Source organism: Erwinia pyrifoliae DSM 12163, from assembly GCF_000026985.1.
In the GTDB taxonomy this organism is placed as follows: Bacteria; Pseudomonadota; Gammaproteobacteria; order Enterobacterales; family Enterobacteriaceae; genus Erwinia; species Erwinia pyrifoliae.
This window is the reverse complement of record NC_017390.1, coordinates 114,246-229,588: the sequence shown is the minus strand read 5'-3', so window position 1 is coordinate 229,588 and position 115,343 is coordinate 114,246. Positions and strand designations below refer to the sequence as shown.

102 protein-coding genes, 8 tRNA genes, 3 rRNA genes, 1 other RNA gene and 1 pseudogene (1 of these 115 only partly in view) are annotated in these 115,343 nt (G+C 53.1%); 35 read left to right on the top strand and 80 right to left on the bottom strand.

Annotated features, from left to right (window positions below; all coding sequences use genetic code 11):
* Positions 1-2 precede the first annotated feature (2 nt).
* The gene (gene hemY, locus EPYR_RS01060) at positions 3-1,193 is read left to right on the top strand and encodes a protoheme IX biogenesis protein HemY (protein WP_012666578.1); all 1,191 of its coding nucleotides are present in this window, start codon (positions 3-5) and stop codon (positions 1,191-1,193) included.
* A 286-nt stretch (positions 1,194-1,479) separates the two neighbouring features.
* Here the strand turns inward: hemY and EPYR_RS18755 are convergent.
* From EPYR_RS18755 to trxA, 20 genes are all read right to left on the bottom strand, one after another.
* A non-coding RNA gene (locus tag EPYR_RS18755) (RtT sRNA) lies at positions 1,480-1,603 on the bottom strand.
* 31 nt (positions 1,604-1,634) lie between these two features.
* Positions 1,635-1,711: transfer RNA gene (locus tag EPYR_RS01055), tRNA-Pro, on the bottom strand.
* 126 nt (positions 1,712-1,837) lie between these two features.
* A tRNA-Pro gene (locus EPYR_RS01050) sits at positions 1,838-1,914 on the bottom strand.
* 28 nt (positions 1,915-1,942) lie between these two features.
* Positions 1,943-2,029: transfer RNA gene (locus tag EPYR_RS01045), tRNA-Leu, on the bottom strand.
* A 13-nt stretch (positions 2,030-2,042) separates the two neighbouring features.
* Positions 2,043-2,118, bottom strand: a tRNA-His gene (locus EPYR_RS01040).
* 63 nt (positions 2,119-2,181) lie between these two features.
* Positions 2,182-2,258 (bottom strand) — tRNA-Arg (locus tag EPYR_RS01035).
* 177 nt (positions 2,259-2,435) lie between these two features.
* The gene (wecG, locus tag EPYR_RS01030) at positions 2,436-3,176 is read right to left on the bottom strand and encodes a lipopolysaccharide N-acetylmannosaminouronosyltransferase (RefSeq protein WP_012666577.1); all 741 of its coding nucleotides are present in this window, start codon (positions 3,174-3,176) and stop codon (positions 2,436-2,438) included.
* A 12-nt stretch (positions 3,177-3,188) separates the two neighbouring features.
* Positions 3,189-4,547, bottom strand: a complete 1,359-nt coding sequence (gene wzyE / locus EPYR_RS01025; protein WP_012666576.1) for an ECA oligosaccharide polymerase — start codon at positions 4,545-4,547, stop codon at positions 3,189-3,191.
* Positions 4,544-5,620, bottom strand: coding sequence for a TDP-N-acetylfucosamine:lipid II N-acetylfucosaminyltransferase (locus EPYR_RS01020; RefSeq protein WP_012666575.1), 1,077 nt, complete (start codon positions 5,618-5,620; stop codon positions 4,544-4,546). The genes wzyE and EPYR_RS01020 overlap by 4 nt, the downstream gene beginning before the upstream one ends.
* Positions 5,617-6,867 (bottom strand): lipid III flippase WzxE, encoded by a 1,251-nt coding sequence (wzxE, locus tag EPYR_RS01015; protein ID WP_012666574.1) that lies wholly within the window; start codon positions 6,865-6,867, stop codon positions 5,617-5,619. Before wzxE ends, EPYR_RS01020 begins: the two co-directional genes overlap by 4 nt.
* Before the next feature lies 1 nt (position 6,868).
* Positions 6,869-7,999: a dTDP-4-amino-4,6-dideoxygalactose transaminase gene (rffA, locus tag EPYR_RS01010; protein ID WP_012666573.1), complete on the bottom strand. Its 1,131-nt coding sequence runs from the start codon at positions 7,997-7,999 to the stop codon at positions 6,869-6,871.
* The gene (rffC, locus tag EPYR_RS01005; protein WP_012666572.1) at positions 7,996-8,697 is read right to left on the bottom strand and encodes a dTDP-4-amino-4,6-dideoxy-D-galactose acyltransferase; all 702 of its coding nucleotides are present in this window, start codon (positions 8,695-8,697) and stop codon (positions 7,996-7,998) included. The genes rffA and rffC overlap by 4 nt, the downstream gene beginning before the upstream one ends.
* The gene (gene rfbA, locus EPYR_RS01000; RefSeq protein WP_012666571.1) at positions 8,675-9,556 is read right to left on the bottom strand and encodes a glucose-1-phosphate thymidylyltransferase RfbA; all 882 of its coding nucleotides are present in this window, start codon (positions 9,554-9,556) and stop codon (positions 8,675-8,677) included. Before rfbA ends, rffC begins: the two co-directional genes overlap by 23 nt.
* Before the next feature lie 19 nt (positions 9,557-9,575).
* Positions 9,576-10,643, bottom strand: coding sequence for a dTDP-glucose 4,6-dehydratase (gene rfbB, locus EPYR_RS00995; RefSeq protein WP_012666570.1), 1,068 nt, complete (start codon positions 10,641-10,643; stop codon positions 9,576-9,578).
* A complete protein-coding gene (gene wecC, locus EPYR_RS00990; RefSeq protein WP_012666569.1) occupies positions 10,640-11,902 on the bottom strand; it encodes a UDP-N-acetyl-D-mannosamine dehydrogenase in 1,263 nt (420 codons plus the stop codon). The genes rfbB and wecC overlap by 4 nt, the downstream gene beginning before the upstream one ends.
* A gap of 4 nt (positions 11,903-11,906) precedes the next feature.
* A complete protein-coding gene (gene wecB, locus EPYR_RS00985; RefSeq protein ID WP_012666568.1) occupies positions 11,907-13,028 on the bottom strand; it encodes a non-hydrolyzing UDP-N-acetylglucosamine 2-epimerase in 1,122 nt (373 codons plus the stop codon).
* Positions 13,029-13,078: 50 nt separating this feature from the next.
* Positions 13,079-14,107, bottom strand: coding sequence for an ECA polysaccharide chain length modulation protein (gene wzzE / locus EPYR_RS00980; RefSeq protein ID WP_012666567.1), 1,029 nt, complete (start codon positions 14,105-14,107; stop codon positions 13,079-13,081).
* Positions 14,108-14,133: 26 nt separating this feature from the next.
* Complete coding sequence (gene wecA, locus EPYR_RS00975; protein ID WP_012666566.1) at positions 14,134-15,240, bottom strand: UDP-N-acetylglucosamine--undecaprenyl-phosphate N-acetylglucosaminephosphotransferase; 1,107 nt, start codon at positions 15,238-15,240, stop codon at positions 14,134-14,136.
* Between the two features lie 291 nt (positions 15,241-15,531).
* Complete coding sequence (rho, locus tag EPYR_RS00970) at positions 15,532-16,791, bottom strand: transcription termination factor Rho (protein ID WP_004154908.1); 1,260 nt, start codon at positions 16,789-16,791, stop codon at positions 15,532-15,534.
* 368 nt (positions 16,792-17,159) lie between these two features.
* Complete coding sequence (gene trxA / locus EPYR_RS00965; protein ID WP_012666565.1) at positions 17,160-17,489, bottom strand: thioredoxin TrxA; 330 nt, start codon at positions 17,487-17,489, stop codon at positions 17,160-17,162.
* 129 nt (positions 17,490-17,618) lie between these two features.
* Here trxA and rhlB point away from each other — a divergent pair, with 129 nt between their 5' ends.
* Entirely contained in the window at positions 17,619-18,911 is a 1,293-nt protein-coding gene (gene rhlB, locus EPYR_RS00960; RefSeq protein ID WP_012666564.1) for an ATP-dependent RNA helicase RhlB, read from the top strand.
* A gap of 6 nt (positions 18,912-18,917) precedes the next feature.
* Complete coding sequence (gene gppA / locus EPYR_RS00955) at positions 18,918-20,402, top strand: guanosine-5'-triphosphate,3'-diphosphate diphosphatase (protein ID WP_012666563.1); 1,485 nt, start codon at positions 18,918-18,920, stop codon at positions 20,400-20,402.
* Between the two features lie 55 nt (positions 20,403-20,457).
* Here gppA and EPYR_RS00950 read toward each other — a convergent pair whose 3' ends face one another.
* The 3 genes from EPYR_RS00950 to rep form a co-directional block, all read right to left on the bottom strand.
* Entirely contained in the window at positions 20,458-21,246 is a 789-nt protein-coding gene (locus EPYR_RS00950) for a hypothetical protein (RefSeq protein ID WP_014538438.1), read from the bottom strand.
* Positions 21,231-21,623 (bottom strand): hypothetical protein, encoded by a 393-nt coding sequence (locus EPYR_RS00945; protein ID WP_012666561.1) that lies wholly within the window; start codon positions 21,621-21,623, stop codon positions 21,231-21,233. Before EPYR_RS00945 ends, EPYR_RS00950 begins: the two co-directional genes overlap by 16 nt.
* A gap of 384 nt (positions 21,624-22,007) precedes the next feature.
* The gene (rep, locus tag EPYR_RS00940; protein WP_012666560.1) at positions 22,008-24,029 is read right to left on the bottom strand and encodes a DNA helicase Rep; all 2,022 of its coding nucleotides are present in this window, start codon (positions 24,027-24,029) and stop codon (positions 22,008-22,010) included.
* An 88-nt stretch (positions 24,030-24,117) separates the two neighbouring features.
* Between rep and ppiC the strand changes: the two genes are divergently transcribed.
* Positions 24,118-24,399, top strand: coding sequence for a peptidylprolyl isomerase PpiC (ppiC, locus tag EPYR_RS00935; protein ID WP_012439957.1), 282 nt, complete (start codon positions 24,118-24,120; stop codon positions 24,397-24,399).
* A gap of 58 nt (positions 24,400-24,457) precedes the next feature.
* On the opposite strand, the gene ilvC is transcribed toward ppiC, so the two are convergent.
* Positions 24,458-25,936: a ketol-acid reductoisomerase gene (ilvC, locus tag EPYR_RS00930; RefSeq protein ID WP_012666559.1), complete on the bottom strand. Its 1,479-nt coding sequence runs from the start codon at positions 25,934-25,936 to the stop codon at positions 24,458-24,460.
* Positions 25,937-26,101: 165 nt separating this feature from the next.
* Here ilvC and ilvY point away from each other — a divergent pair, with 165 nt between their 5' ends.
* The gene (ilvY, locus tag EPYR_RS00925) at positions 26,102-26,983 is read left to right on the top strand and encodes an HTH-type transcriptional activator IlvY (RefSeq protein WP_012666558.1); all 882 of its coding nucleotides are present in this window, start codon (positions 26,102-26,104) and stop codon (positions 26,981-26,983) included.
* Here ilvY and ilvA read toward each other — a convergent pair.
* The 6 genes from ilvA to EPYR_RS20160 form a co-directional block, all read right to left on the bottom strand.
* Positions 26,980-28,530, bottom strand: a complete 1,551-nt coding sequence (gene ilvA / locus EPYR_RS00920) for a threonine ammonia-lyase, biosynthetic (protein WP_012666557.1) — start codon at positions 28,528-28,530, stop codon at positions 26,980-26,982. The two genes, ilvY and ilvA, sit on opposite strands and share 4 nt — an antisense overlap.
* A gap of 5 nt (positions 28,531-28,535) precedes the next feature.
* Complete coding sequence (ilvD, locus tag EPYR_RS00915; RefSeq protein WP_012666556.1) at positions 28,536-30,386, bottom strand: dihydroxy-acid dehydratase; 1,851 nt, start codon at positions 30,384-30,386, stop codon at positions 28,536-28,538.
* Between the two features lie 66 nt (positions 30,387-30,452).
* Entirely contained in the window at positions 30,453-31,379 is a 927-nt protein-coding gene (locus tag EPYR_RS00910; protein ID WP_012439952.1) for a branched-chain amino acid transaminase, read from the bottom strand.
* Between the two features lie 18 nt (positions 31,380-31,397).
* Positions 31,398-31,655: an acetolactate synthase 2 small subunit gene (gene ilvM, locus EPYR_RS00905; protein WP_012666555.1), complete on the bottom strand. Its 258-nt coding sequence runs from the start codon at positions 31,653-31,655 to the stop codon at positions 31,398-31,400.
* On the bottom strand, positions 31,652-33,298 hold the full coding sequence (gene ilvG / locus EPYR_RS00900; protein ID WP_012666554.1) for an acetolactate synthase 2 catalytic subunit: 1,647 nt from the start codon (positions 33,296-33,298) through the stop codon (positions 31,652-31,654). Before ilvG ends, ilvM begins: the two co-directional genes overlap by 4 nt.
* 140 nt (positions 33,299-33,438) lie before the next feature.
* Positions 33,439-33,537 (bottom strand): IlvGEDA operon leader peptide, encoded by a 99-nt coding sequence (locus EPYR_RS20160; RefSeq protein WP_104945175.1) that lies wholly within the window; start codon positions 33,535-33,537, stop codon positions 33,439-33,441.
* A gap of 334 nt (positions 33,538-33,871) precedes the next feature.
* Here EPYR_RS20160 and EPYR_RS00895 point away from each other — a divergent pair, with 334 nt between their 5' ends.
* Positions 33,872-35,392 (top strand): YifB family Mg chelatase-like AAA ATPase, encoded by a 1,521-nt coding sequence (locus EPYR_RS00895; protein WP_012666553.1) that lies wholly within the window; start codon positions 33,872-33,874, stop codon positions 35,390-35,392.
* A gap of 34 nt (positions 35,393-35,426) precedes the next feature.
* Here EPYR_RS00895 and EPYR_RS00890 read toward each other — a convergent pair whose 3' ends face one another.
* Positions 35,427-35,765, bottom strand: a complete 339-nt coding sequence (locus tag EPYR_RS00890; RefSeq protein WP_012666552.1) for a MaoP family protein — start codon at positions 35,763-35,765, stop codon at positions 35,427-35,429.
* Positions 35,766-35,885: 120 nt separating this feature from the next.
* Here EPYR_RS00890 and hdfR point away from each other — a divergent pair, with 120 nt between their 5' ends.
* Positions 35,886-36,713, top strand: coding sequence for an HTH-type transcriptional regulator HdfR (hdfR, locus tag EPYR_RS00885; RefSeq protein ID WP_012666551.1), 828 nt, complete (start codon positions 35,886-35,888; stop codon positions 36,711-36,713).
* 114 nt (positions 36,714-36,827) lie between these two features.
* Here the strand turns inward: hdfR and EPYR_RS00880 are convergent.
* The 7 genes from EPYR_RS00880 to murI all read right to left on the bottom strand — a co-directional run bounded on the left by EPYR_RS00880 (position 36,828) and on the right by murI (position 43,581).
* Positions 36,828-36,903 (bottom strand) — tRNA-Trp (locus tag EPYR_RS00880).
* A gap of 7 nt (positions 36,904-36,910) precedes the next feature.
* Positions 36,911-36,987, bottom strand: a tRNA-Asp gene (locus EPYR_RS00875).
* A gap of 100 nt (positions 36,988-37,087) precedes the next feature.
* Positions 37,088-37,203: ribosomal RNA gene (gene rrf / locus EPYR_RS00870) — 5S ribosomal RNA — on the bottom strand.
* 211 nt (positions 37,204-37,414) lie between these two features.
* A 23S ribosomal RNA gene (locus tag EPYR_RS00865) occupies positions 37,415-40,411 on the bottom strand.
* A 222-nt stretch (positions 40,412-40,633) separates the two neighbouring features.
* Positions 40,634-40,709, bottom strand: a tRNA-Glu gene (locus tag EPYR_RS00860).
* 71 nt (positions 40,710-40,780) lie between these two features.
* Positions 40,781-42,320: ribosomal RNA gene (locus tag EPYR_RS00855) — 16S ribosomal RNA — on the bottom strand.
* The 16S, 23S and 5S rRNA genes sit together here with 3 tRNA genes alongside, the layout of an rRNA operon.
* Positions 42,321-42,729: 409 nt before the next feature.
* Positions 42,730-43,581, bottom strand: a complete 852-nt coding sequence (murI, locus tag EPYR_RS00850; protein WP_012666550.1) for a glutamate racemase — start codon at positions 43,579-43,581, stop codon at positions 42,730-42,732.
* Positions 43,582-43,782: 201 nt separating this feature from the next.
* Here murI and trmA point away from each other — a divergent pair, with 201 nt between their 5' ends.
* Positions 43,783-44,886, top strand: coding sequence for a tRNA (uridine(54)-C5)-methyltransferase TrmA (trmA, locus tag EPYR_RS00845; RefSeq protein WP_012666549.1), 1,104 nt, complete (start codon positions 43,783-43,785; stop codon positions 44,884-44,886).
* 99 nt (positions 44,887-44,985) lie between these two features.
* Here the strand turns inward: trmA and EPYR_RS00840 are convergent, their stop codons facing one another.
* On the bottom strand, positions 44,986-45,339 hold the full coding sequence (locus tag EPYR_RS00840; protein ID WP_012666548.1) for a YijD family membrane protein: 354 nt from the start codon (positions 45,337-45,339) through the stop codon (positions 44,986-44,988).
* Entirely contained in the window at positions 45,336-45,992 is a 657-nt protein-coding gene (gene fabR / locus EPYR_RS00835; protein ID WP_012666547.1) for an HTH-type transcriptional repressor FabR, read from the bottom strand. Before fabR ends, EPYR_RS00840 begins: the two co-directional genes overlap by 4 nt.
* Positions 45,993-46,184: 192 nt before the next feature.
* Here fabR and sthA point away from each other — a divergent pair, with 192 nt between their 5' ends.
* On the top strand, positions 46,185-47,585 hold the full coding sequence (gene sthA / locus EPYR_RS00830; protein WP_012666546.1) for a Si-specific NAD(P)(+) transhydrogenase: 1,401 nt from the start codon (positions 46,185-46,187) through the stop codon (positions 47,583-47,585).
* Here sthA and oxyR read toward each other — a convergent pair.
* On the bottom strand, positions 47,559-48,482 hold the full coding sequence (gene oxyR, locus EPYR_RS00825) for a DNA-binding transcriptional regulator OxyR (RefSeq protein ID WP_012666545.1): 924 nt from the start codon (positions 48,480-48,482) through the stop codon (positions 47,559-47,561). The genes sthA and oxyR overlap by 27 nt on opposite strands.
* A 135-nt stretch (positions 48,483-48,617) precedes the next feature.
* Between oxyR and EPYR_RS00820 the strand changes: the two genes are divergently transcribed.
* Entirely contained in the window at positions 48,618-49,349 is a 732-nt protein-coding gene (locus EPYR_RS00820; protein ID WP_012666544.1) for a glutathione peroxidase, read from the top strand.
* A gap of 51 nt (positions 49,350-49,400) precedes the next feature.
* On the opposite strand, the gene argH is transcribed toward EPYR_RS00820, so the two are convergent.
* From argH to argB, 3 genes are all read right to left on the bottom strand, one after another.
* Positions 49,401-50,774 carry an argininosuccinate lyase gene (gene argH, locus EPYR_RS00815; protein WP_012666543.1) on the bottom strand — a complete coding sequence of 458 codons (1,374 nt, stop codon included), beginning with the start codon at positions 50,772-50,774 and terminating at the stop codon, positions 49,401-49,403.
* A gap of 92 nt (positions 50,775-50,866) precedes the next feature.
* Positions 50,867-52,081 (bottom strand): argininosuccinate synthase, encoded by a 1,215-nt coding sequence (locus tag EPYR_RS00810; protein ID WP_012666542.1) that lies wholly within the window; start codon positions 52,079-52,081, stop codon positions 50,867-50,869.
* 31 nt (positions 52,082-52,112) lie between these two features.
* Positions 52,113-52,889: an acetylglutamate kinase gene (gene argB / locus EPYR_RS00805; RefSeq protein ID WP_012666541.1), complete on the bottom strand. Its 777-nt coding sequence runs from the start codon at positions 52,887-52,889 to the stop codon at positions 52,113-52,115.
* A gap of 171 nt (positions 52,890-53,060) precedes the next feature.
* On the opposite strand from argB, the gene argE reads away from it, so the two are divergent.
* The 3 genes and pseudogenes from argE to vapB all read left to right on the top strand — a co-directional run bounded on the left by argE (position 53,061) and on the right by vapB (position 57,491).
* Positions 53,061-54,212 carry an acetylornithine deacetylase gene (gene argE / locus EPYR_RS00800; protein ID WP_012666540.1) on the top strand — a complete coding sequence of 384 codons (1,152 nt, stop codon included), beginning with the start codon at positions 53,061-53,063 and terminating at the stop codon, positions 54,210-54,212.
* Between the two features lie 234 nt (positions 54,213-54,446).
* On the top strand, positions 54,447-57,098 hold the full coding sequence (gene ppc / locus EPYR_RS00795; RefSeq protein ID WP_012666539.1) for a phosphoenolpyruvate carboxylase: 2,652 nt from the start codon (positions 54,447-54,449) through the stop codon (positions 57,096-57,098).
* 163 nt (positions 57,099-57,261) lie between these two features.
* A pseudogene (gene vapB / locus EPYR_RS00790) lies at positions 57,262-57,491 on the top strand (type II toxin-antitoxin system VapB family antitoxin).
* A 126-nt stretch (positions 57,492-57,617) separates the two neighbouring features.
* Here vapB and metF read toward each other — a convergent pair.
* From metF to metB, 3 genes are all read right to left on the bottom strand, one after another.
* Positions 57,618-58,529: a methylenetetrahydrofolate reductase gene (gene metF / locus EPYR_RS00785; protein ID WP_012666536.1), complete on the bottom strand. Its 912-nt coding sequence runs from the start codon at positions 58,527-58,529 to the stop codon at positions 57,618-57,620.
* A 258-nt stretch (positions 58,530-58,787) separates the two neighbouring features.
* A complete protein-coding gene (locus EPYR_RS00780) occupies positions 58,788-61,223 on the bottom strand; it encodes a bifunctional aspartate kinase/homoserine dehydrogenase II (protein ID WP_012666535.1) in 2,436 nt (811 codons plus the stop codon).
* Between the two features lie 2 nt (positions 61,224-61,225).
* On the bottom strand, positions 61,226-62,386 hold the full coding sequence (gene metB / locus EPYR_RS00775) for a cystathionine gamma-synthase (RefSeq protein ID WP_012666534.1): 1,161 nt from the start codon (positions 62,384-62,386) through the stop codon (positions 61,226-61,228).
* Between the two features lie 243 nt (positions 62,387-62,629).
* On the opposite strand from metB, the gene metJ reads away from it, so the two are divergent.
* A complete protein-coding gene (gene metJ / locus EPYR_RS00770) occupies positions 62,630-62,947 on the top strand; it encodes a met regulon transcriptional regulator MetJ (protein WP_004154869.1) in 318 nt (105 codons plus the stop codon).
* Between the two features lie 424 nt (positions 62,948-63,371).
* Here the strand turns inward: metJ and EPYR_RS00765 are convergent, their stop codons facing one another.
* From EPYR_RS00765 to rpmE, 7 genes are all read right to left on the bottom strand, one after another.
* Entirely contained in the window at positions 63,372-64,442 is a 1,071-nt protein-coding gene (locus EPYR_RS00765; protein WP_012666533.1) for an acyltransferase family protein, read from the bottom strand.
* Positions 64,443-64,485: 43 nt separating this feature from the next.
* Positions 64,486-65,547: a glycosyltransferase family 2 protein gene (locus EPYR_RS00760; RefSeq protein ID WP_012666532.1), complete on the bottom strand. Its 1,062-nt coding sequence runs from the start codon at positions 65,545-65,547 to the stop codon at positions 64,486-64,488.
* Between the two features lie 36 nt (positions 65,548-65,583).
* Complete coding sequence (locus tag EPYR_RS00755; protein WP_012666531.1) at positions 65,584-66,291, bottom strand: ABC transporter ATP-binding protein; 708 nt, start codon at positions 66,289-66,291, stop codon at positions 65,584-65,586.
* Positions 66,292-66,294: 3 nt separating this feature from the next.
* Entirely contained in the window at positions 66,295-67,065 is a 771-nt protein-coding gene (locus tag EPYR_RS00750) for an ABC transporter permease (RefSeq protein WP_012666530.1), read from the bottom strand.
* A 407-nt stretch (positions 67,066-67,472) separates the two neighbouring features.
* A complete protein-coding gene (locus EPYR_RS00745; protein ID WP_012666529.1) occupies positions 67,473-67,694 on the bottom strand; it encodes a hypothetical protein in 222 nt (73 codons plus the stop codon).
* A 99-nt stretch (positions 67,695-67,793) separates the two neighbouring features.
* Positions 67,794-67,949, bottom strand: a complete 156-nt coding sequence (locus EPYR_RS00740; RefSeq protein ID WP_226060693.1) for a hypothetical protein — start codon at positions 67,947-67,949, stop codon at positions 67,794-67,796.
* 160 nt (positions 67,950-68,109) lie between these two features.
* Positions 68,110-68,322: a 50S ribosomal protein L31 gene (gene rpmE / locus EPYR_RS00735; protein ID WP_012439895.1), complete on the bottom strand. Its 213-nt coding sequence runs from the start codon at positions 68,320-68,322 to the stop codon at positions 68,110-68,112.
* A 216-nt stretch (positions 68,323-68,538) separates the two neighbouring features.
* Between rpmE and priA the strand changes: the two genes are divergently transcribed.
* The 6 genes from priA (at position 68,539) to rraA (ending at position 75,677) form a co-directional block, all read left to right on the top strand.
* Positions 68,539-70,737: a primosomal protein N' gene (gene priA / locus EPYR_RS00730; RefSeq protein WP_012666528.1), complete on the top strand. Its 2,199-nt coding sequence runs from the start codon at positions 68,539-68,541 to the stop codon at positions 70,735-70,737.
* A gap of 209 nt (positions 70,738-70,946) precedes the next feature.
* Positions 70,947-71,984, top strand: coding sequence for a DNA-binding transcriptional regulator CytR (gene cytR / locus EPYR_RS00725; protein ID WP_012666527.1), 1,038 nt, complete (start codon positions 70,947-70,949; stop codon positions 71,982-71,984).
* A 170-nt stretch (positions 71,985-72,154) separates the two neighbouring features.
* Complete coding sequence (ftsN, locus tag EPYR_RS00720; protein WP_012666526.1) at positions 72,155-73,042, top strand: cell division protein FtsN; 888 nt, start codon at positions 72,155-72,157, stop codon at positions 73,040-73,042.
* 91 nt (positions 73,043-73,133) lie between these two features.
* Positions 73,134-73,664 (top strand): ATP-dependent protease subunit HslV, encoded by a 531-nt coding sequence (gene hslV / locus EPYR_RS00715; protein ID WP_012666525.1) that lies wholly within the window; start codon positions 73,134-73,136, stop codon positions 73,662-73,664.
* Between the two features lie 12 nt (positions 73,665-73,676).
* A complete protein-coding gene (gene hslU, locus EPYR_RS00710; RefSeq protein WP_012666524.1) occupies positions 73,677-75,008 on the top strand; it encodes an HslU--HslV peptidase ATPase subunit in 1,332 nt (443 codons plus the stop codon).
* Positions 75,009-75,191: 183 nt separating this feature from the next.
* The gene (gene rraA / locus EPYR_RS00705) at positions 75,192-75,677 is read left to right on the top strand and encodes a ribonuclease E activity regulator RraA (RefSeq protein WP_004167848.1); all 486 of its coding nucleotides are present in this window, start codon (positions 75,192-75,194) and stop codon (positions 75,675-75,677) included.
* 95 nt (positions 75,678-75,772) lie between these two features.
* Here the strand turns inward: rraA and zapB are convergent, their stop codons facing one another.
* Positions 75,773-76,012 (bottom strand): cell division protein ZapB, encoded by a 240-nt coding sequence (gene zapB / locus EPYR_RS00700; protein WP_012666523.1) that lies wholly within the window; start codon positions 76,010-76,012, stop codon positions 75,773-75,775.
* A 439-nt stretch (positions 76,013-76,451) separates the two neighbouring features.
* Here zapB and EPYR_RS00695 point away from each other — a divergent pair, with 439 nt between their 5' ends.
* Both EPYR_RS00695 and glpK read left to right on the top strand, forming a co-directional pair.
* On the top strand, positions 76,452-77,285 hold the full coding sequence (locus tag EPYR_RS00695) for an MIP/aquaporin family protein (protein WP_012666522.1): 834 nt from the start codon (positions 76,452-76,454) through the stop codon (positions 77,283-77,285).
* A 43-nt stretch (positions 77,286-77,328) separates the two neighbouring features.
* Positions 77,329-78,843 (top strand): glycerol kinase GlpK, encoded by a 1,515-nt coding sequence (gene glpK / locus EPYR_RS00690; protein ID WP_012666521.1) that lies wholly within the window; start codon positions 77,329-77,331, stop codon positions 78,841-78,843.
* A 55-nt stretch (positions 78,844-78,898) separates the two neighbouring features.
* Here the strand turns inward: glpK and EPYR_RS00685 are convergent, their stop codons facing one another.
* Positions 78,899-79,891: an arsenic resistance protein gene (locus tag EPYR_RS00685; RefSeq protein ID WP_012666520.1), complete on the bottom strand. Its 993-nt coding sequence runs from the start codon at positions 79,889-79,891 to the stop codon at positions 78,899-78,901.
* A gap of 213 nt (positions 79,892-80,104) precedes the next feature.
* Here EPYR_RS00685 and glpX point away from each other — a divergent pair, with 213 nt between their 5' ends.
* Positions 80,105-81,115 (top strand): class II fructose-bisphosphatase, encoded by a 1,011-nt coding sequence (gene glpX / locus EPYR_RS00680; RefSeq protein ID WP_012666519.1) that lies wholly within the window; start codon positions 80,105-80,107, stop codon positions 81,113-81,115.
* Between the two features lie 46 nt (positions 81,116-81,161).
* Here glpX and emrD read toward each other — a convergent pair whose 3' ends face one another.
* Entirely contained in the window at positions 81,162-82,340 is a 1,179-nt protein-coding gene (gene emrD, locus EPYR_RS00675) for a multidrug efflux MFS transporter EmrD (RefSeq protein WP_012666518.1), read from the bottom strand.
* Positions 82,341-82,375: 35 nt separating this feature from the next.
* Positions 82,376-82,537 carry a hypothetical protein gene (locus tag EPYR_RS20860; protein WP_197525172.1) on the bottom strand — a complete coding sequence of 54 codons (162 nt, stop codon included), beginning with the start codon at positions 82,535-82,537 and terminating at the stop codon, positions 82,376-82,378.
* Between the two features lie 112 nt (positions 82,538-82,649).
* On the opposite strand from EPYR_RS20860, the gene fpr reads away from it, so the two are divergent.
* Positions 82,650-83,396 carry a ferredoxin--NADP(+) reductase gene (fpr, locus tag EPYR_RS00665; RefSeq protein ID WP_012666516.1) on the top strand — a complete coding sequence of 249 codons (747 nt, stop codon included), beginning with the start codon at positions 82,650-82,652 and terminating at the stop codon, positions 83,394-83,396.
* Here the strand turns inward: fpr and EPYR_RS00660 are convergent.
* Entirely contained in the window at positions 83,387-83,830 is a 444-nt protein-coding gene (locus EPYR_RS00660; protein WP_012666515.1) for a DUF805 domain-containing protein, read from the bottom strand. The two genes, fpr and EPYR_RS00660, sit on opposite strands and share 10 nt — an antisense overlap.
* Positions 83,831-83,920: 90 nt before the next feature.
* On the opposite strand from EPYR_RS00660, the gene EPYR_RS00655 reads away from it, so the two are divergent.
* From EPYR_RS00655 to EPYR_RS00640, 4 genes are all read left to right on the top strand, one after another.
* The gene (locus EPYR_RS00655) at positions 83,921-84,514 is read left to right on the top strand and encodes a DUF1454 family protein (protein WP_012666514.1); all 594 of its coding nucleotides are present in this window, start codon (positions 83,921-83,923) and stop codon (positions 84,512-84,514) included.
* A 118-nt stretch (positions 84,515-84,632) separates the two neighbouring features.
* Positions 84,633-85,400, top strand: a complete 768-nt coding sequence (gene tpiA / locus EPYR_RS00650; RefSeq protein ID WP_012666513.1) for a triose-phosphate isomerase — start codon at positions 84,633-84,635, stop codon at positions 85,398-85,400.
* A gap of 379 nt (positions 85,401-85,779) precedes the next feature.
* Positions 85,780-87,342: a malate dehydrogenase (quinone) gene (gene mqo / locus EPYR_RS00645; RefSeq protein ID WP_012666512.1), complete on the top strand. Its 1,563-nt coding sequence runs from the start codon at positions 85,780-85,782 to the stop codon at positions 87,340-87,342.
* 350 nt (positions 87,343-87,692) lie between these two features.
* Entirely contained in the window at positions 87,693-88,544 is an 852-nt protein-coding gene (locus EPYR_RS00640) for a PhzF family phenazine biosynthesis protein (protein WP_012666511.1), read from the top strand.
* Positions 88,545-88,624: 80 nt separating this feature from the next.
* On the opposite strand, the gene EPYR_RS00635 is transcribed toward EPYR_RS00640, so the two are convergent.
* From EPYR_RS00635 to speD, 11 genes are all read right to left on the bottom strand, one after another.
* On the bottom strand, positions 88,625-89,134 hold the full coding sequence (locus tag EPYR_RS00635) for a GNAT family N-acetyltransferase (protein ID WP_012666510.1): 510 nt from the start codon (positions 89,132-89,134) through the stop codon (positions 88,625-88,627).
* 243 nt (positions 89,135-89,377) lie between these two features.
* Entirely contained in the window at positions 89,378-90,682 is a 1,305-nt protein-coding gene (locus EPYR_RS00630; RefSeq protein WP_012666509.1) for an ATP-grasp domain-containing protein, read from the bottom strand.
* The gene (locus EPYR_RS00625; protein ID WP_012666508.1) at positions 90,672-91,565 is read right to left on the bottom strand and encodes a fatty acid desaturase; all 894 of its coding nucleotides are present in this window, start codon (positions 91,563-91,565) and stop codon (positions 90,672-90,674) included. Before EPYR_RS00625 ends, EPYR_RS00630 begins: the two co-directional genes overlap by 11 nt.
* Position 91,566: 1 nt before the next feature.
* A complete protein-coding gene (locus EPYR_RS00620; protein WP_012666507.1) occupies positions 91,567-92,337 on the bottom strand; it encodes an ABC-2 family transporter protein in 771 nt (256 codons plus the stop codon).
* 1 nt (position 92,338) lies between these two features.
* Positions 92,339-93,172: an ABC-2 family transporter protein gene (locus EPYR_RS00615; RefSeq protein ID WP_014538428.1), complete on the bottom strand. Its 834-nt coding sequence runs from the start codon at positions 93,170-93,172 to the stop codon at positions 92,339-92,341.
* Entirely contained in the window at positions 93,147-94,166 is a 1,020-nt protein-coding gene (locus tag EPYR_RS00610) for an ATP-binding cassette domain-containing protein (RefSeq protein ID WP_012666505.1), read from the bottom strand. Before EPYR_RS00610 ends, EPYR_RS00615 begins: the two co-directional genes overlap by 26 nt.
* The gene (locus EPYR_RS00605) at positions 94,163-95,386 is read right to left on the bottom strand and encodes an ATP-grasp domain-containing protein (protein ID WP_012666504.1); all 1,224 of its coding nucleotides are present in this window, start codon (positions 95,384-95,386) and stop codon (positions 94,163-94,165) included. The genes EPYR_RS00610 and EPYR_RS00605 overlap by 4 nt, the downstream gene beginning before the upstream one ends.
* A 7-nt stretch (positions 95,387-95,393) precedes the next feature.
* A complete protein-coding gene (locus EPYR_RS00600; RefSeq protein WP_012666503.1) occupies positions 95,394-96,776 on the bottom strand; it encodes a phenylacetate--CoA ligase family protein in 1,383 nt (460 codons plus the stop codon).
* Positions 96,769-97,869, bottom strand: coding sequence for an amidinotransferase (locus EPYR_RS00595; protein ID WP_012666502.1), 1,101 nt, complete (start codon positions 97,867-97,869; stop codon positions 96,769-96,771). The genes EPYR_RS00600 and EPYR_RS00595 overlap by 8 nt, the downstream gene beginning before the upstream one ends.
* Before the next feature lie 16 nt (positions 97,870-97,885).
* Positions 97,886-98,743 (bottom strand): spermidine synthase, encoded by an 858-nt coding sequence (locus EPYR_RS00590; RefSeq protein WP_014538427.1) that lies wholly within the window; start codon positions 98,741-98,743, stop codon positions 97,886-97,888.
* Entirely contained in the window at positions 98,724-99,188 is a 465-nt protein-coding gene (gene speD, locus EPYR_RS00585) for an adenosylmethionine decarboxylase (protein WP_014538426.1), read from the bottom strand. Before speD ends, EPYR_RS00590 begins: the two co-directional genes overlap by 20 nt.
* A gap of 801 nt (positions 99,189-99,989) precedes the next feature.
* On the opposite strand from speD, the gene yhjD reads away from it, so the two are divergent.
* Positions 99,990-101,012: an inner membrane protein YhjD gene (gene yhjD, locus EPYR_RS00580; protein ID WP_012666499.1), complete on the top strand. Its 1,023-nt coding sequence runs from the start codon at positions 99,990-99,992 to the stop codon at positions 101,010-101,012.
* A 63-nt stretch (positions 101,013-101,075) separates the two neighbouring features.
* On the opposite strand, the gene EPYR_RS00575 is transcribed toward yhjD, so the two are convergent.
* The 5 genes from EPYR_RS00575 to cpxP all read right to left on the bottom strand — a co-directional run bounded on the left by EPYR_RS00575 (position 101,076) and on the right by cpxP (position 105,891).
* Entirely contained in the window at positions 101,076-101,855 is a 780-nt protein-coding gene (locus tag EPYR_RS00575; protein ID WP_012666498.1) for a CDP-diacylglycerol diphosphatase, read from the bottom strand.
* Between the two features lie 186 nt (positions 101,856-102,041).
* On the bottom strand, positions 102,042-103,031 hold the full coding sequence (locus EPYR_RS00570; protein ID WP_012666497.1) for a sulfate ABC transporter substrate-binding protein: 990 nt from the start codon (positions 103,029-103,031) through the stop codon (positions 102,042-102,044).
* Positions 103,032-103,174: 143 nt separating this feature from the next.
* A complete protein-coding gene (gene pfkA, locus EPYR_RS00565; protein ID WP_012666496.1) occupies positions 103,175-104,137 on the bottom strand; it encodes a 6-phosphofructokinase in 963 nt (320 codons plus the stop codon).
* 206 nt (positions 104,138-104,343) lie between these two features.
* Complete coding sequence (fieF, locus tag EPYR_RS00560) at positions 104,344-105,246, bottom strand: CDF family cation-efflux transporter FieF (RefSeq protein WP_012666495.1); 903 nt, start codon at positions 105,244-105,246, stop codon at positions 104,344-104,346.
* Positions 105,247-105,381: 135 nt separating this feature from the next.
* Entirely contained in the window at positions 105,382-105,891 is a 510-nt protein-coding gene (cpxP, locus tag EPYR_RS00555) for a cell-envelope stress modulator CpxP (protein WP_012666494.1), read from the bottom strand.
* Between the two features lie 152 nt (positions 105,892-106,043).
* Here cpxP and cpxR point away from each other — a divergent pair, with 152 nt between their 5' ends.
* Genes cpxR through trmL form a run of 3 tightly spaced genes read left to right on the top strand, consistent with a single transcriptional unit; the run spans position 106,044 to position 108,630 of the window.
* Entirely contained in the window at positions 106,044-106,745 is a 702-nt protein-coding gene (cpxR, locus tag EPYR_RS00550; protein ID WP_012666493.1) for an envelope stress response regulator transcription factor CpxR, read from the top strand.
* Entirely contained in the window at positions 106,742-108,121 is a 1,380-nt protein-coding gene (cpxA, locus tag EPYR_RS00545; RefSeq protein ID WP_012666492.1) for an envelope stress sensor histidine kinase CpxA, read from the top strand. Before cpxR ends, cpxA begins: the two co-directional genes overlap by 4 nt.
* Before the next feature lie 38 nt (positions 108,122-108,159).
* Positions 108,160-108,630: a tRNA (uridine(34)/cytosine(34)/5-carboxymethylaminomethyluridine(34)-2'-O)-methyltransferase TrmL gene (gene trmL / locus EPYR_RS00540; protein WP_012666491.1), complete on the top strand. Its 471-nt coding sequence runs from the start codon at positions 108,160-108,162 to the stop codon at positions 108,628-108,630.
* 98 nt (positions 108,631-108,728) lie between these two features.
* Here the strand turns inward: trmL and cysE are convergent, their stop codons facing one another.
* From cysE to EPYR_RS00515, 5 genes are all read right to left on the bottom strand, one after another.
* Entirely contained in the window at positions 108,729-109,547 is an 819-nt protein-coding gene (cysE, locus tag EPYR_RS00535) for a serine O-acetyltransferase (protein WP_012666490.1), read from the bottom strand.
* Positions 109,548-109,611: 64 nt separating this feature from the next.
* Positions 109,612-110,631: an NAD(P)H-dependent glycerol-3-phosphate dehydrogenase gene (gene gpsA, locus EPYR_RS00530; RefSeq protein WP_012666489.1), complete on the bottom strand. Its 1,020-nt coding sequence runs from the start codon at positions 110,629-110,631 to the stop codon at positions 109,612-109,614.
* A complete protein-coding gene (gene secB, locus EPYR_RS00525; RefSeq protein WP_012666488.1) occupies positions 110,631-111,092 on the bottom strand; it encodes a protein-export chaperone SecB in 462 nt (153 codons plus the stop codon). The genes gpsA and secB overlap by 1 nt, the downstream gene beginning before the upstream one ends.
* 82 nt (positions 111,093-111,174) lie before the next feature.
* Positions 111,175-111,426 carry a glutaredoxin 3 gene (gene grxC / locus EPYR_RS00520; protein ID WP_012666487.1) on the bottom strand — a complete coding sequence of 84 codons (252 nt, stop codon included), beginning with the start codon at positions 111,424-111,426 and terminating at the stop codon, positions 111,175-111,177.
* Positions 111,427-111,465: 39 nt separating this feature from the next.
* Entirely contained in the window at positions 111,466-111,897 is a 432-nt protein-coding gene (locus tag EPYR_RS00515) for a rhodanese-like domain-containing protein (RefSeq protein WP_012666486.1), read from the bottom strand.
* 350 nt (positions 111,898-112,247) lie between these two features.
* Here EPYR_RS00515 and envC point away from each other — a divergent pair, with 350 nt between their 5' ends.
* From envC to rfaD, 3 genes are all read left to right on the top strand, one after another.
* Positions 112,248-113,555: a murein hydrolase activator EnvC gene (envC, locus tag EPYR_RS00510; protein WP_012666485.1), complete on the top strand. Its 1,308-nt coding sequence runs from the start codon at positions 112,248-112,250 to the stop codon at positions 113,553-113,555.
* A gap of 6 nt (positions 113,556-113,561) precedes the next feature.
* Positions 113,562-114,476, top strand: coding sequence for a divergent polysaccharide deacetylase family protein (locus EPYR_RS00505; RefSeq protein WP_012666484.1), 915 nt, complete (start codon positions 113,562-113,564; stop codon positions 114,474-114,476).
* A 192-nt stretch (positions 114,477-114,668) separates the two neighbouring features.
* Positions 114,669-115,343: the 5' portion of an ADP-glyceromanno-heptose 6-epimerase gene (rfaD, locus tag EPYR_RS00500; protein ID WP_012666483.1), read on the top strand. It continues 258 nt past the right edge of the window; only the first 675 of its 933 coding nucleotides appear in the window; its start codon is at positions 114,669-114,671; its stop codon lies beyond the right edge, outside the window.

Sequence of the window (115,343 nt, the reverse complement as noted above, 5' to 3'; positions counted from 1 at the left end):
TTATGCTGAAAGTTTTGCTGTTATTTCTGCTGTTGATTGCCGGTGTGGTCATAGGGCCGATGATTGCCGGCCATCAGGGCTATGTGCTGATCCAGACCAATAACTGGAATATTGAAACCAGCGTCACCGGTATGACGATCGTTCTGCTGCTATCCCTGGTCATCATTCTGGCGGTTGAATGGCTGCTGCGTCGGGTGTTTCGTACCGGCGCCCGTACCCGTGGCTGGTTTACCGGCCGCAAAAGACGCAGTGCACGTAAGCAGACTCACGCCGCGCTGGTGAAGCTGGCAGAGGGCGACTATAAGCAGGTTGAAAAACTGCTGTCACGCCATGCTGACCACGCTGAACAGCCGATGGTCAACTACCTGCTGGCGGCGGAAGCCGCGCAGCAGCGCGGTGATGAAACGCGCGCCAATCAGCATCTGGAACGTGCCAGCGAACTGAATGACGATGACCCACTGCCGGTTGAGATCACCCGCGTGCGTATTCAGCTGGCACGTAACGAAGATCATGCGGCACGCCACGGCATCGATCGCCTGTTGGAGATCGCACCGCGCCACCCGGAAGTGCTGCGGCTGGCGGAACAGGCTTACGTGCGTACTCAAGCCTGGGGCGCCCTGCTGAACATTCTGCCCGCCATGGAGAAAATTCAGCCAGGTGATGCCACTCATCGCCTTGAACTGCAACAGCAGTGCTGGCTTGGCCTGATGAGCCAGGCGATGGCCGACCAGGGCAGCGACGGCCTGAAGCGCTGGTGGCAAAATCAAAGCCGCAAAACGCGTAATGAAACCGCGCTGCAGGTAGCAATGGCTGACCATCTTATCGTCTGTGACGATCATGATACCGCGCAGAAAATCGTGCTGGAGGGTCTGAAACGCCACTTTGATGAGCGCCTGGTGATGCTGATGCCCCGACTGAAAACCGGGAATCCGGAACAGCTGGAAAAAGCGTTGCGTCAGCAGATTAAGCAACACGGTGCCACGCCGCTGTTGCACAGTACGCTGGGGCAGCTGTTGATGCAGCACGGAGAGTGGGAGCTATCGAGCGAAGCCTTCCGCGCCGCGTTGCAACAGCGTCCGGACGCCTTCGACTACGCGTGGCTGGCCGATACGCTCGACCGACAGCATAAGCCGGAAGAAGCCGCTACCATGCGGCGCGATGGTTTGCTGCTGACGTTAAAAAACAATCCCTGAGTCGTCATCGAGGATTTCACCACGCCGGGCGCGCTGCCCGGCTTTTTTATGCCCATAATCGTATCGCAGATAGCCAAGGCTTATGCTGTTATAAACAACCGACCTTATGCGCCTGATGGCAGTCAGTTAAGCCTGACTGCCATCAGGGATTAACCACCCTGCCTTTTTTTCGTTTCTGGCTAAAGCAACGTTGTCTCGCTTCGCCCGGCTCAAACCTCCTACGGAGGTTCTCATCCTGTTGGCTTCAGGCGAAAAAAAACCTGCTTTTTCAAGCAGGTTTCTAAATTGGTAGCGAGTAGGATTACGGCTCGTTGAGCCGCCCTTCGGGCCGTTGCTAAAGCAACGTTGTCTCGCTTCGCTCGGCTCAAGCCTCCTTCGGAGGTTCTCATCCTGTTGGCTTCAGGCGAAAAAAAACCTGCTTTTTCAAGCAGGTTTCTAAATTGGTCGGCGAGAGAGGATTTGAACCTCCGACCCACTGGTCCCAAACCAGTTGCGCTACCAAGCTGCGCTACTCGCCGAATACTTCTTTATTGCCACTACTTTTCTTTTTTTGCGAAAACCCGAAGGTTTTAAGCAAAAAAACCCGCAACAGCAGATTTTTTAAGCCTAATACACAACCCGCTTTACCAGCAGGTTGTTAAAATTGGTCGGCGAGAGAGGATTTGAACCTCCGACCCACTGGTCCCAAACCAGTTGCGCTACCAAGCTGCGCTACTCGCCGAAAACTGCATTGACTGCTGACGATTTTGTGGTGCGAAGAGAGGGACTTGAACCCTCACGTCCGTTAAGACACTAACACCTGAAGCTAGCGCGTCTACCAATTCCGCCACCTTCGCATACAACAAAATCTGGGGTGGCTAATGGGACTCGAACCCACGACAACTGGAATCACAATCCAGGGCTCTACCAACTGAGCTATAGCCACCACAACTTCACTTCTTACTAACGCGGTAAATGTTACCACCGCAGCTCTTGCGCACAAAGTTCATGGCGCGCCCGACAGGATTCGAACCTGAGACCTCTGCCTCCGGAGGGCAGCGCTCTATCCAGCTGAGCTACGGGCGCGTAGCGCCGTTGCGGATGTGCATACTACGGATGAGAGCCTTACCTGTCCAGTGCTTTTTTCACAAAAAAACGCGTTTGCTTACGCTTTGTGCATTCCGCCTAAACTCGCAGCGTTTTTGTGCATTCTGCTGCGAAAACAGAGCTTATACGCATGTGAGTGAACAAATATACGACCGCTCAAAGGTCTCCACGCCAGTGGTAGTTGAGATATTTCAGCAAACTAAACTGACGTTTGAGACGTGAAGGCTGCAAAATCAGGCGATAAAGCCATTCCAGCCCCATATTTTGCCAAATCCTGGGCGCACGCTTCACCTGCCCGGTGAACACATCATAGGTGCCACCCACGCCCATATACAGCGCATCCGGATAAACAGCCCTGCAGGCTTTCATCAGTATCTCCTGACGCGGAGACCCCATAGCAACAGTGATAAGCCTGGCACCGCTGGCTTTGATGCGCACAAACAGCGCCTCGCGTTCCCCAGGTGTGAAAAAACCATCCTGTGAACCGACAATATTGACATTCCACTGTTTACAAAGCTTATCGGCCGTCTGCGCGAGGATCTCTGGCTGGCCTCCCACCAGAAACACCGGCGTGCCTTCACGTCCGGCACGCTCCATCAGAGCCTCCCACAAATCGGCACCGGCAATACGTGACACCTTAGCCTGTGGATACTTTTTACGGATGGAACGCACGATGCTGATGCCGTCGGCATATTTGTATTCTGCCTCATTCAGCAGTTGATAAACCTCAGGATCGGCTTCAGCAGTCAACACTTTCTCAGCATTGATGGCCACCAGCGTGCCTTTTTTCAGCTCTCCCGGCTGATTGAGGTAATCGACAAACTGCGCCATATCGGCAAAGCCTGACAGGGTTAAACCACGTATCTGATACTTTGGCACGGTGACGGAGGCACTCATGAATCGTTCCCTTTAAGACAATGTTGACGACTGGGTCGAAAGGGGACTGGGCATGGTGCGTGCACGCACCAGTCCGGCACTATCGAGCAACCAGTAAAGCAGTTTCGCCATCAGCACACAGGCGGCAAAGATAAGGCAGAAAAAGACCACGCGAGAAGCAAACGCATCTAATCCCTCACGCGCCAGCACGATCATATTAAATACCGCACCGAAGCAAAAACTCTGCAGGATAGCCGCTTTGTAACGGTTCTGTTCCTGACGGCCTTTTTCATACAGCCAGTCGAACCATTTGATAATCAGTCCAACAGCGACAGCGCCCGGCAGAATAAACAGCGCGCCGCCCATCACCACCAGCGAGCCGATCAGCGTGGGCGAAATGGCCAGGCCAGAATGATTATCCAACACTTCCCAGGTGAAATAGTTGGCGCTGTTGAGGACCACAGAAGGTCTTTCATGCCACAGCCAGCCTGGGATAAACACATAGAAATCACGCCAGACTGGCGCCAGCCCCTGGAAATCTATTTTGTCGTAGTTTTGCAGCAGCAGGCCAAGGTTTTCCCACGGCGAGAAGGTATCGCGCGTCAGATAGAGGAAGGTATAAAATGCCTGCGAACCGCTGACGTCAAGGTTATAGCGCTTCAGCGCCAGCCAGAACATCGCGACAATCGCGCCTGCACCCGCTAAAGCCAACATCCACAGCGTTATCCAGCCACGAATGATGCCAATAAACAGAAACAGGGCGAAAGCAATAATGATGTTAGCGCGCGTACCACCAACGATGGTATAGGTCAGCAGGCCAAACGCCAGGGTGCCGCCGAGGAACAACAGCCAGCTGCGCACATCCTGCTTGAGAAAATAGACAACCAGCATGGCCGGAATAAAGAAATAGAAAAAACGCTTCAGCGCCACGCCGGAGACGTCAGCAGAGAAGATCTGACTATAACTGTGCAGTTTAAACAGCAGGAAGCCATTATGCAGGAAGAACACACTGAGGGTGCCTGATGCCACCAGCGCCATGATCATCCAGCTCAGGTGCGCCTCAATGCGGTTAATGGTAAATGCCGGACGTGACGGAGGTCGATGGCGTGCACGCAGACGGGTTTTGTAGGTGACGTAATAGATGGCATAAAAACAGCCTGCCGACAGCAGCGCCTGTAGCAGATACTCCGCTGGCACTACCTCAACATCAAAAACAAACACCAGCAGGCACGTCAGCGGAAAGCCGAAGAAAAACGTCAGCAAAAACAGCATTGAGAAGAACACGTTAAAGTTAAAGCGCACGCGGCGGAACTCACGCCAGGTCAGCGTGAGGATAAAACCGCAGCACATCAGCCAGACCAGCAGCAGGCCGGAGAACGGTAACAACGTCATGGGTTATCTCCTTCTGCCAGACGCAATGCCTGCCGCCAGCCCGCCAGATAACCCGGTTCGAAAAAGGCGATGTGTCTTTTATCCAGCAGCTGCATCTGACGGCGGGCCTCGCCTATCGTGGCTTCGTCCAGACTGTCGCTGGTGAACAGCACCGGCACCTGCTGTTCGACCAAATCCTGCCAGAACGGGTTTTTGCGGCTCAGTACAAAAGGCACATTCGCCTGCATCAGCAGGCAGAGCGTGCCGATCCCCTGCTGACGTTGAAACATGAAGTAGCCCAAATGGCAGTGACTGAGCAGCTGCAGATAGTCACTGAACGCCAGCTTATCCGTGATCAACTGCACGGTTCCGGGGGCAAACAAATCGTCAGCGGCTTCACGCACGCGCTGGATGTAGGTTTCGTTGTTCAGCGGATATCCGAGCGGTACGACCACCTTAACCCCCAAGCCAAACTGCTGATGAATCTCCTGCAGGCCCTCAATATGGCGATTGCTGGCATCCCCCGAATTGCCAAGCAGAATGGTCAACGGCACCGAAGGCTGCTCGCTGGCCGCGACATGCTGTGCCAGACGGGTAGGAAAATAGAGCAGCGATGCCGGGATCTGCGGATTGCGCTGGTGAAAACGGTTGATATCGCCGCGCGTGGCGAACACATGCGCCACGCGTTTTTGCGCCAGCCGACGCATCAGGTAAAACAAGCGAAATTTCAGCCCGGCCGCATCTTCATACAGATCGGCCCCCCAGATATGCCAGTAAACCTGGTTGCGCCGGAGTTTGCCAGACAGCAGAGCCAGCCACAGGCGCAGATTGAACTGACCGTGGCAGAAAAAGCGTAGCTCGCGCTGCTGGCAACCGGCGTTAATCACCGCGCTGGCCAGCGCTGCTTTATCCGCAAAGACGCGGATATTCAGCCGGGGAAACTGATTTATGTGTTCTGACTGCCCACTGACCAGCCAGAACTGACGCGCCGCCGCCGTCGGCACCTCGTCATATAAGGTCCGGTTGAAGAAACCCAGCACCGTCTGGTTATGATGCGGGATATCTGAGCCTAAAAGGTGAATTACTGTGGTCATACTCTTCTACGGTAAATAATAAAAACGCCGGCACAGAGTGCAAAATAAGCCATATAGGTCGCCATATAGGCCTGAGCCGCACCGGCTGCGCCATGCAGCGGGATCAGCCAGCGGGAAAACCCGCTAAGCAGGGCAAACTGGCTTACTTCCGTCAGCAGATAAAAACGCAGTGAAGCTTTGGCGATCACCAGATAACCAAAAACGTAACAGCCGACTTTCAGCACATCGCCGATCAGCTGCCAGATAAACAGATCGCGCATGGCGTGAAACTCGCTGGAGAACAGCAGCCAGATAGCGAAATCGCGCAGCAGCCAGACGGCAAAGCTCGCAGCGGCCACTACCGGTAACACGAAGCGCAGGGCCTTAAGGATTTCCCGCGTGATATCCGCTTTATGTTGCAGCCGCGCCAGCGTTGGCAGCAGCCAGACGCTGAATGAAGCGGTAATAAACTGCAGGTAAGCATCAGAGATGCTGCTTACCCCCTGCCACAATCCCACCTGTTGCCAGCCTGCGTGCTGCGCCAGCAGGTTGCGCATCATCATCCAGGCCACCGGTAACGTGACGGCGGTGATAAGCGCCATCAGGGTGAATTTACCCAGGCTGCGAACACACTCCGGCTGCCAGCCGGGTAACAGGTAGTTCATGGGCAGGCGATCGCGCCGCGCCAGTAAGACAAAAGCAGGCACCACCACCAGCGCGGGCACCATAGCCAGCCCGACCAGCGCACCGCTGTAGCCGCCCAGCCAGTAGCAGACAAACCAGGCGGCAACGCCGCTCAGGCTGCCAATAATCAGCGCCAGGGCGTTACCGGCAGCATCGCGAAAGCCCTTCATCAGCGCCAGCGCCAGATTGGCCCAGGCGATGCCCATTTGCAGAAACGCAACGATGCGGATGACCTGCTGATAATCATCGTGGCCGAACAGCGCCCGGCTGATTGGCGCAGCAAACAGCAGAAATACCAGCGCCAGAAGCAGCGAAAACCCCAGCACCATTGACGATGCAGTACCGACAACCGCCCGCAGCTGCCTGGGCTGCTGCTGATACTGCGCCACATATTTAGTGACGCCGTTGAAGATGCCGGCTCCGGCCAGTACCCCCAGCACGGTGATCAGCTGACGGAAATTTCCCGCCTGTCCAACTCCGGCCGGTCCGTAAGAGACCGCCAGCATCTTCACCACCAGCAGTCCGGCAACAATTTTCACCAGCGTGGAAGCCGCCGTCCACATTGACGCTTTGGCCAGTGACATATCAGGAGAAATAACTCAACAAGGCGCTAATCACCGTTTTCTGCTGACTGTCAGAAAGGTTATAAAACAGCGGCAGCCGTAACAGACGGTCGCTCTCCTGCTGCGTGTAGCGATCCTCGCCACAGAGGCGGCCAAAACGCTGGCCAGCCGGAGAAGAATGCAGCGGAATATAGTGAAACACGGCAAGGATCTCCGCTTCTTTCAGCCAGGCAATCAGCGCGCTGCGATCGCAGCCATCGCGCAGTTTCAGCCAGAACATATGGGCATTATGCTCGCAACCAGCAGGTAGGGCGGGAAGCGTGATACGCCCTCGTGCGGCAATGGGTTGCAGTGCATCATGGTAATTTTGCCACAGCCGCAGCCTCTGCTGGTTAACCGCTTCCGCCACTTCCAGCTGCGCCCACAGATAAGCGGCCTGCAAATCGGCCATCAGGTAGCTGGATCCGATATCACGCCAGGTATACTTATCCACCTGGCCACGGAAGAACTGGCTGCGGTTGGTGCCTTTCTCGCGGATGACCTCCGCCCGTTCGATCAGCGTCACCTCATTGACAAGCGTCGCCCCCCCTTCCCCACCGGCGGTATAGTTTTTCGTTTCATGGAAACTGAAGCAGCCAATATGACCAATAGTGCCGAGCGCCCGACCTTTATAGGTTGACATCACGCCCTGAGCGGCGTCCTCAACCACCCACAGCCGATGCTTTTTCGCCAGCGCCATAATGGTGTCCATCTCACAGGCCACGCCAGCATAATGCACCGGGACAATCGCTTTGGTTTTTGCAGTGATGGCCGCTTCAATCAGGTTTTCATCGATATTCATCGTATCCGGGCGTACATCGACAAACACGATGGTGGCACCACGCAGTACAAACGCATTAGCGGTCGATACGAAGGTATAGCTCGGCATGATCACTTCATCACCGGGCTGAATATCCAGCAGGATCGCCGCCATTTCCAGCGAAGCGGTACAGGATGGGGTCAGCAACACTTTACGGCTGCCGAAATGCTGCTCCATCCACTGCTGGCAGCGGTGGGTAAAGCCACCATCACCGCACAGTTTTCCACTGCTCATTGCCGAGCGCATGTATTCAATTTCAGTGCCCACCACCGGTGGGGCGTTAAACGGGATCATGTCATTTCCCTGTATAGCCAATAGGCAGTACGCTCAAAGACGCCCCCGCAGCGCAGATAGAGGCGCAGCGCGGACAAGTTACCCAACTGTGTCGCAACGTGAAGTCGCGTGAGACGACGAGCACGACACCAGTCGTTTGCGGCATCCATTAGCCGCTGGCCGATGCCCAGCCCCTGATACTCTGGCAATACGGCCAGCAGGCCAATGCGCCCCGTACCCTCCGGCAGTTCACGCAGCGAGACAAAACCTTGTGTCGCGCCCGTTTCGTCCACCGCCAGCAGGCACTGGTGGTCAAAAGTGCCGCGCACGGCATTCTCTATCCACTGCGCGTAGAAGCGCCCGCTGTCGCCAGCAGCAAACCAGGGGGTGCGAAAGCGGCTATAGGTGAACGCGTCTTCTGCCGCGCGGCGAAGCAGCGGTATATGTTCTGTGCGGGCAATACGAATACCTGCCGGGCGTTCCCCGGCAGAAATGCCTGAAACACATTCTGCTTCACCCTCTACCAGCCGGAATCCGAGCGCGCTCAGCGCGTCCAGCTCGGCGCTCTGCTGCGCCATCACTTTAACCTGCACCAGATCCCAGTCATTCAGCCGTGCCGCATCCAGCACGCTGTCACCTGTCAGCTCCAGTAATGCACAACGGCGGCCAAAAAAGGCGCTCTCCCACTCCAGGGGCTTAATACTGGCGAGGACGGACATGCAGCAGATCGGATAAGTACTGGCCGTAGCCGGTTTTTGTCAGCGCAGCAGCAGAGCGGCGCACCTCGTCGTCCGACAGCCAGCCGTTACGCCAGCCGATCTCTTCCAGGCAGGCAATCTTGAATCCCTGGCGTTTTTCCACCGTCTGTACAAAGGTACTGGCTTCAATCAGGCTGTCATGGGTACCGGTGTCAAGCCAGGCAAAGCCCCGTCCCAGTAGCTGCACGTTAAGTTCGCCGCGCTCCAGGTACATCTGATTGATCGAGGTAATTTCCAGCTCACCCCGTACCGATGGGCGCACCTGCTTAGCGAACTCCACCACACGATTGTCATAGAAATAGAGGCCGGTCACCGCCCAGCGCGACTTCGGCTGGCTGGGTTTTTCTTCCAGCGACAGAGCGCGGAAGTTGTCGTCGAACTCCACAACGCCAAAACGTTCCGGATCCATCACCTGGTAGCCGAATACGGTTGCGCCAGAGGGATTTTCCACCGCCTGCTTCAGTTTTGGGCTGAACCCCTGGCCAAAAAAGATATTATCGCCCAGCACCAGGCAGCAGCTGTCGCCGCCAATAAACGCCTCGCCAATGATAAACGCCTGCGCCAGACCATCGGGGCTAGCCTGCTCGGCATAAGTTAGCCGGATGCCGAACTCATCTCCTTCACCGAGCAAACGCTGGTAATGCGGTTTGTCTTCCGGGGTGGTGATAATGAGAACGTCGCGAATACCCGCCAGCATCAGCACCGACAACGGATAATAGATCATCGGTTTGTCATAGACGGGCAGCAGCTGTTTGGACAGCCCTCGGGTAATGGGGTGCAGGCGCGTGCCAGAGCCGCCGGCCAGAACGATGCCTTTCATCGTTTACCTCTCTTCATGGTCATAAAGACAACCCCAGACGTTCACCCCGGTAGCTGCCGTCCAACACGCGTTGCCACCAGGCCGGATTATTAATAAACCAGCTCACGGTTTTACGCATGCCGCTTTCAAAGGTTTCCTGTGGACGCCAGCCCAGCTCACGCTCAATTTTCCCGGCGTCAATGGCATAGCGTCGATCGTGGCCAGGCCTGTCGGCAACCCGGGTGATCAGGTCGCGATAATGACCCAGTCCGGCCGGTTTTTCAGGTGCCAGCTCTTCAAGCAATGCGCAAAGTGTTTCAACGACGTCGATATTACGCCGTTCGCTGTGTCCGCCGATATTATAGGTTTCTCCCACTTTGCCCGCCGTGACAACTTGATAAAGCGCACGCGCATGATCGTCAACATACAGCCAGTCGCGAATCTGCCCGCCATCACCATAAACCGGCAGCGGCTTACCCGCTAACGCATTGATAATCATCAGAGGGATCAGTTTTTCCGGGAAATGGTACGGGCCGTAGTTGTTGGAGCAGTTGGTCACAATCACCGGCAGCCCATAGGTACGATGCCAGGCGCGAACTAAGTGATCGCTACTCGCTTTCGTCGCAGAATAGGGGCTGCTGGGAGCATAAGGCGTGGTTTCGGTGAAGAAATCAGTATCGTTTTCCAGATCGCCAAACACTTCATCGGTAGAGATATGGTGAAAAATGAAAGCCGATCTCTCTGGGGCAGGCAATGACGTCCAATAATGTCTGGCTGCTTCCAGCATCATATAGGTGCCGACAATATTCGTCTCAACAAACGCCAGCGGGCCGTCAATGGAGCGGTCAACGTGGCTTTCTGCCGCAAGATGCATAATCAGCTGCGGCTGAAAAGCGGCGATCGCACCATCCAGCGCGGCGCGGTCGCAGATATCCACTTTGCTGAAGGCAAAACGCGGATTTTCCGCAACCGGAGCCAAAGAGGCCAGATTGCCTGCATAGCTGAGTTTATCCAGCACCAGAACCCGATCCGGCGTGGAAGACAGGATGTGACGAACAACGGCAGAACCAATAAAACCGGCTCCACCGGTAACCAAAATACGCCTCATTTCCACACCCCTTTGGTATCAACAATCCACGGCTGATTAAGCGTGGCCGGGTCGATTGCCTTAAACTGGCGGTGATCGACCAGCATCACCAGCACATCAGCCTGCTGCAGCGCTTCATCCAAAGTGACCAGCGTGACCTTTTCCTGTAATGAAGCAGGAAGTTGCTGCACGTTCGGCTCGACCACCAGCGTGGTACCCTGATGCCAGGCGGCGATCATACTGGTCACCTGTACCGCCGGGCTTTCACGCAAATCGTCAATATCGGGCTTAAACGCCAGGCCAAGGCAGGCAATTTTCAGCTCGCTGGCACGGCGATTACTGGCCATCAGGCAATCGGCAACCTGCTTTTGCACCTGCTCCAGCACCCAGTGCGGTTTGCCGTCATTCACTTCACGCGCGGTGCGGATCAGGCGCGCCAGCTCAGGGTTCTGTGCCACGATAAACCACGGATCGACGGCAATGCAGTGACCGCCAACGCCAGGCCCGGGTTGCAGGATATTGACGCGTGGATGACGGTTTGCCAGGCGGATTAATTCCCAGACGTTGATCCCCTGCTGAGTACAAATCAGCGACAGCTCGTTGGCGAAAGCAATATTCACATCGCGGAAGCTGTTTTCCGTCAGTTTACACATCTCCGCAGTACGCGAGTTGGTCACCACACACTCGCCTTCCACGAACAGCTTGTAGAGGTCACTGGCCCGCTGCGAACAGGTGGCGGTCATACCGCCAATCACCCGATCGTTTTTGCACAGTTCGGCCATCACCCGCCCCGGCAGGACGCGTTCCGGGCAGTAAGCCACCTGGATATCAGCAGCTTCGCCCGCCTGCTGCGGGAAAGTTAAATCCGGCCGGGCGGCCGCCAGCCATTGCGCCATTTGCTCGGTGGAACCCACCGGCGAGGTCGACTCAAGGATCACCAGATCGCCCTTTTTCAGCACCGTAGCAACAGACTCGGCTGCCGCCTGCACATAAGTCATATCCGGCTGGTGATTGCCTCTGAACGGCGTAGGAACGGCAATCAGAAAGGCATCAGCAGGCTGCGGCTGGGTTGCAGCACGTAAAAACCCGCCCTCTACCGCCGTTTTCACCACGCGATCCAGGTCCGGCTCGGTGAAATGCACCTCTCCGCGATTGATGGTGGCAACCGCATGTGCATTGATATCAATACCCATAACCTGCCTTTGACATGATGCAAAGGCGGCGGCGGTGGGCAGACCAATGTAGCCCAGTCCGATGACTGAAATGGTTTTGAAGATCATCATGTTATCCAATTTTTTTTAGCGCCTGCACAATACGCTGGCAGGCCAGCCCGTCACCGTAGGGATTATGCGCGCGGCTCATGGATTGCCAGGCTTCATCATCGGTCAGCAAACGGGTGACTTCACTAACGATTTTCGCGCCGTCCGTGCCAACCAGGCGCACCGTGCCGGCAGTAACCGCTTCGGGGCGCTCGGTGGTGTCGCGCATCACCAGCACCGGTTTGCCCAACGAGGGCGCTTCCTCCTGAATGCCGCCCGAATCAGTCAGGATCAGCCAGGCGCGGTTCATCAACCAGACAAACGGCAGGTATTCCTGCGGTTCGATAAGAATGACGTTATCAATCCCGTGCAGAATGCGATTGACCGGCTCACTCACGTTGGGATTAAGATGTACCGGATAGACGATCTGTGCCTGCGGATGCAGGCGTGCAATATCTGCCAGCGCGTTGCAAATACGTTCAAAACCATCGCCAAAGCTTTCGCGTCGGTGCCCGGTGACCAAAATCATTTTTTTATCAGCACAGAGGAATGGGTAACGCACCGCAAGGCTGTTTCTTAACGCATCATCATTTAATACCCGGTCGCGCACCCAGAACAGCGCGTCAATCACCGTATTGCCGGTAACGAAGATCCGTTCAGCAGGGACATTCTCACGCAGCAGGTTCTGCTGTGTGCTGGCGGTGGGGGCAAAATGATAGCTCGCCAGGCGCCCCGTCAACGTGCGGTTCGCTTCTTCAGGCCACGGAGACCATAGGTCGCCGGTGCGCAGCCCGGCTTCCACATGCCCAACCGGGATGCGATGATAAAACGCGGCCAGACTGGCCGCCAGCGTGGTGGTGGTATCGCCATGAACCAGAACCACATCCGGGGTGAAATCAGCAAATACCGTTTTCAACCCGGCAAGAATGCGGCTGGTAATCTCGGTCAATCCCTGACCCGGCTGCATGATATTAAGATCGTAATCCGGCGTGATGGCGAACAGTTGCAACACCTGATCGAGCATTTCCCTATGCTGTGCGGTCACGCACAAGCGCGACTCTATTCCGTCTTCCTGCGCCAGCGCATGCACCAGCGGTGCCATTTTTATCGCTTCGGGGCGCGTGCCAAAAACCGTTAATACTTTCACCGTGGCTCTCTTTATTCGAATGTGTTTAACCGCACGAGTCTGTGGCAGACTTAACGACGGGGACGGCGAATCAACGCCGTGCCAGCGCCCACCAAAACGCCCACTGCGCCCCACATCATCATGAGTAATGCCCGGCGCGGGCTTTCACGCTTCACTGGTTCTTCCGGGGTACGTAAATAACGCCAGGTCTGGAATGATTCCACCAGCGTTGGCCCCACGTTCAGCGTCATCATCATCGCCCGGTTTTGATAGTACGCCAGATCGTAAGACGGACCGCCGGCCAGCAAATTTTCCAACCGCGCCTGCAGCATAGAGCGCCCAAGCAGGAACAGTTCCGAGTCTGGCAGCTGTTCGGAAGGCGTTTGTGTTTTCGCCTGCTCGAACCCATGCTGCTGCGCAAGCTTCAAAGCCTGTCGGACGCTGTTTAACTGACGGTCGTAAATCGCTTTGGCGACTTCTTCCTGACGTTTGATCTGCGCTTTTAACTGTATGCGGCGGGCGGCCCAGGCTGCGCTCAACTCCTGATTAAGATGAGCCGTAGCGCGTGCATTGGCGAACGCCACATATTGACGTAACAGGGTGTTCGCATCGGCAGCCGTTTCCGCCACAATCTTAACGGTATCATTGATATTTTTTGCGCTGTCGGCGGGCTGTAGCTGGATATCGGCTATCAGTTTATCCAGTAATGCGGCATCTTGACGCGCATTGCCGCTCTTCCTCTTTTGGTAGTAGCTGGAATGCAGCCAGAAATCGTGCCGGCTGTCCCAGGCGAACAGCTGCATGATGAATTCCTGATACGCTTCATCATTGACCGTTGGCGGCGCAACGGTCAGATTACCTGCAGGCATATCGAGATTTTTCAAAAACTGCTGCTGAGAATAAAACCCGGATAACGCATTCACCGTTGGCCGATCGACGATGGCAATCGTACTCCATTGTGGCGTAACCAACAGTGAATAGATCCAGGCCAGCAGTGCAAACAACACGCCACCGGCGATAATCCAAAGTTTACCACACCATAGCGCGCAGCAAAGGCCGCGAATATCCAGTTCGTTATCGCCAGCATCAGGATGATTCATACTTCAATTTCCTTGTGGTCAGGCTTCTATCTGTCAACAGAGGGTTTATTACCGTTATTGCTATTTCGCAGCCGGCGCTTCAGGCGTTTTATCATGCGCGCCACACGCCACGCGCGTTTAATGCAGTAGCCATAAAGCATAAATGCCAGTAAAAACAGCACCAACATTACCCATTCAGGCACGAATGAAAGATACTCCCCAAGCCCGCCAATCAGCGCCAGCAAGGCCGCCGCTGCGGTGATCAGCACAAACGCCTGGCGTGAGGTAAAACCTGCACGCATGATCAGATGGTGAATATGTTGACGGTCAGCCGAGAAAGGACTCATGCCTTTGCTCAGACGGCGATACATAATCGCCACCATATCCATCAGCGGGATGGCAATCAGCCACAGCGCCGTGACGGGAGTGATAGGATGATTCTGCCCTTGAGTGGTTTCCAGCAGGATCCAAATAATGGTAAAGCCAATCAGCGTGCTGCCCGCATCACCCATAAAAACTTTATAACGACGGCCAAGCATGCCGAGATTCAACAGAATGTAGGGAAAGATGGCGGAAATCATGATAAAGCACCACATGGCGAGGCTGTTCTGGCCGTCAAATAGTAAAATAATGCCCATGGCAAAGAACGTGACGCAGGACAACCCGCCCAACAGCCCGTCGATTCCATCTACCATATTGAACGCATTGATAGCAGCCCAGACGGCAAACAGCGTCAGGACGTAACCAAATGGACCGACAATCAGCTCCCAGGGGCCGAAGATATAGCCAAGGCTTAGCAGATAAATCTTGGCTTTCATCATCATGACGACGGCAACAGCCGCCTGAACCAGGGCACGAAATTTCACGCTGATGTCATAGCGGTCATCCAGTGCGCCAACCATGACCAGACTGCCCGCACAGCCTAAGTACAGCCAGATATGAGGAATGTAGAAATCCGTTAATGCAAAGGCGAAGCAACTTCCGGCAAAGACAGAAATACCGCCGACTAACGGAATCGCCCCCTGATGACGCTTGCGGTAGTTAGGTTTATCCACCAGTCCAATTTTCTTAGCGGCTTTGCGCGCAAAAAAAAGAAACGCTAACGAAAATAAAAAAGTTAGGGCAAGCTCCGTACTCGTATTGAGTAAATTCACATTAACCAGCTCTCTGCTAAGAATCGCGTCATGTCACCGGCAAAATTTATGCCACATACACTCGTCTGATTCTGATTTAATTCACCAGGGTACGCATAATCGATGCTCCCTGCGGCTTCCATCCTGTGCCGTATATTATGGTGTAAATGTGCTTGTTGAGAAGATCCTATAGAGCAAATACAAAAAACGCCACGACTTAGCGTGGCGTTACCCGATTTTTGTTCGGTTTATTGGCAGAATCTGTAGGCAATAACGACAGGCTCGTCGCTAAGCTGCGCACACCTTACTCAATTATGAACGTTTCATCATATCGAAGAATTCATCGTTGGTTTTGGTCATCGCCAACTTATTAATCAGGAACTCCATCGCATCAATTTCGCCCATTGGGTGAATGATCTTACGCAGAATCCACATTTTTTGCAGCTCTTCCGACGTCGTCAGCAACTCTTCCTTACGCGTACCGGAGCGATTGTAATCGATAGCAGGGAACACGCGTTTCTCGGCGATTTTACGCGCCAGATGCAGTTCCATATTACCTGTACCTTTGAATTCTTCGTAGATCACTTCATCCATCTTCGAACCGGTATCCACCAGCGCGGTAGCGATAATGGTCAGGCTGCCGCCCTCTTCAACGTTACGTGCAGCGCCAAAGAAACGCTTTGGACGGTGCAGGGCATTGGCATCCACACCACCGGTCAGTACCTTGCCAGAGGCAGGAACCACGGTGTTATAGGCACGCGCCAGGCGAGTGATAGAGTCCAGCAGGATGATGACGTCTTTTTTGTGCTCGACCAGGCGCTTAGCCTTCTCGATCACCATTTCAGCGACCTGAACGTGACGTGATGCAGGTTCATCAAAGGTAGAAGCGATAACTTCCCCTTTGACCAGACGCTGCATCTCCGTCACTTCTTCAGGGCGCTCGTCAATCAGCAACACCATCAGCACGCAGTCAGGATGGTTGTAAGCAATACTCTGCGCAATATTTTGCAGCAGCATGGTTTTACCCGCTTTCGGCGGGGCGACAATCAAGCCACGCTGACCGCGACCAATCGGCGAAGCCAAATCCAGCACGCGTGCGGTCAAGTCTTCGGTAGAACCGTTACCCCGCTCCATGCGCAGACGTGAGTTAGCGTGCAGCGGCGTTAGGTTTTCAAACAGGATTTTATTGCGCGCATTTTCCGGTTTGTCATAGTTAACCTCGTTAACCTTCAGCAGCGCAAAGTAACGCTCTCCCTCTTTTGGCGGACGGATCTTGCCAGAGATGGTGTCACCCGTGCGAAGGTTAAAGCGGCGAATTTGGCTGGGGGAAACGTAGATATCATCGGGGCCAGCGAGGTAAGAGCTGTCGCCGGAGCGGAGGAAACCAAATCCATCCTGCAATATTTCCAGCACGCCATCGCCGAAGATATCTTCGCCGCTTTTAGCATGTTGCTTGAGGATGGCGAAAATAATGTCCTGTTTACGCATACGGGCCAGGTTTTCCAGCCCCATATTTTCGCCGAGAGTTATCAGGTCAGAAACCGGCGTATTTTTTAATTCGGTAAGATTCATAATGGTGGGTTCTTAAACTCGGGGTATATCTTGAACTGTTTGTCGTGAATGGTATGGCGAAAGATCCATGCCTGTTTATATGGGTTCCTGGTTCTGAAGTCCGCTCGACGATCGCGTGCAGGAAAATGCAGATCTGAAACGAGGGAGACGGTAAACAGGAAGCCGGAAATCAGTTGGTACTAACCGTCAGATTGCTGAACATTTGTAAGGCTTTGATGGATACGCTGTTCAGCAAAGGAGTAATTCTAAAGATTTAAACTACAGGTAAAGGTAAGTTCGTCGTGCAGTAGACTTAAATTAGCACGCTTAATGCCGGGCGTCTAGCGGTCAACGAAAAATTCGAACCGCAAGGCGCCGGCAGGACATGATTAGCCCAGATTTGCGTTCAGGAACTCTTTAAGCTGGCCTTTAGACAGTGCGCCAACTTTAGTTGCAGCAACCTCACCATTTTTGAACAGCAGCAGGGTTGGAATACCGCGAATGCCGTATTTAGGTGCCGTTGCCGGGTTCTCATCGATGTTCAGCTTTGCAACAGTCAGTTTGCCTTCATATTCGGCAGCCACTTCGTCAAGGATCGGGGCGATCATTTTGCACGGGCCGCACCATTCTGCCCAGAAGTCGACCAGCGTTAACCCATCAGCTTTCAGGACGTCGGTTTCAAAGCTGTCATCGGTCAGGTGAACAATTTTATCGCTCATGTTTACTCCAGGAGATTATCTTTACCTTTGATGTCGCGCTAAGCGCCATCAGGCTGAGTTTATTTCACTGCTTTTATTTCACCGGATATGCTTTCGTAAAGCAATAGTAAGCTGATATTCTACCACACTATGAGCAAAACACACTTAACAGAACAGAAGTTTTCCGACTTCGCCCTGCACCCTCAGGTGATCGAAGCCCTTGAAACTAAAGGGTTTCATAATTGCACGCCTATTCAGGCGCTGGCATTACCTTTTACGCTCTCCGGGCGTGATGTAGCAGGTCAGGCGCAAACAGGTACCGGCAAAACGATGGCGTTTCTGACGTCAACGTTCCATCATCTTCTTTCTCACCCCGCTCCGGAAGGCCGTCAGGTTAACCAGCCCCGCGCGCTAATCCTCGCCCCAACGCGCGAACTGGCGGTACAGATCCATGCAGACGCCGAGCCGCTGGCACAGATATCGGGCCTGAAGATCGGCCTGGCCTATGGCGGAGACGGTTATGATAAACAGCTAAAAGTACTGGAAAGCGGTGTCGATGTGCTGATCGCAACAACGGGCCGTTTAATCGATTACGCTAAACAAAATCACGTCAACCTGGGCGCCATCCAGGTAGTGGTACTCGACGAAGCTGACCGTATGTTTGACCTCGGCTTCATTAAAGATATTCGCTGGTTATTCCGTCGCATGCCTGCCGCTAACCAGCGCCTGAATATGCTGTTCTCCGCCACCCTGTCGTTCCGCGTACGCGAGCTGGCGTTTGAGAACATGAACAATGCCGAATACGTTGAAGTCGAACCGGACCAGAAAACCGGGCATCGTATTAAAGAAGAACTGTTCTACCCCTCCAACGAAGAAAAAATGCGTTTGCTGCAAACGCTGATTGAAGAAGAGTGGCCGGATCGCACCATCATCTTCGCCAATACCAAGCATCGTTGCGAAGATATCTGGGGCCATCTGGCTGCTGATGGCCATCGTGTTGGCCTGCTGACCGGCGATGTCGCGCAGAAAAAGCGCCTGCGCATCCTTGATGACTTCACCAAAGGTGATGTTGATATTCTGGTGGCCACCGACGTGGCCGCACGCGGTCTGCACATTCCCGCAGTGACCCACGTCTTTAACTACGACTTGCCTGACGACCGTGAAGATTACGTACACCGTATTGGTCGCACCGGGCGTGCGGGCGCTAACGGTCATTCTATTAGTCTTGCCTGTGAAGAGTACGCGCTGAACCTGCCGGCCATCGAAGAGTATATCGGGCACAGCATTCCGGTCAGCCGTTATAACAGTGATGCGCTGATGGGCGACCTTCCGCCGCCGAAGCGTTTGACCCGCAACCGTTCAGGTAATGGCCCGCGTCGTGGCGGTAACAATAACCGCCGCAGCAGTGCACCGCGTAGCCCTAACCGCAAACGTTCAGGTTAAGCGGTTATGCAGAGCGCATCATCACTTTATGCTGCGATCGATTTAGGGTCGAACAGCTTTCACATGTTGGTGGTGCGTGAGGTGGCTGGTAGCATCCAGACCGTCGCCCGCATCAAGCGCAAGGTGCGTCTTGCTGCCGGACTCGATGCGGATAATAACCTTTCCGACGAGTCAATGGAGCGCGGATGGCAGTGTCTGCGGCTGTTTTCTGAACAGCTGCAGGATATCCCCTCCGAACATATCCGCGTGGTGGCGACGGCTACCCTGCGCATTGCCCCCAATGCGGGAAGCTTTCTGGTTAAAGCGCAAGAGGTGCTTGGCTGCCCGGTAAACGTGATCAGCGGCGAGGAAGAAGCGCGCCTGATTTATCAGGGCGTGGCGCATACCACCGGGGGGTCGGATAAACGTCTGGTGGTCGATATCGGCGGTGGCAGCACCGAACTGGTCACCGGCAAGGGGGCGCAAACCACTACGCTGGTTAGCCTGTCTATGGGCTGCGTCACCTGGCTGGAGCGCTATTTCACCGACAGACAGCTGGGTCGGGCGAATTTCGAACAGGCCGAGCAGGCGGCTCGCGCGATGATCCGTCCGATTGCCGACTCGCTAAAAGAGCAAGGCTGGCAGATGTGCGTAGGCGCATCCGGCACCGTGCAGGCGCTGCAGGAAATTATGATGGCGCAAGGCATGGACGAGCGCATCACGCTGAGCAAACTGCAGCAGCTGAAACAGCGTGCAATCGAGTGCGGCAAGCTGGAAGAGCTGGAAATTGAGGGGTTGACCCTTGAGCGTGCGTTGGTCTTTCCAAGTGGCCTGTCGATACTTATCGCCATTTTTAACGAACTGGATATCAGCAGCATGACGCTGGCGGGTGGTGCGCTGCGCGAAGGGCTGGTGTATGGCATGCTGCATCTACCGGTCGATCGCGATATTCGCAGCCGCACGCTGCATGATGTCCAGCGCCGTTTTGCTATCGACGCGGAACAGGCAGAGCGGGTGCGCCAGCTGGCGGAGAGCTTTGCCCGCCAGGTCAGCCAGCGCTGGAAGCTGGACGAGCGCAGCCGCGAATTACTGGCAAGCGCCTGCCTGATCCACGAGATTGGGCTGAGCGTCGATTTCCGTCAGGCACCGCAGCATGCAGCCTATCTGGTTCGCCATCTGGATTTGCCCGGCTTTACTCCGGCACAGAAAAAATTGCTGGCCACCTTGCTACAAAATCAGGTTGCTAACATCGACCTGCCGTTACTGAGCCAACAAAATGCCCTGCTCCCGCGCATTGCCGAACGCCTGGCTCGCCTGCTGCGCCTGGCGATCATTTTTGCCAGCCGCCGACGCGATGACAGGTTACCGGCGGTACGTTTGCAGGCCGATGATGATAATCTGACTTTGACGCTGCCGTCCGGCTGGCTGGAAGCCCATCCGTTACGTGCTGAGCTATTGGAACAGGAAGCACGCTGGCAGAGTTACGTGCACTGGTCGTTAATAATTCTGTGAATGTGCAGCCTGGTTCAGGCGGCTGTACCAGCCCCTGTAAAGCCCGTGCAGTACGCTAAGTAAGTACGCGCTCTGATTGCTGCCTTTTTACGCTGGGTAATAAGCCCACTGTGAGGCTTGTATCGCGTGAGATGACTAACACAATATATTTTTGCGCGGTTGGCCGGACTTCGTTTGGTTGCCAGGTGCTTACATCCGTCAGCATCCCCTTATTCCAGGGCAAAAATCCGCGGTTACGCCCTTTTCCCAACTCGCCAAGGACATCTTCAAAAACATGTCCATTCTCATTGTAGATGCGCACTTCACATGCCCGGATCAACGTTCCAGCCCAAATTTTTGCACCGGGAATAGTTTGCGTATCATCACAAACCAGGTGCTCAAACCAGTTCAGGAGAAACAGATAAGCCCTGCTGCTAATGCCTTTTTTCTGAAAGGCCTCTTCAACACCAACACCGGCGACCTGATTGCAGGATACCTCGTTGCCATCCTCTACAAAGCAGGATGACCGCAGTGCTATCCTTCCCGCATGAATGTTCGCATTTTCATCAAGCAGCTCAGAAGCGAGCAGATGCCCGATGATTTCAGCCTCAGAAATGCCATCGTCTTTAAGATCAAGGATTTTTTCACTTACCGCAGTCTGATTACCATATGTGCCACCCACCTGCTCGATCGTAATGTAAGTATGGATGTCATCTTCTGGGGCAATAAGCTCCAGCTCAGTCAGTTTGAACAGCGAGGTGGCGGCAACCATATAACCAAAACGAACAAAGCGAGTCTCCCCTTGATGGGCAAACTCACCGATGTTTTTGTTAAAAAACGATGACGCTATTAGTGTAGGAGCCATTTATTAGCAGAATCATTAGCAATATTGGTGCGAACAATTCTAACATGGCTGCTCAAAAATTCTCGAATGGAAGTTTCAATAACTTCTGAAAACATAGGCATATGCCGCTCAAGCTCAGGATACTGTTTTGCGGGTTTAACGATATAGCGGACGCGACCATTCAGGAAAACAGCTTCCGCCAGCGGTTTGACCGTGGCGCGAGCATTCTCAACATCGTGCTTAAAGGTCACGATGAAGTGCAGTTGTTCTGGCGGGACTGCTTCGTTGTCAAGTGTGCGCACCTGTAGCAGGTTCGCATTAAACGAATGAGTAGCGATAATGCTTGTGCAGTCACGAATAGTCTGTATTGAGCGTTTAGAGTTCAGCGCGTCTTGCATGTGTCCACCTTAGCCGTGAGCATCGTATATAGCTACAACGGCAATAATCGTAGAAGCAGCGCGCCTCCACGATTCAACCAGGCCGCAAACACCATCTGTTTATACGGCGATCCCGATAAAGGGATAAGGCTACGAGTATGCGTAGGTCTCAAATTAACTCTTAACAAAGCAGTCAAGAGTTCAATAAATCTACGCCAGACTAAAGGATTTTGCAATCAGAAAACATGCACTATTAGCGTATTAAAGCCTCACGGCAGTGGGTAACAGTCGTACCCTAAACGTTTTATATAAGCCGTCTATAACGCAGAGATGGCAGCATGTATACGGTATTTGTCGACAGTTTCGCCATAGCGACTTAACATTGCAGTTTGCATCAGAGTACAGTCACAGACCTTTTGCCTTTGCCAACTGAGCACGGATATTGGCTAAATGCCCCTGCCCTTTTTGCATCCGTTCTTCGGCGCTTACCACCTTGCGTTCGCTTTCCCACTGCAAATCGTCCTGCGGCAGCTCCAGAAGAAAACGACTTGGTTCCGGCCGCACCAGCTCGCCATACTGACGGCGTTCACGGCACAGGGTAAACGTCAGCTCCTTTTGCGCACGGGTAATCCCCACGTAGGCCAGGCGGCGCTCTTCTTCCACGTTGTTTTCATCAATGCTGCTCTGATGGGGTAACAGCCCTTCTTCCATCCCCACCAGAAATACGTAGGGGAATTCCAGACCTTTAGAGGCATGCAGCGTCATTAGCTGTACCTGGTCGGATTCTTCATCGCTTTCACCGCGTTCCATCATGTCACGCAGGGTAAAACGTGTCACCACCTGGGTGAGCGTCATCGGTTCATCAATGTCGCTACCTTCCAGCATTTCCGTCATCCACTGAAACAGCGTATTGACGTTTTTCATGCGCATTTCGGCCGCTTTCGGGCTGGCCGAAGTTTCAAACAGCCAGCTTTCATAGTCAACGCCACGGATCAGATCGCGCACCGCCGCTACCGGCTCACGCTCCGCAAGCCGGGCGATCTCCTGCAACCAGTGGGTGAAACGCTGCAGCGATTCCAGGCCGCGTCCGGCCAGGGTTTGCCCAAGGCCAACGTCGAAGCTGGCGGTAAACAGGCTTTTATTGCGCTGCATCGCCCACTCGCCCAGCTTCTGCAAGGTTGCCGAACCGATTTCGCGTCGCGGCGTGTTAACGATACGCATAAAAGCACTGTCGTCGTCGGCGTTGGTCAGTACCCGCAGATAGGCCAGCAGGTCTTTGATTTCCGGGCGCGAGAAAAACGACGTGCCGCCCGAGATGTGATACGGAATACGGTTCTGCATCAGCATCTTTTCAAATACACGCGACTGGTGGTTGCCGCGATAAAGGATGGCGTAATCTTTGTACTGCGTTTTGTTAATAAAGTGGTGGGCAATCAGCTCACCAATAACCCGCTCCGCCTCGTGATCTTCATGGTTGGCGGTCACCACTTTCAGCTCGGCGCCATAACCCAGTTCGGAGAACAGACGTTTTTCAAAAACGTGAGGGTTATTGGCAATCAGGATGTTAGCCGCTTTAAGAATACGCTCTGAAGAGCGGTAGTTCTGTTCCAGTTTAATAACCTGTAACGCCGGAAAATCCTCCTGTAACAACACCAGGTTTTGCGGCCGCGCCCCGCGCCAGGAGTAAATAGACTGATCGTCATCGCCCACGACGGTAAAGCGCGCCCTGGCGCCCACCAGCAGTTTGACCAGCTCATACTGGCTGGTATTGGTATCCTGATATTCATCCACCAGCAGATAGCGAATGCGCTGCTGCCAGCGCTCGCGCACGTCCACATTACGCTGAAGCAGCAGCGTGGGCAGTAGGATCAGGTCGTCGAAATCCAGTACGTTGCACGATTTAAGATGCTTATCGTACAGTGCATAACAGTGGGCAAACAGCTTGTCACGCTCTGACAGCGCCCCTGCGGCAGCCCGAGGCGGGTCCATCAAATCGTTCTTCCAGTTTGAAATGGTAGAGACCAGCTGCTGCAACAGATTTTTATCGTTTTCCAGCCACTGTTCCGTTAAGTCTTTCAGCAACGCCAGCTGGTCCTGATCGTCAAACAGCGAGAAATTTGATTTCATCCCCAGCGCGGCGTATTCACGTTTGATGATTTCCAGTCCTAACGTGTGGAAGGTCGAGATCATCAGACCGCGCGCTTCTTTGCGCCCCAGCGTTTGCGCCACACGCTCTTTCATCTCGCGCGAAGCCTTGTTGGTAAAAGTGACTGCCGCGATGTGACGCGCCTGATAGCCGCACTCGCGGATCAGATAGGCAATTTTATTGGTGATCACCCGCGTTTTACCCGACCCGGCTCCGGCCAGTACCAGGCAGGGCCCGGTAACAAATTCCACGGCATGTTGCTGACCAGGATTAAGACGCATAGATAAGTTACTCTGTGAAATTGCGGGGGGATGGGAATGACAGCGTGGTAGTATAGCGAGCGCAATCCACATAACTCAAGGCAACATCATGGCAAAAAACGCAGCAGCACTGCACATTCTGGTAAAAGAAGAAAAACTGGCGCTCGACCTGTTAGAGCAGCTCAAACAGGGTGCTGATTTTGAAAAGCTGGCAAAAAAACACTCGACCTGCCCGTCGGGTAAGAAAGGCGGCCACTTAGGCGAATTCAAACAGGGTGCAATGGTGCCGGCATTCGATAAAGTGGTGTTTTCCTGCCCGCTGATCGAGCCACAGGGACCGCTGCATACCCAGTTTGGTTATCACATCATCAAAGTGCTGTACCGCAACTAAAAAAAGCGCCGCAAGGCGCTTTTTTTATCAGGGTGGATCGGTTATCCGCCCGGCAAGCTTAGCCTGCTACCGCGATACGCTTCATATCGGTCATATAGCCGCGCAGTTTGCGGCCTACGGTTTCGATATCGTGGTGACGAATCGCTTCGTTAACGTCGCGCAGCTGCGCGTTATCAACGCTGGTCGACGGGTTAACCTGTTTGCCCAAATCGCCCGCCTGCAGGGTGGTCATAAACTCTTTCAGCAGCGGTACAGCGGCGTAAGAGAACAGGTAGTTACCGTATTCGGCGGTATCAGAGATAACCACGTTCATTTCATACAGGCGTTTACGCGCAATGGTGTTAGCAATCAGCGGCAGCTCGTGCAGAGATTCATAGTAAGCAGACTCTTCAACGATACCGGCAGCGACCATCGTTTCAAACGCCAGCTCGACGCCCGCCTTAACCATCGCGATCATCACCACGCCCTGGTCAAAGTAATCCTGCTCGCCGATTTTACCTTCAAACTGTGCGGCAGTTTCAAACGCGGTTTTACCGGTCTCTTCACGCCAGCCCAGCAGTTTTTTATCGTCGTTGGCCCAGTCAGCCATCATGCCGGATGAGAATTCACCGGAGATGATGTCATCCATATGCTTCTGGAACAGCGGAGCCATAATAGTTTTCAGCTGTTCAGAGAGCGCATAAGCACGCACTTTAGCTGGATTAGACAGGCGATCCATCATCAGGGTAATGCCGCCCTGCTTCAGCGCTTCGGTAATGGTTTCCCAACCGAACTGGATCAGTTTTTCCGCATAGGCCGCGTCGGTGCCTTCAGCCACCAGCTTATCGAAGCACAGCAGCGAACCGGCCTGTAACATACCGCACAGAATAGTCTGCTCGCCCATCAGATCAGACTTCACTTCGGCAACGAAGGATGACTCCAGCACGCCCGCGCGGTGACCGCCGGTTGCGGCAGCCCAGGCTTTAGCAATCGCCATGCCTTCGCCTTTTGGATCGTTTTCCGGGTGAACGGCGATAAGCGTAGGTACGCCGAAACCGCGTTTGTACTCTTCACGAACCTCTGTACCCGGGCACTTCGGCGCAACCATCACTACCGTGACGTCTTTACGTACCTGCTCGCCCACTTCAACAATATTAAAACCGTGCGAATACCCCAGTGCCGCACCGTCTTTCATCAATGGCTGAACCGCCTGTACCACTGAAGTATGCTGTTTGTCCGGCGTCAGGTTAACCACCAGGTCGGCCTGTGGGATCAGCTCTTCATAGGTGCCCACTTTGAAGCCGTTTTCGGTCGCCTTACGCCATGAGGCGCGCTTTTCGGCGATGGCTTCCGCACGCAGCGCGTAAGCAATGTCCAGGCCGGAATCACGCATATTCAGACCCTGATTCAGGCCCTGAGCACCACAACCTACGATGACCACTTTCTTGCCTTTCAGGTAGCTGGCTTCATCAGCAAATTCTTCGCGCGCCATAAAACGGCATTTGCCTAATTGCGCCAGCTGGTTGCGCAGGTTCAACGTGTTGAAATAGTTCGCCATGGGTACTCCGTATGAGGTTGTGTTCGCATTATTGTTTGTTGTCCGGGCATTGATTTCCCTGCCCTGAATAGACCTTATCATATGACAGGAAATGCATTGCTTAAATTGATATATTAACAACGTGATATTGCACATTTTGCAACGCGAACATAAGGGCTGAATCCGATGGATCTGCGTGACCTGAAACTGTTTCTCCATCTTGCAGACAGCCGACATTTCGGGCGCAGCGCACGCGCTATGCACGTCAGCCCGTCCACGCTGTCACGGCAGATCCAGCGGCTGGAAGACGACCTCGGTCAGACGCTGTTTTTACGCGATAACCGCACGGTGACCCTGACCGATGCCGGTGAACGTTTGCGTCAGTTCGCTCAACAGACGTTGTTGCAATATCAGCAAATGTGCCATGCGCTTGGGCAAAACGGCCCGTCACTCAGCGGGGAGCTGAGGCTGTTCTGCTCGGTGACTGCCGCCTACAGCCATCTGCCGCCGATCCTCGACCGCTTTCGCGCCGAACATCCTTTGGTCGAAATCAAGCTGACCACCGGTGATGCCGCCGATGCCGTGGAAAAAGTGCAGTCCGGTGACATGGATCTGGCCATTGCCGGACAGCCGGAAACCCTGCCCGCCAGCGTCGGCTTCACCCCGCTCGGGCTGATCCCGTTGGTGCTGATAGCCCCGGCACTGCCCTGCCCGGTACGCGTACAGGCAACGCAGCCAACACCCGACTGGTCACAGATCCCCTTTATCCTGCCCGATCAGGGGCCTTCGCGCCGCCGCATCGATCTCTGGTTTCGTCACCGCCGCATCGCTAACCCACAAATTTATGCCACGGTGTCCGGGCATGAAGCGATTGTCTCTATGGTAGCGGTCGGCTGCGGAATAGCCCTGCTGCCGGACGTGGTGCTGGAAAACAGCCCCGAGTCAGTGCGTAACCGTATCCTGGAACTGGCAGACGTGGAGATGGTGGATCCGTTGGAAATAGGCGTTTGCGTACAAAAAAAGCGGCTCCTGGAGCCGCTGATTGATGCTTTCTGGAAACTGCTTTAACCGGCGAGGAAGAAGCGGAACGACGGGTTATCGCTTTCATCATGGAAGTCATAACCCAGCGCCGCCAGGTGTTCCTCGAACTGCGGCTCGCTGTCGCTCAGTTCAAAGGCCGCCAGCACGCGACCGTAGTCGGTGCCGTGACTGCGATAGTGGAACAGCGAGATATTCCAGTGAGCGCCCAGCGTTTGCAGGAAACGCAGCAGCGCGCCGGGCGCTTCCGGGAATTCAAAACTGAACAGGCGCTCGCGCAGCGGTTTGGAAGGACGCCCGCCAACCATATAGCGCACATGCAGCTTCGCCATTTCATCGTCGGACAGATCCACCACCTTGTAGCCGCCCCCGATCAGCAGTTGCAGAATTTCCTGCCGCTCTTCCGCTCCTCGCGTCAGGCGAACGCCGACGAAAATACAGGCTTCATCGGCATCAGCATCAGCATAACGGTAGTTGAACTCGGTGACCGCACGCCCCCCCAGCAGCTGGCAGAAGCGCAGAAAGCTGCCTTTCTGCTCCGGGATGGTGACGGCCAGCAGCGCTTCCCGCTGTTCGCCCAGTTCGCAGCGCTCGGAAACGTAGCGCAACCCGTGGAAGTTGACATTGGCCCCGGACAGCACATGGGCGAGGCGTTCTCCCTGAATCTGGTGCTGCTGAATGTACTTTTTCATCCCTGCCAGCGCCAACGCGCCTGAAGGCTCGGCCACCGCACGCACATCGTCAAACAGATCTTTCATCGCGGCGCAGATGGCATCGCTGTCAACGGTAACGATGTCGTCAAGATACGTCTGGCACAAACGGAAGGTCTCGCTGCCGATACGCTTTACCGCCACGCCTTCGGCAAACAGCCCGACGCGCGGCAGATCGACCGGATGACCCGCATCCAGCGCCGCTTTCAGACAGGCTGAATCGGCGGCTTCCACGGCAATCACTTTGATCTGCGGCATCAACTGCTTGATCAGCACGGCAACACCTGCCGCCAGCCCGCCGCCGCCCACCGGTACAAACACGCGGTCGAGGTGAGCATCCTGCTGTAGCAGCTCCATCGCCAGCGTTCCCTGCCCGGCGATCACCATCGGGTGATCGAAAGGCGGCACAAAGGTATAGCCGTGCTGCTGCGCCAGCTCCAGCGCTTTGGCTTTAGCTTCGTCAAAGTTGGCACCAAACAGGTAAGCCTCACCGCCAAACGCCCGCACCGCATCGACTTTGATATCTGCCGTGGCAACCGGCATCACGATCAGCGACTTGATGCCCAGCTTGCTCGCCGACAGCGCGACGCCCTGAGCATGGTTACCCGCAGAAGCGGTGACCACGCCCTGCGCTTTCTGATCCTCATTCAGCCCGGCGATCATCGCATAGGCACCGCGCAGCTTGAAGCTGTGTACCGGCTGGCGATCTTCTCGCTTGACTAAAATCGTATTGCCGAGGCGCGCAGAGATTTTTTCCATTTTCTGCAACGGTGTAACCTGTGCAGCTTCATAGACCGGTGCACGCAGTACCGCACGCAGATATTCAGCGCCACTGGGTTGTGCGGACAGCGGTTGAGACTCAGCCATTTTTGTTAGCCTCCCAGCTTACTTTTATCACGCACGGCACCTTTGTCGGCGCTGGTGGCCAAAGTCGCATAGGCGCGTAAAGCAAAGGAGACCTGGCGCTCACGCCCGTGCGGGGTATAAGCCGCTTCACCACGGGCATCTTCTTCCAGACGACGCGCAGCCAGCTCGTTTTCCGCCACGGCCAGCTGGATCCCACGCTGTGGAATATCGATATTGATGATGTCGCCATCTTTCACCAGCGCGATAGTGCCGCCGCTGGCCGCTTCTGGCGAGGCATGGCCAATCGACAACCCGGAAGTCCCGCCGGAGAAACGGCCATCGGTGATTAACGCACAGGCTTTACCCAGCCCCATCGATTTCAGATAGGTGGTGGGATAGAGCATTTCCTGCATGCCCGGGCCGCCTTTCGGACCTTCGTAACGGATCACCACCACATCGCCAGCGACCACTTTGCCGCCGAGGATCGCCGCCACTGCATCATCCTGGCTTTCGTACACTTTGGCCGGACCGCTGAAGACCAGGCTACCTTCGTCAACGCCAGCGGTCTTCACGATACAGCCGTTTTCCGCGAGGTTACCGTACAGTACCGCGAGGCCTCCGTCCTGACTGAAGGCGAACTCACGCGCGCGAATACAGCCCTGCTGGCGGTCGTCATCCAGCGTCTCCCAGCGGGTATCCTGTGAGAATGCCTGGGTGGTGCGAATGCCGGCGGGGCCGGCGCGGAACATCTTTTTCACCGCTTCATCCTGCGTCAGCATAATGTCGTACCGATCCAGCGTCTCACGCAGGCTCAGACCCAGCACGTTGCGCACCGTATTGTCCATCAGACCGGCCCGATCCAGCTCGCCGAGAATGCCGAGCACGCCACCGGCACGGTGAACATCTTCCATATGATATTTCGGTGTGCTGGGAGCCACTTTGCACAGGTGCGGCACCTGGCGTGACAGCCTGTCGATATCAGAGATATCGAAGTCGATTTCCCCTTCCTGTGCCGCCGCCAGCAGGTGCAGAACCGTATTGGTCGAGCCACCCATAGCGATATCCAGCGTCATGGCGTTTTCAAACGCCGCCTTGCTGGCGATGCTGCGCGGCAGTGCACTTTCGTCATCCTGCTCGTAATAACGTTTCGCCAGGCCAACGATACGACGACCCGCGTTAAGAAACAGTTCGCGACGATCGGCATGCGTGGCCAGCAGCGAACCGTTACCCGGCTGCGACAGGCCCAGTGCTTCGGTCAGACAGTTCATCGAGTTAGCGGTGAACATGCCGGAGCAGGATCCACAGGTCGGACAGGCAGAGCGCTCGATTTGATCGCTATCAGCATCGCTAACGTTAGGGTTCGCGCCCTGGATCATGGCATCAACGAGATCCAGCTTGATAATTTTATCGGACAGCTTGGTTTTTCCGGCTTCCATTGGACCACCGGAAACAAAGATCACCGGAATGTTCAGGCGCAGTGACGCCATCAGCATGCCGGGAGTGATTTTGTCGCAGTTGGAGATACAGACCATCGCGTCAGCACAGTGCGCGTTAACCATATACTCGACCGAGTCGGCAATCAGCTCACGCGACGGCAGAGAATAAAGCATGCCGCCGTGGCCCATGGCGATCCCATCATCCACCGCGATAGTGTTGAACTCTTTCGCCACGCCGCCAGAAGCCTCGATTTCCTCTGCCACCAGCTTACCCAGATCGCGCAGATGAACGTGACCCGGCACGAACTGCGTAAAGGAGTTCACCACGGCAATAATCGGTTTACCGAAATCATCATCGGTCATTCCTGTGGCGCGCCACAGGGCGCGGGCGCCCGCCATATTGCGCCCGTGGGTGGTGGTGGCAGAACGGTACTTTGGCATGCTCTTATACTCCAGAAATCAGACAGTGCACGGTCATCGTTTGACGACCGTGAAAAAAGTTTTTTCTTATGGGTTTACCGGATCCAGCCAGCCCCATTTGTCTTCCGTTTCGCCAGTGAACAAGCCAAAGAACGCAGACTGGATACGTGCGGTGACCGGGCCTCGTTTGCCTTCACCAACCTGAATGCCGTCAACGCTACGCACCGGAGTGATTTCTGCGGCGGTGCCGGACATAAAGACTTCATCGGCCAGATACAGGGATTCGCGTGACAGCACCTGCTCACGCACTTCAATACCCATATCCTGCGCCAGCTTGATGATCGCATCGCGGGTAATTCCCGGCAGGGCAGAAGAGGTGAATGGCGGGGTGAACAGGATACCGTCTTTGACTTCAAACAGGTTTTCACCGGCACCTTCGGAGATATAGCCTTGGGTATCCAGCGCGATACCTTCCTGGTAGCCGTGGCGGCGCGCTTCGCTACCAACCAGCAGCGATGAAAGATAGTTGCCGCCGGCTTTCGCTGCGGTTGGCAGGGTGTTTGGCGCAACGCGGTTCCAGGACGAGACCATCGCATCGATACCCTGCTCCAGCGCTTCCGCGCCCAGGTACGCGCCCCAAGGGAAGGCAGCAATAATCACGTCGGTTTCGTAGCCGTCTGGCGGGTTAACGCCCAGGCCGACATCACCGACAAATACCAGAGGACGAATATAAGCACTTTTCAGGTTGTTTTTACGTAAGGTTGCACGGCAGGCTTCCATTAGCTCATCAACGCTCAGGCTCACCGGAAAACGATAGATTTTTGCCGAATCGCGCAGGCGCTGCATATGTTCACGATGGCGGAAGACCACCGGCCCTTTGTGCGAGTCATAGCAACGGACGCCTTCAAATACCGAAGTGCCGTAGTGCAATGCGTGAGACATGACGCTGACCTTAGCCTCTTCCCACTTTACCATCTCGCCATTGAACCAGATAAAGTCTGCTTTCTTCGTCATTCTTATTTCCTTGCGCGCTTATGCGCGGATTTGTTGTGTTGTTTGTTGTTGGATGTGAACGCAGGCAACATCCATCAATTTACTCAGCTGCGTTGACAGTAAATCGACAGAGCGCTGGCTGGCAACGGTCATTTCAATATTAATATTGGACGTATTGACCAGCGATGCCATATTCATTGAGCACACCTGAAAACCACGGTGGCGAACGACGCGCAAAATGCGTTCCAGTATTTCCGGCCGAAAGCGCGCTTCTATAGACAATTGATGCTGTTTCATGCGGTTCTCTCCATCATATTTTCGTTGCTGGCACCCGGCGGTACCAGAGGCCAGACGTTTTCATGTTCGTCAATCGCCACATGAAGCAGGTATGGCCCTTCACTGTGCAGCAAAGCGTCTAATGCGGCATCGACCTGGTCTTTACGGGTAATACGCTGGCCTTTAATCCCGAAAGCGCTGGCCAACATGAGGAAGTCGGGGTTATCTGACAAATTGGTTTCGCTGTAACGCTCGGCGAAGAACAGCTGTTGCCACTGACGCACCATGCCCAGACGCTGGTTATCCAGCAACAGAATTTTCACCGGCAGCTGTTTGCGCTTAATGGTACCGAGTTCCTGGACGTTCATCATGAAAGATCCATCGCCAGAGACGCAGATCACCGTGTCATTGGGTCGCGCAACCTGCGCCCCAACGGCGGCAGGCAGGCCGAAGCCCATCGTGCCCAACCCGCTTGAGGTAATGAAGTTTTCCGGGCGACTGAAGCGCATGTGTTGAGCGGTCCACATCTGGTGTTGACCCACATCGGTGGTGACCACCGCGCTTTGTGGTTTACGTTCTGACAGCTGCTTCAGCAGCAGCGGAGCGTAGATGGCTTCGCCCGGGTGATCATAACGCCAGCCGTGTCCGGCTTTTAAGGCCATGACCTCTTCGCGCCAGGCGCTGATGTCTGCCGGCTGATGCAAATCCGGTAACAGCTTATTGATATCGCCCTGCAGCCCAACGTGCGCCCGACGCAGCTTATGCAGTTCAGCCGGGTCGATATCAAGATGGATCACGCTGGCATGGGGGGCAAAGGTGTCGAGTTTCCCGGTGACACGGTCATCGAAGCGTGCGCCTACGGCGATCAGCAGGTCGCAGCGCTGTACCGCCAGGTTCGCCGCTTTCGTCCCGTGCATCCCCAACATACCCAGGTAACAGGCATCATCTGCATCCGGCGCGCCCAACCCCTTCAGGGTGGCAACGGTAGGAATTCCGCTGGCGCTGGCGAAAGCACGCAAGGCATCAACCGCATCCGCCATGCCTACTCCACCGCCAACATACAGGATGGGTTTTTCAGATTGCGCCAGCAGCTCACGCGCCCGCTGTAATTCGGTGTGAGGGTGCGCCATCTCCGGTTCAACCGGCACCAGGTGCGCGGTTAACTCACCCTCTGCCAGCTGAATATCTTTAGGGATATCAACCAGCACCGGACCCGGACGGCCGGATTTAGCGATGGCAAAAGCTTCAGCCATCACCGACGGCAGTTCAGCAAGCGATTCAACGAGAAAACTGTGTTTAGTACAGGCCAGCGACAGGCCCAGAACGTCGATCTCCTGAAACGCATCGGTTCCCATCACTGCTGAAGAGACCTGCCCGGTAATGGCAACAATGGGCACCGAGTCCAGCATAGCGTCAGCCAGGCCGGTGATCAGGTTAGTCGCACCCGGCCCCGAAGTGGCGATGCACACGCCGACTTTGCCGGTCGCACGGGCAAAACCGATAGCGGCCATTGCCGCCCCCTGCTCATGGCGACACAACAGGTGTTCGACCCCGCCGTCATAAAGCGCGTCATAGACCGGCATGATTGCACCACCCGGATAGCCGAAAACCGTTTCAATTCCCTGTGCATGCAAAGATTGAACTACCCACTGAGCACCATTCATCGTTATTCCACCGTCTCTTGCCGGAAAGAACAGCATTTTATGCTGCCATTCGATATCCGTTCTTCTGTATTTGATGCCCTGACAAAAAAAAACCCCCGGACCTTGCGGTGCGGGGGTTTTTTCGAAATCAGGCTTGATTTTTAAGCCTTTCTTCCTCCGAGCGTAGCCCCGCACGGCGTGATAATAATCACGACGACGTTAATTAGGAGCAGGCTGACGACTCGTAGAAGGGCTTTCATTGGAATTTTTTTGTTCGCTTGTTCGAAGTAATGCCTACAGAGTTATCACAGTTTTTGACTTTGATTCAACTTTTTTGTTATTTAATTGGTAAGCAACGCGGCCGGGTTTTTGAAAATATGCTTTCAATTCAGTAATTAACAAGATAATAAATTTTCTTCATCCATCACCCTGCGCAATGCCCTTACAAAGCATGGAAATACGTTATTCTCTCAAAAGAGGAGAAGGCGAGTGAGAGTGGGACCAGGCAGTATTGCGGGATGCTGCATAATCCTGACATTTCCTGCTCGCCGATCGACACGAGGTAGCGCACAGTAGTAAGGACAAGGAGAGTCTATGTCGCTATCAGTTGCTTACACCCGTGCCGCAATTGGCATTCAGGCACCGCTGGTGTCCGTGGAAGTTCACCTCAGTAATGGTCTTCCTGCACTATCTCTGGTTGGATTACCGGAAACCACCGTTAAGGAGGCCCGTGAAAGAGTACGCAGCGCCATCCTCAACAGCGGGTTTACCTTCCCGGCAAAGCGGATAACCGTTAGCCTGGCACCGGCCGACCTGCCTAAAGAAGGGGGCCGATATGACTTACCTATCGCTATCGCCATTCTCGCGGCTTCAGAACAGGTTCCAGCAGAAAAACTTATTCAGTATGAATTCCTGGGTGAATTGGCCCTTACGGGCGCGCTACGTGGCGTACAGGGCGCAATTCCTGCTGCACTGTCGGCGTTGGACGCTCATCGGCAACTGATTCTCTCAGCAGAAAATCAGCATGATGTCGGGTTGATTCGACATGGGGAGAGCCTGATCGCCACCCATCTCCTGGAGGTGTGCGCCTTTTTACATGGTAAGTCACAACTGGATGCTGCGCACTGCGAACCAGAGGAATACCTGCCATCCTCAGGAGATTTGAACGACATCATCGGCCAACAGCAGGCAAAGCGCGCGCTGGAGATCACGGCAGCCGGAGGGCATAACCTGTTACTTATTGGCCCGCCGGGAACAGGAAAAACGATGCTGGCGTCCAGATTTAGCGGCCTGATGCCGCCTCTGAGCGATCGTGAAGCGTTAGAGAGCGCCAGCCTGGCCAGCCTGATATCCGGCAGCGATTTTCGGCGTCACTGGCGTCAGAGACCGTTCCGCGCCCCTCACCATAGCGCATCACTGTATGCGCTGGTGGGTGGCGGGTCACTGCCTAAACCCGGCGAAATCTCGCTGGCTCATAACGGGGTACTATTTCTGGATGAGCTGCCCGAGTTTGAACGCCGTGCGCTTGATGCGCTACGTGAACCACTTGAGTCGGGAGAGATCAGCATTTCGCGAGCCAGAGCAAAAATTACCTATCCGGCACGCTTCCAGCTGATTGCAGCAATGAATCCCAGCCCCACCGGACATTATCGCGGCCCGCATAATCGCTCATCCCCCCAGCAGACATTACGCTATCTCAGCCGCCTGTCTGGTCCATTCATCGACCGATTTGATATTTCTCTGGAAGTACCCCTGTTGCCAGCAGGAATGTTGAGCGCCCAACGTGGCGAAAGTGAGTCCAGCCAACAGGTGCGCGAACGGGTGCTGTTGGCTCGTGAACGGCAGCTGGCGCGCTGCAATAAAATGAATGCGACAATGAACAACCAGGAAATCCGGGCTTGCTGTAGACTGACGCTTGAGGATGCAGAATGGCTGGAGCAGGTAATGACCCAACTGGGTCTGTCGGTGCGCGCCTGGCAACGCATTCTGAAAGTGGCCCGCACTATCGCGGACATGGCGGGGGAGCAATGCATTGGTCGGCAGCACCTGACCGAAGCAGTTAGCTACCGGGCTATCGACCGCTTACTTGTCCATTTACAAAATAGTCTGGATTAGCATCAATAAAAAAAAGGGCCTTAGCCCTTTTTCGTTAATCATCACTGTCCGAATAGTCTTCAACGCCTTCCATCTGTGGCTTGCCGCCTGACAGGGTATGAAAACGTTTAGGACGTTTAATACGGGTCATGTATTTTGACCACACTTTTTCAGCCTCGGTCTGTGGCTCCCGCACGCCTCGGCATACCTCAATAAACAGACGCTCTTCTTCCGTAATGGGTTGGCGCTTTGCCAGATCCAGCTCATTGAAAGCGTGACCGTAATGTTCAAGAAGTTGAGCTTCTTTAATCGTAAAGTCACCGTGACGCGAGAAACCACGAGGGTAGTGTTTGTTGTCAAAAAACCGATTAGTTGTTGCGAAGCTTTCCGCCATTGACACGCTCCTGACTCTTATATGGCCGTGCTGTTTATGGCGCGGAGTATTAGATAGGCTTGACAGAGTGTAAAACAAAACATTTAAATCATGACGATAAATGTTTTTTAGGAGTTAGATGTGGATACGGAATTACTGAAAACTTTTCTTGAAGTGAGCAAAACGCGGCACTTTGGCCGTGCTGCCGAAGCGCTCTATCTCACTCAATCCGCTGTTAGTTTTCGTATCAGGCAGCTTGAAAACCAGCTGGGAGTGGGCCTGTTCACCCGTCACCGTAATAACATCAGACTGACGCCCGCTGGGGAGCGTTTACTGCCCTATGCGGAAAACCTGATGAGTACCTGGCTGATGGCAAAAAAAGAGGTGGCGCATACGCAGTTGCACCATGAGCTGTCGATAGGGGCCAGCGCCTCACTGTGGGAAACGTGCCTGACTCCCTGGTTACAAACGTTGTACGAAAAACATGAAAACTTACATATTGAAGCGCGCATCGCGCAGCGAAATTTGCTGGTCAAGCAATTGCACGAACGTCAGCTTGACCTGTTGATCGCAACTGAAGCGCCCAAAATGGACGAACTGGCCAGCCAGAAAATTGGTCACATTGCCCTGTCGCTATTCCGGTCGCGGAATTCGAACAAAAATGAAAAGTATCCCTATATCAGGATGGATTGGGGCGCTGATTTTCACCAGCATGCAGGCTTTCTGACCGGTGCTGATGATGTGCCGGTGTTAAGCACGACTTCTGCACACTTAACCCGCCAGCTGCTTCATACTACCGGAGCCTGCGCATTTTTACCGCAAGCCTGGTGCCAAGAATACCGCGACCTTATGGTTGTTCCTGACACAGCAATAGCTCACAGACCGCTATTTGCAGTATGGTTGGAAAGCAGCGACCAGCAGGCGCATATTCGTCAGCTGCTTAGATTCCCGGTGAATAGCCAGTCATAAAGCCGTCGGGTCAGAATACTGGCCCTGTTTTACAGGATCCCGTAAGCGTTTTAGCATGAAGGTGGCGTGAATTTCAGGCAAAAAAAAACCTTGCCGAAGCAAGGTTTTCTTATCTGGCAGGGGCGGAGAGACTCGAACTCCCAACACCCGGTTTTGGAGACCGGTGCTCTACCAATTGAACTACGCCCCTAAAAGGGTGGCGGAACGGACGGGGCTCGAACCCGCGACCCCCTGCGTGACAGGCAGGTATTCTAACCAACTGAACTACCGCTCCACCGATTCTGTACTGATATCAGAAAACGTCTGATTTCAGGTGTANCACCTTTACCTTGTCAGGGGTAAAGTCACGACCAGATAGCTGGTCTTNATTTGATGCCTGGCAGTTCCCTACTCTCGCATGGGGAGACCCCACACTACCATCGGCGCTACGGCGTTTCACTTCTGAGTTCGGCATGGGGTCAGGTGGGACCACCGCGCTAAAGCCGCCAGGCAAATTCTGGTGCACGAAACGAATCTTTTTCACTGATGCCGCGTTGGCCGCGCTTGTAAACTCAGTCACATACCTCAGTATGCTCCTTCATTTACTGCACTTGCCGCCTTGCATCAGCAAAAAATCTTTCGTTCCCGCTAATTCTTTATCCGGTTCAAGCTGAAAATATCTCTTCGTCCCTCAACACAACCCAGAACGCTTCTGGCGTTGTAAGGTTAAGCCTCACGGGTCATTAGTACCGGTTAGCTCAACGCATCGCTGCGCTTACACACCCGGCCTATCAACGTCGTCGTCTTCAACGTCCCTTCAGGGGTCTCAAGGACCCAGGGAAGATTCATCTCGAGGCAAGTTTCGCGCTTAGATGCTTTCAGCGCTTATCTTTTCCGCACTTAGCTACCGGGCAATGCCATTGGCATGACAACCCGAACACCAGCGGTGCGTTCACTCCGGTCCTCTCGTACTAGGAGCAACCCCCTCTCAATCTTCCAGCGCCCACGGCAGATAGGGACCGAACTGTCTCACGACGTTCTAAACCCAGCTCGCGTACCACTTTAAACGGCGAACAGCCGTACCCTTGGGACCTACTTCAGCCCCAGGATGTGATGAGCCGACATCGAGGTGCCAAACACCGCCGTCGATATGAACTCTTGGGCGGTATCAGCCTGTTATCCCCGGAGTACCTTTTATCCGTTGAGCGATGGCCCTTCCATTCAGAACCACCGGATCACTATGACCTGCTTTCGCACCTGCCCGAGCCGTCACTCTCGCAGTCAAGCCAGCTTATGCCATTGCACTAACCTCACGATGTCCGACCGTGATTAGCTGACCTTCGTGCTCCTCCGTTACTCTTTGGGAGGAGACCGCCCCAGTCAAACTACCCACCAGACACTGTCCCCACGCCGGATTACGGCGCCAGGTTAGAACATCAAACGTTAAAGGGTGGTATTTCAAGGTTGGCTCCACGCAGACTGGCGTCCACGCTTCNAAGCCTCCCACCTATCCTACACATCAAGGCTCAATGTTCAGTGTCAAGCTGTAGTAAAGGTTCACGGGGTCTTTCCGTCTTGCCGCGGGTACACTGCATCTTCACAGCGAGTTCAATTTCACTGAGTCTCGGGTGGAGACAGCCTGGCCATCATTACGCCATTCGTGCAGGTCGGAACTTACCCGACAAGGAATTTCGCTACCTTAGGACCGTTATAGTTACGGCCGCCGTTTACCGGGGCTTCGATCAAGAGCTTCTCCTTNCGGATAACCCCATCAATTAACCTTCCGGCACCGGGCAGGCGTCACACCGTATACGTCCACTTTCGTGTTTGCACAGTGCTGTGTTTTTAATAAACAGTTGCAGCCAGCTGGTATCTTCGACTGGCTTCAGCTCCGCGAGCAAGTCGCTTCACCTACGCGCCAGCGTGCCTTCTCCCGAAGTTACGGCACCATTTTGCCTAGTTCCTTCACCCGAGTTCTCTCAAGCGCCTTGGTATTCTCTACCTGACCACCTGTGTCGGTTTGGGGTACGATTCGATGTTACCTGATGCTTAGAGGCTTTTCCTGGAAGCAGGGCATTTGTCACTTCAGCACCGTGGTGCCTCGTCATCACGCCTCAGCCTTAAAGAGTTCCGGATTTGCCTGGAACTCAAGCCTGCACGCTTAAACCGGGACAACCGTCGCCCGGCCAACATAGCCTTCTCCGTCCCCCCTTCGCAGTAACACCCAGTACGGGAATATTAACCCGTTTCCCATCGACTACGCCTTTCGGCCTCGCCTTAGGGGTCGACTCACCCTGCCCCGATTAACGTTGGACAGGAACCCTTGGTCTTCCGGCGAGCGGGCTTTTCACCCGCTTTATCGTTACTTATGTCAGCATTCGCACTTCTGATACCTCCAGCAGACCTCACNGTCCACCTTCGACGGCTTACAGAACGCTCCCCTACCCAACGGACGTATCCCGAGGCCCACTCGACTTTNATGGGCGCATTGACGTCGCTGCGCTCCGTCAATCGTTATCCACTACCGTGAATGTGCCCGGGTGATACGTCCGCTGCCGCAGCTTCGGTGCATGGTTTAGCCCCGTTACATCTTCCGCGCAGGCCGACTCGACCAGTGAGCTATTACGCTTTCTTTAAATGATGGCTGCTTCTAAGCCAACATCCTGGCTGTCTGGGCCTTCCCACATCGTTTCCCACTTAACCATGACTTTGGGACCTTAGCTGGCGGTCTGGGTTGTTTCCCTCTTCACGACGGACGTTAGCACCCGCCGTGTGTCTCCCGTGATAACATTCTCCGGTATTCGCAGTTTGCATCGGATCGGTAAGCCGGGATGGCCCCCTGGCCGAAACAGTGCTCTACCCCCGGAGATGAGTTCACGAGGCGCTACCTAAATAGCTTTCGGGGAGAACCAGCTATCTCCCGGTTTGATTGGCCTTTCACCCCCCAGCCACAAGTCATCCGCTAATTTTTCAACATTAGTCGGTTCGGTCCTCCAGTTAGTGTTACCCAACCTTCAACCTGCCCATGGCTAGATCACCGGGTTTCGGGTCTATACCCTGCAACTTAACGCCCGGTTAAGACTCGGTTTCCCTGCGGCTCCCCTATACGGTTAACCTTGCTACAGAATATAAGTCGCTGACCCATTATACAAAAGGTACGCAGTCACACCACGAAGGTGCTCCCACTGCTTGTACGTACACGGTTTCAGGTTCTGTTTCACTCCCCTCGCCGGGGTTCTTTTCGCCTTTCCCTCACGGTACTGGTTCACTATCGGTCAGTCAGGAGTATTTAGCCTTGGAGGATGGTCCCCCCCATATTCAGACAGGATGTCACGTGTCCCGCCCTACTCATCGAACTCACAATAAGTGCCTTTTTGTGTACGGGGCTGTCACCCTTTACTGCGCGACTTTCCAGACGCTTCCACTAAAGCACAAACTGATTCAGGTTCTGGGCTGTTCCCCGTTCGCTCGCCGCTACTGGGGGAATCTCGGTTGATTTCTTTTCCTCGGGGTACTTAGATGTTTCAGTTCCCCCGGTTCGCCTCATGCCACTATGTATTCATGACATGATAGTGCAACGGATTGCACTGGGTTTCCCCATTCGGGTATCGTCGGTTGTTGCGGTTCATATCACCTTACCGACGCTTATCGCAGATTAGCACGCCCTTCATCGCCTCTGACTGCCTGGGCATCCACCGTGTACGCTTAGTCGCTTAACCTCACAACCCACAAGCGTCCCGAAAGACGTCTGTCAGTTGCAGGCATTGAGAGACTCGAACATGTCGTTAACTTCATTCTTATTACGGAGAATGAACACGACANGTCGTTTCAATTTTCAGCTTGTTCCGGATTNTTAAAGAGCAAATATCTCAAACGTGACTCGCTTTCGCACAATCAGTTTTGAGATACGGTTGATAACGTCTTTCACTTCGTTACCGGTATGGCGTCCCCAAGGGGATTCGAACCCCTGTTACAGCCGTGAAAGGGCAGTGTCCTGGGCCTCTAGACGATGGGGACTCTGGTGTGACTTTGCTCGTTACTTCTATCAGACAATCTGTGTGGACACTGCGCCGGAAGGTATCTTCAGGTAAGGAGGTGATCCAACCGCAGGTTCCCCTACGGTTACCTTGTTACGACTTCACCCCAGTCATGAATCACAAAGTGGTAAGCGCCCTCCCGAAGGTTAAGCTACCTACTTCTTTTGCAACCCACTCCCATGGTGTGACGGGCGGTGTGTACAAGGCCCGGGAACGTATTCACCGTAGCATTCTGATCTACGATTACTAGCGATTCCGACTTCACGGAGTCGAGTTGCAGACTCCGATCCGGACTACGACGCACTTTATGAGGTCCGCTTGCTCTCGCGAGGTCGCTTCTCTTTGTATGCGCCATTGTAGCACGTGTGTAGCCCTGGCCGTAAGGGCCATGATGACTTGACGTCATCCCCACCTTCCTCCGGTTTATCACCGGCAGTCTCCTTTGAGTTCCCGACCGAATCGCTGGCAACAAAGGATAAGGGTTGCGCTCGTTGCGGGACTTAACCCAACATTTCACAACACGAGCTGACGACAGCCATGCAGCACCTGTCTCACGGTTCCCGAAGGCACTTCCGCATCTCTGCAAAATTCCGTGGATGTCAAGGCCAGGTAAGGTTCTTCGCGTTGCATCGAATTAAACCACATGCTCCACCGCTTGTGCGGGCCCCCGTCAATTCATTTGAGTTTTAACCTTGCGGCCGTACTCCCCAGGCGGTCGACTTAACGCGTTAGCTCCGGAAGCCACTCCTCAGGGGAACAGCCTCCAAGTCGACATCGTTTACGGCGTGGACTACCAGGGTATCTAATCCTGTTTGCTCCCCACGCTTTCGCACCTGAGCGTCAGTCTTCGTCCAGGGGGCCGCCTTCGCCACCGGTATTCCTCCAGATCTCTACGCATTTCACCGCTACACCTGGAATTCTACCCCCCTCTACGAGACTCTAGCCTGCCAGTTTCGAATGCAGTTCCCAGGTTAAGCCCGGGGATTTCACATCCGACTTGACAGACCGCCTGCGTGCGCTTTACGCCCAGTAATTCCGATTAACGCTTGCACCCTCCGTATTACCGCGGCTGCTGGCACGGAGTTAGCCGGTGCTTCTTCTGCGGGTAACGTCAATGAAAAAGGTTATTAACCTTTCCCCCTTCCTCCCCGCTGAAAGTACTTTACAACCCGAAGGCCTTCTTCATACACGCGGCATGGCTGCATCAGGCTTGCGCCCATTGTGCAATATTCCCCACTGCTGCCTCCCGTAGGAGTCTGGACCGTGTCTCAGTTCCAGTGTGGCTGGTCATCCTCTCAGACCAGCTAGGGATCGTCGCCTAGGTGAGCCGTTACCCCACCTACCAGCTAATCCCATCTGGGCACATCCGATGGTGTGAGGCCCGAAGGTCCCCCACTTTGGTCCGTAGACGTTATGCGGTATTAGCTACCGTTTCCAGTAGTTATCCCCCTCCATCGGGCAGTTTCCCAGACATTACTCACCCGTCCGCCACTCGTCACCCGAGAGCAAGCTCTCTGTGCTACCGTTCGACTTGCATGTGTTAGGCCTGCCGCCAGCGTTCAATCTGAGCCATGATCAAACTCTTCAATTAAAAGTTCGATTTGCTGAAACCTGCTTTTACAAACAGGACAGCGATGCTCAATCGTAAAACGTCATAATGAATGTCATTATGTGTTCACTCATGAGGCTTGATATTTTTTGCGCCTTGCGGCGCTGATATCAATCCTGCGAGTGCCCACACAGATTGTCTGATAAATTGTTAAAGAGCGGTGCAACAAGTCGCTGAAGCGTACTGTCGCGAGGTGGCGTATANTACGCTTTCCTCCTTCGGAGTCAACCTCTTTTTCAGAGGTTTTTTCCGGCGGTTCAGAACTTCCTGAACCTCTCAACACCAAGGCCTGTAAGCCGTTGTTCCGTGTCGATGGAGGCGCATTATAGGGAGTTTCTGACGGCTGACAAGGGCTATTCGTAAAAAACTTTTTAAGTGCTGTTTTTTCATGCTAAAGCGCCAATTTATCGAGCTTTTTGAAGCCGTAACGCTGTAAAACGGGTATTAATTGCACTGCTTGCTCGGTAATGTCCAGACATAAAGCCATATTGTCATCGGCTGAAAGTGCTTCAGGCGACTCATTTTCCAGTAACCATACCGTGCGGCGTGCTATCGCTGCCCCGGAATCAATCAGGCGCGTGCCTTCCGGCAGTACCTGCTGTAGTTCTTCGCTGATAAGAGGAAAATGCGTGCAGCCCAACACCACAGTATCTGGCGGTTCCGGCATACGCAGCCACGGCTGCAAAATACGTCTCACTTCTTCAAGCGCCACCGGCTGACCATGCAGTTTAGCTTCGGCTATCTCTACCAGTTCTCCGGAACCGAGCATTTCGGTTTTACATTCGCCAGCAAAGCGAGCAATCAGTTCATGTGTATAAGGGCGCTTAACCGTCCCTCGGGTTGCCAGCAGGCCGACAATGCCATTGCGAGTCAGGCGGGCGGCTGGTTTGATTGCCGGCACCACCCCGACCACCGGGAATGCAAAGCGAGCGCGCAGTGCTGGCAGCGTCACGGTACTGGCCGAGTTGCAAGCGATCACCACCAGAGCAAGGGGATAAAGGCGGGTAACGGCTGTCACAATGGCCATCACACGCTCGACGATAAACTCTTCCGACTTTTCACCATAAGGAAAGGCGACATTATCAAAGGCGTAGAGGTAATGAAGATCGGGCAACAACGCGCAGATTTCATTATAGACAGAAAGCCCCCCCACGCCGGAGTCAAAGATCAGCACGGTGGGGCGTGGGACAGAAGGTGCCACGCCTTCTGAAGTGATATTCCCGTCCAGGGTTTTCATAGCCATACGCTGTCTCGTAAGATTTATCGAACAGGTCGACAATTCTACCACGAACGTTGAATCCGGATATCACTGGATAGGAAACGGTAAAAAACCACCAGCCAGCGCAGCCCATTCTGACCGGTTACCGGTAAGGACAACGCTGGACATGAGTTGCAGAACCCCTACAATCGGCCGGCTATCACTGACAAACCATCAGGAATCAACATGACCCCCGAACAGCTGCCAATTGAGCAATATGAAGACCAGCTCACTGAGAAAGTGACACGCCTGACATCAATGATGTCTGCGTTTAACGCCCCGGAAGTGGAAGTCTTCCGTTCAGCGGTCAGCCATTACCGGATGCGCGCAGAGTTCCGCATCTGGCACGAGGGCGACGATCTCTACCACATCATTTTCGATCAGCAGACGCGTGAACGCATCCGCGTCGACAATTTCCCGGCAGCCAGTGAACTGATTAATCGCCTGATGCCGCGTCTTATTGACAGGATACGTGACCAGCGCGTACTGCGATTTAAACTTTTCCAGATTGACTATCTGTCGACGGTAAGCGGCCAGATGGTGGTATCAATGCTCTATCACCGTAAACTGGATGAAGAGTGGCAACAGGCCGCGAAAGCCCTGCGCGATAGCCTACGGGCGGAAGGTTTCGATCTGCATCTGATCGGCCGTGCCACTAAAACGAAAATCTGCCTCGACCAGGATTACGTTGATGAACGACTGACCGTGGACGGCCATGAGATCACCTATCGCCAGGTGGAGAACAGCTTCACGCAGCCAAATGCCGCTGTGAACGTCAAAATGCTGGAATGGGCGCTGGATAGCACGCGCCATGCCAGGGGCGACCTGCTGGAACTTTACTGTGGTAACGGTAATTTCTCGCTGGCGCTGGCGCGCAACTTCAATCGCGTGCTGGCGACCGAGATCGCCAAGCCATCGGTAGCGTCTGCACAGTACAATATTGCAGTTAACCAGATAGAGAATGTTCAGATTATCCGTATGGCGGCGGAAGAGTTCACCCAGGCAATGAATGGCGAAAGGCGTTTTAAGCGACTGGAGGGAATCGATCTCACCAGCTACCAGTGCGAAACCCTGTTCGTCGATCCGCCGCGCAGCGGGCTGGATGATGAAACGGTGAAAATGGTACAGGCTTATCCACGTATTCTTTATATCTCCTGCAACCCGCAGACGCTGTGCGACAACCTGGCCACGCTGTCCACCACGCATGACATTACGCGCCTGGCGCTGTTTGACCAGTTCCCGTATACACATCATATGGAGTGCGGTGTATTACTGACGCGCCGCAGTTGAAACAACACACGCCTGCCAGCGAGGCAGGCGCGTGTTATCAGAATCTGTCGTTAACGTGCCGCCTTGTTGGCTGAAAAGCAGGCTACACGGAAAGAGCCGCTAGGTGGAAGACCGCCGTTTTAAGCGCAGGCCAATCCAGAAGACCACGATCACCATAAAAATGACAGGTACAAAATTAGAACCTATATCAGGGTACTCCGCTCTGACTATCGCGCTGTATACCAGAATACCCAGCAGGAAGAATGCCGCCGCCAGAGACGGCATACCGTCCGGCATGGCACGATTGAGATAACGCTGATGCAGGCCCCAGGCGGAAAGACCCAGTACAATCAGCGGAAATATCGAAAACGGCACCACACTACTGAACAAAGCGGCAAAAGAGCCGTTGATCGCCAGTCCGGTAAGAAATGTCAATAACAGGGTTCCCTTATCCCGACCCGTCGCTAAACTCATGTTTTCTCCTTTTTATCGTTGGGTTGCAGTATGACCGCCAGCTTCTCCTGTTCCCGCCGATACCAATAGTATGACCCCTTCGAAATCATACGAAGTTGCAGTACCAGCCGCTCTTCCAGCTGGCGACGTTGCCCACCATCAATATCCAGCGCTTCGGCCCCGGCGTTAAACACGATGATGACCATCGCTTCCGCCTGTGCTTCAGTAAAGCTGCGCGGCACGCGGTTTTCAACCTCCAGATAATCCGCCAGCTCGGCAATGAAATGCTGAATTTCGCGGGCAACGGCAGCACGGAACGCGGCTGAAGTCCCGGAACGCTCACGTAGCAGCAGGCGAAATGCGTTTGGGTTATTATCGATAAACTCCATAAAGGTGGAAACGGATGTGCGGATCACACTGCCACCTTTAGCGATACGCTGGCGCGCCTGGCGCATCAGCTGACGCAGCATCAGGCCGCTTTCATCCACCATGGTTAACCCTAATTCATCCACATCACGAAAATGACGATAAAATGAGGTTGGGGCAATACCCGCTTCCCTGGAAACTTCTCGTAAACTGAGACTGGCAAAACTACGCTCGGCGCTAAGTTGACTGAAAGCCGCTTCGATAAGTGTACGCCGTGTACGTTCTTTTTGCTGCGCTCTGACGCCCATTTTTATGCCTTTTGTGCATGCCAGAGGGGCACTATAACAAAAATTTCAGCGTACAGTCCGGCAAACTTCGTGGATCCCTGGTAACTCGGCAATTTATCAATTGGTGGTATAAAATACGGTTAGAATTGGGAAGTTGCCGGCATGATGTTACAATCACGTTGTGAATTTGTATAAAATATAGGGCGTATGGGTATGCAAAAGTCTTATGATTACGACGCCATTGTTATTGGTTCAGGTCCCGGCGGTGAAGGTGCCGCAATGGGGCTGGTGAAACAGGGCGCGCGCATCGCAGTAATTGAGCGCTATCACAACATCGGCGGCGGTTGCACACACTGGGGAACCATCCCATCGAAAGCGCTGCGCCACGCCGTTAGCCGCATTATTGAGTTCAACCAAAATCCCCTTTATAGCGACCATACGCGTCTTCTGCGTTCCTCTTTCGCCGACATTCTCAATCACACCGAAAACGTGATAAGCCAGCAAACCCATATGCGTCAGGGCTTCTATGAACGCAACCACTGCGAACTCTATCAGGGGGATGCGCGTTTCGTTGATGCCAACACCATCGAAATTGAAACCCATGACGGCAGCATTGAGCGGCTGACGGCAGAAAAATTCGTCATTGCCTGTGGTTCTCGTCCTTATCACCCACCGGACGTTGATTTTAGCCACCCGCGTATCTATGACAGTGACTCAATCCTCAATCTGCACCATGAGCCTGGCCATGTGATTATCTATGGTGCCGGCGTGATCGGCTGTGAATATGCCTCCATTTTTCGTGGGCTGGCCGTCAAGGTCGATTTGATTAATACCCGCGACCGCCTGCTGGCATTCCTCGACCAGGAAATGTCAGACTCACTGTCCTACCATTTCTGGAATAACGGGGTGGTTATCCGCCACAACGAAGAGTTCGAGAAGATTGAAGGAGTGACTGATGGTGTCATCATGCACCTGAAATCGGGTAAAAAGCTGAAGGCGGACTGCCTGCTGTACGCCAATGGCCGTACCGGTAACACCGATTCATTGTCGCTGGAAAATATCGGACTCGAGGCCGACGGTCGCGGCCTGTTGAAAGTGAACAGCATGTACCAGACGGCACAGCCGCATATCTACGCGGTGGGTGATGTGATTGGTTACCCAAGTCTGGCCTCGGCGGCCTACGATCAGGGGCGTATTGCCGCACAGGCGATGATCAAAGGGGAAGCAACCGCCCATCTGATTGAAGACATTCCGACCGGTATTTATACCATTCCGGAAATCAGTTCCGTCGGGAAAACCGAGCAGCAGCTGACGGCGATGAAAGTGCCATACGAAGTGGGCCGGGCGCAGTTTAAACACCTTGCGCGCGCGCAGATTGTCGGCATGGATGTCGGTAGCCTGAAAATCCTGTTCCACCGTGAAACCAAAGAGATTCTGGGCATTCACTGCTTTGGCGAACGCGCCGCCGAGATCATCCATATCGGCCAGGCAATAATGGAACAGAAAAACGGTGGCAACACGATTGAATACTTCGTGAATACCACCTTCAACTACCCGACAATGGCAGAAGCCTACCGGGTTGCTGCGCTAAATGGCCTGAACCGGCTGTTTTAAATTCTCCATCACGACCTGCATATGTTCACGGACTGCCTCTGCCAGCTGTTCATAACGGCCACGCAGAGGTGAACCCGGGCGATACACCAGGGCAATCGTGCGCTGAGGCTCCGGTTTATAGCACGGCAGGTAGCAAACCCCGTCACGCACTCTCTCTTTCGGCACCGCCAGTGCTGGCAGCAGCGTGATACCGCTGCCCGCCGCCACCATATTGCGCAGCGTTTCCAGACTGGTGGCGCGGAAATGCGTGTCTTCGTCAGCTCCCGCCTGGAAGCAGAAGCCCATCGCCTGATCGCGCAGACAGTGACCATCTTCCAGCATCAGCAGTTTTTCACCGGCCAGTTCGGACATCGCCACCCGATCGCGTTCGTGCCACGGATGATCGGCATAGATCGCCAGCCGCATCGGCTCGTCAAACAGCGGCACTTCAATAAAGGCTTCCGACTCCTTCACCAGCCCGAGGATCGCGCAATCCAGCTTGCCGCTGTCCAGCTGCGCCAGCAGCTGGTGCGTCTGCGCTTCATGCAGATACATCTCCAGCTTAGGGAAAGCCTGATGCAAGGTGGGGACAATCTGCGGCAGCAGATACGGGCCAACGGTGGGGATCAGACCAATATGCAGCGGGCCAGACATCGCTTCCCCCTGCTGGCTGGCCATCTCCTTCAGCACCTTGACTTCACGCAGTATGGTACGCGCCTGATCCACCAGCAGCAGACCAGCCTGAGTGAATAACACTTTGCGGCTGGTGCGTTCCAGCAGCATCACGCCCAGTTCATCTTCCAGTTTACGAATCTGACCACTCAGCGTAGGCTGGCTGACGTGGCAGGAATCGGCTGCACGGCGAAAATGGCGGTGCTCCGCCAGCGCACCAAGGTACTCCAGATCACGAATATTCATCTTATCCTCCATTCCACGATAGCCCGTGGCGATAGATAGGATAGCAATCAACGATTATCCCTATCAAGCTTGAATATCGATAATGTGACTTATCAAGATAAAAACTACTTCAGTCAGTCAACCGAGAGGTCTTTTATGTTTGCAAGTCAGGAAGGTAAATCCATCCCGCAGGTCACTTTTCATACACGCCAGGGCGACAGCTGGATTGATGTCACCACTGATGAGCTGTTCAAAGACAAAACGGTGATCGTCTTTTCACTGCCGGGCGCGTTTACCCCTACCTGCTCGTCCAGCCATCTGCCGCGTTACAACGAACTGTCAGATGTCTTTAAACAGCATGGCGTGGACAGCATCCTGTGTATCTCCGTCAACGACACCTTTGTGATGAATGCCTGGAAAGCCGATCAGCGCGCTGAACACATTACCTTCATTCCTGATGGTAACGGTGAATTCACCCGTGGCATGGAGATGCTGGTAGAGAAAGCCGATCTTGGCTTCGGCCCGCGCTCATGGCGCTATTCAATGCTGGTTCGCAACGGTGTGGTAGAGAAGATGTTTGTCGAGCCAAACAAGCCGGGCGACCCGTTTGAAGTGTCTGATGCCGATACCATGCTGCGCTACGTGGCACCGGAATATAAGGTGCAGGAATCCGTTTCCCTGTTTACCAAACCAGGCTGCCCGTTCTGTGCGAAAGCCAAACAGATGCTGCTGGACCGCGGGATTCAGTTTGAAGAGATTGTTCTGGGCCAGGATGCCACCACCGTCAGCCTGCGTGCCGTTAGCGGTCGGGCTACCGTGCCACAGGTCTTCATTGGCGGACGCCATATCGGCGGCAGCGATGACTTAGAGCAATACTTCTCTGCGTAATGATTCGCATATATCCTGATTGAGGCGGGTCTGATGACCCGCCTTTTTAGATCATGCCAGACGCTGTTTGGCTTCAGTAATTGCTTGCGAGATCTGATGCAAAGACACGCCGCCTTTGGCATTACGCTTATCCAGGCAGGATTGCAGTGACAAAATGGCATACACATCGTCGCCGATGACGCTACTGAACTTCTGCAATTCCGATAGCTTCAGCGCTTCAAGCGCCACGCCCTGCTTAATCGCTTCCACTACCGTTTCACCCACAATATGGTGCGCTTCACGAAAAGGCACGCCTTTGGCGACAAGATAATCCGCCAGTTCAGTGGAGTTGGCATAACCCTGCTCCGCCGCTTCTTTACAGCGCAGACGTTTCACCTGAATGCCGTCCAGCACCAGCGCCGCCATATGCAGGCAGTCAGCCCAGGTGTCGAGCGCATCGAACAGCCCTTCTTTGTCTTCCTGCATATCTTTGTTGTACGCCAGCGGCAGGCCTTTCAGCGTCATGCTCATGGCCGTCAGCGCGCCCTGTACGCGGCCAACCTTGCCACGGATCAGCTCCAGCGCGTCCGGATTTTTCTTCTGCGGCATCAGCGACGAACCGGACGTCACCTTATCGGACAGCTCGACAAACCCGGCCTCACCGGTATTAAAGAAAATCAGATCTTCCGCGAAGCGCGACAGGTGCACCATGCCGATGGAAGCATCGGACAGCAGTTCCAGCACATGGTCGCGATCGGAAACGGTATCAAGGCTGTTGCGCGTGGCATAGGCGAAACCCAACCAGCCGGCCAGCTGCTCACGATCGATGCCATAAGCGGTTCCCGCCAGAGCGCCGCAGCCCAGCGGGCTGACGTCCAGGCGCTTCAGCGTATCCTGCAGGCGGCTTTCATCACGCGCCAGCATCTCCACATAGGCCAGGCACCAGTGTGCAAAGGTAACGGGCTGAGCGCGTTGCAGGTGGGTATAACCCGGCATTACCGCATCCTGATTAGCTTCTGCGGTGGCCACCAGCGCCTGCTGGAACTGACGCGTGGCGACCAGCAGCTCGCCGACCTGCGCTTTGCACCACAGTTTCAGATCGGTTGCAACCTGGTCATTGCGGCTACGGCCGGTGTGGAGTTTTTTCCCCAGCACCCCGACTTTATCAATCAGTTTGCCCTCCACCCAGCTATGAATATCTTCGGCGTCGCTGGCCAGAATCTGCTGCGGATCGGCGCGCACTTCATCCAGCAGCGTATTCAGCGCGCTTTCCAGCTGCTGCTGCTCCGCATGGGTTAATACATTGACCGTTACCAGCGCTTTGGACCAGGCGACGGAGCCAATAATGTCCTGCTCTGCCAGACGATAGTCGAAGCGCAGTGAGTCATTAAACTGCTTGAAACGTTGATCTGCTGGCTGCGTAAACCGTCCACCCCAAAGTGCCATGTTCAGTGCTCCTTAGCTCATCTGATAAGGGCGGCACCTGTGCCGCCCCTGATATATTCAGCAGCGAGGTCAACCTCGCCCTGCACGAAAGTTTACTTCTTTTCGTTCAACGCACGGATGCGTGAAGAGAGTGAGAACAGACGGATAAAGCCGCCCGCATGACGGTGGTCGTACACTTCGTCTTCGCCGAAGGTAGCAAACTCTTCAGAGTACAGGCTGTTGGCCGATTTCTTCTGAATGGCGGTAACCTGGCCTTTATACAGTTGCAGTACCACTTCACCGTTCACTTCTTCTGCCAGCGCTTCAGCGGAGGCCTGAATCGATTTACGCAGCGGGGCAAACCAGCGGCCGTCGTAAACCACATAGGACATTTCCAGACCCAGCTGCTCACGCCACTTGAAGCTGTCACGATCGAGAACCAGCTGCTCAACCGCACGCAGCGCGTTGACCATAATAGTGCCGCCGGGGGTTTCGTAGCAGCCGCGCGATTTGATGCCCACCAGACGGTTTTCCACGATGTCGATACGGCCCACGCCGTGACGCGCACCGATCGCATTCAGCTTGTCCAGGCAGCCGAACGGGCTTAACGCTTCGCCGTTTACCGCGACGACGCGGCCTTTCTCAACGGCAACAGTGACCTGCTCTGGCTGGTCAGGCGCTTCCAGCGGATCGACGGTCCACACCCAGCAATCCTTATTCGGTGCATTCCACGGGCTTTCCAGCACGCCGCCTTCGGTAGAGATGTGCCAGGCGTTTTCATCGCGGCTGTAGATTTTTTCCAGTGACGCGGTGGTGGGGATATTGCGCTCTTTCAGATAGTCCAGCAGCGCCTCACGGGAACGCAGATCCCACTCGCGCCACGGAGCCACCACTTTCAGCTGTGGCGCCAGCGCGGTATAGGTGGTTTCAAAACGCACCTGGTCATTTCCTTTACCGGTTGCACCGTGGCACAGGGCATCCGCTCCGACTTTCAGCGCCAGCTCTACCTGAGCTTTGGCAATAATCGGGCGCGCCATCGACGTACCCAGCAGATAGGTGCCTTCATACAGGGCGCCGGTTTGCAGCACCGGATAAACGTACTCGCTGATGAACTCTTCACGCAGATCCACCACATGGCACTCTGACGCGCCGGACTGCAGGGCTTTCTGCTCCACGCCTTCCAGATCGCCACGTTCCTGGCCGATATCCGCCACGAATGCCACCACTTCGCAGCCGCCGTAGTTCTCTTTCAGCCACGGAATGATGGCTGAAGTATCCAGACCGCCGGAGTAAGCCAGTACGATTTTCTTGATGCTTTTGTCTTGCATTGTCTTTTTCCTTGATTGAATACGTTACTGATTAAGCGAGAATACGGGTGCCAATCGACACGCCGTTAAACAAGTCAGGCAGCTGTTCGGCATGGCGCCAGCTGGCAATATCGACCGGGCGTCCCAGCGTGCGGGCAGCCTCCAGTGCGGCATTCACTTTAACGATCATACCGTCGGTAATCACCCCGTCGGCGATCAGCCGTTCAGCTTTCTCTGCCGTCATCTCTGCAATACGCTGCTTGCTGGCATCCAGAATACCGCTCACATCAGAGAGCAGGATAAGATCTGCGCCCAGAGTGGCTGCCAGCGCTGTGGCAGCCTGATCGGCGTTCACATTCATCAGCAGGCCATCCTGCGTGATACCGATTGAGCTAACCACCGGCAGATAACCCGCCGCCAGCAGAGTATTCATCAGGCGCGGCATACCCGGAGTGGCCAGGCCAACGTGCCCCAATTCCTCATCGAAGCGCTCAACATTGACGCTGCCCCCATCGCCAAGACACAGGCCAACCGCGTCAATGCCGTGTTTTTTCGACCACGCCAGCAGCGTTTTGTTGGCCGTTCCGGCCAGCGCACCGGTGATCACATCAATCTGATCGGCTGGCGTCACGCGCAGACCGTTTTTCTTCGTCACCGGCAACGACAGTTTGCTCATCAGCTCATCGACCAGGCAGCCACCACCGTGAACGATCAGCAAAGGCCGCTGATGCGTGCTACGGTAGCTTACCAGGGCAGTGAAAAGACGCTCCAGCGCCTCTTCGCTGTCCAGCAAAACACCACCTAACTTGATAATTAACGGATTGGTCATGAAGTCACTCGCTCTCTGTCAGTAACCGCGCTTCAGGGCTGCTAAGGCGCTGGTGCAACTATGGCTGCGGATAAAGAGAATTATCGGTTCCCATTCATCCGCCGCTATTGTATTTTTATTCACTATTAGTGCATGAATATTGATACTATCCTAACGCAAGGACCGTCAACAGTGAAGACAAAATTACCTAATTTTATCGAGATTTACCGCCAGTTGATTGCAACGCCATCAATCAGCGCTACCGATAGCGCGCTCGATCAAAGCAATGAAACTTTAATCAATTTGCTCGGCGGCTGGTTCCGCGATCTTGGCTTTACCGTTGAGGTGCAGCCGGTTCCCGGCACGCGCAACAAATTCAATATGCTGGCGAAAAGCGGCAGCGGTGCTGGCGGCCTGCTGCTGGCAGGTCATACCGATACCGTTCCCTTTGACGATGGCCGCTGGACCCGCGACCCTTTCACCCTGACCGAGCATGACAATAAGCTGTTCGGCCTCGGCACCGCAGATATGAAAGGTTTCTTCGCCTTTATTTTAGATACCCTGCGTGATGTGGAGCTGTCAACGCTGAAAAAACCGCTGTATATCCTCGCCACCGCCGATGAAGAAACCACGATGGCTGGCGCAAAATACTTCTCTGAATCAACCGCTCTGCGCCCGGACTGCGCGATTATCGGCGAGCCAACCTCGCTGAAACCGGTGCGTGCGCATAAAGGCCATATCTCGAACGTCATCCGTATTCAGGGGCAGTCCGGCCACTCCAGCGATCCGGGCCGTGGCGTCAACGCCATTGAACTGATGCACGAATCCATCACCCGGTTAATGGGGCTACGCAACACGCTGAAGGAACGCTATCATCATGCGGGTTTTGCCATTCCTTACCCGACGATGAACTTTGGCCATATTCACGGCGGGGATGCGGCTAACCGTATCTGCGCCTGCTGTGAACTGCATATGGATATCCGCCCGCTGCCTGGCCTGACGTTAAGCGATCTCGACGGGCTGCTGAATGAGGCGCTGGCTCCGGTGAGCGCACGCTGGCCAGGCCGTCTGACCGTCGGCGAGCTTCACCCGCCCATTCCGGGCTATGAGTGCCCACGGGAACATCAGCTGGTACAGGTGGTTGAAAAGCTGCTGGGCAGCGAAACGGAAGTGGTGAACTACTGCACCGAAGCGCCGTTTATTCAGCAAATCTGTCCAACGCTGGTGTTAGGACCGGGATCGATCGACCAGGCACATCAGCCGGATGAATTTATCGATACCGCCTTTATTAAGCCAACGCACGAACTGATCGCTCAGGTGGTGCACCATTTTTGCCACCATTAGGCCACTGTCGGGGTATTTAACGGTGAAAACAACCCTTTGCCCCATTTTTATTATTCCTAATAATGAGAATAAATTATCTCACCATCACTTCATTAAATTCTCTAAATTTCTAAGAGTTAGCCGCATCATGCGCAGAATGTAGGCTAATTGACGAATCGTGCTTAACGTGGCTAGATAACAGACTCAGCAGGGTGAAAAAAACGCGAAAATACAAGAAAGGGTGTCAGGGATCATATGAACGAACAATATTCCGCAATGCGAAGTAATGTCAGTATGCTCGGCAAACTGCTCGGGGATACGATTAAAGATGCACTGGGAGAGAACATCCTCGACCGGGTAGAAACTATTCGTAAACTCTCTAAGTCATCTCGTGCGGGTCATGACGCCCACCGTCAGGAACTGCTTTCCACGCTGCAAAACCTGTCTAACGACGAGCTGCTGCCGGTTGCACGCGCTTTCAGCCAGTTCCTGAACCTCACCAACGTTGCCGAGCAGTACCACACCATTTCGCCGAACGGCGAAGGTGCTAAGAATCCGGAACTGCTGGCGAAAACGTTTCAGCGCCTGAAGCAGCAGCCGGCCCTCACCGAAGCTGCCGTCCATGAAGCCCTTGGTTCCCTGTCGCTGGAACTGGTACTGACCGCGCATCCGACTGAAATCACACGCCGCACCCTGATCCACAAACTGGTGGAAGTGAACAGCTGTCTCAAGCAGTTAGATCACAATGATTTATCTGACTATGAGCACGCACAGATCATGCGCCGCCTGCGCCAGCTGGTCGCGCAAGCATGGCATACCGACGAAATCCGTAAATATCGTCCGTCCCCGGTTGACGAAGCCAAGTGGGGTTTTGCGGTGGTGGAAAACAGCCTGTGGGAAGGTGTGCCTCAGTTCCTGCGTGAGCTGAACGAGCAGGTAGAAGCCGCTTTTGGTTATACCCTGCCAGTCGACTTTGTTCCGGTGCAGTTTACCTCATGGATGGGAGGCGACCGTGACGGCAACCCGAACGTCACCGCCGATATCACTCGCCACGTCATGCAACTCAGCCGCTGGAAAGCCACCGACCTGTTCCTGCGCGACATCGCCGTACTGATTTCCGAGCTGTCGATGTCCGAATGTACGCCGGAAGTGCGCGAGCTGTGCGGCAACCCGGAAGCGCTGGAGCCGTACCGCGAGATTATGAAAAACCTGCGCAGCCAGCTGATGAGCACCCAGGCTTACCTGGCTGGCCGCCTGAAAGGCGAACGTTTAGCGCGCCCTGCCGACCTGCTGATTTCGAACGAACAGCTGTGGAACCCACTGTATACCTGCTACCAGTCATTACAGGCCTGCGGTATGGGCATTATTGCTAACGGCCAGCTACTGGATACCCTGCGCCGCGTGAAGTGTTTTGGCGTGCCGCTGGTACGCATCGATATCCGTCAGGAAAGCACCCGCCACACGGAGGCGATTGCTGAAATCACCCGTTATCTTGGTCTGGGCGATTTTGAGAGCTGGTCAGAAGCCGACAAGCAGGCGTTCCTGATCCGCGAACTGAATTCCAAACGCCCGCTGACGCCGCGTCAGTGGGAGCCGAGCGCCGAAACCAAAGAGGTGCTGGATACCTGTCGCGTGGCCGCTGAAGCGCCCCAGGGATCGATTGCCGCCTATGTTATCTCAATGGCGAAAACACCGTCTGACGTGCTGACGGTGCATCTGCTGTTGAAAGAAGCCGGGATTGGCTATGCCATGCCGGTGGCTCCGCTGTTTGAAACCCTCGACGACCTGAATAATGCCAACGCGGTGATGAGCCAGCTGCTGAATATCGACTGGTATCGCGGTCTGATTCAGGGCAAGCAGATGGTGATGATTGGTTACTCCGACTCGGCAAAAGATGCCGGTGTAATGGCGGCCAGCTGGGCGCAGTATCAGGCACAGGATGCGCTGATCAAAACCTGTGAGAAGGCCGGAATTACCCTGACGCTGTTCCACGGACGCGGCGGTAGCATTGGGCGCGGTGGCGCTCCGGCACATGCGGCGCTGCTGTCCCAGCCGCCGGGCAGCCTGAAAGGTGGGCTGCGCGTCACCGAACAGGGTGAGATGATCCGCTTTAAGTACGGCCTGCCGGAAGTGACCATCAGCAGCCTGTCGCTGTACACCGGGGCGATCCTCGAAGCCAACCTGTTGCCGCCGCCGGAGCCAAAGACCGAGTGGATCGGCATTATGGATCGGCTGTCGACGGTCTCCTGTCAAATGTACCGTGGCTACGTGCGTGAACACGCGGACTTTGTGCCGTACTTCCGTTCTGCCACGCCAGAGCAGGAGCTGGCTAAACTGCCGCTCGGCTCCCGTCCGGCGAAACGGCGTCCAGCCGGCGGCGTCGAGTCGCTACGTGCCATTCCTTGGATCTTCGCCTGGACGCAGAACCGCCTGATGCTGCCCGCCTGGCTCGGTGCCGGGGCTGCGCTCCAGCAGGCGATGGCAGACGGCCATCAGGACCAGCTGGAAGCCATGTGCCGCGACTGGCCATTCTTCTCTACGCGCCTGGGGATGCTGGAAATGGTGTTCTCGAAGGCCGACCTGTGGCTGGCGGAATATTACGATCAGCGCCTGGTCGATAAATCACTGTGGCCGCTGGGCAAACAGCTGCGCGATCGGCTGGAGTCCGATATCAAAGCGGTGCTGACCATTGCCAACGATGCGCATCTGATGGCCGACCAGCCGTGGATTGCCGAGTCGATTGCGCTGCGTAATGTCTATACCGATCCGCTTAACGTCTTGCAGGCCGAACTGCTGCACCGTTCACGCCAGCAGGAAGCAGCGGGCGGTGAGCCGGATGCCCGCGTCGAGCAGGCGCTGATGGTGACCATTGCTGGCGTCGCGGCGGGGATGCGTAATACCGGTTAACGCTAAGTCTGGCACGGGCGATCCGTGCCCTGCCTGAAAATGCTCATCATCTCCCGGCCATCAGGCCGGGCATTGAGTGAGCATGACTCAATGTATCTCCCTGCAACATACCCCTGAAATGCACTATGCTGAGACCGTTAACTCTCTGAAAGAAGGCGTTGAAATGGAAAAAACCACCGTTTTTAAAACAACCGCTCACAGGCGGTACACCAGCCCAAAGCCCTGGCACTACCGGAAGATGTTAAGTGCGTTGATATGATTGCCATTGACCGCACGCGCATTATATCGTCGGTGGGTGAAAGCTGGGATAACTGGTTTGATGGTGAAAATGTCACCGCTGACTTTATGGACGATCGTGAACAACCTTCAGAGCAGAGACGAGAACATGTCTGATGCTGAAATTCATGCTGGTCAACAACAACCTGCGTGAGCTTGAGCGCGTTCCGGGTCTGCGCCTGGAGGACTGGGCCAACCGTTAACCCGGCGACACGCGCTAAGCCGCACTTTTTCCCTGTATCGTTAAGAGGCGGCCAGCACCAAAGCCGGAGCCGGACGCACGCCCAGCGTATGGCAGATGGCATAGCTTAATTCCGCACGGTTCAGCGTATAGAAATGGAAGTCCTTCACCCCTTCGCGACTGAGGATTTTCACCATATCCATTGCCACGTTTGCACCCACCATTTTGCGCGTTTCCGGGTCATCATCCAGCCCGGCAAACATGCTTGTCATCCAGCCCGGCACGCGCACGTTGGTCATGGTGGCAAAACGCTGCAGCTGCTTAAAATTCGATACCGGAAGAATGCCCGGTACGATCTCAACGTCAATGCCGGTAGAGACACAGCGATCGCGAAAACGCAGATAGCTTTCCACATCGAAGAAGAACTGAGTAATGGCACGGTTGGCACCCGCATCTATCTTACGTTTCAGGTTGATCAGGTCTGACTGCGCGCTTTTCGCTTCCGGGTGCACTTCCGGATAGGCGGCAACCGAAATATCAAAGTCCCCCACTTCCTTCAGGAGTGCCACCAGATCGGCCCCGTACATTTCCGGCTGGCCGCCGCCCGGCGGCAGATCGCCGCGTAGCGCCACAATATGGCGAATACCGTTGTTCCAGTAATCTTCGGCAATGGTGCGTAACTCATCCCGGGTAGCATCGACGCAAGTCAGGTGCGGTGCCGCTTCCAGACCCGTACGCTCCTTAATGCCTTTAATAATACTGTGGGTGCGGTCGCGTTCGCCGGAGTTTGCACCATAGGTTACCGAAACAAATTTCGGTTTCAGGCTGCTAAGGCGATCGATTGAGTTCCACAGGATGTCTTCCATTTCACCGGTGCGCGGCGGAAAAAACTCAAAGGAGACATTAATCTGTCCGCTGATCTCGGCCAGACTCTGGTTCAGTGCTTCGCGCTGATTTGCGTGGAAAAAACTCATACCCGTTTACCTCATCGATCGCTGCCGTTACACGGCTATCCGTTTAGACGTCCAGACATTCAAAATGGAGGAGATCGGTTATTCAGTCAACAGATAAATGGCGATCGGCCTTGACATCTTCTCACGCGCGGATGAGGAAATTTCAGGTATGGGAAAACAGCGGCGAATTCAGAAAGCAGCAGAGGCGATAAAGCAAGGGAATGCAGCAGCACCCCAACGCAGCGCATGCTACGCCGGGGCTTAGCCTTTACGGTGATATTACAGCAGCTGCGCCAGACGATTGAGGTCTGACTGAATGGCTCCGGCTGTGACATCGCGCCCGGCACCCGGCCCGCGGATCACCAGCGGATTATCACGATACCAGCGGCTTTCAATGGCGAAGACATTATCACAGGGCAGCAGCGCAGCCAGAGGATGATCGGCACGCACCGCTTCCACACCAACGCGCGCTTTACCATTGGCGTCAAAGCGCGCAACGTAGCGCAGAACCAGCCCCATCTCCTGCGCCGCTTCAAAGCGTTGCAGCATCTGGTCGTTTAACGCATCGCCATTGTCAAAGAAGTGGTCAACCGAACCCGACTGGCAATCCGCCGGCACCAGGGACTCAACGCGCACCTGGTCGGGTTCAATATCGTAGCCCGCCTCACGGGCAAGGATCACCAGCTTGCGCATCACGTCCTGACCGGAGAGATCGACACGCGGGTCCGGTTCGGTTAACCCCTGCTGCCAGGCCTGATCGAGCAGCTCGGTGAACGGCACCGTACCGTCAAACTGCAAGAACAGCCATGACAGCGTGCCGGAGAAAATACCGCTAATCGACAGGATGCTGTCACCGCTTTCACGCAGATCGCGCACCGTGTGGTTCACCGGCAGTCCGGCTCCAACGGTGGCGTTATACAACCAGTGCCCCCCGGTTTTGGCGAAGGCATCACGGATCTGGCGATAGCTGTCGCTGGTTGAGGCCCCCGCCACTTTATTCGCGCCAATAACGTGGAAGCCGTAACTGGCGAAGTCAAGATACTGTTCAGCCAGGGTTTCACTGGCGGTGACGTCCAGCACCACTAAATCGTCAAACGGGTGCGCACGCATCCACAGGAACAGCGACTCCGTATCCTGTAAGACGGCTTCATCTTCAAAGAAGGCCAGCGCCCGGCTGGCGTCCAGCCCTTCATAGCTCAGCAGGCTGCGACGACTGTCCACCACGCCCGCCAGAATATATTCAAATCCGGTGCGTGCTGAAATCGTTTCCTGTTCACGGGCAAACAGCTCCAGCCAGCGTGAGCCAATATTCCCTTTGCCAAACAGCACCAGGCCAATCTGCTTTTCTGCGCGGAACAGCGTTTGATGCAGTCCACGGATCAAATGTTCGGTCGGCCCGACGCGCAGCACCGCCACCAGGCTGATGCCGTCCTGGGACTGCCAGATAAATTCAACCGGCTGGTCTTTCATCTGCTGCCAGAAGCGGTGGCTGTGCAACGGATTGCGGCAAACGCCCGCTCCGACCATCGCCACCAGCGCCATGCCTTCGCGCAGCTGTAAACGCCCCGGCAGAGCGGCATCCTGTAACAGGGTGAGCGCACTGTTCACGACTTCCGAGGTGTAGCACAGCTGCAGCAGATTACGGTCAGGGTGAACGCCGGTTGCCAACGGACGCACCTGAGCACGTTGCAGCAGCTGGTCTATCTCTTTATGCAGGCTGGCAAAGTCATGGTGCGCGGGCACCTGGAACTCAATCAGACAGACATCATCATGACTGGTCACGATACGCGCGCCGGTTCCCGAAGCCAGTACGCGCTCAATGCGCGTCGACCCCTGCTCCGGCTGGTAGCTGCAGCGCAGCTGTAAATCGATATCGCTGCCGGAGACCGGCTGCAGAGTGCGGCTATGCAGCACCGGAGCCGCCAGGCGCGCCAGCTCGCTGGCTTCATCCAGCCGCAGCAGCGGCAGCAGGCAGGCATCTTTCACCTTGCGTGGATCGGCGCTATATACTCCGGCCACGTCACTCCAGATGGTCACCCGTGACACGCCCGCCAGCGCGCCGATTTGCGTTGCTGAGTAGTCGCTGCCGTTGCGCCCTAACAACACCGTCTCACCGGCATCATTGCCACAGATAAAGCCGGTTACCACCAGGCGCTGTGACGGATGCTGCGCCATCAGCTGTTGCAGCAGCGGCAATGATTTTGCTTCATCCACCTGCGGCTGCACCGCACGCTCGGCGCGTAAAAAGTGACGGGCATCCAGCCATCCGGCTTCAATATCGCGCAGCGTCAGTACTGCTGACATCAGACGCGCCGACCAGATTTCGCCGTGCCCAACCACCTCGGCATAGGCCACATCGGAAATAACGCCGTCCAGCAGCGCCGCCAGCTTCTCCAGATCGGAAATAAATTCAGCAATCAGTGGGGCGGCAACTTCCGGCGGTAGCAGACTGCTAATCAGGTCACTCTGATAACGCCGCAGCGCCTGTTGCACCTGATGGGCAGACAGCCGATCGCTCTGGCTCAGTTTCAGCCAGCTAATCAGCTGGTTGGTGGTACTGCCCGCTGCCGATACCACCATCAAATCGCCCGGCTCACTGTATTCTGCCATTATTCCGGCAACGCGCTGGTAGCATTTGGCATCGGCCAGGCTGCTGCCACCAAATTTGTGCAATTGCCGTGCACTGCCCGCCTTCGCCACTGCTGAATAACTCATGCTCACCTCTTGGCCGCAACCTGGAACGCATTGTCCAGATCGGCGATTAAATCTTCGTGATCTTCAATTCCCACCGAAATCCGCAGCAGCGTTTCGGAAATACCCGCTGCGGCGCGCGCCTCTGCCGACATGCCGGCATGCGTCATGGTGGCGGTATGGGAAATCAGGCTCTCCACGCCGCCCAGCGACTCCGCCAGGGTAAATAAATGCAGCGCTTTGAGAAAACGACGCAGCGTCGCCTCATCTCCATCCAGCTCAAAACTGAGCATCGCGCCGAAGCCTTTTTGCTGTGTGAGCGCAAACTGATGCCCGGCGTTCTCCGGCAGGGAAGGATGATACAACTTTTTCACCAGCGGTTGCTGTTTCAGATAATCGACAATCGCCAGGGCATTGCGCTGGGCCGCCGCCATACGCGGAGACAGGGTGCGCAACCCGCGCAATAACAGATAGCTGTCAAACGCCGCACCGGTTACGCCGATATTGTTAGCCCACCAGGCAAGCTCGGTAACGTGCTGCGGATCTTTGGCGATCACAGCCCCGGCCACCACATCGGAGTGGCCGTTGAGATATTTGGTACAGGAGTGAATAACCAGATCGGCACCCAGCGCCAGCGGGTTCTGCAATGCCGGGCTGAGGAAGGTGTTATCCACCACGCTGATCGCACCGGCAGCGGCGGCCGCCTGGCAGAGGGTGGGAATATCGACCACGCGCAGCAGCGGGTTGCTTGGGCTTTCAATCAGTACCAGTTTGGGGTTTTCCGCCAGCGCAGCGTGCAGAGCCGCTTTATCGCCCTGATCGACAAACTTCACACGGTACGCGCCGCGCTTGCTCAGGCTGTCAAAAAGACGGTAGCTGCCACCATAACAGTCGTGCGGAGCGACCAGCAGGTCGCCCGGTTGCAGAAATACCGTGCACACCAGATGAATCGCAGACATCCCGGTGTTGGTCATGACCGCCCCGGCGCCACCTTCCAGTTCTGCCAGCGCACGCTGCACCACATCACGCGTCGGGTTGCCCCGGCGTGAGTAGTCATGAGCGCGTGGCTGATTGAAGTCGGTAAAGTTATAGGTGCTGGACAGATGAATCGGGGGGACAACACAGCCATACTGCTCGTCATCATTCAAACCGCTACGTACTGCAATGGTTGCCTGTTTACGCGTCATGGTGCATCAGTTCCTGCTGGAGAATAGAGAAAGTATATAGAGTAAACAGCCGCAAGATAGACGTCAATACATCTGGACATCTAAATGTCTTTGCGTATAGATTGAGCAATGATGCAATAACCGTTAGAATTATGCCAATCTCCCCCGGAGAAAGTGCGGCCATCCCGGTGTGATAGCCACCGACTTACGGCATAATTAAGCAAATTTCGGCATTTCTCATTATACATATGACTAAGGTATCTCATGGCTGAATGGAACGGCGAATATATCAGCCCTTACGCTGAGCACGGCAAAAAGAGCGAGCAGGTAAAAAAAATTACGGTATCCATTCCGTTAAAAGTATTGAAAATTCTGACCGATGAACGCACGCGCCGCCAGGTGAATAACCTGCGTCATGCCACCAACAGCGAACTGTTGTGCGAAGCATTTCTGCATGCGTTCACCGGTCAACCGCTGCCGGACGATGTCGATCTGCGTAAAGAGCGCAGTGACGAAATCCCCGAAGAGGCGAAAGCGATCATGCGGGCGATGGGCGTCGATCCCGATAGCTGGGAATACTAAGCACGCACAAACCGGTTATCAGGTCGGGCAGCTGTTGCCATAGCAGATGCCACCCTGTCCTGATAGCCACCATCGTGAAGAACGCCCCACCACTTCTGCCTGATTAATACGTGCAGCATTGCTCCACCGCACGGCCATGATGGCCACCGGCAGCAGTATCGCCCCTGCCCGACCCTGTAAATAATTCTGTGTAACNGCCACCGTATTAAATGTGGGCGCTCAGGCGATCGGCGAACGCGATAATCAACCGGCTCATCACCCGTCGCCCGTTGTGGATTGGCATACTTTATTTTTCCGAAGCGTCCCTGTTCGCCAGATAAGTCACCTTACCTACCGAGTCGTTTGTCGAAAACACCTGGCGCTTTTTCATCGCCTGGCGGAGGGTAACCACGCCTGGGACAGTTCAGCCATTTAGGCTGGTAAATCAGAAATGATAAAATCGGAGATGAGATTTAGCCTTTATTTGCCATTTTTTTACGAATGAGTTCAAAGGCTTACCTATATACTGATATTTAACACATGCTATTAAGATAACAAATATGTTCAAAATAACAGCCAGAAGGTAATGACCCATTGAAATAATAGCCCAGGCTAATTTGGCGTAAAGCAAATGCGTAATATACAAAGTATAAGATGAATCACCCAAGAAAATCGCACAGCTTAAAAGCTTTTTACCAACAAGAGAGGTAGAATTGACCTGCCTGATATTCGTCACAAAGAAAAGAATGAAAGTTGAGATGAAAACATAGTTTACATGGCTGGTATCCGTACTACCGGTAAGTATGAAAACAATTAAAATTGAAAAGATGATGCTTAAGGCAGAAAACAAACTGAATTTGAATTTATCCTTGAAATAGTAAACCATCATCCCAAATGAAAATGAAAGACAATTAAAATCTGAAATTATGTAGGGATAATAAACCCATCCTCCCTTGTCAGTATGAAAGTAATGACTGCCCATATAAGAGAGGAAAAAGAAGGTGATGGTTAAAATCAGCGGGGTTTGCTTTATTTTTTTAACAAAAAACAAGGTAAAAAACAGCAAAACATAGAAATACATTTCATAAACGAGACTCCACGACGTTCCTGAAACCATAGCAAAATCTTTCTTTGCAAATAAAGGAATCAAAGTGTACGTATATATCCATTCTGTTAAGTCGCGCGGGTAAAAATTAACGTTAAATAACACATTCCCGTAAATCGAGTAAATAAATACGGCTATCGTAGTCCAAAGAATATACTCGGGATACACTCGTAGAATTCGATTCGTGATGAATCCGAACGGTTTAACTTTATTTTTTTCGAGGCTATGGATCAGCACAAAGCCGCTTAGAGCAAAGAAAAAACTTACCGATAAATCCCCAAGATTCGCTAATGAAGAATGTGAAAGCTGAGATGATGCGTTATAGAAAAAGTAAGGTGTTACAAACAAATGATGAAGGCAAACGATTAATGAAGCCAGACCCCTTGAAACCTGTAAATAATTATTTCTCACAATCGCTTGCCTTATGCTATATCTGAATACTTGTTTTTTGAATTTAGATGCTGTTGTATATTTTTCTCAAAAAGTTTTTTGTGAACTTATTCTTATTGAAAAGGTAAAAAACAGCCTTTAAGGTAATAACAGAAGAGGTCAGCATTCTGTACAGAACATAATTCTTTCTATCATTCAGTTTAAGAAGCTTGAGGGCTTCATTTTTATCACAAATGATCGATTTCTTGTTATTATCCAACAGTACTTTTACGTGCTGGTAGCCGCCATTACTGATCAACAGATCCTGTACTGACCAGACAAATACCTTCATGCAAAAGGCGGTATAACTGATCGCTTCATTTTTGGTCAATAAATCCTTACCGCCTTCATCCAGAAAATCAACAGGTGAAGAAGATAAGTCGAGGACGTTTTTGACGCTTTTTGTTTTTAATATACTGGCTTCACGTTGTTTATAATTTATAAATATGACGGGAAGGTAGAAAAATGTACGGCACTGCTTAAGCAAGAATGGAAATATTCTTACATCTTCAAAATTACGACCAACTGGAAATTCTTTTTTCCTGTAAAAATCGCTTCTGAAAATGTACTTCCATATATAAACCTCGGAATTATCATATACCTTTGATAAAACAGCATTTTCTTCTACATCCAGTAAGTTATTTTTAACCAATTTCCCTTCGTATTTTTTCACATACAACCCGCCATCATCCCAGGACATCATATGATCTACCATAAGAACATCTGGAGAGTTCTTCTCAAGGCAACTCATTATTTTTTTGAGGCTATTTGATTTAAGCGTGTCGTCACCGTCTAAAAGTGCGATGTACCTTCCCCTGGCCTTTGATAAGCCCATATTTCTGGCCGACGACAGCCCCTTATTTTCCTGATTGATAATGGTAACTTTTTCATTACTTCCATACACTTTTGCCAAAAGAACGTCGGTTCCATCAGTTGAACCATCATTTACAACAATAATTTCTATGCTCTCAGTCCATTGTACCAGCACAGAATCTATACACTCTATAATGTACTCCATAACATTAAAGGCCGGTATAATGATGCTTAATTCGATCTTACCGTCGAAATTTTGAACATTCTGATTCATTTATGTTTCCCAAATAGGTTTTTAAAATTGTGCTTCTTAATCAGCTAAAGTAACAATTTCACCGTGTTCTAATTTGATAAATTTATTGCATACGGATTTTGCGAGATTGTGGTCGTGGGTAGCCATAACCATAATTCCGGCTTTAGAAATGAAATCGTTTAATCTCTGCTCTGCTTTCTTCTTGAAATTCTCATCCCCTACGCTCATCCACTCATCCATCAAAAGTATTTCAGGCGTGATAGCTGTAGAAATAGAAAACCCTAGCCGGAGAACCATCCCGCTGGAATAGGTTCTTACCGGTACTTTGATAAAGTCACCTAATTCGCTGAACTCAACGACTTCTTCCGTAATATTTTTTATTTCGACTTTTGATAATCCGAGGAACAGACCTCGTAGTTTTATATTTTCCAGCCCAGTGAGTTCTCCGTCCATCCCCATCATAGGGTCAATAAGACTTGTCACACGTCCATGACTTTCAAACTTCCCTGAGGTCGGCTTGTAGGCCCCTGCAAGAACTCTGAGCATAGTAGTTTTACCTGAACCGTTATGCCCAATAAGAGCAAGCCTGTCGCCTCTGGAGAGTTCGAAAGTAATGTTTTTCAGGGCTTCAACTTCAACAAGGCCTGACTTAGTTGATCCAATTCGCCCTCCGGATGCTGCTCCGAAAAGGCTTTTTTTGAAAGAACGTTGGTTAGAATTAAATATTGGAAATTTAACACCAACTTGCTGACATTTTATTTTCATATATTATAACCAGTAAACGATTTTTGAGCGATTTTTTGAAAGGATCAGACCGGAGAGGATCAACATTATTACAGAAGTTGCACCTGCTACTACCCATATATATGTTTCTGGAGCTGCGCCCATGAGGGGTTTTCTGAGAAGCTCGAGGTAATAATAGAAGATGTTGTAGTCTACAAACTCTCTTCTACCTTGCGGAAGTTGCTCCGGAGACCAGATAATAGGCGTGACGAAAAAGCACAGTGTTATGATACTTTGTACGACCGGCCCCATATCCCTGTAGCGTGTACAAAAAACCCCTAAAATCATGCCGACAGAGACAAGAGTCACAGACGTCACGGCAAGCGCGGGGAGGAACAGAATTAAATGCCAATTAACGCTAGAATGAGTAATGTATATTATAAAAGGGATAATTATACAGTTGTGTAAGAGTATGGATAATTGCCGATAAAAAACGCGAAGAATATAAATATATAAAGGAAGATCGGATTGCTTTATAATCGTCGCTGAGTCATTAAATATTCCGCAGGAATCGTTAATAGATGACGACAAAAATGCCCAGAAAATCATGCCTAACGCAAGATGCATGATAAAGTTTTCAGATCCCGCCCCGAACAAAGACCCATAAAGAGGTCCCATCGCTGATATGGTAACGCCCATTGATATGGTTATCCAGAACGGCCCGAGCACCGACCTCCGGTATCGGCCTAACACATCGTTCCACCCCAATGACACCCATAATTGATACCTGGCAAGCGCTGCCTTTAAATCGTTCATTTTTACTGCACCATTTACCCGAAATTTTAACTTTTCACAGTTGTGTCTCAACCGTGAGCATACCCAGACAGGGCCTTACTAACAACGAAACTATATCACAGAAGAGATTATCAATGCATCGAAACACCATAAATTAAGACTTTGATAATTAACAAAAAAATGGCAGCTACCACCTGATTTTTACTTGATAAGGCTGGCAGGAAGATTCACTATCTATAAGAAATTTATTTACCATCGGGTTATTTATTTTAATTTGAGTTAGGGCAAGTCATAGCGGTGCATCGAATGAACACATCCATCAATTTCCATACCCCTGCCTCTGTTGATAAAAAATGAAATAACTTACGGTAATTCCCTTGTCATAAGTCGTACCCGGCAACCGGACTTATAATGGCAAAAGAAAGATTTCATCGTTTAGGCTGAGCGTTATCGATTTTCGTCTTAAATTCGATGGCATCAGTCATATCAAACATATAATGCGGGGCGAATTTGTATCTTTTGTCCAGGTTTTTATCGATTGCTTTGGGAAGCGTCATGCCTTTGAAGCAGCCGGTATTTCTGACATTGTGTAGAAGCTCCCCCGGCCGGGCGCGCAACATTGCAGCGAAAGTATTTAAATTAATCAACATCAGTTTTGTACTCTGGTCCGATTAAGATAGCGTAAGATTAATCTCAATAGCAGACGAATTCAAGTTTGAGATTTTCCTTAACGTCTAACTGAGTCGGACTCATGCCTGACTGCTGACTGAGTCGCCACGCCCGTTACCGCCAGTCTTCATCGATGTCGTATTGAGGTGGATGTGTACCTCATCTTCTAAAACACCGGCGGCAGCCACGACGGCGTTTATAGCCGCCTTTTCTCCTTCATTATATGGGTCACGCATCGGCATGCCTGTCAGTACTTTCTGCATCGGTCATCGTTCGGTGCGGGGCCGTGATGCGATAACCCGCATCGCCACCGTTTGCTGAATAAACGCCATAAAAAAACCCAGCCGAAGCCGGGTTTTCTTGCATCCGAAACGGTAAACGTTTCTGGCGGATTGCTTATTTGCTGCCTGGGATGCTGAAACGCTTGTTGAAGCGATCCACACGACCACCGCTGGCAACGTCACGCTGCTTACCGGTATAGAACGGGTGGCAGTTGCCGCACACGTCCAGGTTCAGGTCATGACCCACGGTAGAGCGGGTTTTGATTTCGTTACCGCAAGAACATTTAGCAGTAACTTCAGCGTAATTTGGGTGAATACCTTTTTTCATGGGAAAACCTCAGTTAAGGCCGTGTCGCTCTCCCGCGCCAGGAATAATCCTGCACCGGCACCACACGAAGATTAATATTTAGGTGAAGTTGATACTAAAATGCCGTACCAACGGCGGCGGACTATACAGAAATTAACCACCCGCTGCAATCGGATCCGCACATTGCGGACGACACAGTGTACACTAACTCGCTCTGTTTTTCACCCGGATGAATCCATGCCCGTTGTTCAGGTCGCGCTACCCGTTCCGCTAGCCCGCAACTTCGATTATCTGTTGCCCCCCCATCTCAGCCATGCGGTTATCGGCGGCCGTGTGAGCGTACCTTTTGGTCAACGCCGGGCGATTGGGGTGGTGGTGGCCATCGGCGAACACAGCGATTTTCCGCCAGACCAGTTGAAAAGCGTGCATGAGGTGCTGGACGCCTGCTCACTGTATCCTCCTTCCCTGTGGCGCATCCTGCAGTGGGCGGCGGACTACTATCACTTTCCGTTAGGGGAAGTGCTGTTTCATGCCATGCCGGTACTACTACGACAGGGAAAAGCGGCCGAAGAGGCACCGCTGTGGCAGTGGTTGATAACCGATGAAGGGCGCGCCACCGCACCAGAAAGCCTGAAGCCCGCCCCGAAGCAGCAGCAGGCGCTGGCCGTGTTACGTAACAGGGTGCTTTATCGCCATGAAGTCAGACAGCACAACATCACCGAGGCCACGCTTAAGGCGCTGCGCGCTAAGGGACTGTGTGAACTCAAGGCGCAGCCGCGTGCGCAACAAGACTGGCGCGAAAACTATGCGGTAAACGGTGAACGTCTGCGGCTGAACACCGAACAGGCCACCGCCGTCGGTGCCATTCGCAGCGCCGACGACCAGTTTTCGGCCTGGCTATTGGCTGGCATCACCGGTTCCGGAAAAACCGAGGTTTACCTGAGCGTACTGGAAAATGTCCTTGCCAGCGGCCACCAGGCGCTGGTACTGGTGCCGGAAATCGGTCTGACGCCACAGACCATCGCCCGTTTTAGCCAGCGTTTCAACGCCCCGGTGGATGTCCTGCATTCCGCATTAAATGACAGCGAACGTCTCGCCGTATGGCTGCGCGCGCGCAGCGGTGAAACGGCCATTGTCATCGGCACCCGTTCTGCGCTGTTTACCCCCTTTGCCCGCCTGGGAGCGATCGTCATTGATGAAGAGCACGACAGCTCTTACAAGCAGCAGGAGGGCTGGCGTTATCACGCGCGCGATCTGGCGGTATTCCGCGCACGTCAGGAAAATATCCCTATCATCATGGGGTCAGCCACCCCGGCGCTGGAAACGTTACACAACGTTCAGTTGGGTAAATATCGCCAGCTTAACCTGAGCAAACGAGCCGGGAATGCCAGCAAAGCGACACAGCTGCTGGTCGACCTGAAAGGCGTTAAGCTGCAGGGCGGCCTGTCGCCGATGCTGGTCAAAAAAATTGGCCAGCATCTTAAAGCCGATAACCAGGTACTGCTGTTTCTCAACCGCCGTGGGTTCTCTCCCACCCTACTTTGCCACGAATGTGGCTGGATTGCCGAATGCCAGCGCTGCGACCACTATTACACGCTCCATCAGCATCAGCGGCAGCTACGCTGTCACCACTGCGACAGCCAGCGCCCGATCCCGCATCAGTGCCCGCAGTGCGGTTCCACCCATCTGGTGCCGGTCGGGCTGGGGACGGAACAGCTTGAGCAGAACCTCGGCGAACTGTTTCCCGATGTGCCGTTAACGCGCATCGACCGTGATACCACCAGCCGCAAAGGGGCGCTGGAGCGGCAGTTAGCGGAAGTGCATCGCGGTGGCGCCCGACTCCTTGTCGGTACGCAAATGCTGGCTAAAGGTCATCACTTTCCGGATGTGACGCTGGTGTCGCTACTGGATGTGGACGGAGCACTGTTTTCAGCCGACTTCCGCTCCGCTGAACGCTTTGCTCAACTGTATACTCAGGTCGCCGGGCGCGCCGGGCGCGCCGGTAAACAGGGCGAAGTCCTGCTGCAAACCCACCATCCCGAACACCCGCTCCTGCAAACGTTACTGCATCAGGGCTATGATGCGTTCGCCAGCCAGGCCTTAAGCGAACGTAACAGCGTATTTTTGCCGCCGTTCACCCGTCACGCTCTGTTTCGCGCAGAAGATCATGATAACCAACAGGCCAGCCTGTTTCTGCAACAGCTGCGCAACCTGCTTGAGGCCAGCCCGCTTAACGATCGGTCTTTCTGGGTGATGGGGCCAGTACCGGCATTACAAGCCAAGCGCAGCGGGCGTTATCGCTGGCAGTTACTGTTACAACATCCTTCACGCGCGTTACTTCAGCGTTTAATTAAAAACAGCCTGCCGTTGATTGGCACGTTGCCGCAGGCGCGCAAGGTCAAATGGACACTGGATATCGACCCGACGGAGAGTTAACGGCGCACCTTGTACCTGCAAAGTTGCGTAGCGGATCGAAAAAAGTCGCACAAGTCACAACTTTTATGCAAATTAAGTAACAGCGTGCCGCTATATTTGTTAAGAATGCGAGATTGTTGGCTGCAGGAAGATAAGCCTGAACTAGCGTAAATTTTCATCGCTATAAGTTGGTCAGGTCAGCTGCTTAAGCTGGCGTGAGGAGAGAAACGTTGGAGCACAATCAAGATACCACCGTGGCGACCATGAAGGACGTGGCGAACAAGGCAGGCGTATCCACGGCAACGGTTTCCCGCGCCCTGATGAATCCGGAAAAGGTTTCCGCTGCCACGCGCAGTAAAGTTGAACAGGCGGTTATTGCCGTTGGTTACTCCGCTCATTCCATCGCCCGTAACGCCAGACGTGGTGAATCACGCACCATATTGGTCATTGTCCCGGATATCTGTGACCCTTTTTTCAGTGAAATCATTCGTGGCATTGAGGTTGTCGCTGCCGGGCACGGCTATCTGGTGCTGATCGGCGACTGCGCGCACCAGAGCCAGCAGGAGAAATCGTTCCGAAATATGATGCTGACGCGCCAGACGGACGGCGTGGTGGTGCTGGGGTCGTCAATACCGTTTGATACCAGCATGGAGGATCCGCGTCTTTTGCCGCCGATGGTGATGGCCAATGAATTTGACCCGGAGCGGGAAATACCGACGGTGCATATCGATAACCTGACGGCGGCTTTTGAAGCAGTTAGCCATCTGCAGAAACTCGGCCACCGGCGCATAGCCTGTATTGGCGGGCCGGAGGAGATGCCACTGTGCCAGTATCGCCTGCAGGGCTACATTCAGGCATTGCGTCGTCACGGCGTCACCGTGGATCCACAATACATTGTGCGCGGTGACTTTACTTTCGACGCTGGTTCACAGGCAATGAAACAGTTGATGAGGCTACCAAAACCGCCCGACGCGCTGTTCTGTCACAGCGATATTATTGCTCTGGGTGCCATGTCACAGGCGAAAAACATGGGGCTGCGCGTGCCGCAAGACCTGTCGCTGATCGGTTTCGATGATATAGAGTTGTCACGCTATAGCGATCCACAGTTAACTACCGTGGCTCAGCCGCGATTCAACATCGGCCGCGAAGCGATGCTACTCTTACTAGAGCAGCTACAGGGAAAAACCGTCAGCAACGGTTCAAGGTTGCTGGATTTCGAGTTGAAAATCCGTGGTAGTACTGCACCTTCGCTGCGCGAGCGTGACTGAATTTTCTGCAGTGACGGGTTTCCCTCATTCCGGAGGGTAAATCAGCGCATTCTTAGTAAGATCGCCGCTGGTCAAACTTCCGCCCCTTAAGTAACATGGCGGACCATCGCCGGGCAACCTGCACCATTTTTCACCCGGCCTACCTTTTATAGAATATTAGCGGATCGATAGTGGCACAAAGAGATTATGTAAGCCGCGGGCGGGCGACAGGGACGCGTGGTAAAAAAACCCGCAGTCGCGGCAAAAAACGCAGCAGCGGAACGGGCGTATCGAAAATCATGATAGTGCTGGCAGTCGCCGTTCTGGTAACCTTCGTGGGTGGCCTGTGGTTTATTGCACATCATAAAAAAGAAGAGACGCCGATGATGGCGGACCACAAAGCAACCGGCAACGGGCTGCCACCCAAGCCGGAAGAGCGCTGGCGCTATATAAAAGAACTGGAGAATCGCCAGATTGGCGTTCCAACACCCACGGAGCCGACGTCAGGCGGTGAAGCGCATTCGCAGGCGCAGCTCACCGATGAGCAGCGACAGCTGCTGGATCAAATGCAGGCGGATATGCGCCAGCAGCCAACCCAGCTCAACGAAGTGCCATGGAACGAGCAAACCCCGGTGCAGCGCCAGCAGACCCTGCAACGCCAGCAGCAGAACCAGTTACAGCAGCAGTCGCGCATGCCCGCGCAGATCATTCAGTCGTCGCGCACGCCGATTCCTTCTCCCCATTCCGTTACCGTTACGCCGGCAACGCGTGAGCCGGTTCGTCAGGTAAAACCGGAAGCAGCCCCGCAGCCGAAAGCTGAAAACAAACCGAAAGAAGCGGAAAAACAGGCCGCCCAACGCTGGGTTGTGCAATGCGGTTCATTCAAAGGCAGCGAACAGGCTGAGTCCATCCGCGCCCAGCTGGCATTTGAAGGCTTCGAAAGCCGCATCACTACCGGCGGTGGCTGGAACCGCGTCGTTATCGGCCCCTATAACGGGCTCAGCGCGGCGGACAATACCCTGAAACGCCTGCATGGTTCCGGCCACTCAAATTGCATTCCTGTTGCCGCCGGGGGTTGAAACCCCTCAAATCCGCCCCATATCTGGTTACATCAGTGCCCTGCGCGAATGAGCAGGGCCGTTTTTTTTGACGGTAACAAGGGGTCTGCCCGTGACAACAATAGTAAGCGTACGACGTAACGGCCAGGTAGTCATTGGCGGCGATGGCCAGGCTACCCTCGGTAATACGGTAATGAAAGGCAACGTTAAAAAGGTGCGTCGTCTCTACAATGACAAAGTCATTGCCGGTTTTGCTGGCGGTACGGCAGATGCCTTTACCCTGTTCGAACTTTTTGAACGAAAACTGGAAATGCACCAGGGCCACCTGGTCAAAGCGGCGGTGGAACTGGCGAAAGACTGGCGTACCGATCGTATGCTGCGCAAGCTGGAAGCCCTGCTGGCCGTGGCTGACGAAAATGCCTCACTGATCATCACCGGCAACGGTGACGTGATCCAGCCGGAAAACGACTTAATTGCCATCGGTTCGGGCGGTCCATACGCTCAGGCAGCAGCGCGTGCGCTGCTGGAAAATACCGATATTGGCGCGCGCGACATTGTGGAGAAAGCGCTGGGTATTGCAGGTGATATCTGCATTTACACCAACCACCACCTCACCATCGAAGAATTACCGTCCAAAGCGTAAGGATCCTAATTTATGTCTGCTATGACTCCGCGCGAGATTGTCAGCGAACTGAACAGATTTATCATCGGCCAGGATGGCGCCAAACGTGCGGTGGCGATCGCCCTGCGCAACCGCTGGCGCCGCATGCAGCTGGACGAAGAGTTGCGTCATGAAGTGACGCCAAAAAACATTCTGATGATCGGCCCAACCGGTGTGGGTAAAACTGAAATTGCCCGTCGTCTGGCCAAGCTGGCGAATGCGCCGTTTATTAAAGTAGAAGCGACCAAGTTCACCGAAGTGGGCTACGTGGGTAAAGAAGTAGACTCGATTATCCGCGATCTAACCGATTCCGCGATCAAAATGGTGCGCTCACAGGCGATAGAAAAGAACCGCTACCGCGCCGAGGAGATGGCCGAAGAGCGCGTTCTTGACGTGCTGATCCCGCCAGCGAAAAATAACTGGGGCCAGAACGAAGCAGCAGCAGAGCCATCCGCTGCACGCCAGGCATTCCGCAAAAAACTGCGTGAAGGTCAGCTGGATGACAAAGAGATCGAAATAGACCTGGCGGCGATTTCCGGCGGGGTGGAGATCATGGCACCTCCGGGCATGGAAGAGATGACCAGCCAGCTGCAGTCCATGTTCCAGAACATCGGCGGCCAGCAACAGAAACCACGCAAGCTGAAAATCAAAGAAGCGATGAAGCTGCTGGTAGAAGAGGAAGCGGCCAAGCTGGTCAACCCGGAAGAACTGAAGCAGGAAGCCATCGAAGCGGTAGAACAGCACGGCATTGTGTTTATCGATGAGATCGATAAAGTGTGTAAACGCGGCGAATCTTCCGGCCCGGACGTTTCGCGCGAAGGCGTACAGCGCGATCTGCTGCCGCTGGTGGAGGGCTGTACCGTCTCAACCAAACACGGCATGGTGAAAACTGACCATATCCTGTTTATTGCTTCCGGTGCATTCCAGGTGGCCAGCCCGTCAGATTTGATCCCTGAGCTACAGGGCCGTCTGCCTATTCGCGTCGAGTTACAGGCACTGACCACGAATGATTTCGAGCGCATTCTGACCGAGCCGAGCGCCTCTATCACCGTGCAGTACAAAGCGCTGATGAACACCGAAGGGGTGGATATCAACTTTACCGCAGACGGGGTCAGCAAAATCGCCGCCGCCGCCTGGCAGGTGAATGAAACCGCAGAGAATATCGGCGCCCGTCGCCTGCATACCGTGCTTGAGCGTCTGATGGAGGAGATCTCCTATGATGCCAGCGACCTTAACGGTCAGTCGATCACTATCGATGCCGAGTACGTCAGTAAGCATCTGGACGAACTGGTCGCCGACGAAGACCTCAGCCGCTTTATTCTGTAACCCTTACTCTACAACCCGGCTTTACCGCCGGGTTTCTGTTTTCCCTTGCCGCATTGCGACTCGCATCTTGAATTGAACGAATTCCTCATGCCTTCGCATCAATGTTTAACCATTGATGATTTTGCCAACAGCCATCTTTAAGCGATATACTTAAACATCCTGTGGCAAACAGACGAAAACCTTATGAAATACGATACGTCAGAACTGTGCGACATCTATCACGAAGATGTGAACGTCGTTGAACCGCTCTTCTCAAACTTTGGTGGGCGCACCTCGTTTGGCGGGCAAATCATCACGGTAAAATGTTTCGAGGACAACGGTCTGCTTTACGATTTGCTGGAGGAAAACGGTCGTGGCCGCATTCTGCTGGTTGATGGCGGGGGTTCGGTGCGGCGCGCGCTGGTTGATGCTGCTCTCGCCAGGCTGGCGCTGCAAAACGAGTGGGAAGGCATCGTCGTTTATGGATCGGTGCGCCAGGTTGATGACCTGGAAGAGCTGGATATTGGCATTCAGGCGATTGCCGCCATTCCGGCCGGAGCCGCCGGCGAAGGCATTGGTGAAAGCGATGTGCGGGTGAATTTCGGCGGCGTTACCTTCTTCTCGGGCGACCACCTGTATGCTGACAATACAGGTATGATCCTGTCTGAAGTCCCGCTTGATATTGAATAGCCCGACCGACCCGACCGACCCAACCGAATAGCAAAACGGGTGCCACACGGCACCCGTTCTCAGCTTTCGCTCTCTGTTTTAACGAGCGAGAGGCATCAGACCTCTTCCATTTTTCCCAGCAGCGCACGCAGACGCTCTTGCCAGACGTGCTGCTCTTCTTTCAGCTGCTGATTCTCATGCACCAGCGTTTCTCTGCTGCCGGATGCCTGCTGAACCTGATGGTTCAGATTGCCGTTTTGTTCTTTTAGCTCTTCGATTTCCATCTGCAACAGCGTGATGGTATCAATCGCCTGCTGTACTTTCGCTTCCAGTTTCTCAAACACTTCAAATGACATTTCTCTAACCTCTCCTAATCGCAGGGCATTGATGATGCTAGCCGCAGGGGTGAGGAATGAACCGGCATTCCGCGGATAACAACGATGCATCGATTGTAAGTAGACCAGCAGCGCAAGTCCAGCAGGGAACCCTGACGCGAGTGCAGTCTGTAATAATTTTCATCCTGAACCTGGTTTTAATCTCGTTTACCTCCACCAACGGATAAGCAAATAAGAAAAAAAAATGAACATTTTATGAGCGCCTGAACCCACCTTATGGGGTTTGCGAAGCGCTAAACCACGCGCAAACGCTCATTTTCATGACACAGAACACAATTTTCGATTTCGCTATTTCTCGTTAATGCTCGTTAACGATAAATTTACATAAACTCTACAGCAAATTCGGCTGTTCCGGCAATGGATCAAAACAACCCTTCACCTCGCCTACAGGAATGACATTATGAGTTATGCAACAAGCACACTTAAGGGGCAGTGCATCGCGGAGTTCCTCGGCACGGCCACCATCATCTTTTTTGGGGCAGGCTGTGTCGCGGCAATGAAAGTCGCAGGAAGCAGCTTTGGTCAGTGGGAAATCAGCATTGTCTGGGGGCTTGCCGTCGCAATGGCGGTTTATCTCACTGCCGGCATTTCTGGTGCTCACCTTAATCCCGCCGTTAGCGTTGCCATGTGGCTGTTTGCCAACTTTGATGGCCGCAAAGTGATCCCTTATGCTCTCGCCCAGGTTGCCGGGGCATTTTGCTCTGCCGCGCTGGTTTACGGCCTGTATCATAATCTGTTCCTTGATTACGAACAGACGCATCAAATGGTACGCGGCAGCGTGGAAAGTCTCGATCTCGCCGGCGTCTTTTCAACCTATCCCAATCCGCATATCAGCGTGGGCCAGGCGTTTCTGGTTGAATTGACCATCACTGCCATTATGATGGCGCTGATCATGGCGCTAACCGATGACGGTAACGGCCTGCCGCGTGGTCCGATAGCCCCACTGCTGATTGGTTTGCTGATCGCCACCATCGGTGCCTCAATGGGGCCTCTGACCGGGTTTGCCCTGAACCCGGCACGAGATTTCGGCCCCAAACTGTTCGCCTGGGTCGCTGGCTGGGGGTCTGTTGCTTTCACCGGCGGCCGTGATATTCCCTATTTCCTTGTACCGGTTTTTGGCCCGCTGCTTGGCGCAAGCCTCGGTGCCTTTGGCTACCGCGCTCTGATTGCCAGCAATCTTCCGGGTGAAGTTGTGGAGAAACACGACAAACCCGCATCGCGCGCTGAACAATGATAAGCGCAGCTCTGCTTACGGCTTACCCCATCAGGAACAGACTATGACTGCCGAAAAGAAATATATCGTCGCGCTCGACCAGGGAACCACCAGTTCCCGCGCCGTGATCCTCGATCATGACGCCAATATTGTCGCGGTGTCGCAGCGCGAATTCCAGCAAATCTACCCTAAGCCTGGCTGGGTTGAGCATGACCCGATGGATATCTGGGCTTCGCAAAGCTCCACGCTGGTGGAAGTGCTGGCGCATGCGGATATCAATTCCGACGAGATTGCCGCTATTGGCATCACCAATCAGCGTGAGACCACCATTGTCTGGGAAAAACAGACCGGCAAACCGATCTATAACGCTATTGTCTGGCAGGATCCGCGCACGGCTGATTACTGCGCAAAGCTAAAAAAAGAGGGGCTGGAAGAGTACATTCGCCACACCACCGGATTAGTGATTAACCCCTACTTCTCCGGCACCAAACTAAAATGGATCCTCGACCATGTTGAAGGTTCGCGCGAACGCGCCCGGCGTGGCGAACTGCTGTTTGGCACCGTCGACAGCTGGCTGGTATGGAAGATGACGCAAGGACGGGTGCACATCACCGACTACACTAACGCCTCGCGTACCATGATGTTCAACATTCATCAGCTGGAATGGGATCAGCGCATGCTGGAAATTCTCGATATTCCGCGTGAAATGCTGCCGGAAGTGAAGTCGTCCTCTGAAGTTTATGGCCAGACCAACATTGGCGGTAAAGGCGGCACGCGCATCCCTATTGCGGGTATTGCCGGCGATCAGCAGGCGGCGCTGTACGGCCAGCTGTGCGTTCAGCCGGGGATGGCGAAAAACACCTACGGCACCGGCTGCTTTATGCTGATGAACACCGGCACCGAAGCCGTCACCTCCACCCAAGGCCTGCTGACCACCATCGCCTGTGGGCCGCGTGGTGAAGTCAACTACGCGCTGGAAGGCGCGGTGTTTATCGGCGGCGCGTCGATTCAGTGGCTGCGTGACGAGATGAAGCTGATCGGTGACGCCGCAGACTCCGAATATTTCGCCACGAAAGTGAAAGACACCAACGGTGTTTATATGGTGCCCGCCTTCACCGGCCTGGGCGCACCGTACTGGGATCCGTATGCCCGTGGTGCCATCTTCGGCCTGACGCGTGGTGCCAACGCTAACCATATTATCCGCGCCACGCTGGAGTCGATCGCCTACCAAACTCGTGATGTACTGGAAGCGATGCAGAACGATGCCAACACCCGCCTGCAATCACTGCGCGTGGACGGTGGTGCAGTTGCCAATAACTTCCTGATGCAGTTCCAGTCCGATATTCTCGGTACGCGCGTTGAGCGCCCTGAAGTGCGTGAAGTGACCGCATTGGGGGCGGCCTATCTGGCGGGCCTGGCCGTTGGCTTCTGGAAAGACCTGGATGAAGTGCGTGCCAAGTCGGTGATCGAACGCGAATTTCGCCCGGGCATCGAAACCACCCGGCGTAACGTGCTGTACGCCGGCTGGAAAAAAGCCGTTGCCCGCGCTCAGGCGTGGGAAGAGGCCGACGACAGGTAATCCCACCCGCCCGTGGTAGCCAGCCACGGGCATCTCTTCCCCTGCATCAATCCCGCTACTGATTTTGTCGCATCTGACCCAGCTTCGGGATCAGGCGGATGTAAATCAGCTCACTCAACAGCTCAACGAGAGTCTGCGTGACGATAATGGCAGGCAGAACAGGGATAGCACCCGGCACGGCCAGCGCCAATGGCAATACCACCAGAGAGTTACGGGTTCCGGCGCTGAATGCCACTGCCCTGCCCGCAGCAGGCTCCAGGCGGAACATTCTGCCGGCCGTCCATCCGGCCAGCGGGGCCAGAACGGCGAAAGCAACATAGACCGGTATGGCCTGCAAGGCCAGGGGCCAGCCCTCTCCCAGTTGTGGCAACATGGCCGCCACCACGATAAATAACACCACGGCGGTCGCCGGCACCGGCAACAGGCCAAGCCCCACGGCGACCGAACCGCCCAGCCTGCTGCGCCTGCTCCACAGCTGCGTCACTGCGGCAAGACACAGCGGAGCCGCAATCAGCCAGAGGAAAGCATCAATAAACGGTTTGGGCTGCACCAGGCCGGTAGCCTGCTCACCAAGGAAAAGGTGCAGATATAGCGGAAGCAGCAGCACCTGGGCAATCAGTAATACCGGCGTGGATGCCAGCAGCAGGCGGAAGTCACTGCGCCCAAGCTGGGCAAAGGTGACGACATAGTCGATACAGGGCGTCAGCAGCACCAGCAGCACGCCGAGCCGTAACAATGTGTTCTGCGGCAGAAACGGTATCAGGATGGCGACCAGTACCGGGATAAACAGAAAATTAGCCAGTAACAGAGGTAACAAGAAACGTAACCGCGTTATCGCCTTAACAAGCCCGGCCACCGGAACCTGCAGGAAGGTGACAAATAGCATCAATGCCAACGCCGGGTTAATGGCGGATCTCAGAGCCGTTGTCGCTGGCAGAACAAGGGCGGCAAGGCCGGCAGTCATCACCGCCATAAAATAAATGATGACCTGATGGTGTTCAAACCCGTCCCTGATACGGGTCGCCATGTTAGCGGCTGATACAAACATTTATCATTGTTCCTTATCTTATGAGGTCAACGCCATGCAAGGAGCGTGACGGAGAAGGCTTTATTTTCAGTCATATTGCCTGATGTTTTGATGAAAGGTACCGCGTCCGCATCGGTATCACCAGAACAAAACCGAACTGCAACGCCACAGCCTTGAGGAACGGGGGCGTAACGATGATAAACTTGCCGCCTGATGATTTTTCCGAGGCATATCATGAAACGAGAACTGGCGATTGAATTTTCCCGTGTCACCGAAGCAGCCGCGCTGGCTGGCTATCAGTGGCTGGGCCGTGGCGATAAAAATGCGGCGGACGGCGCGGCGGTACATGCGATGCGTATCATGCTTAATAAGGTGGATATCGACGGACAGATCGTGATTGGCGAAGGGGAAATTGATGAAGCGCCGATGCTGTATATCGGTGAAAAAGTCGGTACCGGCAACGGTGATGCAGTGGATATTGCCGTTGACCCGATTGAAGGCACGCGCATGACCGCGCTGGGCCAGGCCAACGCGCTGGCGGTGATGGCCGTGGGCGATAAAGGCACCTTCCTGCACGCCCCTGATATGTATATGGAAAAACTGGTGGTCGGCCCGGCGGCGAAAGGCACGATTGACCTGAATCTGCCGCTGGAAGAAAACCTGCAGCGCGTTGCCAACGCCATGAATAAACCGCTGAGTGAACTGACGGTCACGCTGCTGGCGAAGCCGCGTCATGATGCGGTGATTGCCCGCCTGCAGCAGCTCGGCGTGCGCGTGTTTACCTTCCCGGATGGCGATGTCGCCGCCTCCATCCTCACCTGTATGCCGGACAGCGAAGTCGACGTGATGTACGGCATCGGCGGCGCGCCGGAGGGTGTGGTTTCTGCTGCGGTGATCCGCGCGCTGGATGGCGATATGCAGGCTCGCCTGCTGGCTCGACATGAGGTAAAAGGGGACAGTACTGAAAACCGTCGCCTGGGCGAGCAGGAACAGGCTCGCTGCCGTGAAATGGGTATAGAGACCGGCCAGGTGCTGGCGCTGGAGCAGATGGCGCGCAACGATAACGTCATTTTCTCAGCCACCGGCATTACCAGCGGCGACCTGTTAAAAGGCATCACGCGCAAAGGCAATATGGCGACCAGCGAAACGCTGCTGATACGCGGCAAATCGCGCACCATTCGCCGCATCCAGTCGATTCATTTTCTCGACCTGAAAGACGAAAACCTGCATCGGTATATCCTGTAATCTGCCCGCTGGCGGGCCTCGCAACAAGAAGCCCGGCCGCTGGCGTTTAAACCCTATGCGGTTCAGGCTCCTTAGACAGCGGCAGCCAGCACAGCAGGATCAGCAGCGCGGTGGCAAACATCAGCATACCGAGACTGAACTGACCGTTTTGCGGCAGCATGGCCGACAGCCACGCGGTCAGGCCGGAACCCAGATTCTGTAACCCGCCCACCAGCGCCCCGGCGGTACCCGCCATATACGGCCACGGCTCCATCGCCCCGGTAGTCGCCAGTGGAAACAGCATCCCGGCACCGAAAAAGAACAGCGATGCAGGCACGATCAGCGTCCACAGGTTCATGATCCCCAGCCAGCCGGGTATCCACATCATCACGCCCGCCAGCAGGCAGCTGTTTACCGCGTACCACATCACGCTGACAAAGGGTTTGTTACTGCGTCCGGCAAACCAGGCCCCGAAGAAGGCGGCGGGCAGCGGCAGAATAAACAGCAGGCTAATGGCCAGGCTGCTCATTCCCAGCACGCCGCCCATCAGTACGCCGCAGCTGGCCTCAAACACCGCAATTCCGGCCAGCGCACCTATCAGGATAACCAGGTAACGAACAAAATGACCATCGGCCAGCAGTGGACGATAGCGCGAGAAAAACGGCCGCTGCGGCTGATGCGCTGGCCGGGTCTCCGGTAGCCAGCGCATCATCGCGGCCGACACCATCAGGCACAGCAGCAGCAAGAAGGCGAAACAGGCCTGCCAGCCGAACAGATACGTCAGTCCGGCACCGATCGCCGGCGCAATCAGCGGGCTGACCAAAATCCCCATGTTCAGCAGGCTGTTGGCATGGCGCAACGCGCTGCCGCAATAGAGATCGCGCGGCATGGTACGCGCCATTACGCCGGCCACGCCGGTGCCCATTCCCTGGATGGCCGCTCCCAGCACCAGTGCGTTCAGGCTGCTTGCCAGCAGCGCGGTAACCGAGCCAATAATAAACACCGCCATCCCCAAAAAAATCACCGGGCGACGGCCAATGCCGTCTGACAGCGGGCCATAAAACAGCTGTGACGCCCCGTAAGTCATCAGGTAGGCCGCCATCACCCGTTGCACCATGCCGTCACCAATATGAAAGGCCGCAGCAATGGTCGGCATCGCCGGGACATAGATGGTCTGCGCCATTTGCCCTACCGCCAGCAAAGCAATCAGCATCACCAACAGGTATCCGTTATCAATCTTTTTCATCGACTCACATCAGTATAATTTGCGGAAAAAATCCTTTAGCCAGCAGGATTCGCCAGAAAGCCCGGCATTATGGCGGAGAAAATATCAGGATTATCAGACAAAGCGAGTGCGGTGCCATAAATAGCAGACGCTTTACTGTCAGTAAAAAAAGGCGCTGCTGTACGTTTTTTTTTACGCTTGGGGCCATTCGTGCGCATACTTTGTCGATATGAGCTTTTACTACGGCCGCCAGCTGGCAAAAACCGTCATGGCTGGTGAAGATAGCCGCAGAAACGCCAATCATGTTGCAAGCGAATTAAGGAGTTCTTTATGGCCGTATGGGTTAATGCCCGTGTAAAAAAAGTCACCGACTGGACCGACAGTCTGTTCAGCCTGACGGTGACGGCCCCCATCGATCCGTTTACCGCCGGCCAATACGCCAAGCTGGCGCTGGAGATAGACGGCGAACGCGTAGTGCGCGCTTACTCCTATGTCAATGCACCAGGCAGTGCAGACCTGGAGTTCTACCTGGTTACCGTGCCGCAGGGTAAACTCAGCCCGAAGCTGCATGCGCTGCAACCCGGTGATGAGGTGATGATCACCGCAGACGCCCAGGGTTTCTTTATCCTTGATGAAATTCCGCCGTGCGAGACGCTGTGGATGCTGGCAACCGGCACGGCCATCGGCCCGTATCTGTCTATCTTGCAGGAAGGGAAAGGCCTGGCGCGTTTTAAAAATATCGTGCTGATCCATGCGGCGCGCTATGCACAGGATTTAAGCTATCTGCCGCTGATGCAGCAGCTACAGCAGCGTTACAGCGGGCAGCTACAGATTCACACCGTGGTCAGCCGTGAAGAGATTACCGGTTCGCTTACCGGCAGAGTTCCCGCACTGATTGCAAACGGGCAGCTGGAGGCCGTCACCGGACTGAAAATGGATGCCGAAAACAGCCATGTGATGCTGTGCGGCAACCCGCAGATGGTACGTGACACGCAACAATTGCTGAAAGAGAGCCGAGCTATGCGTAAACACCTCAAGCGCAAGCCGGGGCACATCACCAGCGAGCATTACTGGTAATCAGCCATCCTGCGGCGCAGCAATACCACCGACTGCGCCGGTTTACCAAAGCGATTGTCGCCGATCGTGCCGGCAAAACCGCCCAGCTCCACCAACATGCTGACCAGAATCAGGGTAGGAATAATGCGCCCCACCAGCCACTGTGCCTCATTGGGCAACATCGCCCAGTTTCCCGCCATCAGCATCCAGGCCATCACCATCAGCAGCGCCCACTGGCCGCCTTTATTGCGGTCGTGCAGACGCTTTACCAGCACCGCACTGGTTGGCCACAGCAGAGCCACCACGCAGAAAGCGGCGGTTTGTGTGTCCAGTAAACCATTGCCCGCCAGCGTAAACAGCAGCACCAGCATCAACAGCCAGCAAAACTGCCATATCCAGAAGTCACGGCGCCTGAGACGTCCGCGATAAGAGAAACACCACTGTTGTAAGGTCATTATTTTTATCTCAGGGTTCGGGTGCCTTTGACTTGGACGGCCATTGTCCGTTTTAATCTTGGGCTGAATTGACGGATTAGAGCCAACGAAATGAAAAAAGCAATTTGGGCAGGGATTGTACTGCTTGCCGCCATAACGACAACTGCCACCTACGCCGCTGTCGATCCAGCAGGCCAGACGGATCCCATATCGGCCGCGCCGTACTTGCAGACAGGTGCGCCTGTCTTCGATATAACCATTGCTCAGTTTCGCGAGAAGTATAATGCGGCCAACGCGGCACTACCTTTAGTTGAATATCGCGCCATTGACAGCCGGAATGACAAGAGCAATCTGACGCGTGCGGCCAGCAAGATCAATGAAAATCTTTACTCCTCTACCGCGCTGGAGCACGGCACCGGAAAAATCAAAACCTTGCAGATAACCTGGCTACCGATCCCCGGCCCGGAACAGAAAGCCTCACGCGATAAAGCCCTGGCTTATATGACTGCTTTCATACGCTTCTTCGAACCGATGCTCAGCGCTGAAAAGAGCCTTCAGCGGGCAAATGCACTGCTGGCAAAGGGGAAGGGTTTACGTTTTTCCCAGCAAACCGAGGGCGCGCTGCGTTATATCGTTGCGGACAACGGAGAAAAAGGGCTGACCTTCGCGGTGGAGCCGGTGAAGTTGGCGCTGGCAACACCCTGAAATGGCAGGCCAGAAGGATAACAAAAAGCAAAGCCTTTCCGATATTTGATCTCTATACTGTCAGGCAGACAATGCTGCCCGTCGGCAGCTTTAACACTCTCGAAGCGTGGAGGATAGAATGCGACATCCATTAGTGATGGGTAACTGGAAACTCAATGGCAACAAGCACATGGTCAACGAACTGATCGCCGGTCTGCGTACCGAGCTGAGCGGCGTTGATGGTTGTGGGGTGGCGATTGCTCCCCCTGTCATGTATCTGGATCAGGCGAAGCAGGCCATTTCCGGCAGCCCTGTCGCCCTGGGTGCGCAGAACGTTGACGTTAACCTGTCTGGCGCTTTCACTGGCGAAGTTTCTGCCGAGATGCTGAAAGACATCGGCGCACGGTACATCATTATTGGCCACTCCGAGCGCCGTACCTGGCACGCAGAAAGCGATGAACTGATTGCGAAAAAATTTGCCGTGCTGAAGGCGACGGGTCTGATCCCGGTGCTGTGCATTGGTGAAACCGAAGCGGAAAATGAAGCGGGTAAAACCGAAGAAGTCTGCGCACGTCAGATCGATGCGGTACTGAATTCGCAGGGCGCTGATGCTTTCACTGGTGTGGTGATCGCTTATGAACCCGTATGGGCAATCGGCACGGGCAAATCAGCTACCCCGGCTCAGGCTCAGGCAGTACACAAATTTATCCGCGACCATATCGCGCAGAAAGATGCGACGGTGGCCGCTCAGGTCATCATTCAGTACGGTGGTTCTGTGAACGATAAAAATGCGGCAGAGCTGTTTGCTCAGCCAGATATCGACGGCGCTCTGGTGGGCGGCGCATCCCTGAAAGCCGATGCCTTCGCAGCGATTGTTAAAGCGGCGGCGGCGGCGAAAAGAGCCTGATGAGGTTATCCTGCCCCATGCGGGGCAGGATCCTGCCAAACCGTTTTATCCTCTCTTTCATCTCCCTCACGCTGACGCCAACCTGTTCATACAGACAGGCAAGCGCTATCGCTGCCGCTCATGCAAATATCGCTATAAATGTTACTTATTCTATGACCGTTATCATTTCTACTTTTAATCTTTAAACAATTTTTTAATTCTCCGGTAACAATGGTATATTTCTGAAGCATTTGCACAGCGATTAAACACCTTTAAACCGAGTGGTTTTTCACTGTCAGCAACCCTGGAATAGCGGGGCAGTCAGACTGGTTGCTGACCCCCCAGCGCTGTTTCCCTGGCTAACATGTTGATTTAATTCAACACACGGAGATGTCGTCTCATGCGCAAAATGGCAGTAGACAATCACGTCGATGTATTACTTATCGGGGGTGGGGTGATGAGCGCCACACTCGGTACTTACCTGCAAGAGCTGGAGCCGGAATGGCGCATCAGCATGGTAGAACGTCTGGACGGCGTGGCAGAAGAGAGCTCGAACGGCTGGAATAATGCCGGAACGGGCCATTCAGCCTTGATGGAGCTGAACTACACCCCGGAAAATGCCGACGGCTCTGTCAGTATCAAAAAAGCGATAGAGATCAACGAAGCATTCCAGATTTCCCGTCGTTTCTGGGCGCACCAGGTGCAACGTCATGTGATGAGCAATCCACAAAGCTTTATCACCAGCGTGTCGCATATGAGCTTCGTCTGGGGTGACGCCAACGTCAAGTTCCTGAAAAAACGTTTCACGGCCCTTCAGCAAAGCACGCTGTTTCGTGGTATGGAGTTCTCAGAAGATCCGCAGCAGATCGGAGAATGGGTACCGCTGGTGATGGAAGGCCGCGACCCTACGCAGAAAGTCGCAGCAACCCGAATTCCGACCGGAACGGATGTTAACTTCGGTGAAATCACCCGTCAGCTGGTGGCATCGCTACAGAAGAGCGAAAATTTTCAGCGCCAGACCAGTCGTGAAGTACGTAGCATAAAACGCAATACCGATGGCAGCTGGTGCGTTACCGTATCCGACCTGAAAAACAACGATGAAAAAACAGTCATCAGGGCGAAATACGTCTTTATCGGGGCCGGTGGGGCCGTCCTGAAGCTGTTGCAAGAATCCGGGATTCCGGAAGCAAAAAACTACGCGGGATTCCCGGTCGGCGGCGAGTTCCTCGTCACCGATAACCCGGAACTGGTCAACAGCCATCATGCGAAGGTATATGGTAAAGCCTCCGTTGGCGCACCGCCGATGTCGGTTCCTCATCTGGATTCCAGAGTGCTGGACGGCAAGCAGGTGCTGCTGTTTGGCCCCTTCGCTACCTTTTCCACCAAGTTCCTGAAACAGGGTTCCCTGTGGGATATGTTCAGCTCCATCACCCCGTCGAACCTGGCGCCGATGCTGCGTGTCGGCCTTGATAATTTTAACCTGGTGAAGTATCTGGTGGGCCAGGTGATGCTGGGTGAAGATGACCGTATCAATGCATTACGCGAGTATTTCCCACAGGCGCAGAAGCATGACTGGCGCAGGGTGAAAGCCGGTCAGCGCGTGCAGATAATCCAGAAGGATGCCAGCAAAGGCGGCGTGCTGAAGCTGGGTACCGAAGTGGTCACTTCACAGGACGGCACGATATCAGCCCTGCTCGGAGCCTCCCCCGGCGCTTCTACTGCAGCACCCATCATGCTGGAACTGATGAGCAAAGTGTTTAAACAGCAGATGGCCACACCGCAATGGCAGAGCAAGCTGAAGGCAATTATCCCGTTCTATGGACAGAAGCTGAACGGTAACGTTGCCGCCACCGAGAAAGAACTGGCTGAAACCAGCCGCATTCTGCAGCTGGACTACACGCCGATGGATCCGGCTGCCAACGATGAACCGACCATCACAACCCATTCTGTCATCGGAAAATAACCCTGACAAAGGCGGCCGCGCAGTGGGCCGCCTCTCCCCTCTACTGGCATTATGTCACTGCTGCCATCAGCCAGGCTTTAGGATTTACCGCCTGGAACAGGCCACACCGATATAGGTCATCGGGCGCGCTCTGGATCCAGGGCGAACGCTGTCACCCTACTCTACGGCTCTCCTGTTGCTATCCGTTCGATGAACGCTATATCTGGGCGCTGAAACGTACCGGCGCACTGGCCTGCGAGATGAGCGGCATCGCCGCCGGAGTGAATTCATCTTTCAGCATAAACCCCTGCCTTTTTTAACCGCTATGCTTTATCAATACTCATTGATATTAAACACTGACAGGTACAGCTATGACGCTAAAACGCCCTTTCAAACAGGTCGATGTTTTTACCACTACCCCCTGCAACGGTAACCCGCTGGCGGTGATCATGGATGCCAGCGGTCTGAGCAATGCGCAGATGCAGTCGATCGCCCGCTGGACCCATCTTTCGGAAACCACTTTCGTGCTGCCGCCAACGGATGCCGCTGCCGACTACCGGGTGCGTATTTTTACCAAAGACATGGAGCTGCCTTTTGCCGGCCATCCAACGCTCGGCACCGCTCACGCGCTACTGGAAGCCGGTCATGCGCTCAAACATCCTGGTCAAATCGTGCAGGAGTGTCAGCTGGGTCTGGTAAAAGTCAAAATCGGCGCGGGCGGGGCATTGGCCTTTGCCGCACCGGAGGCCATTCTGACTCCGTTCAATGATGCGCCGATTAGCAGCGCGCTCAACAGCGAACGACTGGAAGAACAGCTTCCGATGATGATCGCTGATATGGGTATTCGCTGGCTGCTGGTGCCGATGACCTCTGCTGAGGCCGTTTTGGCGGCGAAACCGGATGCGGTTGAGTTTACCCGCCTGGTGCAAAAAGCACGGGTAAATGGGGTCATGATATTCGCGCCGCTGCAAGGTGCAAATGAGCAGTACGAGGTGCGGGCGCTAATGATTGAACAGGGCGCACTGGCAGAAGACCCGGTGACCGGCAGCGCCAACGCCTGCCTGGCACGTTATTTTCAGGCGCGCGGGGTGGAGCTGGATTATCACGTCCGACAGGGAACGGCTATACAGCGCGCGGGGCGCCTTAGCGTTAATTATGCCTGTGACGGTATCTGGATTGGCGGCCAGACCGTCACGGTGATTAACGGTACTGTCACCATATAAGTACCGGGGCGGGCTGTCGTATAGTCCGCCGCATACGCCCGACCAGATTGACCAGGCAACCTGAAGCATTGTGCACAGGATTAATTCTCTGGAAATATCTTTCGTGAGCGACTTAACCACTCGCCCCAGGGAATATCCCGGCCGGGGTAAGCCGGTTTTTCAATACGCCAAAAATCGCCAACCCATTGGCGAATAAACGATTCAACCTTTTCTGCAAGAGGCGTTTCAACCACCTCAATATTGAACCAGTAATAAACCGCGACATCGCTACCTTCATATAAGGAGGGAAATAAATAAACACAGCCAATACAAAAGCGCTCATCATTATCCAGGATGATATAAGAAAAACCGGTGCGATCAATGAAATCCTGATAATCTTCGCTGATATAAGCAAGATTATCTTCCCTGCTACGAATATCTTCCGGCCAGCAGTCGGAAAAAATATCACCCAGTATGGGCTTACTCGCCGTCACCGCCGCATAATCCAGATCTGCGTACTCCGGACTGAGCGGGCGAAGAGTAAACCTGTCTCCCTGCACAACAAGCGGTACGTCGAAATCATCAGCAACGACTTTATTGTATACCGCCATGTTCTTACCTTTTTCTTCTGAACTTCAGGTGATAAAAATTCTGATTTTCTGTGTGCACTGACGTGAGTACATCAGGCCGGGCGCAATATTTAAAGGCAGAAAATAAACACCACTTACAAATATACAAGCTGTAATTAACATCATGTTCAGTATGCTTAAGACAAAAAATATCGCTTGTTTTACATTCGGCGGCATCCAAATTTTGCATATAGCCACATTTGTCACACTGCCACACGGTTATATTCATAAAATCCTCTTCGCACTCATATTCAGGTTGAGACCGGACAGCCCAAAAGCGGCCCCTTGATGAGCGTTAATAATGCCAGGCTGCTGAATTCCGATGGCAGCGCGAGTGAGATTTCCGATGAATTTCCCGCGCAGGGTAATAAAACCATGTACCACCGATGAGCACCCTTCTTTCATGTTTCCGCTGGCATCAACAGACTGCATATACGATACGTTGCCGATGATTCTTTCCTGAATAAGCCACAGGTCGCCATCAGACAGCACATGTTGCAGGGCGTTGATCCAGTCATCCCGTTGGCAAAGCCAGCTACAGACAATACCGTTTCCGCCATAGCCCTCTGCCGGTTTGAGAATGAAATCGCCGTCAAAAAATGACCTGACATTACCGTTCGACAAAACCGTGCTCCGGGGAAAAAGATCGGCTATCTCTTGCGCCTCCTCAGCACTCCGCGTGGCGGCCGCATAGCTGACAAGCCAGGGAATAAACGCTTTATTTGAGAAGATCAGCTCCCTGAAACCCAACAATGAGACGAGGCTTTCTTCTTTCAGATGATGAAGAAAAAACCGGTGATCGGGTTGGTTTTCAGATAGCTCATATAAGTTGAACATTGGGATAAAATGCATGACAGCATGACCCTTAAAGAAGATCTGCTCTTCAATGATTTCAAAATCAGCAACCGTGCCAGAAATGTAGAAGCCCGAACGGGTTTTGTTCATATTCATCACAAAGTGATGCAAATAAAAACCGTATTTTTCATAACCTCCGGCTGTTTCGATCACCGGGATTACCGCATTATCACCAACAACGGGGCGTAGGCTCTCCGCCAGGAAACGGAAAGTATTATCCAGCTGCGCCATAGCAATGTCGGAACCACTACGGGCATAAAAATCTTCACGCTGTTGGTTGACGGAAAAGCCATTAAGCCCCCCCAAACAAAACCCGGTATTTATCTCGATAATTTTCCAATGCGTTTCACGGCAAATGGCGTCCCAGCGTAAAGGAACCGGCATCACACATTTATCGAGCTTAATATAATTAAGCATCCACTCAGGGATGCCTAATTCTCGCAGCAGTGTCGCTGGCTGATGAAAATAAGCGATCCAGACTTCCTCCATCAACCGCTCAATACGTGCCAGTGATAGCTGAAGACGTTGCAACGGGTCGTGGTGATATGCAACAGCTGTCAGTAGCCATTCCCATGAAGGATCGATGATGCCATGTTCAATTGCCTGCAATCGCCAGGCATTGGCAGCGCTGAGATCGATCAACTTGTTAGTTGAATAAAGGCTGCTATTTGTCATTAAGCCACTCCCGCAGCTGCTTCAGCGCAGCATGTTCTCTGCTGCGGTACTCGCTATTTTCCAGCAAAATATGGTGCGCCTGTCGGTGATTCTCTACGCTTACCCAGGGTAACAAGTGATGTACCAGATGATAACCATCGAAGCGAGGCAGCAAAAGGGCGCTGAGAAAGCGGTTTTTAATAATGAAGTTTCTCGATTTATGCACCGGATCGTCATTTTTCAGTAATCCGCCGTGATCGAAAACGTCTGTCAGATGCTTCTGCACCTGATAAAAATAGCAAAAGGGAATAATAAAAAGACAAAAAAACCAGAGAGGAAAACAGATAAACACCGGGAACAGTATTAACAGGTAGCAAACACGCAGAGTGTTTGCCCAGTCTGGGGCATCACGATCGAATATGATAAAAAAAAAGGTGTCCTTTATTTGCTGCAAAAGCAAGGCCTGACGGAGATGACGAAGAGTACGCCGACGAGTCATTTTCTTGTGCAATCCGTATTGACGGATACCGCTAAAATCCATGTCTCTTTTCATGTCACCCAAATATTTATGATGTGTCATGTGTTCTTTTCTGATCAACTCAAACTTTGAAAACTCGGCTACTGCAAAAATTTCACCGAATATTTCATTGGCCTTTCTGTTACGGCAAAAACTGAAGTGAATCGCTTCATGCGACATATTATTAATGGCTCTAAAACGCGTACCAATATAAAATGACAGGAAGGGAAATAATAGATAAAAAATGGGAGAGTATGTAGTCGCCCAGCAGGACAGACAAGCAATTAGCCACGGAATAAATACATTTACGAAGGCTATTATCGATGCCTTAAATATCGATTTTCTCTTATTTTCATGCTTAATCTTATTAATCAGTTGCACGTCCATATTATCCTCCCAGCCCATTGAACTTACCGATGCTAACCCGATAGCTAATAGTGGTGACAGTGATGATAATCACGGTACTTAACAGCAAATATCCTATATTCCACTCATTTTTCCCCAATAATAGTGATACCGGCAGTGACGCAGAAAACCCCATTGGCAGCAAAAAGAGCAGCCACTTGACGATCGCTGACGGATAGATAGCGACCGGGATGAATGAAAGTTCGAAAATCATTTCATGGAAGTAATCTACCGGCATTTTCCGACTGGTAATGAATGTCAGAAAATTGAAGATCATGAAGAAACATATATTGATTAAAAAGATACAAACTAACGCTAAGATAAATGACAACCAGTTGAGATCGCTACCTGACATCTCTGGCACGCTGACAAAAAGGTAAGCACAGAGAAAAAGAATAATGAAATTGATCAGATGCAGTGGCTTACACCAGCCAAGCAGCATCATAATCCAGATTGAAACAGGCTTGGTGAGATAAACTTCAATTTTTCCATGCGCTACCTTGTCGAAAAAAGTTTCAACTGAATGGGTGAAAATACTCAATAACAAGCCAAGAAGAACGAAAACAACAAATATCAAGTGAACTTCTTCTTTGCTATAGCTTCCCAGCCTTCCAGAAAAAGATGATAGCTGATCAATAAATACAAACTGAACGAGATAATAACTGAGTGAAAGGATAAATTCTCCACTCAAGTTTTTACCATAGACAAACTGCCTGCAGGCGTTCATATAGATATAATAAAAAATGATCTTCATATCATCCACCTGCACCGTTGTAAACTTTCATCCCTTTATCCCAGACAACACGGACGAAAAGTAAAATCATAATGATATAAGCAACACTGCCGAGTAAAAAATGGTGAAGTATCGCCTGGTTATAAGTTGTAAGATATTCTGCAGGTGCCGATATGATAAAGTGCCACGGGTTATATTTCATTACTGGCATCAGCCATTCAGGCCAGAAGGAGGGCGGCAGAAGTACGCCTCCGAGCAGAGATGAACTCAGAATGCTAAATGACAGCAAAATGTTATACTCAATAACCCAGAAACTGAGTAACGAAAGACCGAAAGAGAGTAAAAAGCAGAGCAATTGCGAAAGAACAATGACCATAATAATCGTCATCAACGCATTGAGAAGAATAAAAACTGCGTTTCCTTCGTAATCCATTGAAGTATGTTTAATGCTATAAATGACCAGAAGAGGTATGGCATATAGCACACTTTCGCCGAGGAACGTAAACAATCTCTGAGTGAGGTAACTAAACGGTTTTGTCAGCCAGACTTCTAACGCCCCTTCCCGGATATGTTCTGAAAGGGTCCGGATTAGATCATAACCGTTATTCAAACGTGACAATATCAGTGCGAAAGCATAATAATAAACAATATCGTTAAAATTAAAGTTATTAACGCTATTTCTTTCCGCAGTAAATATGGCACTCCACAAAATAAGCTGAACGATAAAGGGGGAAAGCGTACCCATAACAAAATCGGTAAAAAACATTGCCTTGTCATTGACGACCGTCAACATACCATTTCTGGCATAGAGATAAATGGCGAAGAAGCGGTTAGTTAAATTCTTTAAATTTAACACGAAGCATCTCCTCCAGTGAGGGAGTAGAAACAGAAAAAGCACAACTGAGTTCAGCAGTCAGCGCCTGTATGAAGCGAGGGCAAGCCTCACGAGAAAGTGAAATATCAATGGCTATCTCATCATCTTTAATCAGCTTACCCTGGAGTATAACAGATGCTTTTATCGCTATTTCGTCAACCCTTTGGGCAGCAGCGGACGGCGTCATTAAATTTTCACAAAAAAGAGTAATGGTCACCATTGACGGTATTCTGTTTTTAAGCTCGTCAATATTACCGTAGAACTGTTCTTTACCTTTATGCAACAAGATAATATCGTCGACGTAACCATCAATGTCACCCATGTCGTGGCTGGTGATAATATAGCTAACACCTCTTTCACGTTTCAACGTTTTCAGAAGCTCGCGGATTTCATATTTGGATGAGATATCCAGCCCGATAGTCGGTTCATCAAGAAAAAGAATCTTCGGCCGGAAAGACAGATTGAATGCAAGCTCGCTTTTCACTCTCTCGCCAAGGCTTAATAACCGCACCGGCTTATCCATAATATTGTCTATATTCAGTAAAGTGGATATTTCTGCCAGATCTTGACGAAAAGTATCTCGCTCAAGGCCGTACAGGGGCTGAACCATTTCCAGACTGCGATACAATGGTAGATCCCACCACAAACAGTTTTTATGTCCAAATACCACACCCAAATTGGTGAACAGCTTTTTTTTCTTTTCATAGGGGTCCATCGCCAGAACCCTGACACTGCCCTCATCCGTACGCTGGATGCCGGACAATATCTTGATCAGGGTCGATTTTCCGGCGCCATTAGGACCGAGAATGGCTAATGACTGCCCCTGATATAGGGTAAAACTAATATTCTCAATCACCTTACTGCGGGTATATTGCGGTCGAAATATATTATCCAGCCGTCCCCGAAAACCTTTCCCCTTAATCTTACTTCGATAGATTTTAGACACATTACTGACTTCAATAAGAGGTGATATCATTCTGCCATCCCCAGCAAAAACGCGCATTCCGTTTTTAACTGCTTATAGTCTCTGTTGATAAGTTCCCGATCGCCAGAGAAGACAAACATTCCCAGGCAATCTTTATGGCAGTAGAATGCTCCTGAAGCCATATCGCCTATTTTCGCCAGCGTATAAGCTTTCAAAGTTGATAATTTTTCCAGTCTGGGAATAGTCACATGCCTTACCTTCTTTCTATCTGAAGAGGAGTGGTCTTTAGGATAGAGTAACCAGGCATAGGCATTATCTGTACCAGATACCCTCAATTCAGAGATAAGACCTAACTGGGCAGCTAAATGCACCCGACGCAGGTCTATGCCGTAAGCATGGAGAACAGCATCTGTGATTGGCCCTCCACCCGGGCGAAATGCAATTTCCAGCAGCGCCGGTTCTTTATCGCTACCGCCAAATGCTTCAATATGAAAGACGCCATCAGGAAAGTTGAAAGCGCCTCTCAGTTTCTCAGTAAAAGGCTGCCAGATTGCCGCGACGTCTTCATGCGGCACCGACACGCTGCCCAGCAGTGCACCGTGCAGATAATCCAGCGGTTTGCCGTCATAGACCCCGACAGAGATAAACACGATGCGCCCGGCAAAAATGGCACAGTCAATATGGAAAATATCTCCCGGATGATAGGCCTCAATGATGAACTGTCCGTCATCCATATCCCGATAGTCTTCAGCGCATCTCACGAGTTCAGCAGGTAGTTCCGCTGCGCTCTGCAACACGGTGACCCCTACCGCGCCTGCAAGAGAACGCGGCTTCAGCACCAATGGAAAAGGGACGTCGCCCCGCCGAACATCTTCCTGGCTAAATTGTTCAGGCGTCGGGATGCCATGAAAGGAGGCTACCTTTTTCATCTGCTGCTTATCGCGGTATTTTCTGGCCTCTTCGCATTTCATTCCCGCCAGCTGCAGTCTTTCACGAACATATGACGCGACAAAAACGGAGAATTCATCATTTGAAATGACTTCAGTTATCTGATGGATCAGAAAAATGTTTTCAATAACGGCAGCAACCTCTGAATGAACAGCAAAATCCCGCACGATAAAATATCTCTCGCTCTCGGTGAGAGTGCCTGCGGCGGTAAAATCCTCAATAAGAAAGACAAAACGGGATGACGGGATATGATATATCTCCTCCAGTTCGCCTATTTTCTCGGTAATATCCAGCTCACATGAAACAACCAGTATTTTTTTCATTTCGGTTTCAACATTGATTAATAACGGTTCTTCTCTTGTAACTTTTTTCAGGCGGGATCTCGTCTAACTGAACGGGCTTAACGTAAACTTTATGGGCAAAAATCTTACAAAGATGCGCCTGAAATGCGTCAAACATGCTGTCATTCTGGCTAACCGTCTTGTCGCGACAGATATACAGCACATCAATGTGGTCAGGGGCGCGTTGTACCACACGAAATTCCAAAATATTGCTGTCATCCTGACAGAAGAACCTTTCCACAGCGTCCAGAATACTTGCAGGCGGGATGGTTTTCCCCTGCTGCGTTGTCAATCCTTGGTCTGCTCTGCCATGAAGCTTTTTAAGACGATGAAAATGGCTGCCGCAGGTGCAGCTTTGCTCATTTTCATCCATTTCACACAAATCGCCTTGCTCATAACGAATCATTGGCATTGCCTGGTTCCACAGATCGGTGCCGACAATTTCCCCAACGCCATTGCTGTCACAGTTGATGATTTCCAGATGCACATCATCTTCAACAACATGGTAATGCTTATCTCTGCACTGCATGGCCAGGATATCGAGTTCTTCCGATGAGTATTCATCCCGAACCGGCACCCGGAAGATGCTCTCGTAGCGATCGCGCTCTTGCTGGGTGGTGGTTTCAGAATTGGTTGATATCAACTCCACGCCGTGCACATCCAGCCGCTCGCCGATAGCTGCCAGTTGCTGGAGATAGCTCCCAATTGATGAGATGATTTGCGGTCTCAGGTACTTGATATGCTTTAACGCATAGAATCCGGGGCAATCCTGACTCAGGGTAAATACTCTGTAGTCTCCCAGAACCGACGTATGCCACCATACACAGTAGTGAATGTTGTAGATCCAGCGACTGGGATCCAGATGACGACCAGACATAAACTCAAACATGCGATATTTGTGCAAAATATCGAGATTAGCGCGGTGCTGCGGCAGGATTATCTGTACCTGTTTTCCTGAAGAGCCGGAACTACTCATCCAGCGGCAGCTGGCGGGCTTGAACTTGTTTGATGGCATCCCCAGCGGAAAATGCGCTATCACATCATCCTTGCTGATGCTGGGCAATGTGGCGAAATCGCGATATGTACGTATTGCGCCTTTTTCATAACCACAGCTTCGGTATTTTTCATGATAGAAGGGCGAAGTGGTAAATGCCCAGTCAACCATGCTGCGTAGTCTCTCAAGTTTCCAGGCATCAAGCTGTTCCCGGTCAAGAGTCAGTCTTCCCCGAAATTCAGCATATTCCTTTTCAAGTAATTGCCTCATTTCTGTTTGCCGTTCAATGCTCTCCACCCCTAAAGGTTCCACGTCGGCATAACGCATAATCGTCTGAATTCCGCCGTGGTATTCCCGCACATTATAAACTTCAGACATAGGATTTCAGGCTCCCGCTCCGTTTCACATCCAGGGTGGCACAATGAAATGAACCACCAAAGGTTTGAAAATGCTTAAAGGGACAGAGAATTGTTTTGAACCCCCATTGACAGAATGCTTGCTGCAAAAACACTTCATCTTTTTCAATGACAACGGTTTTTTCATCAAGCATCAGGACGTTGGTATGAATCCATTTGGAGGTCATAAACAGCGGATGCGCATTATCCAGTGTCGAGGGGGGTGGCGTCAGAATTTCCCAATCCCTGAAAATGTCTGGGATCTGTGAAACCCACGCCTTATTCACCAGTACCCGCCCCGGCGCCAGAGGAAGTATGGTGGTATCGATATGCATAGGTGAGGCATCATCAAACTCATAAATATGAATACGGTATTCATCGCCCAGCGTCCGGCGCAACCATTCAATGCCTTTATCATTGGTAACATGGCTACGTTGACCGATGATGTCTTTACCCATTTTCATAAAGTCCGCCGCATCAAAAACCGGCTCGGATTCATCGATCGCTGAATCGAACTTTTCTTCCTGCTCACAATCATGATTGGCTTTCCAGAGCGAGTCCTTTAGCATCGGTTTGGGCGCAGCCAGCCACTCGGCACCACGGGTGAAATAATCGTTGAGAATTTCCCGAAATGAAAACGTTTCAAAGTATCGACTCCGCCAGGCCATCGGAACTTCGATAATTTTCTTGCCTATCGCCAACAGGCAGTCGCGCGGCATTGCTGAGTAGAACCCACCTCCGGTAGTGAAGTGCGGCGTGATAATAGTTTTATGATGATTAACTTCTTCCGGCCTGCGAACCCGAACCCCTTCACTACGCAAAATATCCGCCAGCCGGTCGACGTCCTTTTTAGCGAGTGCAATTAATTCCTCGGGAAATCGACCCGCAGAATGTTTTTTGAAAAAGTTTTTTGCATTCTTTGGGATGACGGCATCAAGCCCAGGGTCCCATTCAGGAACACGAATATCATCGACAATCCCAACGATGACTTCCTCAAGCGGATCCCATTCTGTATACACTTCAACAGGACTCTTCTCAGGGGCATAAATACGAGATTCTTCTTTTTGAAAATTCATATCATCGCCTGCCCTGTTATTGGCTGTTACGTAAGGAAACCGGCAATATTGTAGATTTAATAATTGACTGACTATCGATAAATTTGGGCAGGTAAGGAAGGTTAATCAGTTTTTGTTTCATTCTGCCGACGATATCATCGCATGCGAAATTTGCCCCGACTAGCCAGACCCAGTTTTGTTCTTCCATTTCAAAGAAAACAATGCTTTTAAAGCTGTCATTGAATCTTTTCACCGACTGACTCAATGTCTTATTTCGCCACCAGGTGCTACAGCCAGCTTGTGAAATATATACGCCTTCCGGTGTCAGTAACTGCGTAATTTTTTCGTTGAACTCAGACGTATAAAGCCGGTTTTGCTGCACAGAATCTTCCTGCTCATCAGGCAGATCCAACACAATGATGTCGTACTTATCGCCTCTGGCTATTGCATCATCAATAAACTTATAACCATCACCAATAATGAGATGAACAGGGCCATTATCCTCTTTTGCCAACTGAACCTCTTCCGTGGTGTAGCCGTAAGGAAGAAATCTGGCACAGGCATCCACGCATTCAGCATCAATGTCCACATGAGTGACTTTCTTTGCTCCCAATTCAAGTGCAAGCTTACTGATGACTCCTTCACTCGAACCTACAACCAGAACATGTTTAATTTCCCCGCAGAATAATGCGGCAGGAATAATTTGCCCTTCATGATAAATGAGTTGTGATTCTTCAACGCTTTGTCGTTCATTGTTACAGAACAAGCTAACACCTTGCCCCGTCTTCGCTATGACCATCTCCTGAAAAGGCGTTTTTTTTGAAAAAATAATTTCTTCAATATCCCACACGCGACTGACACCTTTACCAATTGGTTCAATGATTTTGCTCAACATACTTTGCATCTCCTCTGATAACACAGGTTGAATTGACTCTTGTTGGGTTCAGTGCTTTTTCAATTTCCCGGATAGCTAAATTCGGATTGCAGTCACCACAGGTGAATATATCGATGAACGCGGCTGAATGGCTGGGATAAGTATGAATAGATGCATGAGATTCCGACAGAAGGAGTAACGCAGTGCAACCTTCAGGAATAAATTTATGCGATGTTTCATTGAGGATAGTTGCCCCCGAAGCAGCAACTGCGTCACGCATTATTTTTGCGAGGTGATCTTCATCGTTAAGAAGTGAATTAAGTACTCCGTAGAACTCGGCAAAAACATGTTTTCCGCTAAACGAAAAACCGGAAGAATCCTTATTTCCCAATGACATTGCGAGTATTTCCTTATGAATTTTAAAAAAAACAACAAAATACTTACCCTGCGAAATAATTTCTAACACCCCCTATCCGGTTACGTCAAATTTTATTTGTGTTTTCTATAGCTTTCGTCAAGGCGAGAAGTTACAACAAACTGAATTCAATGGAAAAAAGTTTCATTAATTTTTAAGTATTAAACAAAGGCGCCAAAAATACGTTAATAAAAATTAATAAACAATCATTAAACAAACCAATAAGTGGTTAATATTCAAACGACTATCAATCAAGTTCGCCCGCGTCTTGCTCGGCTAAATGCGCAAACAAGGCATCCTTACCGGCATTGATACACGTTGTACATCTCAAGCTGTTTATAGAATCGTCGCTACCGTTTGTTGCTGTCGTAATGTGTAAAACGCCTTCAGTGCATTCTGCTTTTTTTAAAAAAAGCCGTTGAGTCAATCTGACGGAATGTGGCTGTTTTGCTGGTGCGCGACAGTTGTTACGGGATCAATCCCGATGCGATGCCGGTCAACTTTACTGAGCGATTGCTATAGCCTTTTTAATAAAGTCATATGTCAGACGGGTAACGTTAGCGGTGATGGAGCGAAGCAAGTGTAGTCGATCGCTCATTCCGGCACGTTTACAAGCTGGGAATGTAACAAGTGAAAGTTGAGATAAGCCCTCATAAAAACAACGGTCATTTATCGTTATGCAACTATGATAATCAATGTAACCAGATTGAGAGGGCGGCCTGACTTTTAATCCACCGTAGAGACGACAGGGACTCATTTACTGGCTTAGCCAGGCTCTTAAACCTTACGTTGACTGACCAGCAGGCTATAATTGGCAGCAGACCGTTTCTCAGAAGGATTAAAGAAGGATTCATGACGGATAATCAACAATGCGACACCGAAAACTCACAGCAGTCTGCGGATAAGCCGTTAATTGCGATAAAAACCGGTAATCATACTATCGACAAATCTATCACCCGCGTCTCACGGCTGGTTAGCTGGTTCCAGGCTATTCCGGCGGTAGCGCACTTTTTACGGGCCGGAGAACGATTTAACGACCGCCTGGGCAGCCAGTTTGGCGCTGCCATTACCTATTTTTCATTTTTGTCACTTATTCCCATCCTGATGGTCTCTTTTGCCGCCGTCGGTTTCGTACTCGCCTCGAATCAGAGCCTGCTGACCGAGCTGATCGGCAAAATCGTCGGTAACATTAGCGATCCGTCGCTGGCATCTACGCTAAAAAATACGGTAAATACCGCCATTCAGCAACGCACCACCGTCGGCCTGACGGGCCTGCTGGTTGCCCTTTATTCCGGCATTAGCTGGATGGGTAACCTGCGCGAGGCCATCCGCGCCCAGTCACGCGATGTCTGGGAGCGTGCACCGCAGGACCAGGAAAAAATCTGGTTTAAATACTCGCGCGACTTTATTTCGCTCATCGGCCTGGTACTGGCATTAATTATCACCCTGTCACTCACCTCAATTGCCGGGGCGGCACAGGCGAGCATCGTGCGGGCGCTGGGGCTTGAGAACATTGAATGGTTACGCCCGGTGATGACGCTGATCGCTTTGTCGATCTCGATTTTTGCTAACTATTTGCTGTTCTTATGGATTTTCTGGATACTGCCGCGCCATAAGCCGCGCAAACGAGCCTTGTTTCGCGGTACCCTGCTGGCGGCAATCGGTTTTGAAGCGATCAAATTTATCATGACCCTGACACTGCCTAAACTGGCTTCGTCGCCATCCGGTGCTGCTTTCGGTTCAGTGCTGGGACTGATGGCCTTTTTCTACTTCTTTGCGCGACTCATCCTGTTCTGTGCCGCATGGATCGCCACGGCACAATACCAAAACGACCCTGAAAACCCGGAAGATGCGGAAGACGCGCAGAAAAGCTGATAAGGCAGACGGGTCGATCCTGAGTACGGATCGGCCCGGGCATGATTTTTGTCGGCACTGGCTTTAAACCCCGCCCCGCGCGATGTTTTGTTTTAACAGTGCGCAACTGTGATCCTGCAATTCCTCGGCAGAAGCTCGGTTCAGCAACAGCAGATGACGTTTCACGACCATCAAAACCCGTTTATCGTCCCCTAATGCCGCGACAGCGATGCCGTAACTGCCCATATCATCGCGTGCGCCGGGCAGTTCATTCGCCAGACGGATAAACGGGCTGGTGCGTTTAAATTCGTCGCGCGTCACCACCCGCAGCAGATATTCACGCTCTCCGAGCCGATAGGTTTGCCATGTAGCATCCAGCTTCGGGCTTAGATGATCCAGCCGCTGACGAATATCCGGGCGCAGACAGGAGATATGGATATGAAGCTGATTTTGTGTACGTCCCCAGCGTGAATTGACGGCCAGTGCATAAAAGCGATCGTCTATAAGTTCTCCGCGCCGTTCTTCCATAAAATGACGTGTCCGCCATGCTTCAGAGAGAAAATTAGGCGTCGCAGGATTCAGTAGTTTTTGACTTTCAATTCCAGTAATTTTGGAAACTGGAATCAGTAAAAATTGCAGCTGGCCATTACGATCTTTCATTACCACGTATCCATCAGCGATATTGACCTGACGGCATGGAGCCGGGTTGCTCTTCAGCTGCTGACCTGGAATACATTGGTGACTGATTACCTGCCAAAGATAATTTGATTTATTGCTAAAATTCAGTGCGATATAGACAAAGAATACTGTCATCAGTCCCACGAAAACTATCAGAACGGTAACGACCCGTTTTCGCTCCTGCATTATTTCAAACCTCTACCCGATAATTGCTCACAATGTAATCTAAGCAAGGTAGAAAATCATGGTGAATCACACATTCTCCGCGTATTTATTGGAAATAAACTAACTATGACACTCACTTAAATCAAATACTGCCCAAAAAAAAGAGCCGACCGTTGTCAGCTCCCTTTGGCGGTATCAAGGAATGAACTAGCGCTTCATCACCTGGTCGTATGTGCCGCCTTCTGCGAAGTGGGTTTTCTGTGCCTGGCTCCAGCCACCGAACTTGCCATCAATGGTAAACAACTTCACCGGCTGGAAGGTGCTGGCGTACTTCTTAGCCACGGCGGCATCACGCGGGCGGTAGAAGTTTTGTGCGGCAATGTCCTGCCCTTCAGTGGAATAGAGGTACTTCAGATAATCATCGGCCACTTTACGCGTGTCGCGATCGTCGACCACTTTATCAACGACGGAAACCGTGGGTTCAGCCAGGATCGACTCGCTCGGGGTAACGATCTCGAACTGGTCTTTACCCAGCTTATTAACCGCCAGATAAGCCTCATTTTCCCATGCGATCAACACATCACCGATGCCACGTTCAACGAAGGTATTGGTTGCGCCGCGCGCGCCGGAGTCCTGTACTTCAACATTATTGAACAGCGCCTTAACGTATTCCTGCGCTTTCGCCGGGTCGCCGTGATTGTGATCCAGCGCCCATCCCCAGGCCGCCAGATAGTTCCAGCGTGCTCCGCCGGACGTTTTAGGATTCGGCGTAATCACCGATACGCCCGGCTTGATCAGATCCGGCCAATCGTGAATCTGTTTCGGATTTCCCTTGCGTACCAGGAACACAATCGTCGAGGTGTAAGGTGCGGAGTTATCCGGCAGACGGGTGATCCAGTTCTTGTCTATACGGCCACGTTCAGCAATCGCGTCAACGTCAGACGCCAGCGCCAGCGTCACCACATCGGCTTTGATACCATTAATGACTGAGGTTGCCTGCTTGCCGGATCCGCCATGCGACTGACGGATTATAACGTTGTCGCCGGTTTCCTGCTTGTAGTGCGCGCTGAACGCTCTATTGTACTGTTCATACAGTTCACGGGTCGGATCATATGACACGTTTAATAGCTGGATGTCCTTCGCCAGTACGCTGGTTGAGGCCAGTAACAGGGTAACTCCCACGCTCCACTTATTCATTGCACGCACTCCCAAAGGTTTAACTGTCAGGGAGCGTGACACAGAGTGTTGCACGTATTAAAGAATTAAAAATTAGTTGTCATAACTATATGGAATAAGGTTTTACCTGGAAAAGGCGCTGATAACCAGCGCCTTGTTTCTGGCTAGTAGAGTTTCTTGGCGGTATCCAGCCAGTCACCTTTAAACGGACGTTTCATGTTTTCAATCGCATCGATAATATCGTGATGCACCATCTTCTCATTCTGAATGCCGACACAGCGCCCACCGTAACCTTGTAACAGCAGTTCTATCGAGTAGGCACCCATGCGTGACGCGAGAATACGGTCATAAGCAACCGGAGCACCGCCGCGCTGAATATGACCCAGCACCGTTGAGCGCGTTTCGCGTTTGGTTTCCTGTTCGATATATTTCGCCAGCTCGTCGATATCGCAGATATGTTCCGTGATCGCTACAATCGCGTGCTTTTTACCTTTGGCAATCCCGGCTTTGATCTCATTCACCAGCTCCTCACGAGTATAAGGAATTTCCGGCAGTACGATAAACTCACAGCCACCGGCAATCGCCGCTGCCAGCGTCAGATCGCCACAGTAACGCCCCATCACCTCAACGATTGAAATACGCTGGTGCGAGGACGAAGTATCACGCAAGCGGTCGATCGCCTCCACCACGGTTTCCAGCGCGGTGAAATAGCCAATGGTGTAATCAGTGCCGGCCACGTCGTTATCAATGGTGCCCGGCAGACCAATACATGGGAAGCCCATTTCGGTCAGGCGCTTGGCCCCCATATACGAACCATCACCGCCGATCACCACCAGTGCGTCTATGCCGCGTTTCTTCATGTTTTCGATGGCGACGCTGCGCACATCCTCATGGCGAAACTCCGGGAAGCGTGCGGAACCCAGGAAGGTACCGCCACGGTTAATCATATCCGATACGCTGTAGCGGTCGAGATTGATCATGCGGTCCTCATACAAGCCCAGATAGCCGTCATAAATGCCGCAAACTTCAAGACCTTCGCTAAGGGCGGCGCGCACAACACCACGGATCGCCGCATTCATGCCTGGGGCATCGCCACCACTGGTCAGTACACCGATTTTTTTGATCATGACAACCTCTGAACTTGTTGATGCAAATAATGAATTCTGGACGCCGCAGCGGGTCGAAGCGCAAAAAAAGGCAATCGACTCAAGTAATGGCAACAGTATATCAAACCCTGTAGGCTGAATTGGTTGAGGTCTGGCAGTATTTGGCTATTTTTTTACGCTGTCGCATCTTTATGACAACTTAAGCACGCCTTTTCCCTGAGATCCTATTACTGGCCAAATTTTCCACGGCGTTCTTTCGCTACCACAGAGCGAGGGTCCTGATGAATTATCACGTCAGAACCGGGAAACTTATGCAGCAGCGCCTGTTCAACCTGGTCCGCCAGCTGATGCGCCTTACACAGCGGCAGATGATCGTCCATTTCCAGATGCAGCTGGATAAAACGCGTGGGGCCGGACTGACGGGTACGAATATCATGTGCGCCACACACGCCAGGCCAGGCTGCGACAATATCAACAATCGCCTGATGTTCTGCAACGGGCAGAGCACGGTCGAGCAGTGCCTGTACCGCATCATATCCCATACGTAGAGCGCTATATAAAATCCAGCAGCCAATGCCTAAAGCAAACAACGCATCGGCACGGTGAAAACCATACCCGCTCAGCGCCAGGGCCAGCAAAATAGCGCCATTCATCACCACGTCAGACTGATAGTGCAGCATGTCGGCACGGATGGCCTGACTGCAAGTATGGCGTACCACCCAGCGCTGGAAAGTGACCAGAATCAATGTAGAAACCAGTGCTGTCAGCGTGACGATAATCCCCACCAAAGGGGCTTTCATCTGTTCAGGGGAGGCAAGATGTTGTAAGCCGGTAAGGAACAGGAAAAGCGCGGAACCACAGATAAACATACTTTGCGCCAGCGCAGCGAGAGACTCGGCTTTACCGTGACCAAAAGTGTGTTCGGCATCGGCGGGCTGCAACGAATAACGCACAACCAGCAGGTTAGTTAATGAAGCGGCAATATCAACCAGCGAATCCACCAGCGCCGCAAGCACGCTGACCGACCCGGTATACCACCAGGCGAAAATTTTAATAATCAACAGCAGCGAAGCCAGTACCGTGGCTGCAATCGCCGCCGCAAAAACCTGCCGCGCATAGTTTGCCTTCATAGCGCTACTCACCTGATTTAGTCGGTTAAGTATACGGGATCTGCGGCAAAAAAAACCCCGCCATCATGGCGGGGGTAGACAGGGGTATGTCTATGGCAAGGAAAACAGGGATAATGTGTTAGTGGTTAATGGTTACTAAGGGGTGCTATCAGTGCTACTTGCTGCCTGCAGCGGTGAAGATAACTGCATATTCGTCAGCCTGCGCAGTTCACCAAGGCGCTGCTGGTGTTTCTGTTGCAAAATGCTTTGCTGCTGGGGCGTTAACAAATGGTACATCTGGTTGCGAACCCTGCCCATTTCGACCTGGCGGGCAACTTCAGCATGCGCAATTTTCTTCGCCTGAGCCTCGTAGGCCGCTTTATCAAATTTATCTGCAATAATCAGCTCGTGCAGTTGGTCTAAATCGCTAATACTTATAGGAGATCGATCGTACCTGGCCTGCTGCATCAGGTCACGCATCTCCTGACGTTGCTGCTCTGTCAGGCTGATGCCATCGAACATGTTGCTTTGTGGAACTTGCCTCAGTGTACGGTTCGTTCCGTCATCCTGATGCATCTCTCCAGTCGTCGCGGCATTTGCAGACCAGGCGACGAAGAAGGTAATTATCAGCGCCGGAACCACAACGACGGCAGTTACTTTGCGCATCGTTCACTCCCACATACGTTTCCGTATTTCGATTCAACCAAATCGAGTCTACGGAGCATGCTGCAAACATGCGTCAGGGGGTGTAAAACTACGTAAAGTCGTAGATTGAGCGCATTCGTTCACGGTATTTTGCCTGCGGAGGGCAACAAAAAATGAATAAGATCTTATTGGTTGACGACGACCGCGAATTGACTTCGCTGCTGAAGGAATTGCTTGAAATGGAAGGGTTTAACGTTCTGGTTGCTGGTGATGGCGAGCAAGCTCTGACGCTACTGGACAGCACCGTCGACCTGTTATTACTTGATGTAATGATGCCCAAGAAAAACGGCATCGATACCCTAAAGGAACTGCGTCAACAGCATCAGACGCCGGTCATTATGTTAACAGCGCGCGGAAGCGAACTGGACCGCGTCCTTGGGCTTGAACTGGGGGCTGATGACTACCTGCCAAAACCCTTCAACGATCGGGAGCTGGTTGCACGTATTCGCGCTATTCTGCGCCGTTCAAACTGGAGCGAACAGCAGCATCTGCAGCACGATAACAGCTCCCCGACGTTGGAAATTGACCTGTTACGCTTGAATCCGGGCCGTCAGGAAGCCAGCTTCGATGGGGAAACCCTGGATTTAACGGGGACCGAATTTACGCTGCTCTACCTGCTGGCACAGCATCTGGGCCAGGTGGTGTCTCGTGAACATCTCAGTCAGGAAGTACTGGGCAAGCGTCTGACGCCATTTGACCGGGCAATTGATATGCATATCTCCAACCTGCGGCGTAAATTACCGGAACGCCAGGATGGGCATCCGTGGTTCAAAACGTTGCGAGGCCGGGGTTACCTGATGGTATCCGCGACATGATATCCAGCCTGACCACCCGTATCTTTGCCATTTTCTGGCTTACCTTGGCACTGGTACTGATGCTGGTGTTAATGCTGCCCAAACTTGATTCGCGCCAGATGACGCCGCTGCTGGACAACGAGCAGCGGCAGGGCACGATGATTGAACAGCACGTTGAAGCGGAACTCAGGCAGGATCCGCCCAATGATTTAATGTGGTGGCGCAGGCTGTTTCGCGCCATAGACAAATGGGCACCCCCCGGGCAACGCCTGCTGCTGGTCACCAGTGAAGGACGCGTGATTGGCGCGCAGCATAGTGAAATGCAGGTGATCCGTAATTTTATCGGTCAGTCTGATAACGCCGACCGACCGCAGAAGAAAAAGTATGGCCGACTGGAGATGGTCGGCCCGTTCTCCATCCGAGATGCCGAGGATAGTTATCAGCTGTATCTGATCCGCCCGGCAGGCAGTTCACAACTGGACTTTATCAATCTGCTGTTTGACCGCCCGCTGTTGCTGCTGATTGTCACCATGCTGATTAGCTCCCCGCTGCTACTGTGGCTGGCATGGAGCCTGGCTAAACCCGCGCGTAAGCTAAAGCATGCCGCCGATGATGTCGCAGCAGGCAACTTGCGTCAGCGGCCCGAACTGGAGTCCGGCCCCCAGGAATTCCTCGCGGCCGGAGCCAGCTTTAACCAGATGGTCAGCGCGCTGGAACGCATGATGAATGCACAGCAGCGCTTATTATCCGATATTTCCCATGAGCTGCGTACCCCGCTAACGCGCCTGCAGCTTGCGACCGCGCTGATGCGCCGTCGTCATGGTGAAGGTAAAGAACTGGAGCGTATTGAAACAGAGGCGCAGCGGCTCGATGGGATGATTAACGACCTGCTGGTGCTGTCGCGTACCCAGCACAAAAATGCGCTGATTAGCGAAGCGATCAAGGCTAACCATTTGTGGTCGGACGTTCTGGAAGATGCGCGCTTTGAAGCAGAGCAGATGGGGAAATTGCTCGAAATCCCTTATCCTCCCGGCCCCTGGCCGCTATACGGTAACCCCAGTTCGCTGGAAAGCGCGCTTGAGAATATCGTGCGCAATGCCCTACGCTACTCGCACAGTAAAATCTCAGTTAGCTTCGCGGTAGACAAAAAGGGCATTACCGTGCATGTCGATGACGATGGTCCGGGGGTCAGCGAGGAAGACCGGGGGCAGATTTTCCGTCCGTTCTACCGTACCGATGAGGCGCGCGACCGTGAATCTGGCGGCACCGGGCTGGGGCTGGCGATTGTCGACAACGCCATTCAACAACATCATGGCTGGGTCAAAGCCGATGACAGCCCGCTGGGTGGTTTGCGCCTGACAATATGGCTGCCGCTGTATACCACTCACAGCGAATAATTTGCTATCCTTCGGCCCTCGTTCCTGAGGGCCACAACATGCATATCGTTTTATTTGAACCCGAAATCCCGCCCAATACCGGGAATATCATTCGCCTTTGCGCCAATACCGGCTTTCAGCTGCATGTGATAGAGCCTCTCGGTTTCGCCTGGGATGATAAACGGCTGCGCCGGGCCGGGCTGGACTATCATGAATTCGCGGCAATCAGGCATCATGCCAGCTACGAAGCGTTTGCCGCCTCGGAAGCGCCACAGCGTCTGTTTGCCTTAACCACGAAAGGAACGCCTGCACACAGCGCGGTAAGCTTTCAGGCGGGAGATTACCTGTTGTTTGGACCGGAGACGCGGGGTCTGCCGGCCAGGGTTCTTGATGCCCTGCCAGCACAGCAGAAAATTCGCATTCCGATGATGCCGGACAGCCGCAGCATGAATTTATCTAACGCGGTTTCTGTGGTGGTCTACGAGGCGTGGAGACAGCTGGATTATGCTGGCGCAATACTGAGAACTTGACTAGCGTCGCAGCCGGTGCAGAGATGCCGGAATGTACGGATCAGGCCAGGGAGCGGCGGGCGCCGCCACTGCGCGGATGGCAAACGAATAGCACGTTGTCAGATCCCGTCACCAAATTCGAAACCTGGCAGCATCCCGTTGAAGTGCTGATCCATTTCCATTGATGGCTTGTCGCTGTTGGGTTTACCGACGATGCGAGCCGGAACACCCGCAGCGGTGGTGTGCGGAGGCACAGGTTGTAGCACCACCGAACCCGCCCCGATCTTCGCACCACGCCCTACTTCGATATTACCGAGGATCTTGGCACCGGCACCGATCATTACCCCTTCGCGAATCTTGGGGTGACGATCGCCACTGGTTTTACCGGTGCCGCCGAGCGTTACCGATTGCAGAATCGAGACATCGTCTTCAATAATTGCCGTTTCGCCGACAACGATGCCGGTGGCGTGGTCAAGCATAATGCCACGACCAATTTTCGCCGCTGGGTGGATATCGACGGCGAATGAGACGGAAATTTCGTTTTGCAGATAGACGGCGAGCGCCCGGCGACCTTCGTTCCACAACCAGTGGCCAATACGGTAAGCCTGTAAAGCATGGAAGCCCTTCAGATAGAGTAGCGGCGTGGAGTACTTGTCCACCGCCGGATCGCGCTGACGCACTGCCTGGATATCGCAGGCGGCGGAGATAATCATCGACGGCTCTTGCCGGTAGGCGTCCTGAATCACTTCGCGCACGGCAATGGCCGGCATAATCGGATTTGCCAACTTATTAGCCAGCATGTAGCTCAACGCGCTGCCCAGGTCGTCATGTTTTAACAACGTGGCATGGTAAAAACTGGCCAGCATCGGTTCACATTCGGCCAGCTCGCGCGCTTCCGTTTTGATGTCATCCCAGATCTGTTCAGGTTCCACACACATGACTTTCTCCCCATAAAAAATGGCGCCGGTCAGACGCCACAGACGACTACGCAGTGGATTCGGCTTAACTACCGTTGTTCTCGTCCTTCCTTGTGCGCCCGAGCAAACTCAATGCTGCATCGTGCGCATTTTTTCCGCAATAGAGCACCTGATAAATTTGCTCGGTGATCGGCATCTCAACACCGTAGCGCTCTGCCAGCACTTTCACTTCTTTCGTATTGCGAAAACCTTCGACAACCTGGCCGATAGCCTGCTGAGCGCCTTCAACATCCGCGCCCTGCCCCAACATCATGCCAAAGCGCCGGTTACGTGACTGGTTATCCGTGCATGTCAGCACTAAATCGCCCAACCCGGCCATCCCCATAAAAGTGGCGGGATCGGCACCCAGTGCCGCGCCAAGGCGGCTCATTTCTGCCAGCCCACGGGTGATTAACGCGGTGCGGGCATTGGCACCAAAACCAATGCCGTCCGAGATGCCCGCGCCGATAGCGATAACGTTTTTCACCGCTCCGCCCAGCTGCACGCCAATAAAATCGGGATTGTTATACACGCGGAAGCTTTTGCCGCAGTGCAACAGCTGCTGTAGCTCTTCCGCAAAAATGCTATCCGTGGCCGCCAGTGCAATCGCGGTTGGCAGGCCAGCCGCCAGCTCTTTAGCGAAGGTTGGCCCCGATATCACCGCCAGCGGAATGTTATCCCCGAGGATCTCACGCGCCACATCCTGGAGTAATCGCCCGGTCTCTTTTTCCAGACCTTTCGTTGCCCAAACCAAACGCGAATCGGCACGAAGGTGTGGTTTGATTTGCTGCAATACATCGCCAAATACGTGACTCGGCACCACCACCAGCAGATCGCGACTGGCCGCTATCGCCGCCGCAAGGTCGGTTTCAACTATCAATGAATCAGGAAAAGGCACATCGGGAAGGAAAGCGCGGTGACAACGGTCGGCCTGTAACTGAGCCTGGTGCCGGGGATTATGGCCCCACAGCACCACCTTATGGCCGTTACGGGCCAGCGTAATCGCCAAAGCGGTGCCGTAAGAACCGGCACCGATGACGCTCATCGCAGCATAAGCGCTACGCATTACGCGTCCTGCTGCTTCACTGCACCTTCTGACTGCTGGAGATAATTCATAAACAGCGCGTCAAAGTTAACCGGTGCAAGGTTCAGCTGCGGGAAGGTACCACGCGATACCAGGCTGGTGATGCATTCGCGGGCATACGGGAACAGGATATTCGGGCAGTATGCACCCAGGCAATGTGCCATCTGGGTGCCTTCGATGCCACCAATTGAGAAGATGCCCGCCTGCTGAACTTCACACAGGAACGCAGTGTCTTCACCCACGGTCGCGGTCACCGTGACGCGCAACACCACCTCATACACATCGTCAGACAGCTGGCTCGACGCAGTATCGAGATCAAGCTTGACTTCAGGCTCCCACTCTTTCTGGAAAACCTGTGGCGCATTAGGTGCTTCGAAAGAGATGTCTTTAGTATAAATACGCTGGATCTGGAAAGACATCTCGGTATTGTTTTGTTCTGACATGGTACTTAACCCTATTAGTGAATAATCCGTTATAGTGCGGCAGCGATAAACAGGCAACAGTGCGCCAGGTGCGCAGCCTTTCCTATTTTAACAGCGCCTCAAGACCGTTACGACCGTCAAGAGCAAACAGGTCATCACAGCCACCAATGTGCTGTGCATCAATAAAAATTTGAGGAACCGTGGTCCGGCCGCTGCGTTTTATCATCACCTCTCGCAGGGTGGCGTCCCCATCAATCGGGATTTCCTGATAGCTGGCACCTTTCTGGTCCAGCAGCGCTTTCGCCCGATGGCAGAAAGGACAGGTCGATTTGGTGTAAATCTCAACAGTAGCCATGCCGGCCCTCCAACAATGAATCGATCGCGGTTCTACGGGTTATTTGCCGCGAACCAATGGCAGGTTCTCGCTGCTCCAGCCGGAAACGCCATCTTTCAGCACGTACACCTGCTCGTAACCCGCTGCACTAAGTTGCGCTGCGGATTCGCCAGCTGAGGTGCCGGTAGCACACACCACGATCAGCGGCTGGGCTTTGTGTTTTTCCAGCTCGCCGTAGCTGCCTTTTTTGATCTCTGCCGCCAGCACGTTAATTGCATTGGAAATATGGCCCTTGCGGTAATCATCACGCCCACGCACATCTACTACCACGGCTTCTTCTTTGTTAATTAATCGGGTCGCTTCACCACGGCTAATCACTTTTACTTTGGAGAACATGCCCTTAACGGTGGTCACGATCACCAAAACCAGCAGAACAACCCACGCCAAAGCTAAAATGGTGTGATTGCCTGCGAACTGCATAATATCTTGCATGAGGGGTAACAACTCCCGAAAGGGTTAATAAGCGAAAACAAGGGTTCTGAGTATACCTGCCAGGAGTGCCATGTACAGTCGAGAAGCCCTTCAGAGTTATGTTTTCTGCGACAGATTACAAAAAAAAGTTGCCATCAGTGAAAACGGTTATCCTGTGATGACATCGTAGCGATCTTAAGCGGTTAATTGTTGCGCAATCTCACATATTTGCACATGCTGATTAACCGTTTGCCTGCCAACATCAACGCGTTCGCTGCTGCGCACGTCAGGCGGGAATTGTTACACCAGAAATAGAAAATCACCGAGAGACGGCTGGTAAGCTGCTGTTCATCGTGAAATAATCCGCAGCTATGAGGGATAAAGTAACAGTGTTACATTCATGGACCCCGCGTTATCTGCAGGTGAAAGCACGGCCTCAACGTGCAAGCTTGTCCATCCTGACCGCCAGTGCACTCTGCACCGGCGCACTGTTATTCTCTTTTTTTGCGCAGGCAGCCGAAGACAGCAAATCACAGCTGCAAAGCATTCAGCAGGACATCGCGGCGAAAGAGAAAAGCGTACAGCTGCAAAAACGGCAGCGCAGCGAACTGCTTGATCAGCTGCAAAGTCAGGAAAAAATTATTGCGCAAGCCAGCCGTCAGTTGCGCGTCACGCAGAACACCCTGTCTGCGCTAAATAAAGAGATAACCAGCCTGACCGCCTCAATTAGTCACCTTCAGCAGCGGCAAAAGCAGCAGGAATCCAGTCTTGGCGCACAGCTCGATGCCGCATTCCGTCAGGGCCAGCATAGTGGTTTCCAGCTCATACTGAGCGGTGAAGAGAGCCAACGTAGCGAACGCATACTGGCTTATTTTGGCTACCTGAATGAGGCACGGCAAAAAGCAATTGAGGCACTCAAACAGACGCGAAGCGACCTGACGCTGCAAAAGACCAGCCTGGTCGATAAGCATGCGCAACAAAGATCCCTGTTAACGCAGCAGCAGTCACAGACACAGAAGCTGGAAGGGGCGCGCCAGGCGCGTAAAAAAACCCTGACTAGCCTTGAGTCCTCTTTAGAAAAAGATCAGGCGCAGCTGGTTGAGCTACAGCATAACGAAATTCGTCTGCGCGATAAGCTGGCCAAAGCTGAACGTGAGGCCAGGGCGCGGGCAGAGCAGGAAGCGCGTGAAGCCGAGAAAGTGCGCCAGCGTGAAGCGCAGGCCAAAAGTAAAGGCTCGACCTATAAACCTACCGACAGCGAGCGCGCCCTGATATCGCGTACCGGCGGGCTTGGGCGGCCAGCGGGACAGGCGCTATGGCCAGTTCGCGGCAGTATTGAACACCGCTTTGGCGAACAGTTACAGGGAGAGCTGCGCTGGAAAGGACTGGTGATTGGTGCCCCTGAAGGGACCGAAGTCAAAGCGATCGCCGATGGACGCGTGCTGATGGCCGACTGGCTGCAAGGGTACGGTCTGGTGGTGGTGATTGAGCACGGTAAGGGCGATATGAGCCTGTATGGCTACAACCAGAGCGCGCTGGTCAGCGTGGGGACCCAGGTACACGCCGGGCAGCCCGTTGCGCTGGTCGGCACCAGCGGTGGCCGTGGTACACCTTCACTCTATTTTGAAATCCGCCGCCAGGGACAGGCCGTCAATCCACTACCGTGGTTAGGAAGATAAGTTTTGATGCAACCACTGCGAAAACTCGGCGAGGCGCTGATTGCCATCGCTATCGCCAGCCCGGCCTGGGCGGGTAAGCTTTCGATTGTCATTGATGATTTTGGCTATCGCCCCGCGCTGGAACAGCAGGTGTTACAGATGCCTGCTGCCATTTCCGTCGCCGTGCTGCCTAATGCCCCACACGCACGAGAAATGGCCACTAAAGCCCACCAAAGCGGCCATGAAGTGCTGATCCATCTGCCGATGGCTCCACTGAGCAAACAGCCGCTGGAGAAAGACACCCTGCGCCCGGATATGCCCACTGAAGAAATCGGACGAATCATCCGGGAGGCCGCTGCCGCAGTGCCCTATGCCGTCGGTCTGAATAACCACATGGGTAGCGCGATGACTTCAAGCCTGCCGGCGATGCAGAAAGTGATGCAGATACTTAATCACTATCATTTTTACTTCCTTGACAGCATGACTATCGGCAACAGTCAGGCCACCCGCGCAGCCGAAGGTACGAATGTGAAGGTGGTTAAACGCTGGGTATTTCTGGACGACAGCCAGAATGAAGCGGATATCCGCGTGCAGTTCACTCGTGCGGTGCGCCTCGCCCAACGTGACGGCTCGGCCATTGCCATAGGCCATCCTCACCCGTCCACGGTCAGAGTACTCCAGCAGATGCTGCCAGGCTTACCCGCAGACATTATCCTGGAGCGCCCAAGTCAGTTGCTCAATGCAACACAGCCTGTTAAACCTGCCCCTTTGCCTGCACATCCGCTGAAACCGCGTAACCCTTTCCGTGGCGGTTCAGTTTGCCCGGTAAAAGCGGTTCCGGTTCCGGCAACGCGGGCGCTGGAAACCATCACCGAGAGCATTAAGCACAACCAAATGGTGCAAGAGACTGCCAGCAAACTTTCCGTGAAGTTTCACTTTTAAACCGGGGCGGCGTTTACTGCCCCCAGAAGGCAACATGCACAATAATATGTTGCCTGTCGTATAAACAAACGTCGCATCAACTCAGGCGCGTTACAGATTCCCCAGGCTGTCGGTGACGCGTGGAAATGTTATGATGTGAACCATTCGCGCGTGGAGCGTCCTGTTTCACCCCACTGTTTAGGGTTATAGCTCATGATTATCGTTACCGGCGGTGCTGGATTCATTGGTAGTAACATCATTAAAGCGCTTAATGACAAGGGTATAACCGATATTCTGGTGGTCGACAACCTGAAAGACGGCACTAAATTCGCTAACCTTGCCGACCTGAATATCGCCGACTACATGGATAAAGAAGACTTCCTGATTGCGATTCTGGCAGATGAAGACTTCGGCGATGTAGAAGCCATTTTCCATGAAGGCGCGTGTTCTTCCACGACCGAGTGGGATGGCAAATACATGATGGATAACAACTATCAGTATTCAAAAGAGCTACTGCACTGGTGCCTGGAACATCAGGTTCCGTTCCTGTATGCCTCATCTGCCGCCACTTACGGTGGTCGTAACGCCGACTTTATCGAAGAACGCCAGTACGAACAGCCGCTGAATGTTTACGGCTACTCTAAAATGCTGTTTGACCACTACGTGCGTGACATTCTGCCGGAAGCGCAGTCGCAGGTATGTGGTTTCCGTTATTTCAACGTCTACGGGCCGCGTGAAGGGCACAAAGGCAGCATGGCGAGCGTGGCGTTCCATCTCAACACGCAGCTGAATCAGGGCGAAAACCCGAAATTGTTCGCAGGCAGCGACGGCTTCAAACGCGACTTTATTTACGTTGAGGATGTTGCCGCAGTGAATTTGTGGTTCTGG

What these genes read in the sequence shown, in the direction of transcription:
- hemY (WP_012666578.1), top strand. Translation starts at nt 3, where the DNA reads ATGCTGAAAGTTTTGCTGTTATTTCTGCTGTTGATTGCCGGTGTGGTC.
- wecG (WP_012666577.1), bottom strand. Translation starts at nt 3,176, where the DNA reads ATGAGTGCCTCCGTCACCGTGCCAAAGTATCAGATACGTGGTTTAACC.
- wzyE (WP_012666576.1), bottom strand. Translation starts at nt 4,547, where the DNA reads ATGACGTTGTTACCGTTCTCCGGCCTGCTGCTGGTCTGGCTGATGTGC.
- EPYR_RS01020 (WP_012666575.1), bottom strand. Translation starts at nt 5,620, where the DNA reads ATGACCACAGTAATTCACCTTTTAGGCTCAGATATCCCGCATCATAAC.
- wzxE (WP_012666574.1), bottom strand. Translation starts at nt 6,867, where the DNA reads ATGTCACTGGCCAAAGCGTCAATGTGGACGGCGGCTTCCACGCTGGTG.
- rffA (WP_012666573.1), bottom strand. Translation starts at nt 7,999, where the DNA reads ATGATCCCGTTTAACGCCCCACCGGTGGTGGGCACTGAAATTGAATAC.
- rffC (WP_012666572.1), bottom strand. Translation starts at nt 8,697, where the DNA reads ATGTCCGTCCTCGCCAGTATTAAGCCCCTGGAGTGGGAGAGCGCCTTT.
- rfbA (WP_012666571.1), bottom strand. Translation starts at nt 9,556, where the DNA reads ATGAAAGGCATCGTTCTGGCCGGCGGCTCTGGCACGCGCCTGCACCCC.
- rfbB (WP_012666570.1), bottom strand. Translation starts at nt 10,643, where the DNA reads ATGAGGCGTATTTTGGTTACCGGTGGAGCCGGTTTTATTGGTTCTGCC.
- wecC (WP_012666569.1), bottom strand. Translation starts at nt 11,902, where the DNA reads ATGATCTTCAAAACCATTTCAGTCATCGGACTGGGCTACATTGGTCTG.
- wzzE (WP_012666567.1), bottom strand. Translation starts at nt 14,107, where the DNA reads ATGAATCATCCTGATGCTGGCGATAACGAACTGGATATTCGCGGCCTT.
- rho (WP_004154908.1), bottom strand. Translation starts at nt 16,791, where the DNA reads ATGAATCTTACCGAATTAAAAAATACGCCGGTTTCTGACCTGATAACT.
- trxA (WP_012666565.1), bottom strand. Translation starts at nt 17,489, where the DNA reads ATGAGCGATAAAATTGTTCACCTGACCGATGACAGCTTTGAAACCGAC.
- rhlB (WP_012666564.1), top strand. Translation starts at nt 17,619, where the DNA reads ATGAGCAAAACACACTTAACAGAACAGAAGTTTTCCGACTTCGCCCTG.
- gppA (WP_012666563.1), top strand. Translation starts at nt 18,918, where the DNA reads ATGCAGAGCGCATCATCACTTTATGCTGCGATCGATTTAGGGTCGAAC.
- EPYR_RS00950 (WP_014538438.1), bottom strand. Translation starts at nt 21,246, where the DNA reads ATGGCTCCTACACTAATAGCGTCATCGTTTTTTAACAAAAACATCGGT.
- EPYR_RS00945 (WP_012666561.1), bottom strand. Translation starts at nt 21,623, where the DNA reads ATGCAAGACGCGCTGAACTCTAAACGCTCAATACAGACTATTCGTGAC.
- rep (WP_012666560.1), bottom strand. Translation starts at nt 24,029, where the DNA reads ATGCGTCTTAATCCTGGTCAGCAACATGCCGTGGAATTTGTTACCGGG.
- ppiC (WP_012439957.1), top strand. Translation starts at nt 24,118, where the DNA reads ATGGCAAAAAACGCAGCAGCACTGCACATTCTGGTAAAAGAAGAAAAA.
- ilvC (WP_012666559.1), bottom strand. Translation starts at nt 25,936, where the DNA reads ATGGCGAACTATTTCAACACGTTGAACCTGCGCAACCAGCTGGCGCAA.
- ilvY (WP_012666558.1), top strand. Translation starts at nt 26,102, where the DNA reads ATGGATCTGCGTGACCTGAAACTGTTTCTCCATCTTGCAGACAGCCGA.
- ilvA (WP_012666557.1), bottom strand. Translation starts at nt 28,530, where the DNA reads ATGGCTGAGTCTCAACCGCTGTCCGCACAACCCAGTGGCGCTGAATAT.
- ilvD (WP_012666556.1), bottom strand. Translation starts at nt 30,386, where the DNA reads ATGCCAAAGTACCGTTCTGCCACCACCACCCACGGGCGCAATATGGCG.
- EPYR_RS00910 (WP_012439952.1), bottom strand. Translation starts at nt 31,379, where the DNA reads ATGACGAAGAAAGCAGACTTTATCTGGTTCAATGGCGAGATGGTAAAG.
- ilvM (WP_012666555.1), bottom strand. Translation starts at nt 31,655, where the DNA reads ATGAAACAGCATCAATTGTCTATAGAAGCGCGCTTTCGGCCGGAAATA.
- ilvG (WP_012666554.1), bottom strand. Translation starts at nt 33,298, where the DNA reads ATGAATGGTGCTCAGTGGGTAGTTCAATCTTTGCATGCACAGGGAATT.
- EPYR_RS20160 (WP_104945175.1), bottom strand. Translation starts at nt 33,537, where the DNA reads ATGAAAGCCCTTCTACGAGTCGTCAGCCTGCTCCTAATTAACGTCGTC.
- EPYR_RS00895 (WP_012666553.1), top strand. Translation starts at nt 33,872, where the DNA reads ATGTCGCTATCAGTTGCTTACACCCGTGCCGCAATTGGCATTCAGGCA.
- EPYR_RS00890 (WP_012666552.1), bottom strand. Translation starts at nt 35,765, where the DNA reads ATGGCGGAAAGCTTCGCAACAACTAATCGGTTTTTTGACAACAAACAC.
- murI (WP_012666550.1), bottom strand. Translation starts at nt 43,581, where the DNA reads ATGGCTATGAAAACCCTGGACGGGAATATCACTTCAGAAGGCGTGGCA.
- trmA (WP_012666549.1), top strand. Translation starts at nt 43,783, where the DNA reads ATGACCCCCGAACAGCTGCCAATTGAGCAATATGAAGACCAGCTCACT.
- EPYR_RS00840 (WP_012666548.1), bottom strand. Translation starts at nt 45,339, where the DNA reads ATGAGTTTAGCGACGGGTCGGGATAAGGGAACCCTGTTATTGACATTT.
- fabR (WP_012666547.1), bottom strand. Translation starts at nt 45,992, where the DNA reads ATGGGCGTCAGAGCGCAGCAAAAAGAACGTACACGGCGTACACTTATC.
- sthA (WP_012666546.1), top strand. Translation starts at nt 46,185, where the DNA reads ATGCAAAAGTCTTATGATTACGACGCCATTGTTATTGGTTCAGGTCCC.
- oxyR (WP_012666545.1), bottom strand. Translation starts at nt 48,482, where the DNA reads ATGAATATTCGTGATCTGGAGTACCTTGGTGCGCTGGCGGAGCACCGC.
- EPYR_RS00820 (WP_012666544.1), top strand. Translation starts at nt 48,618, where the DNA reads ATGTTTGCAAGTCAGGAAGGTAAATCCATCCCGCAGGTCACTTTTCAT.
- argH (WP_012666543.1), bottom strand. Translation starts at nt 50,774, where the DNA reads ATGGCACTTTGGGGTGGACGGTTTACGCAGCCAGCAGATCAACGTTTC.
- EPYR_RS00810 (WP_012666542.1), bottom strand. Translation starts at nt 52,081, where the DNA reads ATGCAAGACAAAAGCATCAAGAAAATCGTACTGGCTTACTCCGGCGGT.
- argB (WP_012666541.1), bottom strand. Translation starts at nt 52,889, where the DNA reads ATGACCAATCCGTTAATTATCAAGTTAGGTGGTGTTTTGCTGGACAGC.
- ppc (WP_012666539.1), top strand. Translation starts at nt 54,447, where the DNA reads ATGAACGAACAATATTCCGCAATGCGAAGTAATGTCAGTATGCTCGGC.
- metF (WP_012666536.1), bottom strand. Translation starts at nt 58,529, where the DNA reads ATGAGTTTTTTCCACGCAAATCAGCGCGAAGCACTGAACCAGAGTCTG.
- EPYR_RS00780 (WP_012666535.1), bottom strand. Translation starts at nt 61,223, where the DNA reads ATGAGTTATTCAGCAGTGGCGAAGGCGGGCAGTGCACGGCAATTGCAC.
- metB (WP_012666534.1), bottom strand. Translation starts at nt 62,386, where the DNA reads ATGACGCGTAAACAGGCAACCATTGCAGTACGTAGCGGTTTGAATGAT.
- metJ (WP_004154869.1), top strand. Translation starts at nt 62,630, where the DNA reads ATGGCTGAATGGAACGGCGAATATATCAGCCCTTACGCTGAGCACGGC.
- EPYR_RS00760 (WP_012666532.1), bottom strand. Translation starts at nt 65,547, where the DNA reads ATGAATCAGAATGTTCAAAATTTCGACGGTAAGATCGAATTAAGCATC.
- EPYR_RS00755 (WP_012666531.1), bottom strand. Translation starts at nt 66,291, where the DNA reads ATGAAAATAAAATGTCAGCAAGTTGGTGTTAAATTTCCAATATTTAAT.
- EPYR_RS00750 (WP_012666530.1), bottom strand. Translation starts at nt 67,065, where the DNA reads ATGAACGATTTAAAGGCAGCGCTTGCCAGGTATCAATTATGGGTGTCA.
- EPYR_RS00745 (WP_012666529.1), bottom strand. Translation starts at nt 67,694, where the DNA reads ATGTTGATTAATTTAAATACTTTCGCTGCAATGTTGCGCGCCCGGCCG.
- EPYR_RS00740 (WP_226060693.1), bottom strand. Translation starts at nt 67,949, where the DNA reads ATGCGTGACCCATATAATGAAGGAGAAAAGGCGGCTATAAACGCCGTC.
- rpmE (WP_012439895.1), bottom strand. Translation starts at nt 68,322, where the DNA reads ATGAAAAAAGGTATTCACCCAAATTACGCTGAAGTTACTGCTAAATGT.
- priA (WP_012666528.1), top strand. Translation starts at nt 68,539, where the DNA reads ATGCCCGTTGTTCAGGTCGCGCTACCCGTTCCGCTAGCCCGCAACTTC.
- hslU (WP_012666524.1), top strand. Translation starts at nt 73,677, where the DNA reads ATGTCTGCTATGACTCCGCGCGAGATTGTCAGCGAACTGAACAGATTT.
- rraA (WP_004167848.1), top strand. Translation starts at nt 75,192, where the DNA reads ATGAAATACGATACGTCAGAACTGTGCGACATCTATCACGAAGATGTG.
- zapB (WP_012666523.1), bottom strand. Translation starts at nt 76,012, where the DNA reads ATGTCATTTGAAGTGTTTGAGAAACTGGAAGCGAAAGTACAGCAGGCG.
- EPYR_RS00695 (WP_012666522.1), top strand. Translation starts at nt 76,452, where the DNA reads ATGAGTTATGCAACAAGCACACTTAAGGGGCAGTGCATCGCGGAGTTC.
- glpK (WP_012666521.1), top strand. Translation starts at nt 77,329, where the DNA reads ATGACTGCCGAAAAGAAATATATCGTCGCGCTCGACCAGGGAACCACC.
- EPYR_RS00685 (WP_012666520.1), bottom strand. Translation starts at nt 79,891, where the DNA reads ATGTTTGTATCAGCCGCTAACATGGCGACCCGTATCAGGGACGGGTTT.
- glpX (WP_012666519.1), top strand. Translation starts at nt 80,105, where the DNA reads ATGAAACGAGAACTGGCGATTGAATTTTCCCGTGTCACCGAAGCAGCC.
- emrD (WP_012666518.1), bottom strand. Translation starts at nt 82,340, where the DNA reads ATGAAAAAGATTGATAACGGATACCTGTTGGTGATGCTGATTGCTTTG.
- EPYR_RS20860 (WP_197525172.1), bottom strand. Translation starts at nt 82,537, where the DNA reads ATGCGCACGAATGGCCCCAAGCGTAAAAAAAAACGTACAGCAGCGCCT.
- fpr (WP_012666516.1), top strand. Translation starts at nt 82,650, where the DNA reads ATGGCCGTATGGGTTAATGCCCGTGTAAAAAAAGTCACCGACTGGACC.
- EPYR_RS00660 (WP_012666515.1), bottom strand. Translation starts at nt 83,830, where the DNA reads ATGACCTTACAACAGTGGTGTTTCTCTTATCGCGGACGTCTCAGGCGC.
- EPYR_RS00655 (WP_012666514.1), top strand. Translation starts at nt 83,921, where the DNA reads ATGAAAAAAGCAATTTGGGCAGGGATTGTACTGCTTGCCGCCATAACG.
- tpiA (WP_012666513.1), top strand. Translation starts at nt 84,633, where the DNA reads ATGCGACATCCATTAGTGATGGGTAACTGGAAACTCAATGGCAACAAG.
- mqo (WP_012666512.1), top strand. Translation starts at nt 85,780, where the DNA reads ATGCGCAAAATGGCAGTAGACAATCACGTCGATGTATTACTTATCGGG.
- EPYR_RS00640 (WP_012666511.1), top strand. Translation starts at nt 87,693, where the DNA reads ATGACGCTAAAACGCCCTTTCAAACAGGTCGATGTTTTTACCACTACC.
- EPYR_RS00635 (WP_012666510.1), bottom strand. Translation starts at nt 89,134, where the DNA reads ATGGCGGTATACAATAAAGTCGTTGCTGATGATTTCGACGTACCGCTT.
- EPYR_RS00630 (WP_012666509.1), bottom strand. Translation starts at nt 90,682, where the DNA reads ATGACAAATAGCAGCCTTTATTCAACTAACAAGTTGATCGATCTCAGC.
- EPYR_RS00625 (WP_012666508.1), bottom strand. Translation starts at nt 91,565, where the DNA reads ATGGACGTGCAACTGATTAATAAGATTAAGCATGAAAATAAGAGAAAA.
- EPYR_RS00620 (WP_012666507.1), bottom strand. Translation starts at nt 92,337, where the DNA reads ATGAAGATCATTTTTTATTATATCTATATGAACGCCTGCAGGCAGTTT.
- EPYR_RS00610 (WP_012666505.1), bottom strand. Translation starts at nt 94,166, where the DNA reads ATGATATCACCTCTTATTGAAGTCAGTAATGTGTCTAAAATCTATCGA.
- EPYR_RS00605 (WP_012666504.1), bottom strand. Translation starts at nt 95,386, where the DNA reads ATGAAAAAAATACTGGTTGTTTCATGTGAGCTGGATATTACCGAGAAA.
- EPYR_RS00600 (WP_012666503.1), bottom strand. Translation starts at nt 96,776, where the DNA reads ATGTCTGAAGTTTATAATGTGCGGGAATACCACGGCGGAATTCAGACG.
- EPYR_RS00595 (WP_012666502.1), bottom strand. Translation starts at nt 97,869, where the DNA reads ATGAATTTTCAAAAAGAAGAATCTCGTATTTATGCCCCTGAGAAGAGT.
- EPYR_RS00590 (WP_014538427.1), bottom strand. Translation starts at nt 98,743, where the DNA reads ATGTTGAGCAAAATCATTGAACCAATTGGTAAAGGTGTCAGTCGCGTG.
- yhjD (WP_012666499.1), top strand. Translation starts at nt 99,990, where the DNA reads ATGACGGATAATCAACAATGCGACACCGAAAACTCACAGCAGTCTGCG.
- EPYR_RS00575 (WP_012666498.1), bottom strand. Translation starts at nt 101,855, where the DNA reads ATGCAGGAGCGAAAACGGGTCGTTACCGTTCTGATAGTTTTCGTGGGA.
- EPYR_RS00570 (WP_012666497.1), bottom strand. Translation starts at nt 103,031, where the DNA reads ATGAATAAGTGGAGCGTGGGAGTTACCCTGTTACTGGCCTCAACCAGC.
- pfkA (WP_012666496.1), bottom strand. Translation starts at nt 104,137, where the DNA reads ATGATCAAAAAAATCGGTGTACTGACCAGTGGTGGCGATGCCCCAGGC.
- fieF (WP_012666495.1), bottom strand. Translation starts at nt 105,246, where the DNA reads ATGAAGGCAAACTATGCGCGGCAGGTTTTTGCGGCGGCGATTGCAGCC.
- cpxP (WP_012666494.1), bottom strand. Translation starts at nt 105,891, where the DNA reads ATGCGCAAAGTAACTGCCGTCGTTGTGGTTCCGGCGCTGATAATTACC.
- cpxR (WP_012666493.1), top strand. Translation starts at nt 106,044, where the DNA reads ATGAATAAGATCTTATTGGTTGACGACGACCGCGAATTGACTTCGCTG.
- cpxA (WP_012666492.1), top strand. Translation starts at nt 106,742, where the DNA reads ATGATATCCAGCCTGACCACCCGTATCTTTGCCATTTTCTGGCTTACC.
- trmL (WP_012666491.1), top strand. Translation starts at nt 108,160, where the DNA reads ATGCATATCGTTTTATTTGAACCCGAAATCCCGCCCAATACCGGGAAT.
- cysE (WP_012666490.1), bottom strand. Translation starts at nt 109,547, where the DNA reads ATGTGTGTGGAACCTGAACAGATCTGGGATGACATCAAAACGGAAGCG.
- gpsA (WP_012666489.1), bottom strand. Translation starts at nt 110,631, where the DNA reads ATGCGTAGCGCTTATGCTGCGATGAGCGTCATCGGTGCCGGTTCTTAC.
- secB (WP_012666488.1), bottom strand. Translation starts at nt 111,092, where the DNA reads ATGTCAGAACAAAACAATACCGAGATGTCTTTCCAGATCCAGCGTATT.
- grxC (WP_012666487.1), bottom strand. Translation starts at nt 111,426, where the DNA reads ATGGCTACTGTTGAGATTTACACCAAATCGACCTGTCCTTTCTGCCAT.
- EPYR_RS00515 (WP_012666486.1), bottom strand. Translation starts at nt 111,897, where the DNA reads ATGCAAGATATTATGCAGTTCGCAGGCAATCACACCATTTTAGCTTTG.
- envC (WP_012666485.1), top strand. Translation starts at nt 112,248, where the DNA reads ATGAGGGATAAAGTAACAGTGTTACATTCATGGACCCCGCGTTATCTG.
- EPYR_RS00505 (WP_012666484.1), top strand. Translation starts at nt 113,562, where the DNA reads ATGCAACCACTGCGAAAACTCGGCGAGGCGCTGATTGCCATCGCTATC.